This window comes from Limosilactobacillus equigenerosi DSM 18793 = JCM 14505, from assembly GCF_001311375.1.
GTDB lineage: Bacteria > Bacillota > Bacilli > Lactobacillales > Lactobacillaceae > Limosilactobacillus > Limosilactobacillus equigenerosi.
In genome coordinates, this window is the sequence record NZ_BBAS01000003.1 from 1 (window position 1) to 115343 (window position 115343).

Genomic DNA, 115343 nt, shown 5'->3' on the forward strand with positions numbered 1-115343 from the left:
CCTACGCTTGACCGGTCGTGCGTTGGCTGGCACATCACGTTTGAAGGCAAGGATTACGCAATCACTAATTTAGTTGATAATCGAGAGCCTTATTCAAACGAGGTTTATAGCTATGAATTAGAGGTGATGTAAATGAGCGTTAACGTATCGATTGACCTATCTGGAATTAATCGTAGGTTCTCGACCAGTCACCTTAATAGCGTTCAGTACGACTTAGCAAATCAAGTTATGAGCGACATGGATCAATTTGTTCCAGCTCGGCGTCCGTTTTTAGCAAACACGGCGCATATAACTAGCGGTGGCCACACGATTGAATACAACACGCCATATGCCAAAGCACAGTTCTATGGGGTTGTTGGCGGTAAGTATCCAGTACGGAATTACACAACCGCAATTCATCCGCAAGCTACGAAACGCTGGGACTTAAAAGCTAAGTCCTTATATGGAAAACAGTGGGCTGACATGGTCAAGACAAAGCTTTAGGAGATAATCATGGATTTAGCAGACCGATTACTAGATGTAATCAATGGGCTGGAATTGCCGGCTACGTGCTATTTATCAGCTATTACCGGCAAGGAAAACCCTGAATTAGGGTTGCTGATGTTGCCAAATTCAAATGTGATTTGGCAAGACTACGTTGGCAACCGACAAGAGCAACGGGTATTTGAATTAACCATGGCTGGAGAAGACGAGGCAACCGTTAACGACACTCTGTGGAAGGTGGCAAACCTAATTGGCGACCCTGATTTCACATTGCAAAGTCAAGATGACTCATTCATCTTCGACTTACTTACGGTTAACTCGTTCCCTACATTAGCTACGGTTGATACATCTAACCGTTTTATTTACACATTTGATTTCACGGTTCAAGTGGAAGTTTACAAGAAAGGAAAGTAATTAATGTCAGTAGAAAATACTCGTGGGATTGTTTTAAACTCCCGCTACAAGTACTACATCGACACAACGGGTGGTACTAATTTAAAAGATTTGACGGACGCTAAATTTGTGCGTCTTGGTAACGGTTTTACTGGTGCAACGTTTGCTGGGAACGAAACAACTATCAGTAACACGTACTTAAATGATGACGGTTTCGGGTCAACGGATGTTGTTGGTAAGCGGTTCACGTTTGCCTTTACTGGGGTTCGTATGGCCGGAGATCCAGCACAAGAATTCATTGCATCACTGCAAATGAAGTTAGGGACTGACCTTGAAACTCGGTTCTTAATTGTTGCACCTGACGGCAAGCAAAAGGTTGGGGTTATCTCAATCTCCGCTTTAGTTCCGCAAGGTGGTAACTCAAACGCCGGCGCAACGATGAGTTTCACAATCAACGTTCAAGGTAAGCTTTACACGTTAGCAACGCCTATTCCTGTTACAACGCAAAAGGACAATGAAGTTATTGAGGCTAAGATTGATGGCTTAACACTCGACGGATTGGACGGGACGGACACGGAAGCAAATGCAACCGTAACTGGTTCAACGCCAGCACACGAATAAATTAATCATTAGCTCGCCAACTAAATAAACAGTTCCTTTATGGGGCGGGCGATAAAAAGGAGATAATAAGCATGACATTACAAATTGATTTAAAGAAGTTCGCACCGGAAATTGAAGTCGATTTTACATACCGGACAGCGGTAGCAAAGGCAAACGATGAAGTTAACACTAACTTAGCGTCAGCAATGGCAAAGGTTAACGAAATGTCCAAGGAAATGGACGGGTTGGAAGATAAGTTGGCTAACGAAAGTGAAGAAAACATCAAGGCTGAATTGACTCGAATTTACAGCGACATCCGTTCGGTAGTTGAAAAGGCTATCGATGACGTGTTCGGAGAAGAAGGCTTAGGAGCTGAACTTTACGAAAAGGTCGGCAAGTCAACGTTAGCTTTAATGCAAGTATTTACTCAAATCAATGATGCCGTTAACGCTAAGGTCGCTGAAGGTCGTGGTCAACGTGCCAACCGCTACACTCGCCGTAATTCCAAGAAAAAGCTGGCTAAGTAATCATGATTAGTTTAACGGACGAGTTGGAAACAACGATTGATATTAATGGCGAAGAAGTGCCAATTGACCTTAGTTACGACAACGTGCTCCGTTACTTCGAATTGATTGATGACCAGAGCTTTGACAACGCTGAAAAAGTGATGATGGCCTATGATTTATTTGTTGGTGAGAACGATCAAACAGACCCCGACTTGATTGTTGGGGTCGTTAAGGCTATTTCTGACTACATCTCCGAACAACCTTACGGAGATGATTATGTGCCTGGTGATAATCAACCACCAGTTGAAAACATTAAGTACTATTCTTACGAACAGGACGCAGGAGCAATCTATGCGTCCTTTTTAGCTCAGTACGGTATTGATTTAGTCAACGAGCGGGGGAAACTTCACTGGGATAGGTTTAAGGCGTTGCTTGACGGTTTAGGAGAAAACACGCCGTTTAAACAAATCGTGTCAATTCGGCAACGGTCAATGGAAGGGCTCGATACCAAGGAAATGGCTCAATTAACCGAATTGCAGGCTTACTACCGGATTAAAGACGGTCAATCAGCTGACGAACAAATTCAACGGACGGATGCCGTGCTTGATGCACTTTTCAATGATTAGAAAGGAGGGAAGGTATGGCAGACGGAACAGTTAAGATTGACGTTGAATTAGATGGTTCTAACATTCAATCGGATGTTTCTCAAATTAACGGAGTGTTAGACCAAATCAAAGGTAAAGGCGATGACGTCAAGGATAGTCTGGACGGGATTGGAAAGCTTGACACTAAAATCAAGCTAGGCGTCAACGCCGAAGATTCCAAAGCCAAAATTGAAGAAATTTCAAAAGACATTTCTAAATTGCCGAAAGAGGCACGGGTTAAGTTGGAGGCGGCCGCTGAAACGGTCGGAATTAAAAACTTCGATCATATGCTTACGTTGTTGCCAAAAAAGGCAGTAACTCAATTACTGACTGAGGCAAATACGACTGGTGCAGTGGACTTCAAGCGATTGCTTGCGAGCATTCCAAAGGAACAGCGCACTGAAATTGAGTTAAGAGACAACGCAAGTCCGGCATTGAATCAAATCAGACAAGGCATGGATGACGTCAAAGGTGCGTCAACAAGTCTTAAAACAGTGATGATGGGAACGTTTGCCGGAAATGCAATTCTTGCAGGGATTTCAGCAATTACTAATGGTCTTAAGGAAATGACGGCGCAAGCTATTACTTCTTATGACGCCATTAACACGTTTGACAAAACGATGACGTTTGCAGGATTTGGTAAAAAGCAAATCCACGAGGCTAGTGAAGAGTTACGTGATTACTCTCGGGCCACGATTTACAACGTTGGTGAAATGAGTAATACCGCCGCCACTTTGGCCGCTAACGGGGTTAAGAATTTCACTGGTGTAACTAAGTCGCTTGGGAATTTAGTTGCTGTTTCCGGTGGTGGTGCAGACGCTATGAAGTCGGCGTCCTTAGCATTAACTCAAATCGTTGGTGCTGGGAAAATGTACACAGGTGACTGGAATCAGTTTATTAACATGATTCCGGGTGCATCGAAGAAGATTCAAGACCAATTGAAGAAGAATGGTGCTTATACCGGTAATTTCCGTGACGCTATGTCTAAAGGACAAATCACGGCCAAAGAATTCGTCAAAGCATTAAATGAATTAGGTTCAACTGATGTTGCTAAAAAGGCAGCAACCGACACCAGCAAATTCTCGACAGCGTGGCAAGGAATGCAGGAATCAATCCAAGATGGAATCCTGAACATCATGGACGCAATGGGAACTAAAGGAATTACTGGAGCCATTAGTGGGTTCGGTAACGTTGTCTATGATGTGTTTGACGGCATTGCCAAAGCGATTAAGGTGTTGTCTAAAACTTTTGGCATGCTTGGGAAAGCTATTTCGCCAGCAACAAGCGCCTTAGGAAAATTAGCTAAAGCCGCACACGTTGGCGACATTTTTAAGGTTTCGGCAAGCGGAGTGGCAATTTTTGCTGGATCATTCCTTACGTTACTCACAACCGTTAACAAACTAAGGAAATTGCGTGACACAGTCCACATCGTCAGTGATTTGACCGGTGCATTTAAACGGCTTGGAGGATCGTTGGTTAAGCACCCATATTTAGCCGTTGCGGCTGCATTAATTACGTTAGCGGCCGGATTGATTTACGCTTACAACCACTCAAAAACGTTCAGAAAATGGGTCAACAAGAATAAAGAACCACTTATGGCATTAGCTAAAGTGGTTGGAATTGCGGTTGCTGCATTTGCTGGGTTCAAAACAATGTCTGCTGTTGTTGGTGGACTTATGAAGGTTGCTTCAGTAGTTAAGAAAGTATCTGGAGCGATTAAAGGTTTATCAGCGGTATCTAAGGTTGTTTCCGGAATTAAAGCACTTGGATCTGCATTTGGTTTGCTCACTAATCCAGTTGGATTAGTAATTGCAGCGATTGTTGCGGTGGGTGCAGCATTTGTTTTGCTTTATAAACACAACGCAAAATTCAGGTCGTGGGTTAATGGTCTAGCAAAGCATGCTAAGGCAGGAGCCAAACGCATGGCTGACGGGTTCAAGAGTGGTGTCAACAGTGCCAAGAAACACTTAGACAAACTAGGCAAGGATATTAATTCCGCTGCTAAAAAGGCTAAGTCCGGAGCTAAGAAAATTGGCGATAACATCCGGAACGGTGTTAAGTCCGGTGTTGATAAGACCAAATCAAGCTTTGATAAGTTGAAAAAGAACCTTTCAAATATGAATAAGGATGCCAAAACCAAGACCAAGCAAATGGCTAAAATTTTACAATCAGCGTTTGACAAGTTGCCAAGTGGTGTTAAAAAAAGCCGTTCGGAATATCGAAAATAACGTCAAGGGCGTTGTTGATGTCGTAAAGGATATGACTCGCCTTGTTCGTGCCATTGCACGTGGCGATTGGAAAGGCGCTTGGGAAGCGTTTAAAGACGTGGTCGGTGATTCATGGAAGTTGATTTCAAACTTGACTAAGAACTCAATTAAAGGGGTTCAAGATTTAGTTGACGCTGGACTTGATGTCATTAAAGGCGCTTGGAACTCAGCTTGGTCTGCAGTTGCTGATTACTTCTCAAGCATTTGGAATCGGATTAAGCGGATGCCAAAGCCGGAATTAATGCCGTAATTGACATTATCAATGGTGGTATCAGTGGAATTAACTCAGTTATTTCATTCTTCGGTGGTTCGGCTCGAGTTGGTTCGATTAAGCACCTTAAAACTGGGACTAGTGCCAACGACAAAGACGAATTTGCCGTTGTTAACGATGAAGAGGGTGACAACTACCGTGAAGCGATTGTTCGTGCTAACGGTAAGGTTGAAATTCCTCATGGTCGTAACCAGGTTGTTTGGCTTAATCGTGGTGATCAAGTTATTCCGGCACGCGAAACGGCTCAATTGTTCAATCTCAATCATTATGCACATGGTCGCAATGCTGAAAAGCTCAAGGAGTTAGCAAGTTACTTAGCTAATCCGCTCGGAAAGTTACGAGAAATATTCAACCGACCAAATAATGGGCGGGGGGTATTCCAAGATATGGGAGCTGGAGTAATCAGAATGGCGCCTACTTGGGCAGAAGACTGGTTTGTTAATCAATTGCGACACTTCAAAGAGTTATTTGAAGCAGAAGATGATGATGGTAAGAGCAGACATAAGCGCAAGAAGCATGCTAACGGTGGCTGGTCTGACCAAGAAGCAATCTTTGGTGAAATTCCTGGTGAACCGGAAGTTGCAATTAATCCAGCTCGGGAAACAGCCGACAACTTAATTGTTGAGGCTATCCGTGCTCGGGCTATGCACTCAACGTCAGGCATGGCTGGCAAGCTTGCATCACTTCTTGGTCACGCTAAAGCAAATAGTCATCCAATCACGCCTAGCCATGTAATTGGTGGCAGTGTAGGTGGCGGAGCAACTAATGCGGGTCAAGCGACCGATAGCGACCTTAACATTTCAGTTGTCCTTGATAGTGGAGTAATTGCTCGGGTTACTTATCCGAAGTACAAAGCAATGCAGGCTCGGGATTTAGTAATCAGAAACCGGAGCGGTGCTACACCGATTGGGAGGGTTTGATTTATGACAGAAATTATAATCCAAAAGAATAGTGGGAAAACTTACAACCTTAATGAATTGGGGTTCAAGGTAACTAAGTTTGATATTCCGTTAAACAACAACAACTTCACTTATCAGCAAATCGCTAATTACAGTGCAAGTTTGCAAGCTGTTCAGAATCAGCAACAGGCGCTTATACTAGCGTTTAATGTAATTGCTAAGGATAAATACGATTATCAATTGCAATTGCTTAAATTGCGGGAAATCTTCGGAACAGTTGAGCCACTTTACGTTATCAATTCGGATATTCCTTACTTACGCTGGAAAGCTTATCCTGAATCGGTTACACCATCACGAGAAGGTAATTTTTGGCGTGCTAGCAATGTTGAAGTCAATCTAGATGTTCCAGACGGTTACGCTGAAACTACAGAGTCAACTGGTAGTGCCAATTTTAAGTTTGAAGACGGGAAATGGGGGTTTGGTGAAAATATCCCAAGCGGAGTTAAACCACACTATCATTTCGTCAACCAAAACAAGATGGACGTTTGGAATCTAGGGCTTATTCCGCTTAGGTCGGACGAACGACCAGTTTTAATTACGTTTAAGGGTTCTGTTGGCAAAGAATTGAAGATTACTAACAACACTACTAAGCAATCAATCAAGATTACTAAGGAAATCAAGTCTGGTGACACACTTAAAATCACTGGATTTGTCCCAATTTTGAACGATACGGAAATTTACGAGGCATCAGACCATGGCTATCTTGATTTTGTGCCTGGTAAGAATGAAATCGTAATCGAAGGTGCGGGTTCATCGGACATTACGTTTGATACGCACTTTTATTACTAAGGGGGTGAATTTAATTCGTGATTAACATTTCGATCCATAACGCAGACGATAAGCAAGCGGTTCTGCAAGCTTACTCGGTAGCGTTAACTGAAGAATTAAACTCATATCCAACAGTTAACTTTATGTATGACATTACCGGACACAATGCCACGGTTGAAGACATGCTAGACCAAGGAACGATTTTTGAAATTAACGGTCAGCTATACCGACACTTAAACTCAAATCCTGTTCCAGTTGGTAATTTTCGAACATATACCGTTGACGCAATCCACATCGGGTCTATGTTGCAGGATAATTATGTTAATCCTAGCCTCAAAGGGAAACATTCAATCGAAGACGTTGCTAATGCGATGATTGCCGGATTGGATGGCTTTAAATTCAAGATTGATGATAAGTTTGATCCAATTGATTTTGGTGATGACGGAATTGAATCGGGCCACGGCGAAGACATATTGAATACAATAGTCGAAATGTGGAATTGCGAATATAGATTTGACAACAAAACAATTCATATTGCTAAAGCAGTCGGGAAGAAAGAAGATTCTCCCGGCTTTTTATTTATAGACGGTAATAACGTTAGCAAAATAAGTTGGACTGAAGATTATTCCAATTTTAAAACAGCAATTCATGGATACGGCAAGCAAATCGAAATTGAAGTCGGCGGGGACGATGGTGACGGTACTGGCGGTAATTTAGATAATGTTGAGGGATTTGCAAAATCACCAATCAATGCTGATTTCGCCGTTGACGTTAACCGTATGAAGTCTGATTTTGCTAACCGTTCATGGAAGGTTAAAGCCCGTGGCGTTGACGTAAACCGGTTGTATGACGTAGTTAAAAAGAACGGGGTTAGCCCCGAATGGTTCTTTGCCTACGAACTCATGGAACAAGGAACAACGTACGGCTGGTTGAATCACACGTACGCTCACGGCGATCCCTACCAAGACGCTGAATATGTTTGTGGCTGGATAAAGCAAATTGCCAACAGTAACACTCTTAACCCTGCTTGGACGGCGGCAGAGGGTGCGATAAGCGCAAACTCTGGTTTGACAGCTAAATGGAACAGTGAGTTTGGCAAGGGGACGATTGGGCGAGTTTATCTACAAGGTACAGCGGCTGCTGTATGGGAACTTGCTGGAACGTCCGGAAATTCCTCAATGGGTAAGCCAATGGCCGGCTGTGTATCTGTGATTAAAAGCTGGGGTGGCCATACTAATTCAGGTCACGTAAGCAGTGGCTGGGGTTGGCCATTTCCCAACAACAAGTCTTACACACTTGGCATTGGTTATAAGTTTGGTTATGACGGCGGTTTCCGGGACCATTCATATCACGATGGGACAGACTGGTCTAAGGGTCTTTATTCCGGAGATGTACATGCTATCCATCCTGGTGTGGTTACGTTAGTTGACGGTTACAACTTTGGGACTGGTAGCGGGCGGATTGTTGTTAAAGGCAATGACGGCTACACGGTCGTCTACCAAGAATGGACTTGGTCGGGATCGTCCGGCGCACACGTTTCGGTTGGTCAAAGGATTAACATCGGGGACGTTATTTGTACGCTACAAGCTTCGCACGTTCACATTGGTGTAACAACCAAGGACTTTAACACAGCATTTAGCAACTCTTTTAGTAGCGCCGGTGGCTGGGTTGACCCTATTCCACTTATTCAAAAAGGCGGCAGTGCTAAAGGACAGTCTGCTCCAGCAAAGAAATCACGAGCTCAAGAAGTGATTGCTTATGCTGAAAAATACGTTGGACAGCCATATGTTTGGGGTGGTCCACGGGGAGTTGACAAAATAGTTCCTACCGATTGTTCAGGAATGACTTCAAACATTTACAAGCACTTCGGAATTACGATTGGTGGTGTCACTTACACGCAAGCAACGTGTGGACGGCGCATTAGTCGGAGCGAAGTGCAAACTGGCGACCTTGGTTTCTATGATCCTGGTTGTCATCATGTTGTGATGGCTTTGGACAACAAACGAGCGATTCAAGAACCACAGCCTGGACAAAACTGTAACATTTTCAACATTGATAGCTACGCTCCAAGTTATTGGATTCGAAATGACCAAATGGCAGCGTTGGTTGCTGGTGGTGGAAATGCCAGTGATGCTGGGGAAAGTTCCGCCAAAGAAAAGAAAATGGTCTACTCATGCGAAGCTGACTATATCAGTCCTTTGGCAAAGAAGAAAAACATCGGTTATCGATGGGCATCACCAGTTTCAAGCGAAACGATTACTGATGAGAATCAGTTAAAGGAGTGGTTAAAAACCCAACTACAAGATTATCCTGATGTTGAGTATTCGGTTGATTGGATTAGTTTCACAAAAAAAACGCTGGCGGTTATCACAATGACTTATCAATTGGGAATTACGGATGGTTGCGTGATCGATATGGTCTTGACATAAAGGTTCGGATTAAAGGTTTTACGAAATATCTTGATAATTCTGACCCAACAAACGAAGGGTCAATTACTTTCGGGAATACTAGCAAAGCCTTGCGAGATATCAACACTTATCTTGTTGATGATTTAAAAACGCTTAAGCAAAGCGCTCGAGAAGTCAACAATTGGATTAGCAACCGGATGCGTATTTCTTCATCTTCAAAAGAATGGTTAGAACAAATTAAGGGAAATCAAAATGAAGGAGGGAGTAACGATCCAAACAAATAATTTAATAAGTGTTGAAGACTTAATCGAAGCAATGCACGGTCTCGACAACAAGATAGGTGCGAGCCAGCAGATGTTAATTGACTTGCGTTACAAGGAAGTGCTTCCGGCGATTGAAGACGCCAAGGAAGTTAGCGAACAAGTAGACAACCTAGTTAAGGAAAGTAAAGTCAACAAGCAGTCAATTAGTAACGTGCAACAAGCGGTCGAGGGAGCTAAGACGAGCGCTAACACGGCAATAGCTCGAGCGCAGGAGTTGATCAAAGACATCACCACGATTAACGATAAATGGGACGACACCGACAAGCGATTGGCTGAACAGATTGATAGCTTAAGTGGATTGACTGACGGGCTGGATAAAACCAAAGCAGAATTGGCTAAATTAAGCTCACAGGCGCAAGAGACAGGCAAAACGGTAATTTCTCTTTTGCAGAGCTCAGACGGGCTCAAACAAGCCGTGGCGGACGTCAAAGGGAACGTTACAAGCTACAGCAGTTAAGCGACATGTTGAAAACGCAATTAAACGCCCAAGACGGACGATTAACGGACGTTGAAACTAAAGCCGGTGAGATGACCACGACTTTGTCAAAGCAACAGACGACGATTGACGACCAAGGGAAAACGATTGCCGGACAAGGGCAGTTAATCAATCAAGTCAAGCAAACGGCAGATGAAGCCACACAGACGCTTGTAGACCAAGGGAAAGCAATTAACGAAGTTAAGTCAACGGCAAGCCAATTACGAGTGGACTTACAAACGGCGAACGGTGACATCAACGACTTAAAGATGACTTCACAAGGGCTTAGCAATCAAGTTGGAAACATGGTATCTAAGGCTGATTTGGCAGATACTACGAAAAAGATTACTGACCTATCCACGTTGGTAGACCAAACGAAGAGCGCTGTTGACATCAAAGCCAATCAAACAGACGTTGACAGACTTAAACAGTCAGTAAACGATGCTAACGCCAAGATTGGTGTACAGGCAAATCAAATCATTAACTTAGTAACCAAGTCCGAGTTGACCACAGCAACCAACGGGCTAGCAACGCAAAACTGGGTTCAAACACAGGTAGCTCAACAAGCTAATCAATGGAATTTGAACATCACTGATTTACAGACTAAACTTAATGATTTCTCTAAAACAACCAGTGTAAATTTGATTACCAACACTCCTAGCGATTGGGTTAAAGTTAGTGGAAATAGCTATATGGCAGTATATTTTCATTCTTTCCCAGTTACTCCAGGAGAAACTTACACGGTTTCGGTTGAGTTTAGAAACTTCAATCCCGGCAACGGTACTATGTGGGGAATTCAAGTATGGGACGGTTTAGAAAACGGTAATCGACAAGCTCCAATTATTAAATCAAATTATTCAGAAGCACAAAGTGGGGTTGTGACAGTAACTACTACCGCTCCAACAACATCTTCTTACATGCAAATTACGCTGTGCTTCTCTAATGGTGATCAAACGGGGGCTTCGGTTGAATATCGTCGATTGATGGCTGTTAAAGGAACGATTGCGCAACCTTATATGCCTGCACCTGCCGACCTAGCAACCGTTAAATCAGTCACGGATTTAACGGCAGCGGTTGACGGAATTAAAGGCACGGTGCAGAATGCAGCAAGCAAGTCGGAAGTTGCACAGCTTGCTAACGCACTTCGGCAGAAGGTATCCAGCGACCAGTTCGAGTCTAGAATTTCACAGCTGGACAACGACTGGAACGTTCGAGTTACGGATAAGACCAGTGGTGACAAGCTTATGAGTCAGATTAATCTAACTGCTGGTAGGGCGTTGTTCCAAAGCAACAAACTCGTGTTGAAAGGTGAAACGATTGTTGACGGCGGGTTAAATGCCGACTTGCTCAATGCCGGTGAAATTAATACTGATAGGGTTACAATCGGCAATGGACAGTCAACGTTGCAATTAAACTCCAGCGAGTTATCAATCAAAGATTCTAATAATGCTTCGGTTTACTACGGCAATGGCTACATAAGAACGGCAGACCAAAGTGGAAACACTAAGCATAAGATTTTAATGTCTAACTTCGTCAATGAGGCAAATAAAAAGAAGATATGCTGGCAATCTCAACATCAGATAGATTAGTAACCAATAAGAAACCCCAATTCAAAATATCGGCAGCCGGCGTATGGGTAACTCCGTCGCTCTTCTTTGAGGGTGGAAATAGCGGTGATAACTGGCTTGGCTTTTCTCGTGCGGGGGCAGACACCGTTTACTTCCGAACATACGATGATACAAAACAACTTTTTGAGGTGTGGTGTCAAGCTGGGTTTAAGCAAGATGTACACATTCAAGGCAACACAATCAACGGCTGGCAATTTTGGTCTGACGCAAGTCACGATATGATTGCGTTTGGTTCAAGAATGACTAACAACTTTACAACCGTGCAAGCCAAGTCGTTCGCCCAAATGTCAACCTTGAGTTCCAAGACGAACCTTACGCCGGTTGATGCCAAGGAAGCAATCGACAAAGTTAAAGCGGTTGATATGTACTCGTACCAATACAAGACTGATGTTCAGCAGGGCAAGAATAAGCGTTATGCGTCACTAATCATTGATGACGTCAACGAAGTAAGTCAGTACGGAGCACCAAAGGAATTCTTATCAGAAACCGGTACGGCTCGTGAAGACGGTTCGTTGGTTGCTTATTTAACGGTTGTTGTTCAGAACCTTTTAAAACGGGTTGAAGAATTAGAAAGGAAGTAAAACATGGATAATCAAACATTAACTAATGCACTAGTTAAGCTAAGCAATAAGCTAGCTACATCAGAAGCAAATCAAGCAATCTTGGAAGCGCAAATTGAAACTGCAAAGACGGAAATTAAACAATTGGAAGAAAAGCTAGAACAATTAGAAAACAAAGACAAGGACAACAAGAAAGGCGGTAACCACTAATGGCGCAAACTTTATTAAAGGAAATTGATTACATCTTCGATAATGGTGAAGTTCAATACATTCAAGTCGATGTAATTTCAACTGATCAACCACAATCAGCTTACGCAAACGCACACGTCCGTATCGTTCAAGCTGATTTAACAGGCAAGCAAACCTTTGACAATTTAAACAAAAATGTTATTGCTGGGCTCGCGCTGAAGAAAGCTCGCGATTATTTTGCTAACATCACTGAACCGGTAGCTGACACAGCAGATACGGCAACAACGGCAGATACAGAAAAAGTAGGTGGCTAGATGAAAATTATACTTATGGTGACTCTATCTTCCACGGAGACGGAGTAGACCAACGAGATAATATCCCAAATCAACTAGCAACAATTCTTGGCGCTGACTTAACTAACGCAGCGATTAGTGGAGCGGGTTGGGGTAGCAGTAGCCGGGACTCACTAAGTCAAGTTACTAACACTCCCAATCGTGGTTATAACCTAGCTATCCTTGAATTTGGGGTCAATAACTTTGGGTGGCCGACTGATTTAGAAACAGTCCGGACGATCGTTAATCAAACAATTACGCAAGTTAAATTCAATGATTTTAACACAGACGTGATGTTATCCTTACCGACACCTGACTTTCGCTGGGGAAAGGACGGAACAGTACCAACGCTAGACGACAAGAACGACAAAGGTTGGTCGCAAAATGACTTAATCGACATGTTAATCAGTGTTGCTGAGTCGTTCGGTTGTCAGTACTACGATTGGCGTAAGAACCCAATTATCACGTATGACAACGCCCCGGAATTGCTACAAGAGGGACGCAAAGGTGTACACCCAACCGCAAAGGGAGCACGCTTACTAGCTCAAGCACTAGCTGACTTCATCACCAAGACTAAGCTGGGGGCGCAAGAGATACCGCAATTCATCAGCCAGACTTCGCCTAGTGGAGTGACGCAAGTTGTCGCTAACCCCGATTACATTGCGCAACAAGCACAACCGGCACAACAAACCAAAATTCAAATTAAGCTAACAGCAATCAATTCCGTTGACGAGTTGATTGCTGTTTTTAATTCCAACATGACACTGGTTTATAAAGCGCTGGAATTGACGTTTGAACCGCAAAAATTCACCGAATTAGACCGTTCGGCTCGTAACTACATCATTAACTCGATTAATGATTTAAAGACGCTGTTAGGTATCAAATATGTCGGGCAAACGTTCATCGATAGTGACGGCAACGTATCCGGTTACGATTTGATTGTGCCGGAAAGTTTGCTAATTGAACAAGTAATTGTTGACTTGAACAAGGACTGGAAGACGCTGGAACAATTCATCAACACTGTTAATTCAATTTAGAAAGGAACGATTAAATGTTAGCAAATAACAAAACTATCAATGGTAAAGTTTACGTCCAAGTTGAAACTACCTTGCAAGCAGACCAAGTAATTGAAGTCGACCAACTAAACGGCAGGCAAGGAGATAACTGGCGTGACGTCAACATTCAACTCATGAAGTCCGGCTTGCCACGGGACTTAGGGGCTTACTCGGTTGACTTAGTTGGTAAGGATAGTGACGGAAAAATCAAGTACACGAACAAAGCAACGGTCAACGACGCCAAAAATGGGCTTGTTAGCTTACGTGTAGCTAAACAGTTTTATCAAGCGGCTGGAGACTACCAAGAGGCTTTCTTACGTGTTGTTGATACGGACGGAGCGGTTATCTCATCAATCTCAATCAAAATGGAAGTGCTCAAGAACAATCTAATTTTAAGTGCTGGCGACAGCACTAACTTCCTACAAACGATTGATGATTTAAACAAGGAACTTAATCAACGTATGGATGTGGTTCAAACGAGCATTCAAACTACCGTTCAATCAATCAATGCTTTAGACGCTCTAGTCAAGGCTTACAACGATTTAATTGCTAAGCAAGCGGCAGTAACAACTGGAGTTGAAAATCACTTCACGGCGTTACAACACTTCGATAAGGGACTAGATACAACCGATTTAGTAGCCAATACAGCAAAGATTGACAAGCTGACTGGTGGTGCAATGAATTTAATTACAAACATGATTGCAGCCGTGCCACACCCAACATCAGAACCGACAACGACAAACTGGTCCGGGGTGCGTAACTGTTCTAAACCAAACGTTAATGACGTTATGGTTGTGCAACGGGTTAAGCTCACTAACAACAATTACCGAATTTTAATGGTTGGTAACGTCAAGTTTGATAACGCCGGTGGCGGTGCTCATAGCACGATTAAAATTCCTTACACGTTTGGTCGTGGGTCAGTATGTATGGGAACAATCTACACACTAGCTGACTACTCAATTACGACTGATTACGCAACCGGAGATCAAATCGACATCACGTTCACGGGCATTCCTTGCCGTGAAACTGCTTGGGTATCGATTGCAATTGATACGATTGCTTGGCGCTAGGAGGTCAAATTATGGGACTGTTAGACGAATTAAATTTACAAGCTACTAAAGGAGACCCTGGTAAGGACGCAACAATCACGATTGGAACGGTTACAACCGGAGACACAGCTAGTGTTACCAACTCGGGAACACAAACTGACGCAGTGTTTAACTTCGTCATCCCAAAAGGCGAAAAGGGTGAAAATGGCAAGTCAGCTTATGAACTAGCGGTTGAAACTGGTATGACGGCTGCCGGCACTCCCGATGAGTGGTTAAACAGTTTATATGGTAGGTCAGCTTATGAGGTGGCGAAAGCAACCGGCTTTAGCGGGACGGTAGACGCTTGGTTAGCAAGCCTTAAAGGTGATAAAGGCGACCCTGGTGATAAAGGTGACACAGCCTTAACGCTTAAGATTGGCAAGGTTACGACCGGAGACCAACCAAGCGTAACCAACTCCGGTACGGCAACGGACTTAGTGCTTGATTTCGTGTTGCCGGACACGCAAACAATTCAATGGGATAACTACACAACCACAACTGATTTAGAGAAGAAACTTAATGGCAAGCAGGATAAGCAAGACATGGCTAACTATTACGACGCTAAGAGTGTTGATAAGTTGTTAGCAAATAAAGCTGACTTGTCAACAGTGGCCAACGTTCCTGATAAGGTTGATGTTCAGAATCTTAAGACGGAAAACCAACAACTTAGAGATCAGGTAACTACGTTGTCCGGGCAGTTACTTAAGGTTCAATCAGATGTCGCGGCAATTAATGCTAAGTTGGCAACCTTACCAGCTAAATAGAAAGGAGGTGTTTTAGTGAATTTTATGGAAGGATTAGAAATTACTGATGTTGCTGCTTTGGTGGCAATCGCCGGGACGCTTGGCGGTAGCGTATACGCTTTGTCAAAGTACCTGGTTAGAGAACAGGCTCATAAGGTGGTTGACGGCGAGCTCAAACGACTCAACAAATCAATTACGGAGCTTACGCAAACCATTGTTCGATTTGGTCTTCAAATCGACAATTTAATCAAAACGCAAGACGAACAGCACAAACTAATTGATCGTCATGATAAAACGATTGATGATCACTCGGTACGAATTGCTCGTTTGGAAGAACACGTCAAAGGAGAATAGACATGGAATTAGTAACGACTATTTTGACAGTAATTTTAATCGCTGTTGTAAGAGCGATTGGGGTTGGCCTGAATCGAAACGACAAGGCACGGTCTATCGCCTTAACGCTTGATTCGCTAGCTAAAGATGCAGTTGTTGCAGCCGAAGAACTAGGAAAGGTCACAGGAATTGACGGGAAGGAGCAAGCGCGCGAGGCTCGTAACATTCTAAGACGCGGAATGCACCAATTAGGTTTTACGGACGTTCAGTTTGAACAAATCTCAAACGCAATCAAACACGCTTGGGCTGAACTCAAAGCCAACGGAACCTTGGATGAATATAAGAAGGGAGAATAGCATGAATTTAAAGAAAAAAATTAACTATTAGCGGGGCTGCCTTAATGGCGGCCTTTTCTATTGCAGGAACGACTGTAGCACAAGCCAGCACGGACTTAACTGGTTGGTTGCATGGTAATAACGGTGATTACACGTATATCACTAAGGGAAAGACGGATAGCGGTAAAAAGTACCAACAGCTTCCAAACATCGCAGACCCAAAGGCTAAGTCGTGGTACTTAACTAAGGACGGTACGGCTTTAGACGGAGTTCAAGATTGGGCAGGCTCTAAGTGGTACTTTGAACCAACGACCAAGCAATTAATCAAGCACCGTGACTACGTCAAGGGACAAGACGGAAAGTATCACATGGTTGATAAGGACGGACGGGTCTTATCTGGCATTCAAGAATGGCAAGGAAGTTACTGGTACTTTGATAAGGACGGGGTATTAATCACTAAGCGAGACTATGTTAAGTCTCAATGGGGTATGTGGTATCTTGTTGGCTCTGACGGTCGTGTTCAAAGTGGATTGCAAGAATGGCAAGGTAGTCTTTGGTACTTTGACCCAACAACGTACCTATTAGTTAAGAACAAAGACATTACTGTTGACGGTGTTAGTTACCATGCTGACAAAGACGGTCGGGTTACCAAGAACGCTAATCAAGAAACGGGATTTGACCCAAGCGAAATTAACTGGACTTATGAATTAGGTGCTGGCGAAGGTGACAGTCGCTTAGCTATTCCTGACTACATCATTCTTCATGAAGTTGGTGCAGAAAGTGGTGCTGCTGCTAATGCCAATTACCTTAAGAATAACTGGTACAACGCTAACACGACTTTCGTTGTTGGTGACGGTGGCCAAGTATTTTGTGTTTCCGACCCTGGATACGTAAGTTGGGGTGCATTGGATGCCAATCCTTATGCGCCGGTGCAAATCGAACTCGGTCGGACTTGGAATCGGGCACAATTTTTACAAGATTATGCCAAGTACATTGCGGTCGCTCGTTACTACTCTAATTACTATGGCATTCCAACCACGCTTGATGATGGTGGTGTCGGGACTAAGGGTGACAAGTCGCACCGCTGGGTTTCTCGGAACATGTCTGGTGATCATCAAGACCCTTATGGCTATTTTGAAAGCTGGGGTATCTCTGAAGACCAACTTACGCACGACATCAATAATGGCGTTGATATGAACCAACTTAATTCTGTTGTTTACTCGCAACGGCAATAGATTTATAATTTAAGTAACCCATTAACAAATACACTCAGCCTTAACTGGCTGGGGGTGTTTTTTTGTGTTGTTTAAATAATTTATTAGTTAGATACTAAATTTAACGTTAAAACATCCGAAATTGAAGATTTCAAACATAATTGACGATTGAAATCGTTAAGTAGTATAATTGAAGTAATTTGTTGGGGTGGTCTACGGGCTCCCAGCTCCCCTGTATGTGGGGCACATACAAAGTTTTAGGCAATCGTTCCGGAGCGGTTGCCTTTTCATTTGGTTCGCTGTATACTAAACGTGCAATCGGCGTTAGTATAACTTTTTTTGAAATCATTAAAGTTGAGTCTATTTGTGTTCCCCGTGTATGCGGGGGTGACTCCGAAAAAGCCGATTGCTTTACCGCTAGCCTTTATGGCTGGCGGTTTTTTGTGTTTATAAGGCAAAATAAATTAAAGTTTTTGTTCAAAGGTATGTACAAATTAAAAACAAGGTGGTATTATAATAGTTGTTAAGAGGTATGTACAACAAACAAAGGAGACAAGATTATGAACGTAGAACAAGTATTAGAATTTTTTGAATCAATTTGGAACGAAGAAACAAATTATGAAGCAGTAAAGCTTAACGAAAAAAATTGAATCGGCAATTAAAGATTTAGTAAATCAAACAGCCGATGACGTGCTTAACACTTTAGACGAAGTGATATACAAACCGTAAACTGTAAGGCGGAAAACTTAAACGACCCTAATTTTGGAAAATTAGAATTTGTCATTTACTATAACGGCGAAGATGTTCTTAGTGTTATTGAAAGCCAAAAGATGAAGGAACTATTCATCTGGGCAGAAAAGCGACTAAACGGGATTGAATACACCCTCGAAGATTTTGAAGACTAATAAAGTGAGAATTAAAAATGATTAGCTTAAACAACACTGATTTTCAAGGCAAGAAAATGGCACGTCAACAATTAGTTGATATGGTTCAAGAAACCATTGATAATCAACCAAACTGGGATCAAGTAACTGGTAACATCTGTGCATCTTTCCATGTTGATTACGAAATCTTAGATGGAAACATGGAAGAACACGAAGGACGGGTTGAAGTTGAATATACTGCCAATGAAATTCTAGACGAATTGTACACGGCATTCGTTGATGACGAAGTAATCGATGAAGTTTGGAACGATTCTGACAGCTCATTCTCGAATGAAGACTTATCAGAACTACTAGACCGCAAAGGTTGGGACTTTGGAGATGTATATCCAGTGATTGAAAAATCAGTGGTAAACACCTTAGCTCACGATTTAGAAAACGAAGCTGGTTTGTGGATTATGCTCGACAACGACCAAATCGTTAACGTTACACTTGATTAAGGAGGAGCTTATGAAAGTTAACAGAAACGATATTGAAAGCTTGCTAAGCCTCCAAATTCCGGATTTAACACTATCTCGTGAGCTGGGAGTGGCTCGGACAACGGTTTTTAATCTGAGAACAGACCGCTCAAAGATTGATAAAATGTGGCTTGGGACGGCTGAAAAGTTCCAAGCATACATCAACAAGAACGTCCAATTCAAAAATCAAGAAACTGATGAAGTTTTTGATATGATTAGTGAAATGTTGGCAACAGGAGAAGTTGCTGGTGACACAAAGCTAATCGTTGGCTTTGATGATTATCAGGGTCACGATGTTGTTGTTGACGCCATGCAGATTGACGACCTGGAAACGGCAGACGCTCGAAAAGCATTAACCTTAACCAAAACATGGAAAATCATGACGGTTGATGAATTGTTAAACATATTCAAGAGTAAGCAATTTTGATTTGGGAGCAAAAAGGGAGCAAAAAAAGTGGCATAGAATTGACGGCTATTTGATATAATCAGGACATGAATTATTATTATTTCAATACGTGAAGTCTCCTTGGCATTCCAATAATAGTTCTATGATAGCTATTTTAATTCCGTGAACGGACTGGTAAGTCTGCTCGGATCGCTGAACGGCGTCGCGGCTAATTACCATCGAAAAACCTCGCAATTTGCGGGGTTTTTCTTTTTGCTTAAAAATAATAAAAAGCCCACTTAAAAGTTGAAAATCAACTTTAGTGGGCAGTTAGTGGGCAAAACCGGGATAACTTTTTCCATTTTCGTACTTAGCCAGTATAGTATTTATTTTTCATTTAGAATAATGTTAGCTTCTTTAGTAGCTCGATTAGATTCTTTATCAAGGATTACGTAAATAATCTTAAATTTATTGGTGAGGGTCCCTATATCGCTCACGGAACTTAAATCTGCTGTTTGGTGATTCTTTCATCCGCATAATAGATTCTTCTTAAAAAACGTACGTTCGTTAATAATTAAATTTAAAACCGTCCTAATTGACGGTTTTATTAATTAATTGATATTTTTTTCTAGTTCTTCAAATATAGTAGTAAGCTCTGTTTCTTTTAGAAGCATTTCTTTATCTTCTGGATATAATTTTAGATAATTTTCCAAATGAGCAAGAATCCACGCTAACATATTAATGTAAGGTGATTTGTTATCAAATATAGACAATGATTGATGTACTATTCCAACACTACTACGAAGTTTTCCGGCATCAAATTTTTGTTTTGTTAATTCGACAGTATCAAAAGAGGATAAATATGGCGACCAGTTCCTTAACCCATGTTTTTTTGGACCTATGATTGTAAATTCTACCCCCATGAGCACATTGATTTCGGTATGTTAGGTATAACGATAGCAAATCACCAAACAATTGTTTAATCTTTAAATCTTTGTCAGCAGCATCTATAATTTCTGGATTAAGTCCAAACATTCTAGAAATGATTTTTACACGGATATTAGGCTTACTTAGTTTGTACCAATATATTGATTCTCCAAAAGTTAATCCTTTTACAATAATCCATGGGGGGACATTCCCATATTTTTCCCGATAATATTTAATGGGGTTAGCTTTTGAATTATAAGTTTTATTTAATTTTTTTGAGCAGAAATTCACGTTCGCTAGTAGCGATTCCTTTTTTGATAAATTTAGTTTTTCCAGTGTTGTAGTGTGATTTAGCAACATAACTAGAATACTCTACAGAGATATTTTCTGCGATAACATATGCTATTGATTGTTTAAAAGTTTGTTCAAATTGCTCTAATGACGATAATACGTGAGTAGCAATAGTTTTATCTAATTATATAAAGCAAAAATATGCTCAAATGTTGCTGTTGATTTGAATTGTTCTGATGAACCTTCTTTCAAAAAGGGAGTTTTATAGCCGTTAATTATTTCATAATAACCATATTGTTTAAGAGAATTCTTAGCGGCATCTTCATTTTCGAAAATCAATCCTCGTGATTTTAAAATATTTATTTGTTCATCAATCGTTTTAAAAGGTTTTTCATTCATTTTAAATACCTCAATAAAAACAAAACGCGAATACATAAATGCATTCGCGCTCCGTAGGCTAAAACTAGCCACTCCATTGATTGACTATATTATTACATAATAATACAGATATAGTCAACGCTTTTTGCATTACCTTACAATTTTATTTTGCCAAAATTGTTGGCCAGTGATCAGCCACATATTTGGCCCATTTTTCAGCAATTATAGCATTATCAGTTGAATTAACAAGAATTATCCAAAGATATCCAAGCCTTTAACCATCAGCGATGACGCGGTTTGAGGAGAAATGATGGGTGAAAAATAAATTAATTCATTTTTCTTATTGACTTCTAATTATTCTAATGATAATCTAATAAACATCAATCCAAGGAGGAACAGATTATGCAATTAACAAGTACCATGCAACGCAACAACATTATTATCCGCGTCATTATTAACTAGGTGATGCGGAACCTTTTGAGCTGGCTTTGCATCACCGCCAAAAAATTGGGATGCAAAGTCAGATAACTTGTTAATGGCGAATCTGTTAGCCAGTTAACTGACTTGAAATCAGTTGACTGGTTTTTATTTTGTCAAAACGAAAGTGAGGAACTAATCATGGATACAACTACCGTCGCTACCCGCGCCAACCGATTATCGAAATATCAAGCTGACCCCGTTAAGACTGTTATCTTAGCGTCAATGATGGGGACGGCGATTGAATTCTTTGACTTTTATGCTTACGGAACGGCTTCAGCTGCCTATTTCCCTAAAGTTTTCTTCCCACAAATGACGCCCTTGTTAGCGACGGTCGTGAGTTTACTGACCTTTGGGGTGGCGTTTGTGGCCCGTCCGGTGGGGTCGTTTTTGTTCGGCCACTTTGGTGATCGACTTGGACGCAAGAAAACCTTAGTGATGTCCTTGATGTTAATGGGAGTAGCTACGGTAGCCATTGGTTTTATTCCAGGTTATAGTACGCTGGGCGTGACAGGGGCGTTACTCCTTTGTTTATGCCGCTTCGTCCAAGGAATCGGCCTTGGTGGTGAATGGTCCGGGGCTGTCTTAGTTGCCACCGAGAATGCGCCAGCTGATAAACGGGCGTTATATGGTGCCTTTCCGGAAGTTGGGGCGCCAATTGGGTTCTTCTTATGTAATGGCTTATTCTTCATGTTAGAAAAAGTTTTAACCCCCAGTCAAATGGTTGAATTTGGTTGGCGGATTCCGTTCTGGGCGTCTGCTGTCTTAGTCGTAATTGGTTTGTATGTCCGCCTGAAATTGCAAGAAACACCACTCTTCAAATTAGCTCAAGCCCGGGATAACACCACGGGGTCGCCACTGCGTGAAGTTTGGCGCTCCAATTGGCGCGAAATCTTAAAGGGAACCTTCATCATGGGAGCTACATATGCCTTCTTCTTTACCTTAACGACTTGGTCATTATCTTATGCGACGACGGCATTAGGGTTTAGCCATTCTGAATTCTTACTCTTATTAATGGGAGCAATTGTTGAATTTGCGGTGTTAATCATGGTGACCTCGGTCTTAGCTGATCGGGTGGGTCGGAAAAAAAAGTTTTAATGACTGCTTCGGTGGCCTTAGTGGTCTTCTCATTAGTCTTCCCAGTCTTTTTACAAGGTCAACATAATCTTGTTGGCATGCTCTTATTCTTAGGAGTCGGCTTCTTAATCATGGGTTCATTATATGGTCCAGTTGGGGCGGTCTTACCAGAATTATTCCCAACGAAGGTGCGTTACTCTGGGGCCGGGATCACGTATAACTTAGCCGCCGTCGTAGGGGCAGCCGTGGCGCCGTCCATCACCACCTGGTTAATTGCTCAATACGGCTTACACGCCGCCGGTTACTACATGTTTGCCTTAGCGGTGGTTTCAGTAGTGGCGTGGTTATTAACGGACGAAACGAAGGATGTTGATTACACTAAGTAACTAAATTGATTACAAGGATTAAGTCAATCGTCAATGATTGGCTTTTTTCATGGCCACTTATTTTTCAGACATTTTAAAATAACTGTCCCAAAATGAAACGTCAGCCCCGTTTTGAGGCTCCTCGAAAAATCGAAACCTGCTTATAATTAGCTAGTCACTAACATGGTGGGGAAAATCCGCACCAAGAAAATAGAGAGGGAGTTTCGAATGTTAGGAATGATTAAAGCCGAATTTCGGCACATTCGTCACAATCGACTATTATTGTTGTCGACGGTGGTGATTTGTTTTATCCCGTTTCTTTACAGTATTTTCTTCTTGAAGTCGGTTTGGGATCCATATGGGACCACGCAAAACTTACCCGTGGCGGTGGTGAACCATGACCAACCCGTGAAGTATCAAGGGAAACGGTTTGCTGTGGGGCAACAAATGACGGATGAGTTGAAGAAAAATCATCAGTTAAAATGGGAAATTGTTAGTCAAAAACAAGCTAATTATGGACTCAAGCACCGGGAATATTATACGGTGGTGACGATTCCAAAAGACTTTTCCAAAGATGCCACGACGGTGCTTGACCATCAACCAACGAAGATGAAGTTGACCTATACCACTAACGATTCGCTAAACATGATTGCGGAAGTGATTAGTCGGATGGGCATGAGTCAACTGAATCAACAAATTCGCGGTCAAGTCACCAAAGCCTACGCTAAAACCATGTTTAGCATGGTCAAAAAGGTCAAGGGCGGGATGGTTGAAGCTGCGAACGGGGCCGGCCAACTTGATCAAGGGATGGCTACCTTATCAGATGGCTTAAACCAATATGTAGCCGGCGTTTCCCAAGTTAATAATGGGGTCCAAACCTTGCGGGCAAGCGTGATGCCATTAGGTCCAGCGGCGGCTAAATTAGCGGCCGGTTCGAGTCAATTAGCCACTGGCGCGCAAACGTATACCGCTGGCGTTGGGCAAGCTGCAGCGGGGGCCGGCCAGTTACATCAAGGAATTGGTCAATATACAGCCGGTGTGCAACAACTCGGGAACGGGTTGCAACAAATTAATGGTCAATCCGCGAAATTAAAAGCGGGGGCTAATCAATTAGCGACCGGCTCGGATCAACTAAGTCAAGGGACCAAGGAGCTTAATGACCGGGTGACCACGGCCAATGGGCAATTGAAAGGCCAATTGGCGGGCTTAAATACGAGTTTGGCCCAAGCCCAAGCCTTACAACAACAATTACCAGCGGTCGCCAATGGCATGCAACAAATGCAAGCCGGGATGGTCAACGTGAAGAGTGCCTTAGCTGCCGTGAACCAAGCTGCTAGTGCGTTACAAAGTGCCCCAAGTGGTGGTAGCAATACGGCGGCTACCGATCAACAAATTGCCGGTCAATTGAGTGCGTTAGCTGGTTCAACGACGGACGATAAGATTAAGGGCCAATTGAGTGCCTTGGCGCCCAAGCTAGTGCGAATGCGCAAAATGCAGGTGGCAAATCGAATAATGCGGCGGCCGTTCAAAACCTGCAAGCCCAAATCGCCAACTTGAATCAACAAGTGGCGCAATTAGGTCAAGGCGCGAATAGTGTTGCGCAAGCCCAAGCTATGTTAGGACAAGTCCAACAATTGATGAGCACGTTAAAGACGGCCCAAGGTAATCTGCAAGCGATGCCGGGCCAATTAAGTGCCTTACAAGCGGCCACGGGGCAATTAGCCACCGGGGCGCAACAGCTTCAAGGAGGAATTAAGACGGCGCAAGGTGGTATTAATCAATACACGAACGCCGTTGGCACCGCCACCAATGGAGCCAATCAATTAACTCAAAATAGCAATGCTTTGCTGGCCGGTAGTCAACAACTACTTGGTGGACTGCAACTCTTAAATGCCAATAGTGGAAGCTTAGTTGGTGGCGCAATGACCTTAGCGGGCGCATTAGGGCAATTGAATCAACAAGTGCCGGCCTTAATTGGGGGAATTAACCAATTAGCAGCTGGGACCGCGAAGTTAGATGCCAATAGTCCGGCGCTCTTAGCTGGGGTCGCCAAACTCCAAGCGGGGGCGAACCAATTAGCAACGGCCTTGAGTCAAGCAACAATGAAGTTAAACCAAATCCAACTCGGCGATGCCAATGCTGATATGATTGCTAAGCCAACCAAATTACAACATAAAAACTATACGTATGTTCGCAACTATGGTAACGCCTTAGCTCCATACGTCTTATCAGTGGCCTTGTATGTCGGCGCATTGGTCTTCAACTTTGTTTACCCAATTCGCAAAATTGCGTTACCAAGCAAGTCAGGTTCTGCTTGGTGGGCAAGTAAAGTGGTCCTCGGGTTATGTGTGATTACGGCGATGGCCGTCTTAGAAGGCGGGATTATGATGATGCTCGGCTTACACATTGATCACGTGCCAAGCTTCTTTACCACCTTGATTCTCTTTGGGTGGGCGTCAATGGCAATTGTGATGTTCTTGTCGATGCTCTTAGATAATCCAGGGCGCTTCTTGTCGATGGTGCTCTTAATGCTCCAACTTGGTGGTTCTGGGGGAACGTTCCCAATGGAATTAACGAAGCCATTTTACAATGACATTCACTGGTACTTACCAATGACGTACTCGATTCAAGGGTTGCGCCAAGGGATGTTTGGTGGCCTCGGGAATCACTATGCGATGATGTGTAATAGTGTCTTACTGGGACTTGCAGTAGTCTTTAATATACTCTTGTTATTCACGATGATTTGGCTGCAAGGTCACAATTATGCGGGTAAATCACAATTAGACGGGAATCAAGATTTACTGGCCATCGAACAAGATGATGACGGGATGCATTTACGAACTAAATAAATTTAATTGAAAGGGGTTACTCATTTGTGGGTAACGCCTTTCTTTCATTCTATTGGCAAGTTACAATGAAGAGAGAAGCTTATAAGGGAGAAGGTATCATGGCAACCAATCAACGCTTATTGCAAATTATCAAAGTTCTACGCCGGTATTCATTTATTAGTAATTTTTACCATCAAACGAACCCCGACCAAGTCCGGCATGCCTTAGAAGCTTTGGGACCAGCGTTTATTAAACTGGGTCAAATTCTGTCAACGCGGCCTGATTTGGTTTCGCCGGCGTATATTCAGGAATTGCAACAACTGCAAGATGATGCGCCGGTGGATGATTATGACACGATTGTGGCGATGTATGAAGCTGAAACGGGCCAAACAATTACTGAAGCATTTGCAACGTTTGAAAAGACGCCATTTGCCTCGGCGTCGATTGGTCAATGCCATCGGGCCACGTTGCCGAATGGCGAAGCGTCGTGGTTAAATTTCAGCATCCAGCCGTGGCTGAATTGGTTGAGGTTGATTTAAAGCTCTTTAAACGGGCCGTCAAGCTAATTGCCAAGGTGCCCAGCGAGGCCACGAAGGTCGTTGATTTACCGGAAGTCTTTGATGAACTGGCCCGGTCATTACGGAGTGAAATTGATGGCGAACACGAAGTAGCCAATGGCCAACGCTTTTACGAGTTAAATCAGGGTCGGGGCGTCTTCGTCGTGCCTAAAGTTTACCCAGCCGAATCAAGTAGCCGCATTTTAGTCAATGAAGCGATGGCGGGGCAAAGTATTAAAACGCTGTTTGATAATCATGATCCGGCGTTGAATCAGCAGGTTGGCCAAGCGATTATTGAAAATTTTTTTGCAACAAGTGTTTGATGATCACTTCTTCCACGCTGATCCGCATCCGGGCAATCTCTTGTATCGCGAGGCGACGGCGGCCGAATTGCAGCAGACCCAAGTTACCAAGGAGCAGCAGCATCAAGTTGGCCGGGTCACGGTTGCTTACCAAAAAGCCGATTCCTTACCGCCATTTCGGTTAGTGTACTTAGATTTTGGGATGATGGGGGAAATCTCACCCGAGTTAGCGGATGGGATTGCGCAAATTGTGGTCTCCTTAGTACAAAAGGATCCGTACACTGTTAGCCGCACCGTTCTCGCTGTCTGCAACCGTACCGTGGATGTCGATGAAAGTCAGTTTACCCGCCAATTAGCGCAGTTTATTGAACCGTATTTGGAACGTGATTTAGCACAAATTGACTTAACGACGATGATGTTTGAAATCATGCAGTTGTGTCAAACCAACCACTTGCAAATGAAGCCCGAAGTGACAATGTTAATGAAAGCCTTTGGGACCCTGGAAGGCACGGTGGCGAAGTTAGATCCGAGTGTGTCGATGTTAGCAGTCGCCAAACCGTTCGCAATGCGGTATTTAAAGCAACACTTGGATTTAAAAACGATGGCGACTGAACAATTGTTTAACGTTGTCCAAACTTATCAAGCGATGACGACCTTACCGAAACGGGTGAGTCACTTCTTAGATGGGTTGTTGAACGGGGAACAGCGTTTAAAATTAGAATTAAGTGACCAACAAAAAATCTTACATTCCCTGCATAAAATGGTGAACCTCCTTGCGACCTCCTTAATCTTAGCGGCGGTTATTATGGGGTCGTCAATTATGGTGGCGGCCAGTCATGAACACCCGGCGATTTATCATTTTGCCGTTTTCGCATATGGGACATCGTTGGTAGTTATTTTAGGAATGTTAATCCTCGGCGCATGGCGACGATGGCGGAAAAAGTAAAGATAAACTTAATTTAATTAACTCATGAGTAAAATTAACCGTGCTTTCATAAGTAAAAGACTTAAGATTGGACAGATTAAAAAGTATTGCTTATGCTAGAATAGTAACATTAGATAATTTGAGGAGTTGATTAAATGGATTCAAATAAGCATGTCACGAAAGGAATTGTGGTCGCCGGATTGGCTTCCCTCAGTTGGGGGATTTCGGGAACGGTTTTACAATTAATTTCCCAAAACTTAGCCATTCCCGCCAGTTGGATGTTGTCGACCCGGACATTCTTCACGGGGTTAATTTTATTAATCGTGAGCGCCTTTTTATACCGGGGACAATTATTCAATGTCTTTAAGACTAAGCGGAGCGCAATTTCAGTTGTGAGTTATGCGATTTTTGGGCTCGGGTTGAACTTATTAACGTTCTACTATGCGGTGCAAACCGGGAACGCATCAACGGCGACGATTTTACAATACTTGTCACCATTGTTCATCGTGTTAGGATCAGTGTTCTTCCAACGTAAATGGCCAATGCGGACCGATATTATCGCTTTTGTGATAGCGTTAATCGGGGTGTTAATGTGTATTACCCGGGGTGATATTACCCACTTAGCCGTTCCAATGAACTCCTTGTTGTGGGGGATTGGATCCGGGATTACGGCGGCCTTTTACGTGGTCTTACCGAAGCACGCAGCGGCTGAGAATCCACCATTAATTGTCCTTGGTTGGGGGACGATGATTGCCGGACTTTGTTTCAACTTAATTCATCCATTTTGGACGAATACGCCGGACTTAACACCAACTTTAATCGCTTCTGTTTCGACGGTAATTATGTTTGGGACGATTATTCCATTCGGGATGTTACTTTACGCGTCTCGGTTAGCACCGTCAGACGTGATTAGTATCATGGATGCGCTCCAACCAATTGTTACGAGTATCTTGAGTGTGATTTTCTTCCACCTCGACTTAAATGCGGTTGAAATTGTTGGGATTATTATCGTAATTGCAGCGATTTACATCCTCCAATGGGGCCGGAGTCGGGTGAAAGAAACCGAAGAATTGTAAATAATAAATTAAAAAATGAACCTCGTCATTAGCTGTTGCTAGTGGCGAGGGTTTTGTTAGTTAATGAGTTACAAAGTTGACAACAAGTTGCTTAACGTTGCTTCGTTGTGTACCGGGACCGATGAGTCGGTGACTGGCACCATCAATTAAGTGGAGCGTGCTGTTCGCGTAAATTTGGTCGTAGCGTATGGAGGCTTGGTAGTTAACAATTTGATCGGCTGTCCCGTGAATTAGTAAAACCGGCTTGGTAAATCCAGCTGCCGTTTCATAGATATGAAGCCGTTGCGCGGTCCGAAAATAAGCCCCTCCAACCGTGAAACCGTCAACGTCAATGGATTCAGGAATGTGGTTGGGATCATACGTGACGCCTTGGCAAACACCGGCGTTAGCGTCATCAACCAAGGTCGCAGCCGGAGCGAGTAAGACGAGGTCATCCACGAGGTCATGGTAGTAAGCGGCGACCATGCTGGCCACGACGCCACCTTGGGAATGGCCAATCAGAGTTAGGCGGGCGGGGTGAAAGTCGTGGATAGCTTGCTTTAAAATCGCAATGGCATCGTCAATTTCGTTGAGCACCGTCATGTCGGCGAAGTCACCATCGCTGTCGCCACAACCGTTAAAGTTCATCCGTAAGGTCGGAATTCCGGCGGCGTTGAGGTCATCCTTTAAATCGAAGAGTAGATTGGCTTGGTCATGCCCGATGTCACCCTTAAACCCATGGAATAAAATGGCGAGGTGATGGCCAGCGTTTTCTTGCGGTCCGGTTAATTCGCCCCGTAAGGTTAAACCGGCGCGTTGGACAAGATATTGCATGAGTTAATCCTCCAAAGTTTTTTTAGGATTATGATACACCTTAATAGGATTGGATTCATATGATGTTACTAGTTCGTTCACGAAAGTGGTAGTTCATAAAGGTTTCTGAGAATTGTTTGCTTATGTTTAACTACATCGTGATATATTAGATATTGAGTTTATACATTTAATAAATTAAAAAGGAAAAAGTAAGTATGAAACAAGGAATAAATACATCTGAAGAAATTAAGCGTAAATTATGGGAAGGTGCCAATAATTTACGAGGATCAATGGAAGCAAGTAAATATAAAGATTATATGCTTGGGTTGATGTTTTATAAGTTTTTAAGTGATAGAACATTAGATTGGTATAAAAAGAATGCCGGGGTTAAAAATGAAGCTAACTTATTAAGTGAATATCGAAATGCATTTAATAAATGGGGGGATAAATTATCAAATGCCATAAAATCTAATTTAAGGTACGTAATTAAACCTCAATATTTATATCAACAATGGATTGAAGATATAAAAAATGGGGAATTTGAACTTGAAAAAGTCACATATGGTTTAGAAGATTTTGAACGATCAATCGCAATTGGCGATAGTAATAATGACGATGATTTTAAAGGATTGTTTTCTACGTCAATTATAAATATGTCAGATACCGCGTTGGGAAATGATATAAAAAAAGCGGAATAAGAATATTAGTGATTTATTGATGCTATTTGCTGATTTAAATATGGTTGATTTGCAATCGACGGACATTCTTGGTGATGCTTATGAGTATCTTATTGGTCAATTTGCTTCTGATGCTGGTAAAAAGGCTGGTGAATTTTATACTCCACGTCAAGTTAGTGAAGTTATGGCACAAATTATTGCTAAGAATAATGAAGTTAGATCAATTTATGACCCAACGGTTGGATCTGGGTCGTTGCTGTTGACAGTAGGTAAACATTTGGGAAAGGATTCGCAAAAATTATTAAAGTATTATGGTCAAGAATATAATACAGAAACGTATAATTTAACGCGGATGAATTTATTATTACATGGAGTTAGTCCAGATTACATGACTATTAAAAATGGAAATACGATGTCACAGGATTGGCCAGAAGATCCGAATCGTCCTGGGGAGGGTGTGCAATTTGATGCTGTTGTAATGAACCCACCGTATTCTGATAAAAAGTGGAATAGCCATGAAGATGTTCCATTAAAGGTTAGTGATCCAAGATTCGCTGATTTTGGTACTTTGCCACCTGATAATAAAGGTGATTTTGCTTATCTATTACATGGATTATTCCATTTAGGACAACAAGGAACGATGGCGATTGTATTGCCGCATGGAGTGCTATTCCGTGGCGATTCGGAAGCATTGATTCGCCAAAAATTAGTTGATAAAAATTATCTTGATGCGATTATTGGATTGCCAAGTAATATGTTTAAGAATACTGGAATTCCAGTTGTTGTTTTAATTTTGAAGAAGAATCGTAATTTAAATGATCCAGTATTAATAATAGATGCGTCTAATGATTTTATTAAAATTGGTAAAAATAATGTATTACGTGATCAAGATATAGCTAAAATTGTGGATACATATGTCCAAAAGAAAGAAATACCTAATTACAGTCATGTGGCAAGTTATGATGAAATTAAAGAAAATGGATATAATTTAAATATTCCACGATATGTCGAAGCAATTGATAACGAACTTATTCAAGATGTTGATGGACATTTATTAGGTGGTATACCTAAAAAAGCCATTCAACAGTTAAGTGTATTAAAAAAAGCTGATCCAGAATCTTTTAATGATTCATTCGATGAAATACGACCTGGTTATGTACGCCTAAATCAAGACATTAACGAATTAAAATTAAATGTATTAAATAGTACCATAGTTGTAAGAAAAATTGATAATTTAAAAGATGAATTAGAAAATTATTTTAAGCAATCATTTAGTAAGTTGAGTAGTATTAGTAGTAACTCTCCAATAGATTTAAATGAATTAAAAGAGTCTCTTTTGCAAGAAGTTAAATCTATATTAGAAAAATACGAAAACGTCAATGAATATGATGGTTATCAGATTATGGCTACTTTGTGGTCTCAATATTTAGAAAGAGATTTAGAATTGATTAGTGTTTCTAATTTATATGAAGTTGGGAAAACACGGCAGCCCCATATGGTAATGAAGGGACAAGGAAGTAAACGACATGAAGAACAAGATGGATGGATTGGTACTATTGTTCCAAATGAATTAATTAAGAATAACTTATTTGGGGACCAACTAAATAGTATTAGTGATTTGGAAATTAAATTTAATGATTATCAAAATCGATTAGATGAAATCAGAGATTCTTTATCTGAAGATGATGGTGAATTTGACGTGTTGAATGATGATAATAGTGAATTTAATTCCAAAGAGGTATCTAAGGAACTTAAGGATTCACTAAGTAAGATTGATATTCCAGAAGTTAACAGGTTACAAGATGTTGCAAAATTTTTAGAAGGAAAGCCAGGTAAGCAAGCTCAGATTGATTATATGTTAGAACATTCTGAAATTAACTGGGACAAAATTGAAAAAAAATAAAAATGGAACAATTAAGAAGAGTGGTATTAATAATCAAATTAAATATTTAAAAAAATAATGTTAAATTTTCAGAAGGAAGTTTTGAAAGTAAATTAACTGAAGTTAATAACCTGATTAATAAGAAAACTAAATTATCAAAAGAAATTAAGAATGCTTATAAAAAAATTGGACGATTTAGTTTTTGAAAAGATAGAGAACTTAACTGACCAAGAAATTGATAATTTAATGTATGAAAAATGGTTTGGTTCTCTATTGCCTCAATTTATTAATTTAGTTAAATCACCAATTAATAAGGATATTGATACGTTGAATCAATTAAGTCAGATGTATTCTGAAACGATTTCACAAATTGATGATGAAATTAATACTCTTGAAAAAGAATTTAATCAATTATTAAGTGAATTGGTGGTGAAATAATGGTTAGTAAAGAGAAGAATATACCGAAACGAAGATTTAAAGAGTTTGAAAATGCTCCCGCCTGGGAACAGCGGAAGTTGGGGGAACTAGGTAATACATACACTGGATTATCTGGAAAAACAAAAGATGATTTTGGGCATGGGAGTGCACAATTTGTTACGTATATGAATGTTTATAGTAATTCCATCGCTAAATTAAATGATACGGATAATGTAGAGATAGATGATCATCAAAATAAAGTCCAATATGGAGATGTATTTTTTACTACTTCATCTGAAACGCCAGAAGAAGTTGGATTAACATCTGTGTGGCTTGGTAATGATGATAATACTTATTTAAACAGCTTTTGTTTTGGCTATAGACCAAAAATAGAAATTGATCCTTATTATCTTGCTTATGTATTACGTTCAAACATAATAAGACGAAAAATGTTTGTTTTAGCTCAAGGGGTTTCTAGATTTAATATTTCTAAGAAAAAAAGTTATGGAACTTAGTATCCCTATGCCTTCAATTGAAGAACAACAACACATTGGTTCATATTTAATGAAATTAGATACCCTCATCACCCTTCAACAGTGTAAGATTGACAAACTGAAAAATCTTAAAAAAATCTTATTTATCTGAATTATTTCCGTCTGATGGGGAAAACTTATCAAAACGAAGATTTAAAGAGTTTGAAAATGCTCCCACTTGGGAACAGCGGAAGTTGGGGGAACTAGGTAATACATACACTGGATTATCTGGAAAAACAAAAGATGATTTTGGGCATGGGAATGCACAATTTGTTACGTATATGAATGTTTATAGTAATTCCATCGCTAAATTAAATGATACGGATAATGTAGAGATAGATGATCATCAAAATAAAGTCCAATATGGAGATGTATTTTTTACTACTTCATCTGAAACGCCAGAAGAAGTTGGATTAACATCTGTGTGTAAACAGCTTTTGTTTTGGCTATAGACCAAAAATAGAAATTGATCCTTATTATCTTGCTTATGTATTACGTTCAAACGTAATAAGACGAAAAATGTTTGTTTTAGCTCAAGGGGTTTCTAGATTTAATATTTCTAAGAAAAAAGTTATGGAACTTAGTATCCCTATGCCTTCAATTGAAGAACAACAACACATTGGTTCATATTTAATGAAATTAGATACCCTCATCACCCTTCAACAGCGTAAGCTAGATAAGCTAAAAAAATTTAAAGAAAGCATATTTATCTGAGATGTTTATTTAAATTTTAATGATCAGGTAAAGGAGTTAATATTTGTATGGTTATACATGATAAAGACGCTAGTGAAAAACAATTTCAAGAAAGATTCGTTAATGAGTTAAAGAAATTTAGATGGGAAGCTCCAGAAAAATTGGATGGAAATAAAGTTAGCGTCACTGTTCAAAGCTTAATTGATAATTGGCGTAATGAATTAAACCGATTAAATTCTGAAGAATTAGATCATGTTCCTTTAACTGATAGTGAATTTAATCAAGTTATGGATAAAGTTAGGGCGATTAGTAATAGTTTTGAAGCATCAAAATTATTATCAATGGAAAATGGGATAGGTAAAATAGATGGTATTTACCGGGACACTAATCCTAAAGTAACGCATAGTCAGGTTACTTTAAAAATTTTTAATAAACCACAGGTCTCAGGGGGAAGCTCTAGCTATCAGGTTGCACGAGAAGTTGTAACTGATCACGGAAATCGATTTGATATTGTTTTGTTAATCAATGGCCTTCCTTTGATTAACATTGAACAGAAACGTACAGATAAAACAATTAAGGAAGCTTATGGACAATTTAAGAGATATTACCGGGATGGCGAATATCAAAATAATTTTATGGCGTTTTCTCAAATGATGGTAGTTACTTCTGAAATTGAAACAAAGTACTTTGCCACACCTAAATCACTGGACGATTTTAATCCTAAATTTGTTTTTCATTGGGCTGATAAACAAAACAACATAATTAACTATTGGAAAAAAATAATTTCAGATTTTCTTATGATTCCTATGGCTCATCAAATGGTGGGCGATTATTTAGTAATCGAATCTGGAAAGCGACCAGAAAATGAACGTCATATGCTAATGCGGCCTTATCAAATTCATGCTTTACAGGCTATAGAAGGAGCTGCGTTAGGTAAGGATGAGATAGGTTATCCACACGGCGGATTTATATGGCATACTACAGGATCCGGTAAAACGATTACATCGTTTAAAACTGCGTTAGTTTTGTCTACTAGGCTTAGTTATGATAAAGTCGTTTTTATGGTTGATCGTAAAGAACTCGACGCTAATACAGAAGAAAGTTTCAAGTCATATTCAGAATATGAATCTGTAGAAGTTGCGGGAACAGCGTCAACGCATCAATTAAGAACTAAATTATTGAAAGGTAAAAGTAAAATTATTGTTACAACAACATATAAAATTTCTAACTTAGTAAAAGATTTAGTTGAATCAAAGGATAATTCACTATCTGATAAGAGAATTATTTTTATTGTTGATGAAGCTCAACGAACAACCATGGGGAAAATGATGGCTTCAATTAAGGATTATTTTCAAAAGAATGGATTATTTTATGGCTTTACAGGGACACCATTATTTGATGAAAATAACGCTAAGGGATTAGTTCATAAGATAAAAGATAAGCAAAAGAGTGAGCTAATCAATACTACTGAAAAATTGTTTGGTCCAGAATTACATCGCTACACGATTGATGAGGCAATCCGGGATGGAAATGTCTTAGGATTTAACGTTGATTATATAAATACCGGTGAATTTAAAGATTATGACGAACTGAAGGATAAATTAATTCATAAATTATATGGTGAAAATGCTACTAGGGAAGAAAAAAAGAGAAATATACAGATTGTCAGATTTAAAAACAGAGGAGAAAGCAAAAGCAGAATCTTTGTTTGGGTATATAGATGAAACACACATCCCTAAAGTTGTTACGGATATTATAGAAGGATGGGATAATCAATCTAAGCAAAAACAGTTTAATGCAATTCTCACGGTGGCACATAAGGATCGTGTAATTAATTATTATCAAGAATTTAAAAAAACAATTAGCTAATCTGGTAAAAAGATAAATATTGCAATGACGTTCAGTTTTGGAAATGAGAATGACCCTGACAACATCGTTTCCTACGATATCAAAGAAATGATGTTTAAAGATTATGCAGAATTTACAGGAGTTGAATTTATCCCTGAAGATGCTAAACATGGTGAGAATGAATACTTTTCAGATTTAATTGATCGCACCAAGCGTGGGGGGAGCGGACGTAATCCAAAAAAAATATTGATTTAGTAATTGTAGCTGATCAACTTCTTACGGGATATGATTCTAAAAGATTAAATACGCTTTATGTTGATAGAAAACTAGAACTTCAAGGGTTAATACAAGCATATTCAAGGACCAATCGTGTTTTTGATAGTTCAAAAGAATTTGGTACAATTATAAACTATAAATATCCTGAAATTACCAAATCTCATGTTACGGAAGCAATTAAGCTGTATGGTAGTGGTGGTAATTCAAGTCGAATTATTGTTGAAGATTACTCAGTTGCGGTAGGTAATTTAGCTACTTCTATTTATGAATTAAAAGAAACTTTACCAAATCCAACTGAATGGATTAATTTAATGAATGATGAAGAAAAAAAGGAATTATTTATTTCAGCATTTACAGTTGCTTCAAAATGTCTTAATTCAGTTACGCAATACTACTGTTTTAAGTGGGATAATCAATCATTTGGTTTAACAGAACATAAATGGAAACAATATGTTGGAGCGTTCAAAAATTTAACAGATAGCGATGATTCTTCTCGTGACGATGTTCCTGTTGTTGATTTATATAGTACTAAATTGCAAGGAACGGAGATTATTGATTCACAACATATTTTAAATTTAATTGGTGAAAAGACCACAGTCGAAGGTGATAATCAAACAATTAATGATGAAGTATTACGATTAATTAATGAGGAAATTGAGGACTTAAGTAATTTGGGTAAGGATCAACAATCTAAATTATTAAAGAGATTTGTTGATAAAGTACTTGTCCCAGGTGAAATTCCTGCAGGAGTACGAATAGATGATGAATTTAATAAATGGAAAAAAATCTTTACAGTATAATGAAATAGTTAATTTGTGTGATGAGTGGGGATTTGATGCTGATATGGTAAGTGAATCAGTAGAAGAATATTCTTTGGATAATCCTGATGTAATTCCGTTTATTAATGAAATTTATACTACTGAGTCATATGAAAGAGCAAAGATGGAATTTAGTTCTCAATTAACATATACAATGGAAGCATCAGAAATGTTGCCAGATTGGATGAAAAAAAATTAAGAAAAAAATATGAATAGATAAGAATTTACATCGCATAGAGTGAAATCTTTGTGGTTAACGTTTTAACTAAAAATTATACATTGATATTAGATCAATATTGTTAATGTAATAAAAAGGATCAAAAGTTCCTTAACTTTTGATCCTTTTTATTTCGCTGTTCCCAAGCGTCATAATAATTGTTTATAAATTATATTGTATTTTGTAATTGAATCACCAAGAAGGCACTGTATATTGTGTTTTCTGTGTAGGTGAATAACAATATATTGTGGTTTGATACTGATTTGATAATTGTATAATTTTAAGAATATCGTTATAATTCATATGTATCATATAAATAACGAGTTTATGATATTTTTAAATAAAGTAAAGGAGAAGTGTAATATTGAACGATACTAATCTAGTTTTACAAATTCTTGTTAATAATATTTCCTTATCAGATACTGCTAAGGAAAGAATAGCTAAGGAATATGAAGCCTTAGCTAAATTGTTTGATGCTAGTGATTTAGATGTTGATATTAAATATCAGGGGTCTTATGCTCTTGGAACATCAATACGACCGTTAAATCATGATGATGATTATGATATTGACTTGGTTTGTATTTTAAATAATGGATTAAACAATAAACCTGAAGAAATTAAACATAGTGTAGGGGATGTTTTACTTAATTCAGAACGATATAAAGATAAAGTAGAAGAAAATCGTCGCTCGTGGACTGTAGAATACTTTAATTCCCATGTTGATGTTCTACCTTCGATACTTGATCCTGATAATAATTCAGATTTACTTATTACCGATAATAAGAATGGATATAATTTGATTAACTCTAGTCCGTTTAAGTTTAGAGATTGGTTTATTCGTATGAGTAATTATGTTCCAAAAAAGTGTTGATTATGCTAACTCAATAGAAGAACCGGTAGATCAAGATGACAATGATGATAAGTTGAAGTCAATTGTTAAATTATTAAAATTTCATCGTGATAAATATTTTGATAAAAAAAGATAGTGAGTTAAAACCAATTTCTATGCTTTTAACCATTTTTGCGGCTCAACTTTATGATAATAGTTAGATTTAGAACATGCTCTTCAAAAAGTTGTTTGCGGAATTAGAGGATTCTTAGAAGAAAATAATAATAAAGTAATTAATCCTGTTGATTCAAAGGAGAATTTTACCGATAAGTGGGAAGAATACCCTGAGCGTAAAGAAGCGTTTTTTGATTGGCTTAGTGACATCGAAAAATCATATAGTTGTATTAATTTGAGTAAATTAAAAAAATGTATTTGGGGAATCACGTGTTCAAAATGCTGTTAAGCAATTAGGTGAAATTCGAGGTAAGCAGAGGGATAATAATTTGTTCGGATTGAATAAGGATACAGGCCTTGAGTTAAGGGATAATAAGTATTCTAATTCTGGATATAAGAGGCACACTTTTTACGGAGATTGATTTGAGAAATTTATTAATAACTAAGGGTAGAATAGAGGCTGCTAATACGAATAAATCACTTTTTATTGAAAAAAATGTTTTCTAAATAAGAAAAAAAACGAGAATTACAAATCATTATGATGGTAAAAGTTAGTAGCGATTTGTTTGATGGTGAGTATAAAGTTAAGTTTACGTTATTTGAGAAAAAAACGACCTCAAATAACAGTTTATGATTCAGAAATAACTACAGATAAAGTTGAAAAAAATACCACACATTTTTAAGAAATACTCAATTCCGGGAGAAGTAAGAATATGTCTTTATTACAATGGTAATGGTAAAAGAGAATATGGTAATGATATGGATTTTTTAAAAACCTTATTCCCTTGGACGTTAGAATGGATATATTTTTATCAGCTTTTCAAAGAAACTGGTAAATGGTATGGAGGGGGGATTTAGTATTGTTTAAATTAAAAGAAAAGCACTCCCGAAATAAACGATTTAGAGCGACTCAAATGTTCTTTAGAGAATTATTAACATGGCCGTTTTTGTTAACAATTATAATATCTTGCGGATTATACTACTTATATTTTTATAAAAGAAATATTTTTCATGCACTTATACCTAAATTGATCGCAAATAATTCCTGTGCAGCAATGCTATCAGTGTTGACTAACCAATATTTTTCAACTGTTATATTAATTATATTTCCAATAGCTATTTATTTGTTTTTTTAGAAAGATATCGATGGAACATCTTAATAAATTAATTATTCCTCGTGATAAATATGTTATGTTTAGTTATAATTCATTTAAATTTTTTGTCTTATTAACAGGTCGAAATAGAATCTATGCCCAAAGTATACCAGTTCCATTGATTGCTCAATTGTGTACAAAAAAAAGATAAATTTGATGTTATTATTAATGATATAGCTGAAGAGACATATCCGGTGAAAACAATAAAGATTAATGGTGAAAATAACAATAATACTACAGCTAATATAATAATTAGTTCTACATATTGTGTTACTGAAGATAAGATTCCACAAACTTTACTAAAATATGATTTATATCATGTTTCGGATTGGTTTGAAGGCGTAAACCGACATTATAATGAAGAATTAATTTATGAGGTAAAGAAACTTAAAAATAAATTATTGAGTGAAGGGATTTCTCAGATAAATTTATTACTGTATATTCCGCCTAAGGTAATTGAAAAATTAATGGTTGATGTATTTGATAGAACATTACCGTCTGAAGAACAATTTGAAGATGTTTATATTTATGATTCCAGTTCTTCTAATGGTTTTATGTTTAAAAATCGTCACCATATTGTTTAGTTTGCTTTTTAATGATTATGGTTTGTTTAATTACAAAATAATCGATAATAACCCACTATCTTTTTATCGTAATTAAGTAATAGCTTGTTAATTGATAATTATAATTGGAACCGATGATGACAGAATACAAACGAAATCGTAAAAATCAGATTAAAGCTGAACGGGCAATAATTTTAGCTCTTCGTGAAGCGGGTGGATCAGCTTCACGAAAGGAAATCCGACAATTAAGTATTGATCATGAATTTGAAGGTTTGACCTATGATTTGGTGTTTTATCAAATTCAAGGTAAGAAGAGTGCGTATACTCCGTTTAGTTTTGACTTTAATTTTGGGATTAAAAGCTTGTATGCCGTAGGTTTTATTGAAGAACCACAGCGGGCAAAGGATTTAGTTTTAACTGAATTAGGATCACAAGTAGATTTATCTAAATACCCAACCGATGAACAACAATTTGCGATTGATTCTTACTGGGAAAAGACGATTGAATTACGAAAAAAACGCAAAATGGCGGAAGAAGCAGCTGACTCCAAAGGAGAAGATGATAGTCAATCATCACTAGAAACCGATATCCAAGAAGGTTCGGATAATTTAGATGTCGATTGGAAATCACAATTATTAGCTCAATTAGAAGCGTTTAGTCCCGCTAAATTTGAAAGCTTTTCTCGGTTATTAATTTCTAAGATGGGTGTTCGTATTGACAAAGAACGCGGGATTGTTCGGTCGGGTGATCACGGAATTGATGGATTTGGATATTACACATCTGATGAATTCCGGACTAGTCGGGTTGCAATTCAATGTAAACGGTATACAACGGGGGCTGTTTCAGAACCTGAAATTGACCGATTTAAAGGGGTTATGGACAGTTTTAATGCTTAATATGGAATCTTCGTTACCACGAGTCACTTTACTCAGCGAGCCAAGCAGAAGACGACGCAAGGAAATAACACGGTTACGTTGATTGATGGCCAGCAATTAGCCGACTTAGTTGAGAAATACGAATTGTTTGTTGAAAAAGTGGTAATCGAAACGTATAAGCTCAAAGATTATTATTTTGAAGATTAACTGTTAAGTGCTGAAACAGGGAAGCAAGGTGGATCAATTATTAACGTCAGTTGTTAAAAATCCGATTTTAGTGATAAAATAATTTTGCGAACAAAATATTCATTGTAGTTCATTGGACTTTCAGTGATAACACAAAGCCCCGACGCTATTGCCCTAGCGTCGGGGCTTTTTATGTGGGTTAGTTAACAGGTCGTCTAATTATTAGCGACGGTTACTTAGCCACCAACCAATAATTTGAATCGAACTAATAAAAAGTAAGAAAAAACGCTTGCACTTTCTTAAAACGCGGTTATAATATTAATTATCAATTAGAAAGGAGCTCGGTTTAATGATGAGTTTAGTTAAGATGAGTCAAATGAACATGGCGTGTTGCGGAAACGGAACACATTTTTGTCATACACTCATTTCATTGAACCGAGCCCAATCTTAACATGGAGTTAATTACTTCATGAATTAAGCAAATAATGATGGCGGTCGGCCCCTCTTTGAATTGAGGAGTCGGCCGTTTTTGTTTGCGAAGAAAGGAGTTATGGGATGGATTGGACAATTATCCAGCAAAGTTTACCCCAGTTTGCGCATGGGTTTGGGTTAACGTTATGGTTGTCATTCGTCGGCATCATGGGGGCCGTTTTAGTCGGGCTCTTAGTTAGCTTAGCGCAGTATTGGCGGGTCAAGGGCCTGCAGCATTTGTTGGCGGGGTACGTTGCCTTTGCTTGAACACGCCACTTTTGATTCAACTGTTCTTTTTATATTATGCGTTCCCAGTTTTCGGCGTGAAATTAAGCGCCGTCACCTGTGGGATTGTGGGGTTGATCTTTCTCGGTGGGGGCTACATGGCAGAAGGCTTTAGTGGCGGGTTTGCAGCCGTTCCCAAGCGACAAATCGAAAGTGCCGTCGCCCTCGGAATGGTTCCCAAGCAAATTGCGCGCTACGTGGTATTACCACAGGGTCTAGCCTTGAGTGTGCCCGCTTTAGCTGCGAATGTGATTTTCTTGATTAAAGAGACCTCGATTTTTGCGGTGATTGCGATTCCGGAATTAACGAACACGGCGCTTGATTTGATTGGTTTGTATTACCGCTCGAATGAATATTTGTTCATGTTGGTGATTGCCTATGCGCTGATTTTGATTCCGTTAATTGTATTCTTTGATTGGTTAGAAAGGAAGGTTCGCTATGGCGCATTCGGGAATTGAGATTTTATGGACCGGGCATAATTTAGTGCGGTTGCTAGTCGGTTTATGGACGTCAGTCTGGATTGCCGGCGTGTCGTTAATCCTCGGATTGCTTGTCGGGTTACTCTTCGGTCTTGCTCGGACCGGGAAGGCGCGGTTGGTCAATGGCATTTTGTGGCTCTACTTACAATTTTTCCGGATTGTCCCAACCGTGGTCTTATTGTTCTTGGTTTACTACATTTTGCCGCGCCAATTTAATTTAAACTGGCCAGCAAGTTGGATGGCAGTCCTGGCCTTTACTTTGTGGGTCGCCGCTGAATTTAGTGATGTCGTGCGGGGCGCATTGACCTCGGTTCCAAAGCACCAAATTGAAGCGGGTCAAGCCCTTGGACTTTCGCAAGGACAGTTATTCTGGTACGTGAAGTTACCGCAAGCGTGGCGCTTAGCTTTGCCAGCCACAGTTAACTTAGCGACCCGGGTGATTAAGACCACGTCCTTATTACTAATGATTAGTGTGATGGACGTCATTAACATTGGGCAACAAATTATTGAAGCTAATAATCAAACGCACCCCAACGGCGTCTTTTGGTCTATGGGTTCATTATGTTGCTGTATTTCATTGTTGATTATCCGTTAACGCGGTGGTCACATCGGTTAGCACAAACACGGAGGTAGCAAATGACAACACCAATTTTAACTGTGAGTCACCTAAACCAATATTATGGTGACTGGCAAGCATTACATGATATTAATTTTGTAATTGCACCGGGCGAAGTGGTGGCCTTGTTAGGACCATCCGGCTCGGGGAAGAGTACCTTGATTCGGACCTTAAATGGACTTGAACCACTCCATGATGGTGAAATCACGTTTCAAGGGAAACCGGTTGATCCGAAAAAGTGGCCGGAATTACGGCAAAAAATTGGGATGGTCTTTCAAAGTTATGACTTATTCCCCAATTTGACGGTGCTGGATAATATCACCTTGGCACCCCAAAAGGTTCAACATCGTTCGCGCGCTGATGCGGAAGCCGAAGCCCGGCAATTATTGGAACGGGTGGGGTTAGCTGATCACGCCCAAGCATATCCGCGAGAACTTTCGGGCGGGCAACAACAACGGGTTGCGATTGTCCGCGCATTAGCAATGCATCCCGACTTGATGCTGTTTGATGAAGTGACGGCGTCCTTGGATCCGGAAATGGTGCGGGGCGTCTTAGCGATTATCAAGGAATTAGCAGTTCAAGATCAGATGACGATGGTGATTGTGACCCATGAAATGAACTTTGCGGCGCAAGTGGCCGATCGGGTGTTGTTCCTAGAAAATGGGCGCTTAGTCGAAACCACGCCAGCCAAGCAGTTCTTTGCGCAGCCGCAAAGTGACCGGGCCGCAGAATTTTTAACTAGTATGGATTTTTAGGAGGATTTGAATCATGAAGAAGCAATGGAAGCATTTATTAGCAGCTGGGTTATTAGTAGCCAGTGTGGTCGGAACTAGTTTGGGGTTGGTAAACCATGCTACGACCACGGCCCACGCGGATAGTAATCCAAGTTCGGTGGCCGCAATTAAGAAACGGGGCACGATTAAGATTGCGGTCTTTGGGGACTTACCACCATATGGTTGGGTGAACAAAGACGGCCAACGGGTTGGTTACGATGTTCGGTTAGCCCGCCAAATTGGTAAGGACCTCGGAGTAAAGGTGAAGTTCGTGCAAGTAAACGCTAATAACCGGGTGGATACGTTGAACGCGAATAAGGCCGATTTAGTCTTGGCAAACTTCACGGTTACGCCGGAACGGAAGCATGTTGTTGACTTTGCCAAGCCATACATGAAGGTTTCGGTAGGGGTTGTTTCACCAAAGGACAAGCCAATCACGAAGGTGAGCCAATTAAAGGGTAAGCAATTGATCGTGACGAAGGGGACGACGGCCGAAAACTACTTCACGAGTAAGCAACCAGGAGTCAAGTTATTGAAGTTTGATTCCAAGACGCAACAATTTAACGCCTTGAAGAACAAGCGGGCGGTGGCATTAGCCGATGATAATTCTTACTTATACGCTTGGGTGAAGAAGAATCCAAACTACACGGTCGGAATTAAGACATTGGGACCAAACCAAATGATTTCACCAGCCGTTAAGAAGGGCAACAAGTCCTTATTGAAGTGGACGAACCAAGAAATCACGAAGTTGTCTAAGGATGGTTTCTTTACGGATGACTACAATCAAGAATTAAAGCCTTACTTTGGTGATGAAGTCAAGCCAAGCGATATTGTGTTAGAAAAGTAAAATGAAGGTAATCATTGATGTTCATTGAACGTTCAGTGATAACACAAAGACGGCCTCCCGGATTGGGAGACCGTCTTTCTTGTATGCAAGTAATTAGGTAAGTAGAGAAAATTGGGTACGATGCATACACGGAGTATCAGCACTAGGGAAACACTAGTGCTTGCCATCATTGTACCTATAATTAACGCCAGTGTTAAGACATCACTAAATATATACAAAATGGCGAAAGTTGTTGCTTCCCAACGGATGGAACGTATTTAAGGCCTGAAAAAAAGATGATGTTTTTAACAAAAAAAAGAGGCCCCGGCAACGGAGCCCCTTACATTGCATGTATTTGTAACAGGTAAGTAGAATAAAAGTTATTATATACATGCACACACGGAGTACACACTAGGAAACAAATTTAGGACGGTAGTTTCCTAGTGCATAGAATGTATTGTACAACTTAATTTGCCAATTGTGAAGACTTAGAGTTATATATACAAACAGACGTTAATCCGTGGGGCTGTAAGGGTTAAGACACTTTGTGAGGTGAAATTAAAGTTTGGTTTAAAAAGATAAAATTTTAATGAGATATTGTCAGTTCCTAGTTCAGCGCGCTACAATTTGGGTATGAAAAAGATAGTTGAAACAGTCCGAACCCACCGTTCGGTTTATATTGGATATCAAGTGTTAATGGCTTTTTTTGGCAATTGTCTCAATCGTGATGATTGTGATGGATTATTCAGGCGAGTTAGATATTGATACCCCGCCCCTAATTTTTGTTGATTATGGGATTTGGGGGATTTTCGTCGTGGATTATGTAATCCGGTTCGGGGCTGCGACCTCAAAACGCTCCTTTGTGATTCATCATATCGCGGATTTATTATCAATCATTCCGGTTAGTGGGCTCTTTGATTTCTTCCGGATGTCACGGATTGGGCGGGCCCTCCGGATCGTTCATTTACTCCGTTTACTCCGGATTGTTGGGTTAGTCGGTCGCCTCGAACGCTTTTTCCAACTTCGGGGCATGTTCTATTACTTATACTTATCGATGGGCACGATGCTGTTTACGTCCGGTATTTTTAGTATTAGCGAGCATGTTAGTTTCATGACCGGGCTCTGGCTATCGATTACGACGACCATGACCGTTGGGTACGGTGATGTTGCGCCCGTTACGGTCTTAGGAAAAGTGGCGGCCGTGATTGATATGTTCCTTGGGATTGGTTTCATTGGGATGTTAACCAGTAGCATCACCAACGTTTTTTCACGGGAAGAAACGGACGTTGAACGCCTGGAGAAGAAGATTGATCTCTTGACGGAAGAGATTAAGGCCTTGAAAGAGCAACAATCACAGGATGATTAGGGAATTGCAACATTAACTGTCAGCGTATTAACGATCAAGGAAGGATGGCGACATCTTTGCTTGGTCGTTTTTTGTTGCAATAATGTTCTAGTGTGGGGTGGAAATAAGTTCAAGAATACGTTAAAATGAAAGCGCATACAAAACGGAAAAAGGAGCGCGAATTTAAAATGACGAAGATTAATTTACGACCAGATATGTTTCATGAACATGAGTTTACGTTATTAGAAAATGATGATTTTCAAGTGACGACCTTTAAATATCCATCGGGGATTGAAGCAGCAACGATTCGTAATTCACGGGGCTATTTAACAGTCCTCCCATTTTACGGGTTAATTGTCTGGGATGCGGTGTTTGATGGGATTTCGCTGAAGATGAAGGATGCCTTTACGCAACCATTACCTGGAAAAGAGATCGCGGATACGTACGGATGTTTCCAATTTAATTCGGGATTGTTAGCCAACGGGAATCCAGCCCCGGAAGATACGCATCAACAACACGGGGAATTTCCAACGAGTCGGATGGATCGCGCTTTCTTAACGGTCACTGATCATAACTTGGCCGTCCACGCAGAACATGAATATGTGAAAGGGTTTGGGGATCACTATTTGGCCCAACCGAGGGTGACGATGCACGCCGATAGTGGCTTATTTGACCTGGAAATGCAGGTAACGAACCTGTCGAACAGTCAAGCAATGCCACTGCAATACATGTGTCACATGAATTATGCTTACCAAGATCAAGCGCAAATTAGTTCCAACATTCCGGACGAAGCCTTTACGTTGCGCCAAACGATTCCAGCCCATGTCCACCCGAATGAAGACTGGCTGGCCTTTAATGATGAACTCAAGCAAAGTGGGCGGTTAATTAATTGCTTAGATGATGCCAAGCACTATGATCCGGAAATTGTCTTTTTCTCCAGTGATTTAACCAAGTACGCAGCGGAAGCTGAATTTAAGATGACGGCTGGGGAAGGGAAGCATTTTGTGACGAAGTTTAAGACTGCCGATTTTCCAATCGTGACGCGGTGGTTAATGTACAACGGGGACCAACAAGTGGCCGCCTTTGCCCTGCCAGGGACGAGTACGCCAGAAGGTCGCTTAGCAGCCCAAAAGGCAGGAACGTTGATTATGTTGCCACCACACGCAACGAAACATTTCCATGTCACCACGGGGTTAGTAAAGGATTAAGGTGCCTAAAATGAAGTACGATGTAGTAGTTGTTGGCTCGAATATGATGGAATTAACGACCGATGTGGACCGGATGCCGCAATTAGGGGAAACGGTGGCCGCCCCGAGTTTCCATACCGCCTTTGGGGGCAAAGGGGCGAACCAAGCCTATGCCGCCGCTCAATTAGGTTCCAAAGTAGCGATGATTTCCGTGGTTGGTGATGATAGTTTTGGTCGTGACTATTACGAACATTTCCAACAAAGTGGGATTGATGTCAGTGCAGTTGAAGTTGGCCATCAAGCCAATGGGGTGGCACCATGTTTCATTCAAGGAAATCTTAATAGTATTATCGTTGTCCAAGGGGCGAATGCTGAATTGACGCCGGCGATGGTGGATCAACATCGGGACTTATTAGCCAAAGCTAAATTAATTGTGTTACAACAAGAAATCAGTTTAGCAACGGATTACCGGGTGATTGAAATTGCCAATGAATTCGGCGTACCAGCACTTCTAAATCCGGCGCCGGCCAATGACGAGATTAATTATGACTACGTCCGGCGAGTACAGTTCTATGCGCCGAACGAAACGGAATTAGGGCGGTTAACGCATTTGCCAGTAGCCACTTTGGATGAGATTAAGGTGGCCGCACATCAATTGGTTGCCGATGGCGTGCAAAATATGATTGTCACGCTTGGCGCTCGTGGCGTGTTATGGGTGAATGCAACGACCGAATTGTTAATTCCGGCCGAAACGGTTTCGGCCGTCGATTCAATTGGGGCTGGTGACGCTTTGTGGGTGCCTTTGCCCATTACTACACGGCGGGGTCAGATATCCCAACCTCCTTACAACAAGCCAATCATTATGCGGCGCTGACGGTAACCAAGCCAGGCAGCCAAACGTCGTATCCACGGGCGGATGAAATGTGAAAATGATTTAAATTTTCTGAAAACCTTTTCAAAAATATCTTGAAACCGTTTTCTAAGTTCGGTAAGATAGTTGTTGCGCTTAAAAATCTTAAATCAAAGAGAGGGATTAAAAGATGACAAATAAAGTCGCAGTTTTAGGGAGTATCAATGTCGATACCACTTACCACGTTGACCGGTTCCCATTACCAGGGGAAACGATCTCCGCGAACGCCAAGAGTTCAGCGCCCGGTGGTAAGGGGGCCAATCAAGCGGTAGCCGCTGCTCGGTCAGGGGCGACGACGAGCTTCATTGGGGCCGTAGGGAACGACAGTGAAGGTCAATACATGTTAGAAATGTTAAAGGCCGATCAAATTAACGTTGACCACATTGCTACGAACAATGTCCAAGGGACCGGGACGGCCTTGATTACGTTAGATGCGAATGGTCAAAACGACATTATGGTGTTTGGTGGTGCTAACCAAGCCATGACGGTGGCTGATTTAGATGGTTTTGAAGCCGTAGCCGAAGAACTTGATTTCTTGGTGACGCAATTCGAAACGCCACAAGCAGTTGCGAAGGAAGCGTTCAAGATTGCTAAGCAACATGATGTCGTAACGGTTTTGAACCCAGCCCCTGCGGCTGCAATCGATCCAGAATTATTACAATACACGGATGTGATTGCGCCGAATGAAACGGAAAGTGAAGTCTTGACGGGCATTAAGGTGGATAGTGAAGCTGCGATGGCAAAGACGGCTGCTTACTTTAAGGAACAAGGGGTTCAAACGACCTTAATTACGCTCGGTGAAAAAGGGGTTTACTACTCAGTGAATGGAACGAGCGGCATTGTACCAGCCTTTAAGGTAAAGCCAGTTGATACTACGGCGGCTGGGGACACGTTTATCGGTGGTTTGGTTTCACAATTGAACCCAGACTTTAGTAACGTTGCCGATGCAATTAAGTACGCTCAACGGGCATCAAGCTTAACGGTGCAAGGAATGGGGGCAATGCCTTCAATTCCAACGCACGACCAAGTGATTGCAGCATTAAACGAAAACTAATAATCGAGGCAGTTAAAAATGAAGAAGACAGGAATTATTAATTCAGAAATTTCATATGAAGTCGCTAACATGCGGCACATGGATTGGTTATCAATCGGGGATGCAGGGATGCCAGTACCAGCTGGAACGAAGCAAATTGATCTTGCTTTAGCTAAGCAAACCCCAAGTTTCATGGAAGTCTTAGAAAACGTCTTGCAAGAACTCAAGGTTCAAAAAAATTTACTTGGCTGATGAAATCAAGGATCAAAATCCAGCGCAATTAGAAAACATCAAGCAAGCCTTGCCAGATGTTGAAATTGAATTTATGCCACACACTGATTTAAAGAAGAGTTTAGCGAAGACGCATGCCTTCATCCGGACGGGTGAAATGACGCCTTACTCTAACATCATCTTAGAATCTGGCGTGACCTTTTAATTAGCGGGGGATAGATATGGATACAACAAAGAAACAATCATGGATCCAATATGCCGACGGTTACTTAAGCAAGACGCCGGTTTGGCAATACATCTTGGTTTCCTTAATCTTCCCAATGTGGGGGATGGCCGCTTCCTTAAACGATATTTTAATCACGCAATTTAAGACGGTCTTTACGTTAAGTGATACGGCGACGGCATTCGTGCAATCCGCCTTTTATGGTGGTTACTTCTTAATCGCGTTACCAGCTTCTTACATTATTCGGAAGACGACGTATAAGTCAGCGATTATGATTGGGTTGATGTTCTTCATCTTAGGATGTGGCTTATTCTTCCCAGCATCACACATGGCAACGTATGGAATGTTCTTGGCAGCCATTTTCGTGATTGCGATTGGGTTATCATTCTTGGAAACATCGTGTGATACCTACGTGACGATGATGGGACCTAAGGAATCAGCCAACAAGCGGATTAACATTTCCCAAACTTTAATTCCATTCGGGGATGCCGCTGGGATTATCTTAGGGAAGTACTTAATCTTTGGTGGTCACGAAAACATGGCTGCTGAAGTTGCCGGCATGTCAGCTGCGCAAAAGGCGGCTTACAACAAGGAAGTCTTGTTGTTAACGTTGCAACCATACAAGTACATCTTGTTAATTTTATTAGTGCTCTTAATCTTAATGGCCATTACGAAGATGCCATTATCCAAGGCGACGGTAAAGAACGAAGATGCAGTGGCAGAAAAGAAGACGAGCTTAGGCGAATCCTTAAACTACCTCTTCCACAACTACCGTTTCATGAATCAGTCGGGGCGCAATTCATTTACGTTGGGATTCAAACGTGTGTCTGGTCCTTCACGATTCGGTTTGCTTTACGGATTATTCCTGGCATCACCGATCACGCTGCCACGAACTACATGGTGATTAGTTACTTCATTTGGTTTGCTGGTAAGTTATGTGCTAACTGGTTAATGGAACGCTTCAGTGTTACGAAGACCATGGTTTGGTACAGTTTACTTGGAACGTTAGTCTTACTCTTAACGGTCTCCGTTCACTCACCAATCGCCATCTGGGGTGCGGTCGCAACGAGTTTCTTCTTTGGTCCTGTTTACCCAACGATTTACGCGCATGGGTTAGACCAAATCAAGGAAAAGCAACACACCGAAACTGGTGGGGCCTTAATGGTGATGTCCTTAGTTGGTGGGGCCTTTGTCCCAGTCATCATGGGGCGGGTATCTGATTTATCAGGTTCAATGCAATTATCATTCATTGTCCCAGCCATCGGCTTTGCTTTGATTATGTGGTTCTTCATTTCTGAACACAAACGCGGATAGGTCGTGAGGCGGACGACAAAGCCACCTTATCATAACGTTGAAACTGGCGTTGACGGATAGAATATCCGTCAGCGTCAGTTTTGCGTTATGACTTGGTGGCTGTCCGCCGAACGTAGTTACATCCAGGTCGTGAGCTCAGCTATCAAAGCGCCTGTTGGCGTAACGATAAAAGCGTCGTCGGAACTAGTGGAACTAGATTCGGCGCTGCTTTGAGTTAGGCCCTAAGGTGCTGCTGAGCGAACGTAGTTACTAAGTTGCCGTCGAAGATAAGTTAACAAAGATACTCCGCTAAGTTGATTTGAGTAATCAACTTAGCGGATTTTTTTAGCGAAAAGTTTGGATTGACAGGCTAGTTTAAGTTTGATTTAATGATGAATGATTAATGAAGGGGAGACAAAATAATGAGAATTAGTAAGACGCTATTACTTTGTACGGTCGCTTTAGCGGGGATGACTGTACCGATGAAGAACGCTTTGGCTGATGTGAAGCCAAATTCAATTCCAGCTAATCCATCAATGAAGCAGGATGCATCTAAGCCGGTCGTTGTAAGTACAAACGTTGATGGGGAACCTGATGTGCAAACAACTGGGGTCGCAGTATTTGATCCCGTTAAGATAACCGTTAACACGGATCATTTCACGAATGATAATTTGCTAACGCCTGACGGTTTAGGGTGGACCGAAGATACTGAGGTCCAAATCATTAAAGGGCATGAAGTGGGTGAAATTAACAATCAAAAGTATTGGGGACAAAATAATCCTCAAGAGCCAACGATAGCATATTCGTTCGCTAAAGGTGATTCAGGTCGGATTACGTATGTCGGTAAAACTTTATCAGGTGTTGACTTAGATTTAATTTACACGATTGAAAATACTGATGCGGACTTATGGGAACAATATTCGGGGTTAAATCGAATTAAGGTTCCACGTGGAATTGCTTTTACTGGTGAACAATATTTAGCTAACACGAATAACAATTCTATTGTGGTGCTTTATAACGGCGCTAACTCTGTCCATTTAAAATATCAAATTGTAAAACACGATTCGTTTGATGAAATCCCAGTGTTAGTATCGTTTATCACAACCGATATTGATGTTGGTCAAGGGGTTGCGACTGACTTACCAAATTTAGCAGCTGTAGTACCGGGGACAACGAATTTATCATTTCAGGATGGGGTAGTTTATGACGGCAGTCACACAGGTCCGTATCATTACGGAGCTGATATTAATGGGTCAGAAGGATTGCCATATGGTGGTTATTTAGGGGTATCGTTCCAAAGCCATTTTAATTATGCTTTTTTGCCCCAGCACCGGCGAATGATGATATTTATCGCTTTGCCACTGGGGTCCGTTATGATCTTTTCGGGTCAGCATTACAAACTAAATTAATTATTAATCGTCAAGCGCATGTAAAGATTCGCTATGTTGATACAAAAGGAAATGAACTTCAACCGATTCAAACGTTGAAAGCAACGAATGAATTTCCAATGATTCCTGCTGCGCCTAAAATTACGGGATACGAATTAAAAGACACTGATACTAAGATTGAGTCGCCGTTAAATGAGACCGTTACGCACACTTATGCGAAAAATTATGTGATTACAATTAGACGAGTTGACGAACAAGGTAAGGAATTAGCACCAGATAGAAAAATCACGGTGCTAGAAGGTTCGTTGGTGGAATTGAAGCCCGAAATGTTGTCCGGCTATAAAATTCCACAACCCATTGATTTAATTGCTGAAAAGGATGAAGTTGTTAAACTAGTTTATCAACGGCAACCAATTGTTAAGCCATCAGTTGATGTTCCTAAACCCAAGCGACAGACGGAACCACAATCAACACAATCGGAAAGTAAACCAAATATTCAGATAACCAAACCTAATCCGAGTTTATCTTTCAAAAAAGAAATTAGTGTAATTAAACAGCCAAGTTTATCTAAGGTTCAAAGTTATCAGGTGGTGCCGGTTCATAATAATACCTATCGCACTGGTGGGACTTGGTTATCGACGCCTTATGTTTCACCACGGGTACAAGTAGGAGTACAAGAACCACCAAAACATGTTAATCGTCAAGTACGAAAACATCGAAAGATAAATTGGTTTTATCGGAATACTGGGATTAACAAGAACGACAGAAAAGTTCTTATTAAAGTTTTAAAAGGAATTGAATCTGAAGGAAAAAAAGCGGGGCTGGAGTAAGGAGAAGATTAAGACTACAGAACTTTATTACATTGCTAATATAGGTGGTTATGGATCAAGTGGTCTTCAAGTTCGTTCATCTGACGTTGAGAAATACACTGAAAAATCATTAAAATCCCTTTTAAAGGCAGAATTACTAAAGAAGAATTTAAAACGTTTAGTAAAATTATAAACAATAACCATAGTAGTAAAAATAAAACTTATGTAGATTTATCACATTTAGCGATTACTGCGGCTAGTGCTCGTGATCAAGGACGGGGGAATAAGTTTTTACAAAAATTATCGACAACACCAATAATTGGTTTTATACGGTATGGAAAGTGGATTACTAAATTCTTGAAACCAATTCCTAATGTAAAAATGCGATGGTTGTTAATTAATGGTTTTCTAGGTGATGCACTGGCAGACTGGAAGATTAGCAAACCTGATAAATATGCTGATTTAGATGTTTTTAAATTTGCCAATAGCAATCAGTTAATGTCTAGGCAGTTACAACAAATTTATGGACAAACAAGTGGAAATTTAGCAAATCAACGAAATCAGACACAAAAATCAATTAGTGGTGATGTAATAAGAACAGCGGCACTTACTTCTGTAGCAACACTGGGGCTATTTGCGCTAGGGGTTTTTAAGAAAGCTAAAGAATTAGTAATCGGCGCCTACAATGAGTCAAAAAAAATTGCGATCTAGAATTTTACAAGGATATAACAAGTATGTGGTTAAACCAGTCGCTAAATTTAGACGTAAAATTTACAATCGTGGCGTTAAGATGGTTCGTCAGATTAAACGGGCAGCGGTTAAAACATATAGAAGAGTTCAAAAATTTGTTAGTCGTCCATACAATCGAGTTAAGCGGGCTGTAAGAAAGACGTATCGAAAAGTAAAATCAGTGGTACACAGAGTAGTTAAATCAGTTAAGAAGTTCTTTAAACGGAGAAGATAAATGAAAAAAAGCTCAGCAACAACTTTATTTTTAGGGACAAGTTTATTGTTTTTAGGGATAGTTTTGGCTATTTGGTATCCAATTTATAATACATATCATTATCGATATTATTATTTAAATCAAATTGAACATCCCAAGCATACATATCCCTTTGTTCACTACTTATCTACTAAGAATTTGAATAATTCATATGTGCCGGGATATCGGGTAGAAAAATCAGATCGATCCCAGGTGAAAGATAGTTATATTTACAAAGAAAATGTTTTGAAAAAGGGAGATGTTGTAGAAATTTCACCAGACTATTTAACACATTATGAGTCAAAAAGAAAAGTATCAAAAAAATGAATATGATATCTTAGTAGCATTTTCTGATTCAGGTTCCGTTAGTACGGTAATGGGTCCTCCTAACGAGGAGGGGGAGGTAAGAAAAATATCAAAAGTATCTCCTAAACTATATGTCATGATGGATGACTTAGAGGATAAAATTAGTAATACTAAACGCCCGCCAATTAAATTTCAGGGACTATTTAATTTCTTGTTGAAACGTGGCTGGATGTATTATGGTGGAATTTATCCAGGTAATGATTAGTTTGGAAATGTGGGGATTAATTTCCCTAAGAAAATAACCTTAACAAAAGCATGCTCCAAAGTGGAACATGCTTTTAATTTTGAAATTTAAGAAATAATGTTCAACAATTATACGTTCATTTGTTCAGAAGGATGGTATAATAAAGATATTAAAAGAAAGGAATGGTGATACCATGAGTTTAACAGTTGCAGAATTAGCGAAGTATATGGATCACACGTTGTTAAAGCCAGAAGCGACCGAAGATCAAATTGAACAAACGATTCAAGAAGCGATTAAGTACAATACGGCTTCCGTTTGTGTTAACCCATACTGGGTTAAGAAGGTTCACGATGAACTTGAAGGGACGACGGTTAACACTTGTACGGTTGTTGGCTTCCCATTGGGGGCTACGTCAACGCAAAGCAAGGTTGATGAAACGAAGACCGCTTTAAAGGACGGCGCTGATGAAATTGATATGGTTATCAACATCGGTGAATTAAAGGCGGGTCATGATGATGCCGTGCAAGCTGATATTAAGGCAGTGGCCGATGCAACGCACGAAGGTGGCAAGTTGTTAAAGGTTATCATCGAAACAGCCTCTTAACGGATGAAGAAAAGACGCGGGCCTCGAAGTTAACGGTGGCTGGTGACGCTGACTTTGTCAAGACGTCAACTGGTTTCTCAACTTCAGGTGCTAAGGCTGAAGACGTTAAGTTAATGCGGGAAGCTGTTGGTCCTGACTTTAAGATTAAGGCTGCTGGTGGGATGCACAGTCTTGCCGATGCCTTATCAATGATTGATGCCGGGGCTGATCGGCTTGGTGTTTCAGCTTCTGTGCAAATCTTAGAAGAAGCTAAGCAAGCTTGGGAATAAGCTTCATGTACATACGGATTAATTAACCATAAAAGGGGTTATTGCGAAACAACGCGGTAGCTCCTTTTATTTTTGAAATAATTTCCATGGTTAGTGTGCATAAATGTGCAAAACCGAGTATAATGAAGTTGTGAAAAGAAAACGCTTACAGCAAATAAGGAGGTTATTTCTCATGAGTTACAAACGGGTATTTACAATTGTCTTAGATTCAGTTGGGAACGGGGCCGCACCAGATGCGGACAAGTTTGGTGATGTTGGGGCTGATACCCTGGGACATGTTGGTAGTCACTACGCCGGGAAGTTAGCGTTACCAAATTTAGCTAAGTTAGGGTTAAGTAATACGCGGACCACGCCAATTGAAGGGGTAGCAGTGGCTGAACCAGCCTTGGTAACTTTGGGAATATGAACGAAATTTCGGCCGGCAAAGATAGTATGGATGGCCACTGGGAAATGATGGGGTTACCAGTGATGAAGCATTATCAACTTTCCCGGATGGTTTTCCAGCTTGGTTAATTGAAAAATTGGAAACTTTCGCTGGTCGTAAAGTGATTGTTAATAAGCCCTACTCTGGGACGGATGTGATTCATGATTATGGTGAACATCAAATGGCCACGGGTGATTTAATCGTTTATACATCTGGTGATTCGGTGCTCCAAATTGCGGCGCATGAAGATGTCATTCCAGTTGAGGAATTATACCGGATTTGCGAATACGCGCGGACGTTAGTGAACGGACCGGAAGTAACGATTGGTCGGGTGATTGCACGGCCATACGTGGGACCGGACAAGGATCACTTTACCCGGACGGCCAATCGGCGCGACTTTAGTTTGGCACCAATTGGCGAAACGGCGCTCGATGAATTAAAGGCCGCTGGCTTGGATGTGATTGCGGTTGGGAAGACCAATGATATCTTCTCCGGTCAAGGATTTACCCAAAATTTCCATAACGAAAGCAACATGGACGGAATGGACCATGTGATGACCGTTTTAGGTCAAGACTTCCACGGCTTCTGTTTCACGAATTTAGTGGATTTTGATGCAATGTACGGTCACCGGCGGAATCCACAAGGGTTTGGGCAAGCCTTAATGGACTTTGACCAACGCTTAGGTGAAGTCTTAGCGGCCATGAAGCCAGATGACTTACTCTTAATTACTGCTGACCACGGGAACGATCCTGGCTTTACGGGGTCTGACCACACTCGGGAAACAGTACCATTGCTAGCTTACTCACCATCCATGAAGGAAACAAACCAATCGTTAGGCACGCGGACAACCTTTAGTGACCTTGGCGCTACGATCTTGGAAAACTTTGGTTTAACAGCACAACGGGGGTCTAGTTTCTACGACGCAATTAAGAATTAAGGAGGCCCAACCGATGCGGATGCTTGATATCATTCACACGAAACGTGAAGGCGGGCAATTAAGTCCGGAACAACTGCAATTTTTTTTGTTGACGGGGTCGTTGATGGATCAATTCCGGAATACCAAACGAGTGCCTTGTTAATGGCCATTTTTAACAATGGGATGACGGATGAAGAACAAACGGAATTAACCATGTTAATGATGAAGTCCGGGACGCACCTTGACCTAGCTAAAATTCCAGGGATTAAAGTTGATAAGCATTCAACCGGTGGGGTCGGTGATAAAGTAAGCCTTCCCTTAGCGGCAATGGTAGCGGCCGTGGGCATTCCAGTGCCGATGATTTCGGGACGGGGCCTTGGTCATACCGGCGGAACTTTGGACAAATTGGAAGCGATCCCAGGTTATCGGGTGGAATTAAGCGAAAGTGAATTCATTAACCAAGTTGCGACGGAAGGATTGGCAATTGTTGGGGCTACGGGTGAAGTGGCGCCAGCTGATAAGAAGATCTATGCCTTGCGGGATGTGACCGATACAGTGGACTCGATTCCGTTAATTGCCAGTTCAATTATGAGTAAGAAGATTGCTTCCGGCACGGATGCCTTGGTAATTGACGTGAAAACTGGGGCCGGGGCCTTTATGAAACGGTTAGAAGATTCAGAAGCCTTAGCTAAAGCCCTCGTGAAAATTGGGCAACAAGCGGGGCTCCAATGTGAAGCAATTATTTCTGATATGAACCAACCCCTGGGACGTAAAATTGGGAATGCGTTGGAAATTGAAGAAACGATTGATTGCTTGAAGGGGCACGGTCCAGCTGACTTAATGGAAGTGGTTTATACGCTGGGCAGTCACATGGTGGTCTTTGGTCGTAAAGCCTCAGATTTAGCGACTGCGCGCCAACTGCTGGAACAAACGATTGCCGATGGTTCAGCCTTAGCGAAGTTTAAAGCCATGGTTGTGGCGCAAGGCGGTGATGGACGCGTCATTGATGACTATAAGGTAATGCCACAAGCTAAGTACCAAATTGACTATCCAGCATCCAAAGCTGGGGTAATTACCCAAATGTTAGCGGATGAAATTGGGATGGCTAGCATGGTGCTTGGTGGTGGTCGCGCTAAAGCGAGCGATCAACTGGATTATAGTGTGGGGATTGAATTGAATAAAAAAACTCGGTGATTCTGTCCAAGCGGGCGAAACCATTTTAACGATTTACGCTAACCGCGAAGATGTTAGTGATGCGATTAAGCTTTTAGACCAAAGTATTCAAATTGGTGAACATGCTGAAGTACCACCACTAGTATATGAAGTGATTAAGTAGGGCAAAATTTGGTACAATAGAAGCCGACGATTTTTATGAGGCGGTGAGAGAAGATGAAGACACAAGCACGGATAACCTTAGCCCTTGAGGTATCCCAACGCTATTACATGTTAGACCAAAATCAGAGTCAAATTGCGACCGAGTTAGCCATTTCGCGGGCGTCGGTATCGCGGTTACTGAAGTTTGCGCGCGAACAAGGGCTTGTTACGATTGAAATTCATAATCCATTAACGGCGGTCGAAACGTTGGCGAACCGGATTAAGGAACAGTATCACTTAAAAGATGTGGTGGTTGTCCCCACAAAACGGGCGGATGAAAACCCCGTCCAAGCAGTTGGAAAAGCAGGGGCCAAGTATTTGCAAAGCCACGTTAAAGATCATGATATTATCGGGATTGGCTGGGGCAAGACGGTTTATGAGGTGGCGCGCCAATTAACGCCCCAAGATTTTACCGATGTTCAAGTCGTGCAAATGAAGGGGAGCGCAGCTGATAATGCGACCAATAATTTTGCGTATGAAGCAATCAATGACTTTGCTAAAGCCTATCAAACGAACCCGCAATACTTACCGTTACCGGTGATTTTTGATCAAGCAACGACCAAACAAGTCATTGAACAAGATCGCCATATTAGCCGGACCCTTGATTTAGGTCGGCAAGCGAATGTGGCTTTGTTTACCGTCGGGACGGTACGGTCATCAGCAATGCTCTTTAAGCTCGGATATTTAACCGCTGCCGAACAACATCGCTTACAAGCTAATTCAGTGGGGGATGCGTTTTCGCGGTTTATTGATGCCGAGGGGCAGATTGCGGATGAACAAATCAATCAACGGACAATTGGGATTGAATTGGATGCATTAAAGCAGAAGGAAACGAGTATTTTAGTGGTTGGGAAAGTGGCTAAAGTTCCGGCCACCAAGGCTGTTTTAACGGCTGGATATGCTAATGTGTTGATTATTGATCAATTGAGCGCTGAAAATTTAATTAGGTCGTAATCAGGTCGTGAGCCACGCATTATGGAAGCCGTGGCCTAACGTAGGCAAAGCGTTGGCGCTAGCAACGCTAGGGTCGGCGACTTTGTCATAGTTAGGCACTAGGCTTCCGCGTGGCGAGCGTAGTTACATCCAGGTCGTGAGGCGGACATAAAAACCACCGTATCATAACATTGAACCTGGCGTTGATGGATAGAATATCCATCAGCGTCGGGTTTTCGTTATGACTAGGTGGTTGTCCGACGAACGAAGTTACGAAGTTGCCGTCGAAGGCTTATTAATTCAGTTGACACCGTTAATATTTTGGTGTAAAGTAACTACAATTAATTATCTACTTACAAAAAGAAAGGAAATGTCGATGATGAATTCAGCATTAGTATGTTGTTGCGAATTACATTCAACCGAACGGACGAGTTAGCCGTTGGGGATTTTGTGGTTCGCTTAATTATCACATTTCTACCAATCCTAGTTGCTAATTCCGGTTCGGAAATTAGCGACTAGGATTTTTTTGTAACTGAAAGGGGATGATCAACGTTAGTCAGCTTGATTGTCAAAAATGGAGTCAGATAATGCGAATTGGAATTGTAAACTTAATGCACGATAAAGTTGCCACCCAAGCGCGCTTTGCTCAGCGCTTGCAACAGTGGCAACCAGCGATAGAATTAACCTACTTTTATCCGGTTGATCATTACCGCAATCGGCCGGTACCAGCTTCCGTAGCGGCGATTAGTCAGCCGTTGGATTTAGCCACGGTTGCAACGATGGATGCCGTGATTGTAACGGGGGCGCCGGTGGAACGCTTGGATTTTGAGGCGGTGACGTACTATCAGGAATTAACGCGTTTGTTTGATTTCCTAGCGCAACGGCACCTTCCAACCTTATTTGTGTGCTGGGGTGCAATGGCCGCGTTGCATCATTTTTTTCGGGATTGAAAAGCTCTCCTTAACTCACAAATATTTTGGTGGTTATTCGCAACGGATTCAGCAACCAACGCCATTGTTAGCAGATTTACCCCGGCATTTTATCGCCCCGCATGCTCGCTATGCTGAGGTTAACCATGACCAAGTAAATCAGGTTGCTGCGTTGGCGGTGAATGCCACGACGACCACCGATGAATTATTTCTTTTGACGCAACAAGACCAACCATTTAGTTACTTATTTGCCCATTTAGAATATGACGGGCCAGCACTACAACAAGAGTTTATCCGTGAACAAGCCGCGTGGGGTGGGTTACCTGCTCAACCGGTGAATTATGATTTAGCCACTGGGCAACCATTGTTTTCGTGGGAAACAACTTCGCAACGATTTTTCAAAAATTGGTTGACCCAAGTTCAAATAACCGAGGAGATTTAAAATGACGATTTACAACTCAATAACTGAATTAATTGGAAAGACCCCACTTGTGAAATTAAACCGCGTGGTACCGGCCGGGGCCGCTGATGTGTATGTTAAGTTAGAATTCTTTAACCCTGCCGGTTCAATTAAGGATCGGATTGCCTTAGCGATGATCGAAGCTGCCGAAGCAAGCGGTGATTTAAAACCTGGGGACACGATTGTGGAACCAACGTCAGGGAATACTGGGATTGGATTAGCTGCGGTGGCCGCTGCGAAGGGGTATCATTTGATTATTACGATGCCGGAAACGATGAGTGTCGAACGGCGGAAGTTAATGCAAGGTTACGGAGCCGAATTACTTTTGACCTCTGGTGCGGATGGAATGAAAGGTTCCATTGCTAAGGCCCAAGAATTAGTAGATACGAAGGGGTACTTCATGCCAATGCAATTTGAAAACCCAGCTAATCCAAAGGCCCACGAAGTTACGACCGGGCAAGAAATTATCGCTGATTTTGGGACTGATAATTTACCTGACGCCTTTGTGGCCGGGGTCGGAACTGGGGGAACCTTAACCGGCGTTGGTCATGATCTGAAAGCAGCGGATGAAACGATTAAAATTTATGCGCTTGAACCAGCTGAATCACCATTGTTAAAAGAAGGAAAAGCCGGTAAACACAAGATTCAAGGGATTAGTGCAGGATTTATTCCAGCAACGTTAGACCAAACAGTTTACAATGGCATCGTAGCAGTTTCAAGTGATGATGCAATTGCAATGGCTAAAGTCGTCGGTGAGCAAGAAGGTTTCTTGCCTGGGATTAGCGCAGGGGCTAACATCGCCGGTGCGATTGAAATTGCTAAGCAACTGGGTACTGGTCATAAGGTGGTAACGGTTGCTCCTGATGGTGGAGATCGGTATTTGTCAATTTTTTAGGTCGTGAATCTAGGTCGTGAGCCGAGCGTTAAAAGCGACGTTAGGCTAACTTGGAAATGGACGTTGGCGTGGCACACGTCGGCGTCTGTTTTCAGTTAGTCCTAGTCGCTTGCTCGGTGAACGAAGTTACAATGCTACCGTAGAAGATAGTCCGCCGAACGAAGTTACATCCAGGTCGTGAGCTCAGCTATCAAAGCGCCTGTTGGCGTAACTATATAAATCGTGGCGGAACTGATGCAATCAGGTTCGGCGAGATTTTGAGTTAGGCTCTAAGGCGCTGTTGAGCTAACTAAGTTACTAAGTTGCCGTCGAACTACAATTACAGTTAACCAAAAATGCCTCGCAAAATCGCGAGGCATTTTTTTTATTCTAGGGTATCAAAATAAGCACGAACATTTTCAATATCATGCGGCATCGTCGTACAACACCCGCCAATGATAGTCGCACCGGCGTGGTACCACGTTGGAATTAACTCCTTAAACGTTGGACCGCTAGCTGGATCGGACCACGTTTTGGTGGTTGGGTCATACGTGGCGCCAGAGTTAGGGTAAACAATAATTGGTAAGTCAGTGGTGGCGTGAATTAATTGAATCGCTGGTTCGACCACGTCTAAGGCAACACAGTTAAACCCAACTGCGACGACTTGGGAATCCGTGGCGATTGCTTGGACGGCGGTCGCTAACGCTGTCCCATCAGCCAAGTGGTGGTCATCGTGCAGTGAGAAGGCAACATAAACCGGTAAATCGGGTGCTAATTGATGCACGAGCTCGAGCACGGCTTGGGTTTCAGTTAATTTTGGTTGGGTTTCGACAGCCAGGACATCGATCCCGGCCGCGAGAATTTCTTCTAAGCGGGGGCGATGAAAGGCTTGGTATTCATCAACACTTAACTCGTAATTTCCCGTATATTCACTCCCATCGGCTAAGTAAGCTCCGTATGGTCCAATGGTTCCGGCAACATAATTATGTTTGCCAGTTTTAACCTCATAGTCGTCGCGCGCTTGGTTGGCAAGTTCGACGGCGTGGCGTATAAATTGGCGCGCCTGGGTTTCGGTAAAGCCAGCCGTTAAAAAGGCGGGTAAATTCGCTTGATAAGTATTGGTAATCACTAAATCAGCACCAGCGTTAAAGTAATCCAAGTGGACTTGGTAAACTTTTTGCGGGTCTTTAACGAGGGCCATGGCGGTCCAAAGTTGGTTGTTAGTATCAAGGCCGTAGTGTTCTAAGGGGGTTGACATAGCGCCATCTAACACGAGGGGACCTTGTTGTAAACGGGTTAATAAATTCATTTGGTATTCCTCCGATTTATATGATAATATTCTAATGATACTTTAATAATAATCTAAAGACAAGAAGGAACTATAATGAGTAAACGAACCGAAAGTTTAACGCGGAAAATGGAAGCGCGGCATATTCAAATGATTTCCCTTGGGGGCGTGATTGGGACCGGTCTCTTTTTAAGTTCAGGCTATACCATTCATGAAGCCGGGCCAATTGGGACGATTCTCGCCTATTGTTTAGGGGCGATAATTGTTTATGCGGTGATGTTATGCCTCGGAGAATTAGCCGTAGCGATGCCGTATACGGGAGCTTTTCATCTTTATGCAAAACGTTACATCAGTCCTGGAACAGGCTTTTTAGTCGCCATTTTATATTGGTTAACATGGACGATTGCGCTTGGCTCTGAATTTACGGCGGCGGGATTAATTATGCGCCATTGGTTCCCGCAAACCCCAGTCTGGCTGTGGAGTTTGTTGTTCATGATTTTGATTTTATTATCAAATATTTATTCGGTGAAGGTGTTTGCGGAAAGTGAATTTTGGTTCGCGGCCGTTAAAGTTTTCGCCATTGTCGCCTTTATTATTTTAGGTGGCGCGGCCATCGTGGGCTTATTGTCAGTTGATGGGATGCAACATGCGCCAGGGTTAACCAACTTTACCAAAGCTGGCTGGTTCCCGAACGGCTTTCAAGGTGTTTTCACGACTATGTTAACGGTCAACTTTGCCTTTTCCGGGACCGAATTAATTGCCATTACGGCTGGAGAAGCGAAGGATCCCGCCAAAACGATTCCGAAGGCGATTCATACCACGTTATGGCGATTAGTTGTCTTCTTTATCGGGAGTATTATTGTCATGGCGGCCTTGATTCCGTATCAAGTGGCTGGCGTGACCCAGAGTCCATTTGTATACGTATTAAAGCATCTTGGGATTCCGTTTGCGGGTGATTTGATGAATTTTGTCGTCTTAACGGCGATTATTTCAGCCGCTAATTCGGGGTTATATGCCTCAACGAGGATGTTATGGTCGTTAGCCAACGAAGGGACGATTAGCAAGAAAATTGCCAAAACGAACGCCCACGGGATTCCGGTGCGGGCCTTAACCTTAAGTATGCTGGGAGGGATTTTAGCACTATTATCAAGTGTGTATGCGGCTGATTCCTTGTACCTAGTCTTAGTGTCAATTTCGGGATTAGCGTCGTGATTGTCTGGATGGCGATTGCATTAGCGCAAATTCGCTTCCGGCATGCCTTTTTAAAGGCTGGTCATCAGCTTAGCGAGTTGCAATATCAAACGCCGTGGTTCCCAATCGTGCCGTGGTTTGCCTTTATTGCGAGCGCGTTATCATGTATTTTAATTTGGTTTGATCCAAATCAACGGATCGCCTTGTACTGGACGATTCCGTTTGTGATTGCGTGTTATGTTGTCCATGCATTGGCTACGAAATATCATGCTCGCCGGAAAAAGTAACTTTGCCCCTTGTCAGTTGGCATAATCGGGGGTATACTCCTTTACATATTAATAATTCCATTTGTATATCGCCATATTATGGTTGGCAGTATCTACCCAAGACCGTCATTCTTGGACTACGAATGCTAAAAATGAGTGACCTTTTCCGGCATGGTCACTAACTTAACATTAACGTCCAAGGGATTTACAAATGGAATTCCTTGGACGTTTTTGTTTGGTGTTAATTAAAAAGGAGATTAGCAATGAAGCTGTTGGAAGAACGGATTAAGCGCGATGGAATTGTCTTAGACCATGATGTTTTAAAGGTGAATTCATTTTTAAATCATCAAATCGATCCCCAATTGATGTTGCAAATTGGGGATGAATTTGCCGCCGCGTTTGAAGAAGATCAGGTGACGAAAATTGTAACAGTTGAATCGTCTGGGATTGCGCCGGCGTTAATGGCAGGGTTAGCATTAAATGTGCCAGTTGTGTTTGCGCGGAAACACAAGAGTTTAACGTTAGTCGATCATCTGTATACGGCGGATGTCTATTCATACACCAAAAAGGTTACCAATACAATTTCAGTTGATCAAAAATTCTTAACAGCATCCGATCGCATTTTGATTATTGATGATTTTCTAGCCAATGGTCAAGCTGTTACGGGGTTGCTAGATATTGCCAAGCAAGTTGGTTGTGAAGTCGCCGGAGTCGGGATTGTGATTGAAAAGACCTACCAACAAGGAGCGCAGTTAATTAAGGATGCCGGCATTAAGTTAGTTTCCTTAGCGCGGATTGATTCTTTAGCTGACCACCAAGTTCACTTTGCGCCGGAGGATTAATCAATGAATCAACTTAAACCTACGCAAGCCGCCGTGTTAGGGATGCAACATTTATTAGCGATGTACTCAGGAGCGGTAGCCGTCCCATTGTTAATTGGGACCGCGCTGCATTTTAATGCACAACAAATGACGTATTTAGTGTCAATTGATATTTTTATGTGTGGACTTGCAACGTTGATTCAATTATGGCGGAATCAATATGTCGGGATTGGCTTGCCAGTCGTGTTAGGATGTGCAATTCAAGCGGTGCAGCCGTTAACGATGATTGGCCATCATTTTTCAATCGGGACCATGTATGGGGCGATTATCATGGCGGGGTTGTTCGTGTTTCTTATTGCTGGTTGGTTTGCGAAGTTGAAGCGATTCTTCCCACCAGTGGTGACGGGCACGTTAATTACCATGATTGGGTTGTCATTAATTCCAGTAGCGATTCAGCAATTAGGTGGCGGTGATGCGACCGCGAAGCAGTTTGGGGCCGGCGAAAACTTATTGCTCTGGTTTCTAACCATCATCGTGATTGTCTTGATTCAAGTATTTGCGAAGGGATTTTGGAATTCGATTGCCGTTTTATTAGGTTTGATTGTTGGCTCGTTGGTGGCAGCAATGATGCGGATGGTGTCAACGACGCCGGTTACGCAAGCGGCGTGGGTCCATGTCCCAACCCCATTTTACTTTGGGATGCCCCACTTTGAATGGTCATCAATTCTAACGATGTGTGTGGTGGCGTTAGTTTCAATGGTTGAGTCAACCGGGGTTTTCTTAGCCTTAGGTGATTTGTTACAGCAAGACGTGGCAACGGATGATTTAAAACGTGGTTACCGGGCTGAAGGAATTGCCGTTATGTTAGGGGGGATTTTTAACACCTTTCCATACACTACGTTCTCCCAAAACGTGGGGTTATTACAACTTAGTGGGATCAAAACGAAACAACCAATTTACTGGTCAGCAGGCTTATTAATGTTACTTGGTTTATTACCTAAAATGGGGGCCTTAGTGACGATGATTCCAACGCCGGTCCTTGGGGGCGCGATGTTGGTGATGTTTGCGATGATTGCGGTGCAAGGGATTAAAATGCTCAGCCAAGTTGATTTTAATTCGCAAAAGAATCTTTTAATTATGGGGATTTCGATTGGCCTAGGGTTGGGAGTATCAGTTTACCCTAGCTTATTCCAAGGATTACCGGCCACGGCGCAATTACTGCTCGGAAATGGGATTGTGATTAGTACGATTGCTGCCGTAGGATTAAATATCTTATTACCAAAACGCTAAAAAATAAATGGACGAGCAACTAAAATGTTACTCGTCCATTTTATTTACATGGTTAAATAGATGTTTAATTGGGCACCAAGTTTTTGTGATTCAGTTTCCCAATCAAAATTATCGCGATTAACGGTCATTAATTTGAAGTATTCACCAAATAAAAGCCGGCATACCTCTAATAGAAACGTTTGATAGGTAATGTTAGTGGGGAAATAGTGATCTAATAATTGATTAAACTCAGTTATAAATGCTTGATTCCCGTTAGTAGTTGCGAATTGTTGTAATTGTTCGCGGAGTGGAGGGTTAACTAATAATTGATCAAGGACAAGAGCCATGAGGTACCAATTTTGGCGTAAAAATTGAAGTCGCTCCGTCATTAAGGATTGGCAAAAGGCTAAACTTGATGGGTAAGATTGCCCTTTTAATTGCACTAAGACATCGTGTTGGAAGTTAGGAATTAAGGTCGAAGTAATTGGAGCTAGGACAGCTTGTAGCAGGCCGGCCTTGTTTTTAAAGTATTTAAAAATGGTACCTTCACCAATGCCAGCGGTTTTAGCGATTTGGGCTGTTGATGTGGCAGCGTAGCTTGAGTGCTAAATAACTGACTGGCCGCCAGGAGCGCTTTTTGCTTGGCAGGTTGAAATGTCTGCTGGGCAACCCAGTTCGCAAAATGTTGATCAATCTTCGTAGTTGTCATAATTTATACCTTTCGATAACGTTTTAATCCGATAATATTAACTGCAGTGAGGATGACAATAAAGATTAGGAGGGCTCCTAAATCGCCGATGACATCAGTTAGGGTCGCTCCCTGCAAAATAATTTGACTGAGGGCATCCCCAGCATATTTAATTGGTAAAATTGTCCCAATCCATTGCGCCCAGTTAGCCATGGTATCAAGCGGGATAATCCCAGAAAAGAAGATTTGGGGAACGACGACAAGGGGAATAAATTGCATCATTTGGAATTCGGAACCAGCAAAGGTAGATAATAAAATCCCAAATGATAAGGCAACGAGGGCGGTTAAGAAGGCCACAACAATAATGGCGCCAATGTTACCAACCACTTCTAAGTGCAATAACCAAATCGTAGCTAACACAATGACGGTTGTTTGAACTACCGCAGCGATACCATATGATAACATGTAGCCGCCGATGATTTCACTTCGTTTAATTGGCGTTGCTAATAAGCGGTCTAAGGTGCCGGAAGTTCGTTCGCCTAAAAGGGCCATCCCAGAAATCAAGAAAACAAAGAAGAAAATAAAGAAGGCAAGTAAGATTGGGATAATCTTGCTAAAGAAACCAGTGTCTTCGTTCCCATAAACGTAGTGTTGGGTGATTTTAACTTGAGCGGGGGCAGGAAGGGATTGGCCAGTGGCTTGAGCCAGTTTAGATACCGTGGCGAATAATTGTTGGTTACTAGTTTTAGCTAAAGTACTTTGTAAGATTTGGCGGGTAAATTGGGTTTTAGCCGAATCAGTATTAGCATAGGTAACGATTAATTTTTGGTCGTTCTGACCGATTAAGGTTGCATCAACTTGATGCTTTTTAAGTGCCTGGCTAGCGGCTTGTTTGGTGGTAAATTGTTTTACCGAAACATGCTTGGTGGCATCTAATTGGGAAACTAGGGTTGCATTGACCTGGCTAGTAGCTAATTTAATATGTGGTTTGGTATTAGTTGTAAAAACGATGTTTAATAAAAACATAATTAAAATTGGAGCAACCAACATTAACGCAATGGTGCGCTTGTCACGAATTAATTGTTTTAAAATCCGGTTAGTTAAAGCGAGTAAACGAGTCATAATTTAATCCTCCAAGGTATGTTCGGCGGCTAAGAAAACAGCTTCGATTGAATCAACTTGGTATTGTTGTTTCAAATTTTGCGGACTATCAGTGGCAATGATACGACCTTGCATTAATAAGTTAACTTCGTCGACGAGTTCGGCTTCGTCCATCACGTGGGTCGTGACTAAAATCCCGGTTCCCTGATCACGACGGCGTTCTAATTCTGCCCAAATTTGATGTCGTAAAGCTGGATCAATCCCCACGGTTGGTTCATCTAAAATTAATAATTCTGGATTTCCCAACAGGGCAATGGCTAGGGAAAGGCGCCGTTTCATTCCACCAGAAAAGTCGCTCACCGGTTTATCGAGGTCTGCCGTTAAAGCGACGGTGGTAGCAGCCTGTTGAATTTGTGTTGCTAAGGTTTGATGATTGAGCCACGCATCTTGCCAAAGAATACTAAATTTTCTCGGGCAGTTAATGATTCATAAAGCGCATCCGATTGCGCCATGTAACCAATCCGTCCTAAAATTTTCCGATTCGGCATCGTAGTTTGGAGTACTAAAGCTTCACCGGCAGTGGCTTTTTCCATCCCGAGGGTCGTTTTAATGAGAGTTGATTTACCAGCGCCGGAGGGACCGATTAACCCAACGATTTTTCCACTAGGGACGGTCATGTTGACGTCAGCTAAAACAACTTGGTTACCAAATTGTTTTCGTAAATTATGAATAGTAATTTGATTCATCAGCGAATCCTCCAATTTAATTAAGTGAGTAATCACTCACTTGTTAATGTGGTTACATTGTATAGTGAGTGTTTACTCACTGTCAAGTAAAAAGTAGTGGTAAAAATAAATTTACCACTACTTTTTTTTACTTGTAATTATTTAATTTGGAGTTGAGATTAAACTAAATCTAAGTGAAGTTGATTATCCTTGATGAAGCCAGCCCGCTTCAAGAAGAAGTAAAGAACCAGTGACATCACGGCTGGGAGGACGACCCCGCAACCCATGTAAGCCAACAGTTGATCAGCCCCTTTGGATAGGTAAGCGATTGGGGCGATGAGGGAATTCAAACCAAGTCCCCCTAAGGTATAGGTTGAACGCATCCCGAAGACAACCGTGGCTAATGGAGCACAAACGGCGGCGGAGACAATTGATGGTACGAGCAACCAAGGGTTAACTAATAGGTTCGGGAATTGCACTTTAGGGGTGATTAACCCTTGGGCGATGTTAGCCCCAAGATCGTTTTGGCGCCATGACATTACCGTGAAGGCGACGAATTGAGACGTGGTCCCGATTAAAGCGGCGGCTGATGAAACTGGGTCTAGCGTTAAGGCCACGGCAAGGGCCGCCGAAGAAGCGGGCGTCATTAAGAATAAGGCCCAAACAACGGAAATGGCAACGGAGCCGAGCACGGGTGAAACTTGCATCAAATGAGCGATGGAGGCAGAAACTGCTAAGAGGGCGGGCGTTACGACACTGGCGAGCACTAAGCCGGCAGCCACCCCAACCGCTAAGGAACCGAACGGGACCAGAACCATATCTAGAGGGGTTTTTCCGGTCAGGAATTTCCCAACAACAACGGCGATTAAAGCCGCAGCTAAAGAGGAAACTGGTTGCCCGGTGGTGAAGACCGGGGCATTGGCAGCCGTTGGGTAAACTTGGCCCGTGGCAGTGACGGCTTGGACAGCACTATTCGTAAAGTGAACCGCATTTGCACCAACCATGGCGGAGGCCATCGAAGCAAACGTAACTAACGTATTCGTATGTAATTGTGAAGCAACGGCATAGCCAATGGCGGGCGCTAATAAAACTTGCGTTGCGGCCCCCACTAAGGTTAAGGCCGGTACGTGGGTGAGATTACCAATGGTTTGCGTTAACAATCCACCACCTAAAATGACCAGGACGGCGTTGGCAACAGCGGCGAAAACCCGGTAGGCAGCCGCTAAGTATCGTGACGAAGATTGAGATGATTGGCGAGTCGCGCTCGCCATGGTTGCTGAAGTATCCATCGGCAATCCCTCCTTTAAAATTAAAATTTAATTAGAATAGTGATTATTATAATTATAGAAAATTAATTTTCAAGTTGTTTTAGGAAAAGTTTGGATAATAAAACCGGAAGCGAGTGAAAAGGCTTCCGGTTGGTAGATAAACTTAATTTTAATTATTGATTAGCTTTAGCAACCGCTTGTTGACCCAAGAGGTTAATGAAGTTAAATGGTCGGTCAAAGTTTGGTTGGAAGAGCATATCGACCATCGCCATGAAGTCAATCGTGTTCTTGTTTTGAATCATGACCGAAACAACATTGGCGTAGGCTGAAATATCAATATCACTCATGAATTGGGCTCCGAGAATCCGGCGGTTAGTCTTGTCCCAAACAACCGTTCCGAGGACTTGGTGGTTGTTGGGCATAAATTCCGGCCGATAATTATCTTCAAAGGTTACGGCTTCGGCATCAAGGCCAGCTTCCTTGGCAAGATCAAGGGTTAACCCAGATGCAACCATCGTTTGGCCATAAAGTTCAAGGCCAGACGTTGATTGGGTTCCCATGTATTCAGCCGTGTTCCCAAAGAGGTTTTGGGCGACTAAGGCCCCTTGGCGAATAGCGTTGGTAGCCAATGGAATGTAAGCGGCCTTCCCCGTTGGATTGTAGTGTACTTGGACGGAGTCGCCAGCACCGTAAACATCTGGATCAGACGTTTGCATGTAGTTATTGGTGATGATGGCACCGCGATCATCCATATCAAGTTGGCCCTTGAAGAGATCCGTGTTCGGCCGGAACCCAATACAAAGCACCGCCATATCAACGTCGTATGCCCCAGCATCAGTTTTGACGGTTACGCCATCGCTACCGTGATCAACAAAGCCGGCCACGCGTTGACCAAGGGCTAATTCAACGCCTTTATCGGTAAACAATTGTTCCATCCGGTCCGTGTACTCGTGATCAAAGTACTTACTTAAAATCCGTTCATTACCATCAATTAAGACGACTTCTTTGCCTTGCTTGTTGTAAGCTTCGACTAATTCGATCCCGATGTAACCAGCCCCGATAATGGCAATCTTCTTGGCTTTAGGAGCTTGTTCGAAGAGTTCAGTGGCGTGGTGGTAGTTCTTACATAGGTAAACGTTTGGTGAATCAATCCCGTCCATTGGAGGAATAATTGGCCAAGAACCAGTCGTGACGACTAACTTGTCGTAAGTGTCAGTTGTTTCAATCTCAGTCTTTAAATCTTTAACGACTAAGGTTTTATTTTTAACGTCAACACTTAAAACTTCGTGTTCCATGTGAACGTCTGCACCAAGTTCTGTTAAGGCTGCAGGGCTAGAATAAAACATATCATCAATGCTAGTAGCCACGCCACCTAAGTAAGTTGCAATCCCACAGGAAAGGAAAGAGACGTTATCATTCTTTTCGTAAATAACGACTTCTTCGCCAGGGTGGGCGCTTAATAATTGGGATGCAACGGTTGTGCCGGCGTGGGTACAACCAATAATTACAGTTTTCATGTGATAAACCTCCGTTGAGTTAATCATTAATCATCTTTTCGAGGTAAGTATAGCATCATAGTGGAAACGATTACAAGAGATATTCACGGCATTTTATTAATCAAACGATAAGTGAAAACGAGGTAGATTGTGAAAATGTTCGCAAGATAACTGGTGGTTACTAACTTAGGCTTGTGAAAGTAATTGTTAATTGGGGATAAAAATTAACGAAAAACTTTAATATTCTTCATTATTACGTTGTGATAAGTAGGGAATTGTGGAATAATATTATCTTGTGATAAATATATATTTATAAGGAGTTTGTTAAATGAATTTTTGTCCTAATTGTGGTTCTAAATTGAATCCAGAAAGCAGATTCTGCCCAAGTTGCGGTAGTAAATTAGTTTCAGGTAGTAACCATAGCCTTAAAGAAAGTGTCGTGACAAATAAGGTTACAGTAGAACCAAAAAAAAGAACGTGTTCGGGAAATGAGTACGCTTGTAGCTAATAAAGCTAACGATATGAAAACGTGGATTAATAAGTATTGGAAAGATGCGCGTGAGGGAGATTCTAAAAAGCGACGTGGTTTAATTATATTAGCAGTATTAGTTGTTATTATTTGGTTTGGTGGGAATAGGTATTATTCTCCAAGTGCCCAAATGGATCGTGCTATTGCTGCGTTAAGTAATCCTAAGAAAAATGCCGGGAAGTATGTAACAACAACAACGTCTGGTGTAAAAATAAATAATAAAACGGTTAAGGGGCTTCAAAATCGGTACTATGAAGATTCGTCTAGTTTAGCTGATGTTAAAGCTAATTCATTGAAAAATCTAGAATCTCCAACTGTTACTGGCAATGAACCAAGTGCTAATAATTACTGGACATTCGTAAAGAGTGGTCGGTCATGGTTGTTATGGCCAAAATATAAACTGAATGTTCCTGTCAATAATGTTGAAGTTTTGACTGATATTAAAGATTTAGAAATTAAGCAAAACGATCAAAATGTAGGTAAGGCAAATGAAGTTATTAATACTAATGATGGTAACTTATACAAGTTAGTATTACGTAATCAGCTTCCTGGTAAGCATGAGTATGTTGGACAGGCAGATTTAAATGGTCATAATTTAGAATTAAAGGAAGACGTAGACGGATCTAAAGTAAAATTCTTTGGATTACCAAAGTCATCTGATGTTGAAAATTTATTAACGTCAGTATTAAGTCATCAAGATAGCGCTGAATATGACGATTTATTTGTAAATGGAATTAATAATAGCAGTTATAAAGAAATGATGAGTAAGAATAATGCAGACAAGCAAGGAAATGATTATAATCCAAATAGTTTGGGAGAAGTGAAAGTGCGTTCTATTGTTCCTGTTACAAGTAAGGAATTCAAAGTTGTTTATGATGTGACATTGTCTAACTATGATGATAAATCTAGAAAAATTGTAGAAAAAGAAGCTATTATTGAAAAATCCCCAGAAAATAATCAAAATAAAACATTTAAATACCCATGGATTATCAAACAATTAATGGGAAATAAAGTATTACGCGAAGACTCACTATAGGAATAATAAAATGAAATATTGTACTAATTGCGGATCAGAAATTTCTTTAGGTAATTCATTTTGTACTAATTGTGGTGCTAAGGTTGATGCTATGGGGAGTTCTGAAACTACATTGCAAACGATTAAGAAACCACGTCGAATTAACGGTGACGCCTTAAAAGTGCATGGCTCACCATATTTTAATTGGTTAGTACGATCAATCAAGCACCCAAGTTCACTTGCAAAAGAAGAGAATCAATATGGGTTAGTAACCTTAGTATTAGAAATATTATTACTTCCTTTCACAATTTGGCTTGGAACTAAATGGATGTTAATTAAATTAATTGAAATTTGGAATCAAGTATCAACTCAAGTTGAAATTGGTGACAAAGTTGATATTGATGATATTAAAGATGTTCTAACTGTACTAAATTCACACAAAATAATTACAGTAATTCTTAAGCATGAATATATCACCATAATGTTGGTTGGATTAGTCGTGTTAGCCGTTACGATTGGGTTAGCCGTCTTTGCCATGAAGCAATTCACTGCCCAACCACTTGAATTCCGTGATTACGCGAACCAAGTTGGCCATTACAGCGCGATTTTAGTGCCGGTGGAAGTCCTATTAGGTTTGTATACTTACTTCATGCAAAGCACGACGGGGTCGATGTTATTGTTGGTAATTGTCTTGTTAATGATGATTATTGGCCTGCGGGCGTTAATTGCGCCATTAGCAGCGGCCGAATTTGTTAAGTGGAATGATTTTAGTTACGTTGGGGATTAACTTATATGCCGTTACGTTTATCTTGAATAATTTATTCCAATTTATTCATCGAGCAATCGAAGGTTAGGTCGTGAGCCGGCATGCGTCGCTATTCATTTGCCGTCGAAAAAGCTTTGCCTTTGCCTAGCTGCATATTTTATAATTGCAAATGAAAAGGGGCAACCATGAGTGGAAGTCATGATTACCCCAACGTGACGTTGGTCGCGGATATTTTTGGTTTAGCTAATCATGATTGCGAAAATCATGGTTGGCTTTTTTAATTAGGTTAGTAATAATCATAAGTGTGTTAAATAACCCCTGATTCCCAAGAGGTGGGAGTCAGGGGTTATTTAGGTTGAGTTGAATGATTTTGAGTATCAGTATGATGATTGGCCTTCCACTGCTGGATGTAGTTAAGGCGTTGTTTAAATGCTTGTTCATTACCCTGGTCAGTAGGGTGATAATAAGTGTGTCCAATTAAATTATCGGGCATGGTTTGCATGTCGGTTAATCGATCTTCGTAAAAATGAGCCAGTTGATAATCTTTGCCGTAGCCCAAGTTCTTCATTAATTTGGTGGCAGCGTTGCGTAAGTGTAAAGGGACCGGTTCATTCATCGTTTGTTTCACGTCTTTGGCAGCGTTCAAGCGAGCTTTATAAATGGCGTTGGATTTTGGTACCAATGATAAGTAGATAACGGCTTCGGTTAAATGAATGTCACATTCAGGCATGCCTAAAAATTGGCAAGCTTGGTAACTTCAGTCGTTAAGGATAAAGCCCTAGTATCAGCTAAGCCAACATCTTCGGCAGCAAAGCGAATCAAGCGCCGGGCGATGTATAATGGATCTTCTCCTCCATCCAGCATTCGGGTCATCCAGTATACCGCCGCGTCCGGATCGCTATTGCGCATTGATTTATGTAAGGCTGAAATTAGATTATAGTGTTCTTCACCTGTTTTGTCGTAAAAGAGCATTTTTTTCGCCAATAATTCTTGCATAACGGTATCAGCCACCTGAATGATGCCATCTTTTTCTGGTGAATTAAGCGTGGCTAATTCAAGGGTGTTTAAGGCGGTTCTGGCATCGCCGTCCGCATATTCGGCAATCCGATGGAGATTCTCGTCACTAATTGCAATTGTTTGCTTCGGAAATGCTCGGTCATCATTTAGAACATGTTTTAACATAGCGACTAATTCATTCACGTTAAGTTGCTCTAATACTAAAACCTTACACCGCGATAACAACGCACTATTGACTTCAAATGATGGATTTTCGGTAGTGGTACCAATTAAAATAATGGATCCCTTTTCTACAAACGGTAAGAAGGCATCTTGTTGAGCTTTGTTGAAACGATGAATTTCGTCGATAAAAACAAGTGTTTGTTCGCCGAATTGACGGTTGTCCTCAGCTTCATGCATAATTTGGCGAATTTCCTTAATCCCGGAGGTCACAGCCGAAAAGGTAATGAATTTAGCCTTCGCATGCGTTGCAATGATGTTGGCAAGTGTTGTCTTACCGACGCCAGGTGGTCCCCAAAAGATCATTGATGATAATTGTCCTCGTTCAATCATGTTCCGTAAAATTTTTCCAGGACCAACAATTTGCGTTTGACCGAAATATTCATCTAGGTTTCGAGGTCGAACCCGGGCAGCCAATGGTTGATTTTCTTCAGCAACTTGATCAAATAAAGATACCATTCTCTTTGCATCCTTGTAACATAAGTTATTATGTATTGTATACCCGAATGTATGTTCTAGTAAAGTGACTATTCATTTGTAATGTTAGCGGTGAGCATCTAAATGTAAGTTTAATTGGCTTTTGAGTAATAATTTAGAATTGACTTCGTTAAACTGCGTATTTTATAATTGCAAATGAAAGGGTAACCATGAGTAGTAGTCATGGTTACCCCATCGTGACATCGGTCGCGGATATTTGCTTAGAAGCTAATCATGATTGCGAAAATCATGGTTAGCTTTTTTGATTAGGTAGTAGGTTCGACCAACCGCGAGGATAATGGCATCCAAGCGATGTACGAACCAGAACCCAACCAAGGGCCACATACCGCGTCCTCCTTTGATCAAGATTCAACGGAACACACCTCCCTTTGTTCATTTATTGGCTGCGGGGTGGTATCCAGATCCGACCGTGGTCACTCGGACAACGTTGTCCTGGCTTGATTATACTAAGCACGGTTTTGAAATTGAAGACATATCCGAATCTACTTTGGAACGTGTAATCCATTGGTAGAGTTAGGATTAGCTAGACTATTATGGATTGAAATTTTAGTTGAAATGATTATTGACGAAATAAACTTGTGTATTTTATAATTACAAACGAAAAGGGTAACCATGAGGGTGAATCATGGTTGGCTTTTAATTAGGTAGTAAGATTACTTAGTCGCAAAAAAAAGGCTCTCGGTGAAAATCAACACCGGGGGCCTTTTTTAATGCGATTTAAAAGAATAATTCCGGTTCTACCGGCACGGTCTTAACTAACACTTTGCCGTGCCGGACATTGTACAAGACTTCGGCATGTTGGTTTAAAGCTTGGTAGAAGTCAGGGGCTTGTAAGATGATAAAGTTGGCGGGGTTACCAACTTTAAGCCTGTATTGATCTCCTAAGTGGAGCGTTTTAGCTCCGTTATAAGTCACGAAATTAAAGGCATTTTGGATTTGACTGTAACCCATTAAGTGCGCAATGTAGACCCCCATCATCGTCGCATCCAGCATATTCCCATTCCCCAATGGTTCCAGGGATCTTGAATGTCATCTTCACCAAAGGAAACATTTAAGCCGGCTGCGGTAAGCTCTTTAATCCGGGTAACACCGCGGCGCTTGGGGTAGGTATCAAACCGCCCAAGTGGACGTTAACCAACGGATTGGTCACAAAGTTAATTTGGCTTTGTTTGAGGAGTTTAAATAATTTGTAAGTGTAGGCATCATTGTACGATCCCATAGCCGTCGTATGGCTAGCCGTCACGCGGTCAAAGAGCTGACGTTCGAGGCTTTCGGTGGCTAATACTTCAAGGTGCCGTGAAGCCGGATCATCAATTTCGTCACAATGGACATCGACCAATTTATCGTAGCGATCGGCCAGGTCCATTAAGAAGTGGACACTTTCCCAACCATATTCAGTTGTATTTTCAAAATGGGGAATTCCACCGACGACATCCGCGCCTTCTTTAACCGCTTGTTCCATCAATTCTTTCCCATGCGGAAAGCTAAGAATGCCGTCTTGCGGAAAGGCAACGAGTTGTAAATCCACAATCTCTTTTAGGTCGTGTTTTAATTCGAGGAGGGCTTGGAGGGCCGTGAGTGAGGGATCAGTTACATCAACGTGACTGCGGACGTGTTGAATCCCGTGCGTTAGCATTTTTCGAATCGATTGGGTGGCCCGGTCTTTGACGTCTTGCTTGGTTAACGTTTGCTTACGTTCACCCCAAATCCGAATCCCGTCAAAGAGCGTGCCTGATTCATTCCATTCGGGTTGCCGGCCGTGAGCGTTGAATCAAGGTGGACGTGGGAGTCAACAAATGGTGGCAACATTAAATTACCGTGGACGTCAATGACTTCTTCGCCAGCTTGGGGTGTTAAGTGTGGTGCAATGGCCGCGAACTTGCCATCCGTGACCCGCACATCGCTAGTTTCACTTTGATTATCAAGATGGACATTTTGAATTAACATGATAAATTCCTCCAAATTATTTTGTAGTCAATTTCATTAATCCCGCATACAGAAGACTACACATCAGCATATCTAAGAAGGTGGCGCCAATCGTGTTAGCTAAGAACGGCAATTGGTGGGTTAGTAAATAACCAATTAACCCAAGCCCAAAGGCCACAATTGCAATCCAATTAACTCCATTATGGTACCAATATTGGCCGTTAACTTGGCCAATTTGCTCAACGGCATAGTGACGTCGCTTCAGGAGATAAAAATCAGTACAAATAATCGCAATCGTTGGGCCAAGCACCATGGCAACATAATCTAAGAAGGTTTCAAAGGCCGCCAGGAAACTATCAAAGAAGAGGGGAATAAAGGTCACCACGGTTGCCAAGGTCACGGCGATCCATAAGGCATGTTTTAAATTGATTTTGGGAAAGAGGTTCGTAATGGCGGACCCAGCTGCGAGGAGATTAACGGCATTAGCGGTCATTGAGGTTAAGACAATGACGAGCAATGCGACGATCCCGAGGCCAAGCTTCGTAGCAATCGTTGACGGATCGGAGTTGTTCGGATCATAAACACCGCTGGTGACCGCAATCGCAATGGTGGCAATTAACCCAATTGCGGCGAACCATAAGACACCTAACATCGCCCCAATCCACGGCGTGACGGTAGCATTATGCTTAATCTTGGTAAACCGGGTGAAGTCAGCCCCGGCCGTCACCCACGCAAGGTTAAAGGCGGCTACGTAATCGACGGCCGCTCCGGTGCTCATTTTAAACTTAGCCGGCACTTGCCAGTGAGCAATCTCAGCGAGGGAGACTGACTTTAAGACGACCACGGTTTCCCAAATCACGAAAACAAAGACGACCAGCATGCCGATGCGTTCAATCATTTGAATTGATTTTGAACCACTAGCGACACTTAAAATGTGCAAGATACTCATGACAACAATTCCGCTGATAATGCCGAGCCAACCGCCATGGTGCCCCCAAAGTGGCCAGCCAAGTAGTTCGTGACAAATGACGCTAATTGATTGGGCGGCAATAAAGGTATTCACCGCCGTCCAACCAATGAATTGGGTCATATTAACTAAAGACGGGATATAACTCCCACGCTCACCAAAGGAAGCGCGGGCGATTTCCATCGTTGAGAGCCCCGTTCGGTAACCAATGTAACCAATCAAGCTTAAAAAGACATATGATAAAGCCGATGACCAAACTAAGACCTTGAGGGCGACCGCAAACCCGCAGGCGGCTAAGACACCGCCGACAAACCAGGTTCCGTTGTTAGCGTTGGCGCCAGCCCAGGTGGCGAACATATCCCAAACCGTATTGTGGCGCTTAGCCATTGGAATGGCGGTGATGGGGGACTTGGTACTCATAAAAAACCTCCAAAAGAAAAAGTGCTACGCGTGTCCACGCATAGCACCCCCAAGTAGTCTACGAATCGATTTGATTTATAAACTTAGGTGCCTCACGGGACAACGTTAAAGTTTAAATTTTTACATACTATACGCTTGTTTGAAGAGTGGGTCAAGGAGAATTTGATGAAGAAATTGCGACGATTATCATAGGTTTAGCTTACTTTTAACTTGTTAGTGTGTTAAAATGAGAACATTCTAATTTTCACCAACGGAGGATGAAGGATTGCCAACGCCAACTTTAACCCCAGCGACGATCGCGGATTTACCAGATTTACAACCTTTGATGGCCCAAACCTACCGGGAAACCTTTTTACGTGCGGATAATGGTGCCGATGTGGACTTGTATATTCAAACGGATTATAGTCTGGAGCAATTAACCGCTGAATTATTGGACCCTGAAGCTAACTACTATTTATTGCGAGTGGGAACGGAAGTCGCCGGTTATTTGAAATTAAATTTTGGGGCCGCCCAAAGTGAACCGGATTATCCAGATTTAATGGAAATACAACGGATTTATGTTAAAAATGGCTTTAAAGGGCAACATTTAGGCAGTTTGATGATGGATTTTGCTATTCAACAAGCCCAATTACACCAAGTGCCGGGGATTTGGCTCGGCGTGTGGGAACATAATTATGCGGCCCAAGGTTTTTATCACCATTATGGGTATGAGCAAATTGGTGAACATACCTTTATGGAAGGAACTGATCCGCAAACGGACTTTATTTTGTATAGAAAATTGTAATAATAAAAATAAGCGCTCGGCAACTGTTTGGATAGTTGTCGACGCTTGGTGTATATTAGCGATTAAATAATTCGATAAAGTGGTGGTAAAAGGCAATCGCTTTTTGGTAATCCGCAATTGGCACGTATTCATCAACCGCATGGGAGGTATCCGAGCCGGGACCAAAGCAAATAATATCGAAGTCACCTTGCGCTTGGATGTATTCTGCCGCTTCATTGGCGCCCAAACTACCAACGGCAGCTGGGGTAAAGCCGAACAGGTCATCGTAAGCTTGTTGCGCGAGTTGCATTAATTGCGAGTCGGCTTCTCCTGGCACCGCTTCTTCGGGGAAGGAGTAAGTCAGGGTTAAGTGGTTTTGGGGGTCTTGGGCGAGTTCATGCATAATTTGGTCAAAGACATCGTAAAAGGCTTGGTTCGGGTACGCTGGAATCGTCCGGATATTTCCTTTCAGCATTGCCGTAGCAGGGATTGTATTGACTTGTTCCCCGCCGTTAATGACCGTCACGTTATGGACGACCCCGCCAAGAACGGGGTCAACTTGGTTAAATTGTTGCATGGCCGTCGTAATTCGATTATAAAAGCGGAATAATTGGTCAATGGCATTATTACCGAGGTGGGGCCGGGCGCTGTGGGCGGCTTTTCCTTGGGCCGTAACTTGGTAATCAATGACCCCTTTGGCCGTATACGTAATTTCATGGAAGCCAGTACTTGGTTCGGCGATTAAAACGGCATCCGCATCATCGACCACGCCAGCTTTCATCACTTGAGCCGCACCGTATTCACCGGTTTCTTCACCCACGGTCCCGATTAATTTAATCGTGCCGTGGAAGGTCGTACCTGCTTCCAAAATTCTAATACAGTTACCACGAGCGCCGCGAGCCCAGCCTTCATATCGGACGCCCCCCGTCCATAGAGGTTGCCATCCCGGATTGTGGCGTCAAATGGATCGCTGGTCCAAGCGGTCCGGTCACCGGCATTGACGGTATCCATGTGGCCGGACAAAACGAGGACCGGATGACCACTACCGATGGTGATGACAATATTATCCCGACCAGGGGCGTAGGTGTAGCGCTCGATGGTTGCTTGTTCATATGGCGCGAACAGGGTAGTTAAGTAATCCGCAATCGCAGCTTCGTTTTGGTTTTCGGTGGGAATGTTAATAATGTTTTTTTAAAATTGTTAATTGTTCAGCGGGGGTCATCCGTTTTATCCTCCTTTACTATGGTTGTTCGTCAGTTAATTGGGCTAATTCGGGGAAGAGATCGGTTAAATACGCTTGGGGACCATTGGGGAAGACAAAGGTAATCTTTTCATCAAAGATTTCTAAGTGGTCGCCGACGGATAATTCAATGCCATCGGTCAAATCAATCTTCACGCCAAGTTCAATGGCGGTTTTAATTAAGGTTTGCACATCGGGCGTCAAGCGATCTGCGAAAACTTGGAGCGGTTGGGTTGCTTGGCGAATGGCGGTGAAGCGTTCGTTAGCAATCTTCATTCCGTAATTGAAGTAGTCGGCTTCATCGCTGACTTGGTCTAATAGTTGGCCAGCAATCGTTAACGTTGGATCTTCTAAGCGGCGGCGTGAGAATAAGATGGCATCAAAGTAAATCTTCGGCGCATTAATTGCACGGGCAAAGGCTTCTAATTGGTCTAAGAGCGTCGTTCCTTGTTCTAAGACCCAATCGAATTGTTCGTGGGGATGTTGTAAGGCCACTTGATTGTTGCGCTCATCCGCTTGCGCTAGTTGGTCCGCTAAGTCAGCCGGTTCATCCAATGTTAAAATGTACGCCATGAAGAGTTCTAAGAAATTGAGCGTATCATTGCTAATCCCGGCTCGTGAAACGGGATCAAGGTCAAAGCCGCGTAATTCAATCCATTCTGTCCCGTGACTTAATAACCCAGCTAAGGTGTCGTCTTTGCACTTTAACCGTGCCGCACAATAAGCTTCGTGGTGGGAGTAGAAGGAACCATTTTTAACCCGGTCCGAAATCGAGGCCAAGTAATAATCGAGATCGGCATAAGTAATGGTTTCAGTTGGTAAATTAGCGTAGCCGTATTGACTATTCCGGAAGCTCCGGACGGGACTTTGTACGTCAGCTGGTACATCACTGGGCCGATTGGTAATAAAGGGTGTACAACCAAATAAGTAGGTGAAGAGCCACCGATAGATAGCAAACCCTTGGGCTAATTGGAAGTACATTTCATTGCGGAACCGGGCTTTATCCGGATACTTGGTCTTAAAGCCTTGGTGGTATAAGCCATGAATTAAGGTACTATTTAAACTATATCCAATGTGGACGCCCGTCATGATTTCCCGTTCAGGACCATACTTAGCTAGTAAGTGATCATGATATTCCTGCATCCAAGTCCGGGTGTTGTTATGACTGGCATATTCAAGGTCGGCATCACTTAAATTTGGTAACATGCTGAGTGGCCAAAACCGTTCATCAATTTGTAATTGTTCGTGGACAATTTGTTGTAAGGCCTTGGCGTTAAGTACAGCGGCGGTGGCCCCGGTAGTTGGTGGGGTGGCAAGTTCAATCATCGTATCCGAAAAATCGGTCTTCAAATATGGATGATGCCGGCGACTTCCAAAGGTAGCGGGATATGGTTGGCGACTAAGCGTTCCATCCGTCATGATGCGATGTTGTTCTAATTCAATCCCAAATTTACCGTCTAACAGGCGATCGGCTAATTCGGGGTGGTCGGCAAGAATAGATTTAACTGTGACCATAATAAAATACCTCGGATTAGAGAAAAATGATATATATATTATAGCAAGGTTAGACGGATGGTGGGGGAATAATATTGCTTTTGTCACTAAATTAAGCTAATCTATCTACAAGAAAATTATTCAAGGAGGACTAGTTGTCCATGCGTAAACCATTTGTGGTCGCCAACTGGAAGATGCATAAAAATGTAGCCGAATCCGTGGCGTTTATTAATCAAATCAAGGATCAATTACCAGCCAAAGAGGAAGTTGAAGTGGGCATCGCGGGGACGACCTTAGCCCTTCACGCGATGGCCGCGGCCGCTGATCAAACCGATATCCAAATTGTGGCGCAAAATGCGTTTACGGAATTTGAAGGGGCCTACACGGGAGAAATTAGTCCGAAAGCGTTGGCTGATTCGGGCGTTGACTATGTTTTATTAGGGCATATTGAACGGCGCACGATGTTTAATGAAAATAATACGATGGTCAATAAAAAGGTAGTGGCAACCTTGCAAGCGGGAATGACCCCGATTATTTGTACGGATGAAACCATGATGCAAGAAGAACATGGTGGTAGTATTCACTATGTTTTTGCGCAATTAAAAGATGTTTTATGTGATGTTTCGTTTGACCAAATTAAAAACATTATCATCTCCTACGAACCTAGTTGGGCCGTAGGGGCGGGGCAATTTGCCAATCCATTGTTAGCTGAGGAAGGGTGCCGGCAAATTCGCCAAACCATTGCGGATCGGTACTCATATGAAGTGGCCGATAAGATTCGAATTTTATACGGCGGGAGTGTTAATCCTGACAATATTGCCGAGTTAATGAGTAAACGTGATATTGATGGGGTTTTAATTGGTCGGGCCAGTTTAGATGCGGATAATTTTGTGTCGATGGTTAAGACTGTGCAAGCATTAAATAAGTAATTTAAAAGGCTGAGGAAACGGGTTCCTCAGCCTTTTTTGTGGCTAACGACCTAGATTTAACTACGTTCGCCGAGCAAGCGACTAGGACTAACTGAAAACACCCCTCGACGTGTTACCACGCCAAGCGGTGTTTCCAAGTTAGCCTAACGTCGCTTTTAACGCTCGGCTCACGACCTGTATTTCACGACCTGGATTTATGGCACGAAAATATGCCGGTTTGCACGCTGAGCAATTAAATCTGGATCAATGACCCGTTCTAAATCCACTACGAGTCCTAATGACCGAGTAGCGAAAACGTAAATTAGTTCCATCATTTCATCTATATCTTGGTTGGGATTTGCTGCCAACATTTTTTTGGACCGTTAAAATTGATCCGCCGGTAATATAAACTCCGAGGGCTTTAACCATTTGCTGATCTAATTTTTTTGTCAAAGAACTCAAAGTGATCAAACATTTCGTTCGAAGTTTGCTCAATCATATTGTACAACGGGGTCTGGTATGAAAGGTCATTAAACATTTTATGAAAAGCTGGTCCCAGCCGATAGTAATATTCAAAAATGGCGACGTAATATTTTCGATAAACGTATGGAGGTCTAATTGAATTTAAGAACTTATCATAGCCTAAAACCACTAAATCGTTAATTAGTTGGAAAAATTCATCAATATTGGTGAAATGTTGGTAAAAGGATTTCCGACTAACTTGCGCATAAGTAGTCAATAATGAGACGTTTAATTCTGAATATTCATATTGTTGGACTAAATCGTGGAGGGCTGCACACAATTTAGCGACCGTTGTCCGAGTTCGGATGTCCATCATGGGACAAAGTAGGTTGTAGACACGTTGCTCGATATTTTCTTTATCTAGCACAAAACTTCCTCCTTTCATGTACATAAAAGATTACTTAATACACATATAACCATAAAGTGTGTATTTATTAAAGACCTATATCCATGTATATGAACTTATTTTTATGAGCTAATTCCAAGCGCCACAAGATAGTAATGTTGATATCGTTGAATAACAATGTAACAGATTTTTAAATCTGGGTAATTTGTTTTACTAAATTTACGCTATGATTGAGTTAAGCCAAGCGGAATTAATTAGTTGTAACAAGTGACGTTAAAGTGGCCGCAAATTCTGGATGAGTTCGTTTAAGGCGAATTAATTGGCCGTCTTGTCCCAAGAAGGCATGCGTTGAAGTAGCTGTGCAGACGGTTTGTTCATTGACGGTCATGATGTAAGCTAATGATAATTTTACGCCGGTAAACTTAGTGACGGTTACCGTAATCTGAACTTGTTCATCAAAATGAGTTGGCCAGGCATAATGGCATTGCACATCAATGACTGGTGAAGTAATTCCACTCGCTTCTAAGCGGGCAAAGTTCCACCCGATTTGGTTGAGAAAATCAACCCGGGCTTCTTCCATCCAACGAATGTAATTGGAATGGTGAGTAATTCCCATTTGATCGGTTTCGTAGTATTGCACGTGATGATGATAAGGCTTAATTAACATAATAAACTCCATTTCGAAAATTTTTAAAGGGGGACAAAGTAATGTCAGTAAAACTACGTCAAGTTGGCTCGTCAAACGTCTTAACCGTCCCGCATTATATTCGGCCGGAAACGAAGGTTTTTAATGTGGCGATTTGTGCGGACGGAGCGTTAGTTTATTTGCCAGCTAATAAGTCACTTGATGAGCAACGACGCATGGCGAAGCAACATCGAGTCGTTTTTCCGTGATTATAACAAATAATGGCTCTCAGTGGTTAAAATCCCACTGGGAGCCTTTTTAACGAGGGGTGATGTCCCCCTCACAACCTGATTAACTACGTTCGCCATGCGGAAGCCTAGTGCCTAACTATGACAAAGGCGCTGACCCTAGCTTTGCTAGTGCCAACGCCTTGTCTACGTTAGGCTACGGCTTCCTTGATGCATGGCTCACGACCTGGTTTTACATTAAAAACATTTCATAGTTTGTTGAGGCGCCACCAAGATCTTTAATTAAAGTAAAATCAAAGATTACGCCAGCTTCAGGATCGAAATCCAGCGTAGTAACGCGATTTTCAAAGAACCAACTATCAGGGAAATTAATGTGATAATTAATTCCGGCGACGTCAACGTTGATAACTGGCCGATCAGGGTGGTTATCAAGGGCATACGCCTGGTGTGGCTTATGGTCAACCGGGGCAGTATTGTCAGGACGCGGCATTAATTTAACGCCCATCCCTGGTTTTAAACCTAATTCAGCGGTTAAAGCTTGGTGGGCGGCTCGGGTAATCTTTAATTCCATGAGCTATCCCCGGTGATCAGCGAGATATTGTTCAATTCGATCCATGGCTAATTGTAACTTATCTTGGCTCGTGGCGTAACTAATCCGGAAGTATTGTTCGGCGCCGGGGCCAAAACTTTCAGCTGCAATCACGGCCACCGCTTGTTCATGTGCTAAGGCGAGGGCGAATTCACTTGGGGTTTGCTTGAGCCAAGCTGGGACTTTTGCAAAGTAGTAAAAGACCCCTTGGGGTGCTAAGCTTCAAAGCCCATTGCTTGCATCCGTTCGTGCACGAGGGCGCCACGTTGCTTGTATTCAGCTAACATTGGTTCCGCTTCGTTTTTGCCTACCGTTAAAGCCGCTAGCGCAGCATCCTGAACGATGTAAGGTACGGCAGTAATCGTAAATTGGTGAACTTTAATTAATGAAGGAGCCAAAAATTTTGGCGCCGCAATCATCCCAAAGCGCCAGCCGGTCATGGCATGCGACTTGGAAAGACCGTTAATTAAAATTGTTTGGTCAGGTAACAGTTCAGCAAGGGAAGTATGCCGGCCGTGGTAGGTTAATTCCGCGTAGATTTCGTCTGAGATAACGTAAATTGCATGTTGCTTTAAAACGTTAGCGAGCGCAATGACTTCATCCCGGGTGTAAGTAACTCCGGTCGGGTTGGATGGGAAGTTAAGCATAATCGCTTTAGCATTCGGATGCTCAGCGAGGGTTTGTTCAATTAATTCTGGCGACAAGACAAAGTGATTGCTGGATGTATCAACGAGGACTGGGAATGCTCCAGCTGCCTTAACCATGGACATGTACATGGGCCATGCGGGGGTTGGGATAATGATTTCATCACCGGGGTTCGTAATTGTGTATAAGGATACCCATAATGATTCAGTAGCCCCGGAGGTTGCTAATGTTTGGTCAGCCGTATAATTAAGGTCATATTTTTCGTTGAGGTAAGCAGCGATTGCTTGCCGTAATTCAGCAGTTCCGGGCGTTGGGGGATAATGAGTATGATTTTGTTCCAAACTGGTAACAGCAGCCGCTTTAATTGTATCCGGCGTGTTAAAATCAGGTTCTCCAACGGTTAAATCAATGATGCCGGGGATATTAGCCACGGCGGCACTGAATGCACGAATGGCGGATGGTTGTAATTCGGTTACTGCTTGACGCAGTGGTAACTGAGATGTCGTAATGGGTAAGTCGCTCATAACCCAATCCTCCTATGTGTTTCTCATAATAATTTAATCTTTATGTGCTCGAGTATATTACATTCGTTGGGCGTTTGTAAACTGATTTCCCAAACAAACTATCGGTTGAACTGAATTAAGTTCGTTCGTTTTCTAAAACTAATTAAAAATCCCACCCTAATGTTCGTTTTAGGGCGGGGATTTTCAATTATTTATTTTCGTAAGCAACTAATTCAATGAGATTATTATCAAGGTCAGTTAGGCGCAGCGCTTTTAAGTCGCCTTCCGCGCCAAGATGGTCAATCGGTGCATCCGTTAAAACATTAACGTAGTAGCTTTTGAGGTGGTGCAATACACTTGTTAAATCATCGCCAACGACTAATGATAAGACTGCGCTCCCCGGTTGCCAAGTTTGTGGGGCCGGTTCAAGTTGATGGTCAACAGCCACCAGCCGAATTAATTGGTGGCCACAGCGTAATGTACTTGTGATTGAATCGGATTGTTGGTCTAAGACGGGCATATCAAAAACTTCGTGATAAAATCGGGTGCTAGCAGCTAAATCACGGACGGGAATCGTGACGTGATCAATTCGACGCATTTTCATTGGTAAACTTCCTCCTAGTTAGTTGAGCGACGCGCTTTAATTAAGCTTTCTAATCGCTTTGATAATAAGACTAATAAAATAATAATGGCTAAGTAAATGCCAGCTTCAATCAACGCTCCTTTATGCAAAGCGTGACCGCCAATTGCGTATAGGACTGAAGCGGGGAAGACCCCCGCGGCAACCATTAATAAGTAGGTTGGCCGGGGAATGTTTTGTTCCACGCAGGCAGCATTCACAATCATGCTTGGAATAATGGGAATCATAAATCCAAGGGTGAGTGCTAAAGCTGGGTGTTGGGCGTTGCGCAATTTATTCAACCGAGGGCTGTCTTGCCATTTGGCTGGTAACTGAATCTTATTAATCAGTGCGGCGACAACCCAGTTACCGGACATATTACCGAACCAATTAATTAAAATACCTAAAATCGGGCCGTAACAGAGTCCGACAAAAATACAAATTACAGAATTAGATAGGCCAGGAATGGCGCTCATTAAAGTAATGATGACATATAAAAATAGTAAATCACGCCATTTATGTTCATTAATTAATGTCCGTAAATCTTGTTGATGGGATTCGCTCGGATGTAATAGTAGTTGGATTTCAGGCCAAAAATCATGAATGACTAGCGCCAGCATCATGATAATTAGGCCAATGGCGAGCGCCAGTAACCAGTGACGTTTGGTAGCTGGTTGCATATTAAAAACTCCTCCTTTAAAAATGTTAACGTTGCCTAGTATACGGCAATTAATGGCATTGGTAAACTGCGTTACCGTCGCCAGGTTACCAATTTTGTAGTAAAATGGTGATAATCATTATTAGCTTTGATTTAAATAAAGGAAGAGTAGTATGAATTTACATCCAGACTTTTTAATCAATCGTGTTGAAGAACCCCAGGATATTAAGGGGATGACGATTGATCAATTGCACCAATTGGCAAGTGAAATGCGGACGTTAATCTTGGAACGGACCTCTACGATTGGGGGTCACGTGGGACCGGATTTAGGGATTGTTGAACTGGCATTAGCGTATCACTACGTCTTTAATTCTCCCACGGATAAGGTAATTTGGGATATTTCTCATAATAGCTATCCGCATAAGATGTTGACGGGCCGGTTGGCTGGGTTTATTGATCCTGATCACTATCAAGATATTTCTGGTTTTACGTCACCCGATGAAAGTGATCATGACTTCTTTAAGATTGGGCACACGAGCACTTCAATTGCCTTAGCAGTTGGGGAAGCCGAAGCGCGCAATTTAAAGGGCCAAACCGACCGCAAAATTGTGGCCGTCATTGGTGATGGTTCATTAAGTGGTGGATTAGCCTTTGAAGGATTGAACAATGCTGCCAAAGTGAAGGGCAATCTTATCATCGTCGTTAATGATAATGAAATGTCAATTGACGAAAACCAAGGTGGTCTTTACCAAGGGCTCAAAGAGTTGCGGGATACGAATGGTGAAAGTACCAACAACCTCTTTAAGTTTATGGGGCTTGATTACCGGTACTTAGAAGCCGGAAACGATGTGGCAGCCTTGATTGATACGCTACAAGATCTCAAGGATGTCGATCATCCAATCGTATTGCATATTCATACCACGAAGGGCTTGGGATACGAACCGGCAATTGAAAATGAATATGGCTTCCACTGGGCGAAACCATTTGATGAATCAACCGGGAAAGTAAAGGATGCGACGCCAACCGAAAGTTATAATGACGCGGTGATTGATGAATTAATCAGCCAAGTTGATCATGGGGTCAAGATTGCCGCTATTAACGCGGCCATTCCCGGTGCGTTTGGTTTGAAACGTTTCCAAGCTGCGCACCCAGCACATTACTTTGATGTCGGGATTGCGGAACAAGTATCAATTTCGGCCGCTGTTGGGATGGCCGAAGCCGGAATTCGGCCGGTGGTCTTCCAAAATAGTACGTTCTTACCTCGGGCGTATGACCAATTAATTCACGATATGGCATTGAACAGTCTCCCCGTTGTGATGATTGTAACCAATGGGACGATTTCAAATAACTCGGCCACGCACCAAGGAACGTTTGATATTTCTTATATCAGTAGTTTGCCAAATGTAAATTACTTAACCCCAACGAGTGTTGAAGAATTAGTTGATATGTTACGTTGGGCCTTGAATCAACATGATGAACCGGTAGTCTTACGGTTGCCAATGCAACCACTGGTTCACAAAGATGTTCAAACTGATGACTACGATGAACCAACTTATGAAATTGCTAATGATGGTGATGATGTGGCCATTTTAGCGGTTGGTGGTTTCTGGGAATTAGGGGAACAAGTGGTCGAACAATTAAAAACACAATTAAATATTAATGCAACGTTGATTAATCCAAAATCAGTCACCGGGTTGGATTATGATACGTTACACCATTTACCTGAAAAGCATGACGTAGTGGTGACTTTAGAAGATGGGAATTTAAGTGGTGGTTTTGGTGAAACGATTGCTCGTTATTTCGGACCATCATCAGTTAAGGTCTTATCCTTTGGGGCACCACGGGTCTTTAATGATAATGTACCGAAGAATGTCTTATATAACCAATTCCACTTAACGCCACGGCAAATTGTGGATCGGGTGCAACAAGTTTTATATACATTGTAAAACGGTAGTTGACTTAAATTAGATTTGTGTTAGAATTTATAACATAAATCTAATGATTTAAGAATGAAATGGAGGACAATTCATCATGAAGTGGATGCAATTAGTTGCAGGACAATCAACCACAACGACCACAGCTACGCAAATGCAGTAGGTGCGGCCTTTTGATGAATCGTCAATAAAGCGACCAATCCGACTGATTAAAAGTAGGGTTGGTCGTGTTTTTGTATAAAGGAGGAAGCGCGGATGGATAATAAGCCAACGCTAAATCGGACGATGACGCCAGGCCAGATGGAAATGATCGCCATTGGGGGGACCATTGGGAGTGGGCTCTTTATGGGAGCCACCTCAACTATCAAATGGACCGGGCCATCGGTGCTCTTAGCTTACGCGTTTGTTGGTATGATTTTATACGCGGTGATGCGGGCACTGGGGGAAATGATTTACTTAAACCCTGGCACTGGTTCATTTGCGGATTATGGTTCGAAGTATATCCACCCATTTGCGGGATATTTAGTGAAGTGGAGTAATGTCTTCCAATTTATTATTGTGGGGATTTCAGACATTATTGCCATGAGTGCGTATTTAAATTATTGGTGGCCTAACTTACCGGATTGGTTATCAGGAATTGTGATGATTATCTTCTTAACCTTAGCCAACTTAGCGTCAGCGAAAGCCTATGGGCGGTTGGAATCATGGTTTGCGATGATTAAGGTGGTCACGATTATCTTAATGATTATCATTGGGTTATTAGTAATTGTGCTGGGGCTTGGTAATCACTGGCATCCAGTTGGAATTAGTAATTTATGGTCTCATGGTGGTTTCTTCACTGGTGGGTTAACGGGATTCTTATTCTCACTATCGGTGATTGCTGGATCATACCAAGGGGTTGAATTACTTGGAATTACGGCCGGGGAATCAGCTTCCCCGCAAGAAGCGATTGTGAAATCAGTTAAATCGGTCGTGTGGCGGATTTTAATTTTCTACATTGGAGCGATTTTCGTGATTGTCTCCATTTACCCATGGAACGAATTGAAGGCAGTCGGATCACCATTCGTGGAAACGTTCACGAAGGTCGGAATTACGGGAGCGGCCGGAATTATTAACTTCGTGGTCTTAACCGCCGCTCTTTCCGGAGCAAACTCAGGTATTTACAGTGCCAGTCGGATGCTCTTTAAGTTGTCTGTTGATGGTGAAGTGTCGCCGTTCTTTAAACGGTTAAGCAAGCGGGTGGTGCCGCATGTTGCTATCTTGACGATTTCGTTCTGGATTTTTGTTGGTTTCGTTGTGAACTACGTCTTAACTGCGATTAGTGCTCATACGGCGGACCTGTTCGTGATGGTTTATAGTTCAAGTGTCTTACCAGGGATGGTGCCGTGGTTTGTCATTTTACTGTCAGAATACTTCTTCCGGAAGCAACATCCAGAACGGCTCGAAGGACATCCATTTAAGATGCCGCTTTATCCAGGGATGAACATGCTTGCCTTGATTGCCTTAGCCGGGATTTTGATTTGTATGTTCTTTAATCCGGATACGCGGATTTCAGTATCAATTGGGGTTGTCTTTGTACTCCTGATTTATCTCTTATTCCGAGTTAAACAAGTAAAAAAATAAGAAAAGATACAAAATTAATTAATGTGTTACACAAAACGGGTGGTGCGAACGGATTTTAGTTGGCACCACCTTTTTTTTAGAGGCGTTTTTAACGGTATGGCAAAGATATGTTTTGTATATATCAAATCAGAATAGGTAACACCTTTATTGATTGTGTTACCTAATTTATGAACGGATTATGGAGAAAACGTTGTAAAAGCTTATGTAGCAATAATGGTGATTGAGTGATAATCAAATCGATGTTATACTTTGCCTTGTCAATGTGGTAAAAGTACGTATAGTTGCAGAGGTTTGTGGGTGGGACTACATTGCGCAAGATTTTGTAAAAAGAAGGTGGATTTTATGTCAGTCAAACTACGCCGGGTCGGAACATCAAATGTTCTGACGGTACCATTTTTTATTCATACGGATTGCAAAGAATACAATGTTTTCGTGGGTACTGATGGGGCGATTATTTATATTCCAACCCAAACTAACGATACGGAGTTGCAACGTTTGGCACGTAAACATGGAGCCGTCTTACCATATCGGTTTTAATTCCAATTTAGGAATACAGACTTGCTCAATGCACAATAAACCGGAGAACGTCAGTTGATGTTCCCCGGTTTATTTTTAGCCTTAAATTCGCTACAATGAACAAGTGAATTTGACAGCTAAAGGAGTAATTGGCATGAAAATGAAAAAAAATTATTACGGCTCGCAATGACCTTGTTAGTCGCCAGTGGGATTGGTGGCGTGGCTACGGGACATAATCCCGTTAATTTAGTTCACCAAGGAGCAACGAACCTGACCCGGTCAACGACGACCGAAGCAGCTACCATGACGCCGCCTAGTGAAGCGCTGGCTAAAAGTGTTCTAACGCCAGCCGTGACCAAACAATTGGGTGGATCAGTCCAATGGAATAGGGCCGGGGCGTTTATCATTAATGGCAATCAGCCCAATTTAAACGCGAAAATTAACGCTGCTCCCTATGCTGTTAATCGTCTCGATGACCAAGGGCGAGCATGGCAAGGGGATGCGTGGTTGAATAAGTCAACGCGCCAATATCGAAGCCGAGAAGAAACGGGGCAAGGACGGACGTATTGGCGACCTAAAGGCTTTTTACAAGCAAGTCACTTAGCTAACGGTCCCAATCATGCGTATGATCGTGGTCATTTGCTGGGGTATGCGTTAGTTGGCAATCTGCGTGGCTTTGATGCGTCGGAAAGTAACCCCAAGAATATTGCTACTCAAACGGCGTGGGCGAATGAAGCGCGGGCGCAAAATTCCACTGGACAAAATTATTACGAAGGCCTCGTCCGGCGTGCCTTGGACCAAAATAAGCAAGTTCGTTACCGGGTAACTAATATTTATAATGGTGATAATTTAGTGCCGTCCGGCGCGCACTTGGAGGCGTTATCAGCTGATGGGTCAGTGGCCTTTAATGTCTTTGTTCCCAATGTACAACCAAATATTCGGATTAATTATGCGACTGGTGCGGTAACGGCCGTAAAACCATAAAATTAATTGATGAAGTAATTTGAAGTCGGTTAGGAAAATTCCTAGCCGTTTTTATTTTCACTTGTTAGGGAGGCAGAATTAGACTTGCAAAATCGCTTCCAATCAGTGAAAATAGAAGATAAACGAAAAATTTTGAACGAAGGGAATTGTGCCAATGGCCACGAAACAAATTCAACGGATTAACGTGTTGCATAATGGGCAACCAGCTCAATTGGCAATTGAAGAAATCTTTGATGCCGTAACGTATCCAAACTTACAAGCAATTACGGGACAAATCGAACCAGAATTTGCCAACCAATATTTAGGGGATTTTTTTACAAGCTAATTTAATCTTAGGGGACCAAGCATTAGCAACGAGTTTGTCCAAAGATGATACGTTGACGAAGGATGCGATCTTAACTGCGATGCTTCAAGTCGCAACGAAGACGGCGGCGAAGCTCTTCCAAGCATTTAGTAGTCAATTACAAGTGAATGTGTTAGCGGATGTCTTTCAATTAAAAACAGCGCCAACGCAAGCTTTACATTCACGATATGTATTATTATCGAATCCGACCACGGAAGCTAAGCGGGTGGTATTAGGAATTAATAATTTTGCCACGGCTAGTTTTACAGCTGATCACAACCAAGTGGAAACCATCCTCATCTTTGACGATGCGCAATTGTTTGATCAATTACAGGCTAACTTTACCGATCAAGTATTACCATTAGTGACGAATCTCTTTAGTGCTGACTTATTGAAGGCAGCTGAAACGCAAATGAAGGCGGCTAAGGATACTAAGAATCCGGTGGTAATTTTAGATAATGAAACGACGGATGCCTTAGTGGAAAGTGAGTTAACCGAATTATTAGCGACCACGGTTGATGAGCATGTTAAGGCAGGGGTCTTAGATAAACAAGCCCCATTAGCGATGCGGAATGCAACGATTAATCGAACGCGGGAACGGGAAAGCGAACAACGCTTAATTATGCAACGGGATATGTTGTTGCAATTAGAAAAAGAGGCGGTGTCACCACGGGCGGAACAACCAGGCATGCGGGCCAAAAGTCAAATTGCCAAAAAAGTCCAAGCCGCCTTGGCACAAGCAATCTCACCCGAAGATTTAGCGGTGGAAAAGAAGTACACTACTTACTTATACGACCGGCCAATGGAACGGGATTTGGCCAATGGACAAACTGGTTTGTACACGCCCAGTGATACTGGTGACTTTGCCTTGCCATTTGGGCAACGGGCGAGCGAAGCAGAAATTAAGGCGGGGTTAAAACAAATTGATGCCGTCATGCAAGGGTACCAAAAGTATGTAGTTGATTATGATGACGACTACGGGAAGCGGTTCTTTGAAGCGATTCTGTATGGATTTACGGCCCCATACTTATGGGAAATTCGGACGAAAGCGAGTCTGAACCCTGAAGATGGTAATGATGTGCCAAACTTCTTAATCCTAGGGGCCACGGCCGGGTCAGGTAAGTCAACGTTGTTACGAATTATTAACCAATTAACGTGGGGCACGGATCAAGCGATGATTGACTTTGGGACAATTTATCCCGCTGATGCCGCTCAACGTAAAGCCAAGACCGTCCAAGCTTTAGAAGCGTACATGAAGCAAGATAGTACGTATCCGGTCTTAGTGGATGAAATCGAACCATACTTCTTCCAACAACCACAATACAGTCGGCACTTGGTAGTTGATACGATGAATGAATTAATCAACCGACCAAAGGCGATTGCACCATTGATTGGGACGACTAATTACAATGGGAGTTTCTCGATGGTCCGGGAAGCGGCCCGGCGGTCATATTATTTACAACTCGATAAAGTGATTGACGCCGATCAAAAAGAAGCCGCTACGCAATACATTTATGAAGTCCGGCAACAATTAGACAACAAACTCTTTAAGGATTTTGTGGTCCGGATGGCCGAAAAGTTAGCGGATGATGACACAAATTGGCGTCAATTCGGGGACAATAAACAACTGGACTTCTTAGCGGTCACGCGGGATATTTTCCGTGATTACTACCAAGCGGCCAAAATGAGTGTGCCAAGTTACCTTGGCGATGGCTTATGTGATGATTTCCGTGAAACCGCCCGGAATAAGTGGGCGAAGTTGTACTTAACCCAAATGGAAGACTTTGTTTATCGGCAAGAAAACAACAGTTTAGTGTTTGATATTACGAAGTTGAATTCATTTAACGGATTTGGGGCTGAAGCGAGCGAAGAATACCGGAATTCCTTACCAATTGAATTATGTGTTGATGGGATTAATGGGAAGACTGGAAAGTTTGTGGAAATGAAAGCGACGGACTTCTTTAACTGGATCGGGGTTGAACCTAACCTTAAAACTACCACGCATGACAATGGAACTGTGAAGACCACGACGACGGCCAAACCAAAGAAGAAAGGATTCTGGGCACGGTTATTCGGTGGTAATTAGTAGTATGCTAATCAAAACACGTTAACCGAACCTTCGGGATATCCTGGTCCGATGGTTAGTTGATAAGACAAAATAAGGCTCCCAAATTGGCGGGAGCCTTATTTACTAGAATTTGATAATAATTTACCAATGATTGGTAAATGTTGAGTTGTTTTAATTAATTTTTGGTACCACGCTTGGTGATGTAACCAACGTTCAAAGCGTGGAGAGGCTTTGGCTAAACAAAAAAGCGCAAAGATAAAGAATGGAATTTGGGGAATGATGGGTAAAACGAGCCCAATTGCTCCTCCGACAAGACTGATTGATCCTAAGAGCGACCAAAGAAAGCGTGAAAGTAATAAATTCATTCAACATCACCCGCCTTTATTTTGAAGTTAATTAATTATAGCGTGTTAGCGATGAGAATGATACTGATTTATTGAAGCTTTAAGAAGTCTTAAAACTATTCGCATTCCCTGTTAATGATACGGTATAATTAATAGGATACGAATATTTGAGAGGGGGACGATAAAATGTTAATGGTACCAGCACCGCTGAAACCGGCGTTACAGGATTTGGCAACGGTTACCCCGCCAGCCGAGGCAACGCAAAATTGGGTTCTGCGGACGGTTCAAGTCGGTCAATTATCATGGGTAATTGCGTTACACGTTGAATCAAAGTTACCACTGATTTTGCCAAGCTTTGATATTTTGCAAGTGTCACCAGTGATGGTGTTCGAGCAAGGGATTGCGGGACTGTTTAATCGAGCTGAGATTGATTTTACCAAGCGACTGAAATTTTTACGGGACTTTGAAAAACAAGGGTTGCAAGTTGCTAATATGACCGGGGATTTTCAAGTTGAACGGGTGTTGCAATTTTATCGGTCGCAAATGATTGACCAACCAATTGTTGGGATTGCGGACTTAGAAGAAGAAGCTGGCTTATTAGAACGCCTTGTGTCAGCGTCGATTGAATTGGGGAAATTGTGGCGTGATCCGCAAACCAAGCAAACGGCCTGGCAAGCATTCAAGACGAGCTTTGAACAGGTTGAAGCTGATGATGACATTAATCGGATGTTGGCAGCGATGGTTAAAAAAAGTTCAAGCTGAAGCTGTTAGTGCCCGGAACAGTGAAATTGCGACGGATGATTTAGATCATTATATGAAACAAATTCTTTGGATGTTGCATGTTTTAATGGATGATCCTAGATCTGGTGCGCAACAACTACGCGACTTTAGTCTAAATTTAGACGCCGAGGCGCGGCTGACGATTCAAAAGGAATTGAGAGAGTTGAAGACAGTTTATGAAGAACCGAACTTGGATGATTAGTTTCTTAGTGGGTGTTTTAATGAGTAATGCGGCCGTAGTTCCAGCCCAGGCGGCGACTAAATCCGTTCCCGCAACGGATGCGGCAACCGTTAAGCGCATTAAACAAACATTAGCAGATGAACACGTGAATGGGGTGGTCGTGGTTAATGGCCAGCATAACCAGCCCGAAGTAATTATGAATACGGTCGCTGGGGCGCAGGGAAACCATAAATTAACCGGGAATAGTCTCTTTCCGATTGCCTCGTTGAACAAGTCCTTTACGGGGATTGGGATTCAACGCTTGCTTAATCAGGGAAAGTTAAAACGTGATGCTAAGTTGGCCAAGTTTTTCCCACAAACCCCGAATGCGGCCAATATTACTGTTGACCAATTGTCAAAGCATACCAGTGATTTGCAAGACATTGCCCAAGATAGTCCCAAAATAATGAAATCGGATCGGCAACGTCTTAATTTTGCCCAACATAATGTGACGGCGACCGGGAAATATACGTGGACGTACACGAATGCCAATTATGCGTTATTAGCTGGGATTTTAAGTCGTTTGACGCATGAAAGTTATGAAGATTGGGTGCAAACGAACATTATTAAGCGCGCGCACTTAACCCATACGAAACATTATGATGAAGTGAATGCCAACCAAATTGCGTGGGGGATGAATGCGGACAATGGGCCCACAACGTTGGATAAATTGCAAAAGACGATGACCGTCATGTATGGAGCGGGGGATTACTTTGTTTCGGCAGCTGATTATTGGAAGTACGTAACGGCATTTAATGCGGGAAAGTTAGTTAAGTTAGATACCGTGACGAAGCAAATTAACCCGAATGGATCGGAATTTCAATATATTGATGGGTTTTACTTTAGTCCCACTGGTAAGTATTGTGCTTACGGATCATATAGCAATGTCTTTAATTCCGCTGTTTTTTTTCAAATTATCATACAAAACAATCGTTAGTCATGTATACTAACAACATTCCTTATTTACAAAGTAAGGACTTAGCCAATCGGCTAGCAGCCATTTATTATCATGAACAATAATTGAGGAGGACTCGGAAAATGCAAAATAGTAACTTTAAGTATCCCGACACTGCCGCCTTTAACTTTGTGGTGGAGCACTTGGAATCACGGGGCGTTGAATTACGCGAATTAAGTAATTTAGCTATGAAATGCAAAAAGATTTTGCGGAATTAGGGACGCCAGATGAGTATTACGAAGCTTTAATTGATGTTTTGCATAAACGCGAGCTCCTCAATGATGCGATGGTGGCGTTAGAATTAGATCGGTTAGCGCAAACGAATCAATTAGCCGAACCATTGTTGTCCATTGTTAAAAATGATGCCGGGGTCTTCGGGGCTGATGAAGCACTGGCCCTCGGAATTGCAAATATTTACGGCACGATTGGGGTCACGAATTACGGTTACCTTGATCGGGTCAAAAAGGATGTCATTAAACGCTTTGATGAAAATGATGATCAAGTGGCGACGTTTATTGACGATATTTTAGGGGCGATTGTTGCTGCTGTGTGCGGGAAAATGGCCCATCGCTACGCCTAATTACGACGAAACGAGGAAATAAATTTGATTACTGTTACTGATATGAGCCTGAACTTATCAGGTAAGACACTTTATCACGATGTGAACTTGAAGTTTACTCCTGGCAATTGTTATGGGGTGATTGGAGCCAACGGGGCGGGGAAATCAACCTTTTTAAAGCTGTTATCGGGGCAATTGACGCCGACAACGGGGAACATTAGTATTGATCCGCACGAACGGATGAGCCAATTAGTCCAAGACCACTTCGCCTTTGATGACTTCACGGTGATGCAAACGGTGATCCAAGGGCATAAGGAACTTTACCGCGTGATGCAAGCAAAAGATGCTTTATACGCGAAACCGGATTTCAGCGATGAAGATGGACTCAAAGTGGCGGAATTAGAAGCTGAATTTGCCGAAATGGACGGTTGGAATGCCGAAGCGAACGCCAGCCAATTATTGCAATCATTAGGGATTCCAGAAAGTGTCCACGACACTTCGATGGCTGAATTACCTGAAGCAGATAAGGTGAAGGTCTTACTGGCGCAAGCCTTGTTTGATGATCCGGATATCTTGTTACTGGACGAACCGACTAACGGGTTGGATGTCCACACCATTAGCTGGTTAGAAAATTTCTTGGCTGATTACGACAAGATTGTGATTGTGGTTTCTCACGACCGGCACTTCTTAAACCAAGTTTGTACGCAAATGTGTGACGTGGACTTTGGCCAAATCAAGCTTTTTGTGGGGAACTATGATTTCTGGTATGAATCGAGTCAATTGGCAGCGCAATTAGCAGCCAATCAAAATGCCAAGAAGGAAGAAAAGATTAAGGAACTCCAAGCCTTTATCGCGCGGTTCTCAGCTAACGCCTCCAAGCATAAGCAAGCTACGTCCCGGAAGAAGCAATTAGAAAAGATTACGTTGGATGACATTAAACCATCATTGCGGAAGTATCCATACGTTAAATTTACCCAAGATCGGGAACTCGGGAACGACTTATTAAAGGTTGAAAATGTTTCATATACGCTGGACGGCGAAAAGATTTTGGACAATGTGTCCTTCTTAATTCGTCCCGGTGAAAAGGTGGCCTTCTTGTCAAAGGATGATATGACGACGACGGTGATGCTCCAAATTATTGCCGGGGCCTTGGAACCTGATGAAGGTACGGTCACGTGGGGGCAAACGGCGAGTCGGAATTACATGCCAAAGGATTTGAATGCGGCCTTTGATAATGATGAATTAACGATTATTGATTGGTTACGCCAATTTGCGTCCAAGGAACAAAATGATAATACGTTCTTGCGGGGCTTCTTAGGCAAGATGTTGTTTACGGGTGAAGAAATTGATAAGCAAATCAAGGTCTTGTCCGGGGGTGAAAAAGTGCGGTGTCAATTAGCCAAGTTGATGCTCCAACAAGCCAACACTTTAATCATGGATGATCCAACCAACCACTTGGATTTGGAATCTATCACGTCCTTAAACGATGCAATGGTTGATTTTAAGGGATCAATCTTCTTTACTAGTCATGACCATGACTTTATTAACACGATTGCCAACCATATTATTGAACTTGGACCAAAGGGTTACTTAAACCGGCCTGACATGACGTATGATGAATACTTAGAACATGAAACGGTTCAAGAACAATTAAATGAAATTTACTAATGATGAACAGCTCGGTTAATGGCCGGGCTGTTTTTATTTGGTCAAAATTAGTTCAGTCAGTGTATTTACTTGCTAGGGACTGATTTTGAAATTTCGACTTAATTATAATCTAAAAGGAGATTATGATAAAAAGTATTCAAATAAGATGACAGGCGGGATTAATATGAGTTCTTATGCGAAAGTGCAAGCCAATATTGATAGTAATGTAAAATTGAAGGCTGAACGAATCATTAAAGAAATTGAGAGCCTCTTTAATGGTGAGGATTAATCATATTTATACGGCGTACATTTCATGGGGCAATGGTGAGAAACTCCCCCCTATTTTAGTTTTAAAAATGAATTAAGCTTTAAAATTAGCGATAATTTGTTATCGGAACCGACGGGCAATGGTGGTAAGCGGTTGATCCTTTTTCCAAACGAAGTAGAGTGTGGTGGTTAGGGTTGGTGATTTATATCAACTGTAAGATCAAACCACGCCCCGTCCAGGAATCGCAGTTTGTGGACCATTTGGGGCTGTTAAGGAGCAATCAAGTGGGCTATACGCACAAGAAATGGCGAAGCGTGGTTTTGTAGCCCTGGCCTTTGATCCATCTTTTACAGGGGAATCAAGCGGTTTTCCGCGGGATATGTTCTCATTAGACATTAATATGGAAGATTTTCAAGCGGCGGTTGACTATTTAAGTAATCATCCGGCAGTTAATGCTGAACAAGTGGTATTATTGGAATTTGTGGTTGGGGTGGTATTTCGCTCAATGCCGCTGCCAATGATCCGCGGATTAAGGCCACGGTGGCGGTTACCATGTATGACATGGCGCGGATTGGGGCGAATGGTTATTTTGATGCTCAAAGTGCTGATGAACGTTATGAAATGAAGGTTAAGACGGCCCAACTACGGACCAAAAAATATCAAAGCCAAGCTTTTGCCAAAGCTGGGGGTTGTCTCCCATATCCGGCGCCAGCAAATACGCCGGAATTTGTTCAACAATACATCACCTATTACAAGACGAAGCGGGGTTATCATGCTCGGTCAGTAAATTCGAATAAAGGTTGGCCGCTTCAAGCCCAAACAGGATGGGCGAATACTAAGATTCTAGTGCATCCTGAAGATTTTAAGAATGCCGCCTTAATCGTTCATGGTGAAAAGGACCACAGTCGCTACATGGGTGAAGACACGTTTAAGAAGTTAACTGGTGATAATAAGGAATTTTACTTAGTTCCTAATGCCACACATACTGATTTATATGATGGCGGAGACCACGAATATATTTCATTTGATAAAATCGAAGCCTTCTTAAATCAATATCTATAATTCATAGATTGTACATAAAAGAATAACCCCGCAAGCTGTTAGATTAGCTTACGGGGATTTTTGTATGCTGAGGTTAATTAATTTTGCCTCAAGAATTTAATTGATAATAAAAAACCCACTAGCCTGGAAAGGAGCTAGTGGGCTCGGGAAGATATTGTTAGGGAGTTCAATATCTTCGGTTAGGAGTTATATGATGGTCTTTCGTTGGTAAGAAAGACCAATAGTAATTGAAACATAAAGCGTCAATCGGCTGGAATTGAATTACTCAATTCCATGTTCTTAGGATAGCACGGTTGTTGGAGACCGCCAAATAATTAGTCATGTTAATTTCCAAGGAGTTCTCGGGCTGAGCGAGCACGTAAGGCCCATAAAATTGAAACGGTATCAATTACTTCTTGGCATAGGGCGCCGATAATTGCGGGAATGACGCCAAACGCAGCAATCACCATTAAAACGAGACAAATGCCGAGTCCAATTAAAACGGCTTGTTTAGCAACGCGCATCGTGGCTTGGGCAATCGTGACCGCCGTGGCGACTTTGGCGAGGTCATCTTTTAAAATGACTAAGTCAGCTGATTCACTGGCGGCGGATGATCCATGGGCTCCCATCGCAATCCCGACGTCCGCCGTTGCTAAACTTGGGGCGTCATTAACCCCATCCCCGACCATAACAGCGGGTCGTTGGGCCGGCGTGAGGCTTGCTAAGGCGGCAATTTTGGCTTCCGGTAATAATTCGGCCCGGACATCATTAATGCCGACCAGCTCAGCGACCCGGTTGCCGTGGCAGTTTGATCACCAGACAACATCATCAGTTTGGTGACGCCGTGTTGTTGCAATGATTGCATCGTCAGGGCAGCTTCGGGGCGGATTTGATCTTGGAATGTAATCCGGCCGAGATATTGCTCGCCTTGGCGGACATAGATGGCGGTGTACTTTGTCGGGGCCACGACTTGGTCGCCGAGAATGAACTTACGCTTACCGACCTGCACTAATTGACCGTTGAGCGTGGCTTGAACCCCATTGGCGGTGATTTCTTGGACATCATTCACGGGGAGTAGGGGTACATCGTTAGCTTGCGCATAGTCAACTAGTGATCGCGCCAGCACGTGATTAGAATGTTGCTCGACACTGGCCGCTAATTGGAGTAACTGCTGTTCATCAACGCCGGCTACTGGGGTGATGGCATCAACGGATAAGTGACCGTTAGTAATCGTTCCCGTTTTATCAAAGGCTACCGTCTTGGCGCGGGCGAGTTTTTCAATCACATCCCCCGTTTTGACGACAATCCCATTGCGTGAAGCTCGGCTCATCCCAGACACTAAGGCCACCGGGGCGGCTAAAATTAATGGACATGGTGAGGCCACCACCATGACTTCCGCAAATCGTTGCGGACTTTTAGCAACTAAGGCCGCAACGAACGCCAAAAGTACCGCTACAATCGTAAACGGCACGGCATAGCGGTCCGCTAATCGCACAAAGTGAGCGGGCGTGTTTTTGGCGTGTTGGACTAACTTCACTAATTGTTGGAATTGACTGTCAACGGCTAATTGGGTCGCTTGCATCGTAATGGCATGGTCACCATTAACCGAACCTGACATTAATGGAGCTTGGGGCTGCTTTGGTTGCGGTCGTGCTTCTCCCGTTAACGATGATTCATCAACGGTTGAGGTACCGCTAATGACCATCCCATCGACGGGGACGACTTCGCCCGGCTTAATTAGTAATTGATCACCAACCGCCACTTCATTAACCGTAATCGTGGTGATTTGATCTCCGGTTATCCGGTAGGCGACTTGCGGCGAATTATCTAAGAGCGCTTTTAATTCGGTGTTAGCTTTGTTGGTGGCGTAATCCTCGAGGGCATCACCACCAACGAGCATAATTAAGATGATTAAGGCGGCCCAATGTTCCCCCACGGCCAGCGTGGAAACAATTGCTAAAATAGCCAATAAATCAACGCCGTATTGGCCGTGGCGGATGGTTTGGATCATTTCGGCTAACATCACCAGCACAAAGTACGCTCCCATAATGGTGATGATTATTTGGGCCCCTAAACTGGAACCGTAGATAAATTGAACGAACAAACTAATCACCGCCACGCAGGCAATGATCATGAGAATATGTTTGTGTGACATTTTTATCATCGTACCCGACCTCCTCTTTACCTTAATTATACGCTGATATAGCTAAGAAAATATAAGGAATGCTTTAAGAAAGCGATAGGAATGGTTATAGTATAATTAACTCATAAGCAAGTGTGACCGCATTTTCGGTGAACCAAAGGCATAATAAAACCCCACCGCCAAGTAAATTGACAGTGGGGAAAGGGAGTTAACCAGTCGCCATTGGGAGGAGAGAGGAGCGCGACTGGTAATTCTTGGTTGGAGTTTGTCGAACCTTAAAGGTGGTTTCCTTTAAGGTTAGCTATACTATACGCCCTTTAAATTAAAAACCAAATTATTTTATCAAGCGCAGATTGATTGACAATAAGTAAGTAATCAAGTAAGATTTAAACCATACTAAAAGTTAGGAGAACGAAATGATGAACCAAACAATACGCCAATCAATGATGTGTTGTTGCGGATCGCACCTCATGCGACCCGGTTTTTAAGGTGTTCAATCATCATGTTCGCTTAATGAATAACGGGTAAATGATGAGGTGTTAAATCAAGTTGTTCTTGGTTTGGCACCTTTTTTGGTACTCGCAGATAGAAAGGATTTGATTATTTAAATGTGGGAAACAATTACGGATGCCGTCCCGCAACTCTTAGCGGCCGGCTTTAAATACACGATTCCCTTAGCCATTGTCTCATTTTTCTTTGGTCTCATCTTAGCGCTCATCACGGCCTTGATTCGGATGTCGAAACAAGGTGGGGTACTGATGGTGGTGCGCTGGCTGTTCAGCTTTTATGTCTGGCTTTTCCGGTCAACGCCTTTGCTGGTCCAATTATTCATCGTCTTCTTTGGGTTACCATACTTAAAGATTAAGGGAATCGCCCCGGATGGGATTAAGCTGGAACCATTTTTCGCTGGGGTGTTAACGTTCTCACTCAACACGGGGGCTTATGCGTCCGAAACTTTGCGGAGTGCAATTAGTTCGGTCCCTAAAGAACAATGGGAAGCCGGCGCCGCTATTGGGATGACCCAAACGCAAGTCTTTCGGCGGATTATTTTACCGCAAGCGTTGCGGGTTGCCGTGCCACCACTGTCCAATGAGTTCATTAGTTTGGTGAAGGATACCTCATTAGCCGCTTCAATTACGATTATCGAAATGTTTAACGTTTCCCAACAAATTGCGGCGGAAAATTACCAACCATTATTAATGTACAGTATTGTAGCGTTGATTTATGCCGTGTTTACAACCGTCTTATCGTACTTACAAAGTTACTTAGAACGGGTGTTAAACCGGCAAATGAATGTGAACTAGGAGGATTTAATGATGCAAGTGAAGCACTTAAATAAAGCCTATGGCAACAAGCAAGTCCTCAAAGATGTGTCGGTTGAGTTTCCAGCCGGGCAAACGACGGTCTTAATTGGCCCCTCCGGATCAGGAAAGTCGACGATTTTGCGGTCATTAAACTTATTAGTCACCCCAGATAATGGGACGTTTGATTTTAATGATCATCACGTTGATTTTAGTCAACCAATTAGCCGCAAAGAAATGCTGGAGATTCGCAAAGATACTGGGATGGTCTTTCAGGAATACAATCTCTTCCCGAATAAGACGGTGCTCGGCAATGTCATCGAAGGCCCAACCCAAGTCTTGAAGCAGGATAAGGCGACAGCGATTAAAAACGCGCACGAATGGCTCAAAAAAAGTTGGTTTGGATGACAAAGCCAATGCCTACCCGAATGAATTATCCGGGGGCCAAGCCCAACGGGTCGCGATTGCCCGGGCGATGGCGATGGAACCGGAATACTTGTTACTGGACGAACCAACCAGTGCCTTGGATCCCGAATTAGAATTGAGTGTCTTGAAGGTCTTATTAGCCTTGGCCAAGGAACAGCAATCCATGGTCATCGTCACGCACAATATGATGTTTGCGCAAAAGGTGGCCGATAAGATTGTCTTTGTTGAAGACGGGGAAATCCTTTATGATGGGGAGGCCCAAGCATTCTTTGACCGGGAAAACCAAACGCCGCGGATGCGGCAGTTTATTGATTCAATTATGATGGCCGATTTATAGCAGATTAAGGAGTAATACAATGAAGTTTTGGAAGAAGTTATCAGTGAGTTTAGCAGTAGCTGCTTTAGGAATTAGCGCGGTGGCCCCCAGTGTGAGCGCCGCCAGCGTGAACAGTGAATTGAAGAATAAGGGTGAATTAACGATTGGGTTAGAAGGAACCTACGCCCCATTCTCCTACCGCAAAGACGGGAAGTTAACCGGGTTTGAAGTTGAATTAGGGAAGGCCGTCGCCAAGAAGATGGCTTAAAGGCCAAGTTTGTCCCAACCAAGTGGGATTCCTTGATTGCCGGCCTTGGTTCTGGCAAGTTTGACGTGGTCATGAATGACATTACGCCAACCCCACAACGGGCTAAGCAATACAACTACTCCGAACCATACATTCAATCCCACTACGTTTTAATTATGAAGGATAACGCTAACTTCACGTCAATCAAGGATGTCAAGGGCAAGAAGGTTGCAGCCGGGACTGGCACGGATAACGAAAAGATCGCCAAGAAGTTCGGCGCTAAGACGGTCCCAGCCGCTGACTTTGCGAGTGGGTTAGACTTAGTCCGCCAAGGTCGGGTCCAAGCCGAAGTTAACTCGAAGGAAGCTTGGAGCATTTATGCTAAGAAGCATGACACCAAGGCTTAAAGATGATTGACATTTCTGACGATCAAAAGCCAGCCCCAATTTCAGCGATGTTTAATAAGAAGACGCCAGCCATTGAAAGTGCCTACAACAAGGCCTTGAAGGAAGTGCAAGCGGATGGCACGGTGAAGAAGTTATCTGAAAAGTACTTCGGCACTGATATTACGGAATAATAGATAAATTAATAATCAGCCTCAATTACGCATTGAATTGCGGAGTTGAGGCTGATTTTTTGATTGTTAGATTTAAAATGGTAGAAAATAGTGAGGTGATAGAATGGTTACCGAAAATAAACAGTTAGCCAAGTTAAAGAAGCACCCGAATCGCAAGCAAGTAAATGTCAAGCATAGTAAGATTCGTCAGGAAGTCGAAACGGCGATGGTAAAAGTATTTATGGATAACCGCGAATTAATGGACCGCCTTGAAAATAAATAACCCTCCATAATAACCAGTGAATATATTACGGAGGGTTACTGCTGTATCTGTTTATAGCAAATTCTTATTTCGCTAAAAACAAAAGGCCCCAAATCTGCATTCACAGACTGAGGCCATTTTGTTAAGCTTGCGAACTAATCGCGATATTAATTTGATCAACCAACTTCCTGGCATCGTCAATCCCAAGCACGAGTTGATCATAGTCGTCATTTGTGAGTTGAATCACCACCGGCGTTGACGTATGTTTGAGATTGTAAAACGTCTTGCGTCCGTCATGATGAAAGGTCCCGGCCGTGTAGCCAGGCACATTCGTCCCCGGCGCGCGGAGCCCTTTAAATTCTTGCAAAATCTCCGGATCAATGGTCGCCCCCATGACGTGGGAGAGGGGAATGGTGAGCTGCTTTTTCAAGGCCCACAATTTATCTAGGCCTTGGGGGATAATGATTAAGGCATCAGGGGTTAAGGTAACTTTGTTTTCCATGATTTATTCCTCCGTTAAATGGGCACGGTGCAACAGGGCAGTGGTGAGGAGAGCGTCCCAGTTCGGCTGGTTTGTTAACCAGGCTTGGAGCCGGGCGTTAATTTCGGGATCGCGCCAGCTTAATTCGGTCATCGCAATTAGGATTAGTTGATCAGCGGTCGGTGAAGTTGTTTTTAAAGCCGCTTGGAGCGCGGCCATAAACAGCCCGCGTTTACTGCCAAAGGTGGTGTACAGGCTACCGCGGAGAATCCCAGTGGCAGTTACGAAATCATCAATTGACGCGCTTCATAGCCATGCGCGATAAAGACGGCTTGAATTTGATTCATCGCCGTCGTGAGATCAAATTGTTTCTTGCGTCCCATTGAAATCCCTCCTTTGACCTGAGTATATTATTTTTGAATGATTAGTCAAGAAAACGGTTTATTTTGTTCGTTATTAATCATCAGTTGCGTTAAAATAAGGGTGCGGTCGTGGTAAAATGCTGGATCGAGTCAAACCTCTTTTCTTAATTGATGACTAGCCACGACCGGATCTTCCTTTTTTGATACCTTTTACAGTATTTGATTCAGCATTACCTATCTGAAGCAAGTTAGCGGTGAGCTGGCTTGCTTTTTTGGTGAGGGCAAGCGATTGATGGGAGGAATCTTGAATGGAAATTATGAGTAAACCCGCATTACGGGAGATTGTTGCGGTCAAGCAACTGGAATTTGCGAGTGAAATTTTAACGACAACTGGAGAGACCTTGCGGATTGAGGAACGGGCACACCAATATTTGGCCCGGCGCTTAACCGGACCAAAACTCTGGCAACGTCAATTAAAGGCGATTGAACAAGTGGTGCGTGAGCAAGCGCCCCGGCGCAACCTCGCCTTTGGCTTCGTAGGGCAACAGGTCCAGTTTGTCCCAGCGGCAGGGCTGACGTCACCAACAGTCGTCTATTATGCCAATCATTATCTAAAACAAGTCCACCCGGATCGGCGAGGCACGCGCTTAGAAATGGTCGATGGCTTACCAGATTTAATCGTGAACGAACCGGTGGCCAAGGTGCAACGGTATCAAGTGGCCAACGACAAAGTTAAATTAATGTTGGATGCCGTTAGTCAACAATACCAACTGGCCGGGGGCGGCACGATTGCGGACGATGATCAAATCAATTACCGCGAACGGCAACGGATTTGTGACCAAGTTGATCAAATGATGATGGTACAGTTGGCCAACGAAGTACATGAGTTGTTGTACGATGAACCGTTGGCGCCGGATCAGGTCGAGTTGGTGAAGAGGAAGTATGGGAAATATTAGTAAAAATTAAATTAATTAATTTGCGGACGAAATTTGTCTTTCTATGACGATAATATAGAGACATCGTAAAGGAAGGACTGAATAATTTATTTTTATTATCCTAGGATTACCATTGAATGTTAATTTGCTTGGTGCCACCTAGTTGATGTGTTCTTGTTTACAATTTACGAATTTATACTCAATTCAGTATTTTTCTTTGCGGTGGCAAGTTAGCAATATGCTGACTTGTTTTTTTTAAATTAAATAATATATAAGTTAGGACAAAATTTGTCGGTTATATTAAATAATATATAAATCGTAAAGTGAAATAATAATTATTAACTTACTTCACTTTACGGGTCATGACGGCTTGATTTATATTACTAAGTAAATAATTAGTATTAAATTTTGAAATACTAAAAAAATTCTTGAGTTCATGGTGATTCAAGAAATAATCAGAGTAAAATAATAGTTAAATACTAAATTGTAGGAGATGAATAATGGAAAGTAGTTTCAATTTTTTAGCAGATGATTTTGATACCGTAGAGTTGTTGCCATACTTAGAAAATATTGAAGTATTGTATGCTGAAAATCACTTTACGCAAGAACTTGTTGAAGTTCGAAAGGTACTCGAATTTGTTGCTCGACAAATTTTGGATTTTAATTATGTAAGTATTGATAGTTATGCGACGTTTAATGATTGTTTGCGTAAATTAAAAAAACATAAATTATTACCTCCAAATATTAACAATCGTTTTCATGAATGGAAACAAGAAGGAAATGAAAATGCTCATGAATTACAGGATGCAACTAAAATTCGTGGTTTGGAGGGTTTGAAAGGATTATTCGATGTTCTAGTTTGGTACATGAATAATATCATCAATCCAGACAACCAAATAAATCCTAAATTTGCAGAGCCAAAGTTAGAAGTTAATTATCAAACTAATGAACGAAAATTAATTTATATTGTTGATATTGATACTGATAAAGGTGGACTTGATCGGTATAAGGGAAGCGAGAAAATCGGAGAGGCATCCGTTGATGATTTAGAGGCCAATCTAAGTCCTAATAGTGATGACTTGAAAGAGGCTGCTACTAAAAGAGTTAATAAGTATTTAAAAACTTCAGGGCTTCCTTATACAATCCAGTGGGCCCAACTAGCATTTCGTAGTGAAGATAAAAGTTGGTTCAGTGATCGTGATGTTCATGCAGTTTTGGAACGTTCAGGAATTAAACATACTAAAGAATTGAATGGATCAGAATGGTTCAAAACAGATGTTGAAACTGGTAAAAAAAGCTATCCAAGCTGTAAAGGAACGTCGTGATTCAATTATTGATGTAATTAATGAAACGGAATCTGAATATAAGATTAAACTACGGCCTGAACAAGCTGATGCCGTTAAAAAGACAACGAAAACCTTCAAAAATAAGGATAAAATGTTATGGAATGCTAAAATGCGATTTGGTAAGACGATTACTACATTGCAATTGGTTAAAGAACAAAAGTATCAAAAAGTCTTAATCATGACGCACCGCCCGGTAGTCGATGATAGTTGGTTTGATGATTTCCAAAAGATGGAAATGACCCAAGCTGGTTATTTATATGGATCAAAGCGGAAGGGTGAAACAATTGAAAACTTGGTTTCATCAGATAAGCCATTTGTGTATTTTGCCAGTCTGCAAGATTTACGGGGGTCATCACAGGCTGGTGGAAAAGCTGGTGATAAAAATGAAGAGGTTTTTGATACTAAGTGGGATTTGGTAGTAATTGATGAAGCTCATGAAGGTACCCAAACTGATTTAGCACAAAATGTGCTGAAATTAGTAGTGACGGATAATTATACTAAGTTACTTGAATTATCAGGGACCCCATTTAATATCTTGGACCAATATGAAGATGACGAAGTCTTTGTTTGGGATTACGTCATGGAACAACAGGCCAAAGAAAAATGGACACTTGAACACCCAGGTGAACCGAATCCATACGCGGGATTACCAAAAGTATCAATGTATACTTTTGAAATGAATAAGAAATTCAGTGATTTACAATTTATGGATTCAACGAAATCATTTAATTTTAAGGAATTTTTCCGTGTTGATGATAATGGTAAGTTCAAGTATGAAGCGAAAGTCAAACAATTCCTAGACAATATTACATCATTTAGCAAAGATACCGCTTATCCATTTTCAACCCGTGAATTTCGGGATAATTTGCGGCATACCTTGTGGATTATGCCGGGGGTTAAGGAAGCCAATGCGTTAGAAGATTTGCTAAAGACGCATAATGTTTTCGGTGAATATGACATTATTAATGTAGTTCGCGATGATAAATCAGATAATGTTCAAGATGCTACTCAATCTGATGTTGACAGAGTTAATAAGGCGATTACGGATGATCCAACAGCAACGAAGACGATTACGTTGACCGTTCGGAAGATGACGACTGGGGTTACAATAAAGCCTTGGACTGGGGTGGTTTTCTTATCAAATACAGATAGTGCGATGCAATACTTGCAAGCAGCGTTCCGTGCGCAAACTCCATATTCGTCAGAAAAGTTTGGGATGAAGACTAACTGCTACATCTTCGACTTTGCTCCGGATCGAGCCTTAAAAGTAATGGCGGAATCACGACGGATTAACACCGGGGTCGGAAAACTTAATTCGAAGCAACAAAATGAATCGATGGGTGAATTAATGAACTTCTTACCAATTATTGGTGAGCAAGGGCAAGGAATGAAGCCGTTTGATGTTGATTCATTAATTACCAAGTTAAAACGAGTGTATGCTGAAAAGGCGGTTCGGACCGGATTTGATGATGATTCACTATATTCTGATCAGTTATTAATGCTTGATGAATCGGATGTGACTGAATTTAATAATTTAAAACAGATTACCGGGACAACAAATGCCGAAAAGAAACCAGCAAAGGTTGATGTTAACCATCAAGGCCTCGATGAAGAAGAATATGAACAAGCACTTGATGCTCAAAAGAAACCAAAACGACAACGAACACCGGAAGAACAAGCAGCACTTGATAAATATAAAGAACTGAAGAAACAACGTAAAACAATGATTAGTATCTTGCGGTCGATTTCGATTCGGATTCCATTGATGATTTACGGGATGGAAGCTGATTTGGATGAAGATATTAGCATTCAAAAGTTCGTTCGCAATGTTGATGATGTTTCATGGCAAGAATTTATGCCTGATAGGGTAACTAAGGAATTATTCCTTAAGTTTAGTAAATACTATGACCAAGAGGTATTTATTGAAGCTGGTAAGATCATCCGGAATCGCGTTAAGGAGCTAGATAACCTTGACCCATTAGAACGAGCTCAAGAATTAGCCCAAATTTTTGGGACGTTCCGGAATCCAGATAAAGAAACCGTGTTGACGCCATGGCGTGTAGTTAATATGCACTTAGGTAAAACCATTGGTGGTTTGTCATTTTATGATGATAAGTATGAAAATTCGACGGCGGATGGCTTAGCTGCTCAACACTGGATTAAGACTGATTATACGGATCATATTTTCCAACGCGATAAGCATATCTTAGAAATTAATTCTAAAACGGGATTATATCCACTGTATGCGGCGATGTCGATGTACTATTTGGAATACCAAAAGTTGAATGACGAAACGGCTGGTAAATTCACGTTTGAAGATGAATTAATGTTAATGCAACGAATTTTACGCGAAAATATCTTCGTGATTGCTAAAACACCAATGGCTGCTAAAATTACGAAACGAACGCTAGCTGGTTATCGTGACGATTGGGAACAAGATTTAAATATTAAATATATTGAAAATATTGTTGAAGATACAAAGGAAGGCGTAAAAGAAGAAGCTGATAAAATTAAAGGGGTATTTGTAAATATGAAGTTTGACGTGGTTATCGGTAATCCGCCATATCAAGATACATCGAAAGGGGATACTAATCGTAAGGAACCGTTATATGATAAGTTTATGGATCTTTCATATGACATCTCGGATTTAGTTACTTTAATTACTCCAGCTAGATTCTTGTTTAATTCTGGGCAAACTAAATCAAATTGGAACAAAAAAAATGTTAGATGATCCTCATTTAACTGTCGTTATGTATAATCCGATTGGTGAACAAATTTTTCCTAGAACAGATATTAAAGGGGGAGTTGCAATTACTCTTAGGGATTTGCATCAAAACTTTGGTTCTATAGGTGTATATACTCCATATGATGAACTTAAGTCAGTAATGAAAAAAAAGTCCACAATATTGAAAGTAGCAACTTAAGTTTTACCAATTTAGTTTCTTCACGTGGATTATACAAATTTGCAGATCAATTATATAAGGACTATCCATCTATCATAAAGAAAAATAATGGTATGGTTTCTCCAACGTCATTTGAACAATATCCTGAAATCTTTAGAGAAAAAGGAAATATTGATAATGGTGACTTAAAGGTATTAGGGTTAATCGATTCTAATAAACGGACTTATAGATACATAAAATCAGAATATTTTAAAGAGAATAAATATATCCATAAATATAAAGTTCTAGTTCCAAAGGCAAATGGTTCCGGTGCTATTGGAGAAGTTTTAAGTACCCCCTCATTGGTACCCCCCTCATTGGTAATACAGATACATTTTTATCTATTGGACCTTTTGATGATATGTACAGTGCAAATAGTACATTAAAATATATTAAAACTAAGTTTTGTCGTGCTATGTTGGGTATTAAAAAGGTTACTCAAAATATGACAGGGGATACTTGGTCGGAAGTTCCGGTTCAAGATTTTACCGAAAGCTCAGATATTGATTGGTCAAAGTCAGTTGCTGAAATTGATCAACAACTTTATAAAAAGTACGGATTATCTGAAGATGAAATTAATTTCATTGAAACAAAAGTTCAGGCTATGGAGTAAAAATGAATAATATTAATGAATTATATAAAAAAATATAAGTCTTCAAATAGCAAATGGATAATTAGCCAAATTACTAATAATCATTCAGAATATCAATCAAGAGCTAATTTTATTAATATATCTAATAAATTCTTAGCCACGCCCGAAAATACCCCCATTTTATATCATTACACCACCTATGAATCATTAAAGAAAATTATTGAAACAAACGAATTTTTACTGGGATCAATTAAAGAAATGAACGATTCCGAAGAAATAAAACATACCTTTGATTTAGGAAGAATAATTCTTAAAGAATTGGGAGCAACCCAGGATGAAATTAAAAGTTTTAATGAAATATTTTTAGCAAAATTTGTTCAGTATGATACATATTTAATTAGTTTTACAAAAAATAATTCTTCTATGGCAATGCAAAAGTATGGGGATGTTGCATTAGAATTTAAATTAAGTGAGGTACAAGGAGTATTAGCTGAAAAGTTTACACCAAAAAAATTTTGAATTAAAGTCTGGTGATGCATATGTTTTCCCAATGATTGTCAATTATGATGAGGAATTTCAAAAACGGTGGTTATATCCAATAGTTAAGATGATATTATTTTGTATTAGAAATACAGAAATTGAAGATTACATAATAAATTATTATTTATATTCAAGTATGTATTCGTTTTATGTATTATCCTTGTGTTTTAAAAGACATATAATTCATGAAGAAAACGAAATCCGCATTCTAGTGTTAAGAAAAGTTACCCATGGTGAATCTCATGAAGAAAAAAAATTTTAAACGAGAAGCCACGGATTGTCATGCCATTAAATTATCAGTTAATTAAAAAAAAGTTATTGCAAATCGAAGCTGGTATGGGAAATTGCCAGTTATTAATAATCTTTTAAGCGCAAATGATTTTGTTGACACTAAAGTAGAATTAACAAAATTACCATATTAATATTGGATGGTTAAACTAAATGACAGAACAATTAATTAAATCTGCTGATCGAGTTAAGGATCATGGTGAAGTATTTACTCCTAAATGGATTGTAGAAAAAAAATGCTTAACCAACCGGAAATTGATGCTAAGGTTAAATCCTTAACTGCAACTTTTTTGGAACCATCTGCCGGTGAAGGAGCATTTTTAACTGAGTTACTTGATCGCAAACTTCAATACGCAGCTACGGTTAGCTCAAATGGAAAAGAATTTAACATCAATGCTTTGCGTGTTTTATCTACCTTATATGGAATCGAATTTATGGAAGACAACGTTGAAGTGCTTGTTATGAATATGATTTTGACGTTTTCTTCTGTTTATGGACGGTTAATTTCAGATGAGTTTGACGCCATTCCGGAACAAAAGGTAATTGAAAGTGCTAAGGTAATTATCCGCGCTAATATGGCGCAAGGAGATACACTTAAGTACGTTACGGCAACAGGAGACCCAATCATCTTTAGCGAATGGCAGCCAGTTGGAAAGACTCGGGTTAAACGAATCGAGTATACTTTTGAATCGATTGTTAATGGTGAAGGTCCAACTGGTACAGTTCGAAATATTAATGAACAGTTGGATTTATTTGCATTGGATGACGAACCAGAAGAAGATACTTCGGTATCATATGCTGAATGCAAGTGGACGGATGTGTATAAGGAATTGGTGGAGTAAACAAAGTAATTAACGAATTGCTAATATCTGAAAATTGCTAATTTATTACAATTTCTGGATTTTGTTTGTTAAAAAAAGTTAAAGAGGTAACCTAGAAACCAACGGGTATTCAGGTTACCTCTTATTTATTTAAAAATATAGATTAATTAAATAGCGACATAATTTGTCGGTTAGTGTTGCTAATATACATATATAATAAATATTGAAAATAAAAAAAGGAGATAGGTTATGAATTGGACAACCAATCTTAGTTCGGAAAATGCACATGAAGGCTCTGCAAATGGTGACGTTGAATTATTTGCGGGTAAAGAAGTAAATGCTACGGTTCGAGAAGTTATTCAAAATTCAATTGATGTTCCGAATGATTCAAAGACTCCGGTAATAGTTGAAGTTGATATGTATGAGGAATCAATTGACAAGTTACCACGAATTTCGCAAGTAAAAGAAATTGTAGACAACATTGCCAATACTGAATTTTGGAAAAATGATCAAGAAGTATCAAAGCGAGTTGATTTAGCAAAGCAAACCTTAGATAAAGACACGGTTAAGATTGTTCGGTTTAGTGATTTTAATACTACAGGTGCTAAAGGGGCGAAACAAGGACATCAAGCTAGAACGCCGTTTACGGCTTTAACGAGGGCTAATTATGTCTCTGATAAGGCTAGTTCAAGTGCTTCTGGTAGTCGGGGGATTGGTAAAAATAGTGTTAAGGGGATTTCAGATTTACGAATGGTCTTGTTTACTTCTCAAACCAAAGAAGACGGTAAGTATAGTTCCGGTCAAATTGATTTAGCAACCTTTGCCAAGGGTGATAAAATTTCAAATCGAATTAATTACTTAGTTGGCGATGATAATGAAGCAATTGCTGGTGAGGTTATTGATGATAAATTTACTCGGAATGAAAATGGGACTGATTTACGAATCGTTGGAGTAAATGAAGATTATGGCCAAGAATTGTGCGAATTTGGGTTAGTTTATTTATTGGAAAATTTTTTTAACTTCAATTTATGAGGGACGATTAGTCGTTAAGTTTTTAGGAACGACTATTGATAAAAATAATTTATACCAAACGATTCTTGATTTGCCTGAGGATACTAATGATAGTAAAAAATACATTCAATCATACTATCGGGCACTAGAATTCGGTAAAAAAATATCAATTACCAGAGGCTT

Annotated in this window: 101 protein-coding genes, 24 pseudogenes and 1 riboswitch (1 of these 126 running past the window's edge); of the genes and pseudogenes, 98 read left to right on the top strand and 27 right to left on the bottom strand. The window is 41.6% G+C overall.

Features of this window, described 5'->3' with window-relative positions; genetic code table 11:
* Positions 1–132: 132 nt before the first annotated feature.
* The 23 genes and pseudogenes from JCM14505_RS02295 to JCM14505_RS02410 all read left to right on the top strand — a co-directional run bounded on the left by JCM14505_RS02295 (position 133) and on the right by JCM14505_RS02410 (position 19400).
* Entirely contained in the window at positions 133–483 is a 351-nt protein-coding gene (locus JCM14505_RS02295; protein ID WP_054652609.1) for a minor capsid protein, read from the top strand.
* Positions 484–492: 9 nt separating this feature from the next.
* A complete protein-coding gene (locus JCM14505_RS02300) occupies positions 493–897 on the top strand; it encodes a phage tail terminator protein (protein WP_054652611.1) in 405 nt (134 codons plus the stop codon).
* A 3-nt stretch (positions 898–900) separates the two neighbouring features.
* Positions 901–1497, top strand: a complete 597-nt coding sequence (locus JCM14505_RS02305; RefSeq protein WP_054652613.1) for a phage tail tube protein — start codon at positions 901–903, stop codon at positions 1495–1497.
* Between the two features lie 71 nt (positions 1498–1568).
* Complete coding sequence (locus JCM14505_RS02310; RefSeq protein WP_054652615.1) at positions 1569–2003, top strand: DUF6673 family protein; 435 nt, start codon at positions 1569–1571, stop codon at positions 2001–2003.
* Positions 2004–2005: 2 nt separating this feature from the next.
* On the top strand, positions 2006–2608 hold the full coding sequence (locus JCM14505_RS02315) for a Gp15 family bacteriophage protein (RefSeq protein ID WP_054652617.1): 603 nt from the start codon (positions 2006–2008) through the stop codon (positions 2606–2608).
* Positions 2609–2622: 14 nt separating this feature from the next.
* A complete protein-coding gene (locus tag JCM14505_RS08575; RefSeq protein WP_225352222.1) occupies positions 2623–4854 on the top strand; it encodes a tape measure protein in 2232 nt (743 codons plus the stop codon).
* Positions 4820–5143 (top strand): hypothetical protein, encoded by a 324-nt coding sequence (locus tag JCM14505_RS02325; protein WP_054652619.1) that lies wholly within the window; start codon positions 4820–4822, stop codon positions 5141–5143. The genes JCM14505_RS08575 and JCM14505_RS02325 overlap by 35 nt, the downstream gene beginning before the upstream one ends.
* Before the next feature lie 269 nt (positions 5144–5412).
* The gene (locus JCM14505_RS02330; protein WP_054652621.1) at positions 5413–6084 is read left to right on the top strand and encodes a hypothetical protein; all 672 of its coding nucleotides are present in this window, start codon (positions 5413–5415) and stop codon (positions 6082–6084) included.
* Between the two features lie 3 nt (positions 6085–6087).
* On the top strand, positions 6088–6912 hold the full coding sequence (locus JCM14505_RS02335) for a phage tail domain-containing protein (RefSeq protein ID WP_054652623.1): 825 nt from the start codon (positions 6088–6090) through the stop codon (positions 6910–6912).
* Positions 6913–7193: 281 nt separating this feature from the next.
* A pseudogene (locus JCM14505_RS02340) lies at positions 7194–9583 on the top strand (phage tail protein).
* Positions 9552–10079, top strand: coding sequence for a hypothetical protein (locus JCM14505_RS02350; protein ID WP_054652629.1), 528 nt, complete (start codon positions 9552–9554; stop codon positions 10077–10079). The pseudogene JCM14505_RS02340 and the gene JCM14505_RS02350 overlap by 32 nt, the downstream one beginning before the upstream one ends.
* A gap of 5 nt (positions 10080–10084) precedes the next feature.
* Positions 10085–11686, top strand: coding sequence for a hypothetical protein (locus JCM14505_RS02355; RefSeq protein WP_054652631.1), 1602 nt, complete (start codon positions 10085–10087; stop codon positions 11684–11686).
* A complete protein-coding gene (locus JCM14505_RS02360) occupies positions 11656–12306 on the top strand; it encodes a tail fiber domain-containing protein (protein ID WP_054652633.1) in 651 nt (216 codons plus the stop codon). The genes JCM14505_RS02355 and JCM14505_RS02360 overlap by 31 nt, the downstream gene beginning before the upstream one ends.
* Before the next feature lie 3 nt (positions 12307–12309).
* Positions 12310–12495 (top strand): DUF5320 domain-containing protein, encoded by a 186-nt coding sequence (locus JCM14505_RS02365; RefSeq protein ID WP_054652635.1) that lies wholly within the window; start codon positions 12310–12312, stop codon positions 12493–12495.
* The gene (locus JCM14505_RS02370; RefSeq protein WP_054652637.1) at positions 12495–12788 is read left to right on the top strand and encodes a hypothetical protein; all 294 of its coding nucleotides are present in this window, start codon (positions 12495–12497) and stop codon (positions 12786–12788) included. Before JCM14505_RS02365 ends, JCM14505_RS02370 begins: the two co-directional genes overlap by 1 nt.
* A gap of 26 nt (positions 12789–12814) precedes the next feature.
* Positions 12815–13843: an SGNH/GDSL hydrolase family protein gene (locus JCM14505_RS02375; RefSeq protein WP_082405592.1), complete on the top strand. Its 1029-nt coding sequence runs from the start codon at positions 12815–12817 to the stop codon at positions 13841–13843.
* A gap of 14 nt (positions 13844–13857) precedes the next feature.
* The gene (locus JCM14505_RS02380; protein ID WP_054652641.1) at positions 13858–14931 is read left to right on the top strand and encodes a BppU family phage baseplate upper protein; all 1074 of its coding nucleotides are present in this window, start codon (positions 13858–13860) and stop codon (positions 14929–14931) included.
* A gap of 11 nt (positions 14932–14942) precedes the next feature.
* Positions 14943–15713: a hypothetical protein gene (locus JCM14505_RS02385; protein WP_054652643.1), complete on the top strand. Its 771-nt coding sequence runs from the start codon at positions 14943–14945 to the stop codon at positions 15711–15713.
* 15 nt (positions 15714–15728) lie between these two features.
* On the top strand, positions 15729–16046 hold the full coding sequence (locus JCM14505_RS02390) for a hypothetical protein (protein WP_054652645.1): 318 nt from the start codon (positions 15729–15731) through the stop codon (positions 16044–16046).
* 2 nt (positions 16047–16048) lie between these two features.
* Complete coding sequence (locus tag JCM14505_RS02395; protein WP_054652647.1) at positions 16049–16381, top strand: phage holin, LLH family; 333 nt, start codon at positions 16049–16051, stop codon at positions 16379–16381.
* A gap of 44 nt (positions 16382–16425) precedes the next feature.
* A complete protein-coding gene (locus JCM14505_RS02400) occupies positions 16426–17595 on the top strand; it encodes a peptidoglycan recognition protein family protein (protein ID WP_054652649.1) in 1170 nt (389 codons plus the stop codon).
* Positions 17596–18496: 901 nt separating this feature from the next.
* Complete coding sequence (locus tag JCM14505_RS02405) at positions 18497–18955, top strand: hypothetical protein (protein ID WP_054652651.1); 459 nt, start codon at positions 18497–18499, stop codon at positions 18953–18955.
* A 10-nt stretch (positions 18956–18965) separates the two neighbouring features.
* Positions 18966–19400 (top strand): hypothetical protein, encoded by a 435-nt coding sequence (locus JCM14505_RS02410; protein ID WP_054652653.1) that lies wholly within the window; start codon positions 18966–18968, stop codon positions 19398–19400.
* Positions 19401–19969: 569 nt separating this feature from the next.
* On the opposite strand, the gene JCM14505_RS09345 is transcribed toward JCM14505_RS02410, so the two are convergent.
* The 3 genes from JCM14505_RS09345 to JCM14505_RS09355 all read right to left on the bottom strand — a co-directional run bounded on the left by JCM14505_RS09345 (position 19970) and on the right by JCM14505_RS09355 (position 20975).
* On the bottom strand, positions 19970–20281 hold the full coding sequence (locus JCM14505_RS09345) for a hypothetical protein (RefSeq protein WP_225352235.1): 312 nt from the start codon (positions 20279–20281) through the stop codon (positions 19970–19972).
* Complete coding sequence (locus tag JCM14505_RS09350) at positions 20205–20645, bottom strand: Abi family protein (protein ID WP_225352223.1); 441 nt, start codon at positions 20643–20645, stop codon at positions 20205–20207. The genes JCM14505_RS09345 and JCM14505_RS09350 overlap by 77 nt, the downstream gene beginning before the upstream one ends.
* A 111-nt stretch (positions 20646–20756) precedes the next feature.
* Positions 20757–20975: an Abi family protein gene (locus tag JCM14505_RS09355; RefSeq protein WP_225352224.1), complete on the bottom strand. Its 219-nt coding sequence runs from the start codon at positions 20973–20975 to the stop codon at positions 20757–20759.
* Between the two features lie 597 nt (positions 20976–21572).
* On the opposite strand from JCM14505_RS09355, the pseudogene JCM14505_RS02425 reads away from it, so the two are divergent.
* The 5 genes and pseudogenes from JCM14505_RS02425 to JCM14505_RS02450 all read left to right on the top strand — a co-directional run bounded on the left by JCM14505_RS02425 (position 21573) and on the right by JCM14505_RS02450 (position 28561).
* Positions 21573–22894: pseudogene (locus tag JCM14505_RS02425) on the top strand (MFS transporter).
* 207 nt (positions 22895–23101) lie between these two features.
* The gene (locus JCM14505_RS09360; protein ID WP_225352225.1) at positions 23102–24430 is read left to right on the top strand and encodes a YhgE/Pip family protein; all 1329 of its coding nucleotides are present in this window, start codon (positions 23102–23104) and stop codon (positions 24428–24430) included.
* On the top strand, positions 24427–25722 hold the full coding sequence (locus JCM14505_RS09365) for a YhgE/Pip family protein (protein ID WP_225352226.1): 1296 nt from the start codon (positions 24427–24429) through the stop codon (positions 25720–25722). The genes JCM14505_RS09360 and JCM14505_RS09365 overlap by 4 nt, the downstream gene beginning before the upstream one ends.
* A 98-nt stretch (positions 25723–25820) precedes the next feature.
* Positions 25821–27506: pseudogene (locus tag JCM14505_RS10520) on the top strand (ABC1 kinase family protein).
* Between the two features lie 134 nt (positions 27507–27640).
* Positions 27641–28561: a DMT family transporter gene (locus JCM14505_RS02450; protein ID WP_054652666.1), complete on the top strand. Its 921-nt coding sequence runs from the start codon at positions 27641–27643 to the stop codon at positions 28559–28561.
* A gap of 60 nt (positions 28562–28621) precedes the next feature.
* On the opposite strand, the gene JCM14505_RS02455 is transcribed toward JCM14505_RS02450, so the two are convergent.
* Positions 28622–29374 (bottom strand): alpha/beta hydrolase, encoded by a 753-nt coding sequence (locus JCM14505_RS02455; RefSeq protein ID WP_054652667.1) that lies wholly within the window; start codon positions 29372–29374, stop codon positions 28622–28624.
* A 194-nt stretch (positions 29375–29568) separates the two neighbouring features.
* On the opposite strand from JCM14505_RS02455, the gene JCM14505_RS09370 reads away from it, so the two are divergent.
* From JCM14505_RS09370 to cysK, 38 genes and pseudogenes are all read left to right on the top strand, one after another.
* Positions 29569–30051, top strand: coding sequence for a type I restriction-modification system subunit M N-terminal domain-containing protein (locus JCM14505_RS09370; RefSeq protein WP_082405593.1), 483 nt, complete (start codon positions 29569–29571; stop codon positions 30049–30051).
* 19 nt (positions 30052–30070) lie between these two features.
* Positions 30071–31933, top strand: coding sequence for a type I restriction-modification system subunit M (locus tag JCM14505_RS02460; protein ID WP_082405594.1), 1863 nt, complete (start codon positions 30071–30073; stop codon positions 31931–31933).
* Positions 31934–32098: 165 nt separating this feature from the next.
* Positions 32099–32350 (top strand): hypothetical protein, encoded by a 252-nt coding sequence (locus JCM14505_RS08595; RefSeq protein WP_082405595.1) that lies wholly within the window; start codon positions 32099–32101, stop codon positions 32348–32350.
* Positions 32350–32844, top strand: coding sequence for a restriction endonuclease subunit S domain-containing protein (locus JCM14505_RS09375; RefSeq protein ID WP_054652669.1), 495 nt, complete (start codon positions 32350–32352; stop codon positions 32842–32844). Before JCM14505_RS08595 ends, JCM14505_RS09375 begins: the two co-directional genes overlap by 1 nt.
* Positions 32845–32851: 7 nt before the next feature.
* Complete coding sequence (locus tag JCM14505_RS09380; RefSeq protein WP_263848933.1) at positions 32852–32974, top strand: restriction endonuclease subunit S domain-containing protein; 123 nt, start codon at positions 32852–32854, stop codon at positions 32972–32974.
* Positions 32975–33056: 82 nt separating this feature from the next.
* Positions 33057–33314, top strand: coding sequence for a restriction endonuclease subunit S domain-containing protein (locus tag JCM14505_RS09385; protein ID WP_054652671.1), 258 nt, complete (start codon positions 33057–33059; stop codon positions 33312–33314).
* Between the two features lie 13 nt (positions 33315–33327).
* Positions 33328–33576 carry a restriction endonuclease subunit S gene (locus JCM14505_RS08905; protein WP_263848934.1) on the top strand — a complete coding sequence of 83 codons (249 nt, stop codon included), beginning with the start codon at positions 33328–33330 and terminating at the stop codon, positions 33574–33576.
* 47 nt (positions 33577–33623) lie between these two features.
* Complete coding sequence (locus tag JCM14505_RS09390) at positions 33624–35279, top strand: DEAD/DEAH box helicase family protein (protein ID WP_225352228.1); 1656 nt, start codon at positions 33624–33626, stop codon at positions 35277–35279.
* Positions 35280–35448: 169 nt separating this feature from the next.
* Positions 35449–35658 (top strand): hypothetical protein, encoded by a 210-nt coding sequence (locus JCM14505_RS09395; protein ID WP_173571619.1) that lies wholly within the window; start codon positions 35449–35451, stop codon positions 35656–35658.
* Between the two features lie 2 nt (positions 35659–35660).
* Entirely contained in the window at positions 35661–36479 is an 819-nt protein-coding gene (locus JCM14505_RS09400) for a type I restriction endonuclease subunit R, EcoR124 family (RefSeq protein WP_439646032.1), read from the top strand.
* Entirely contained in the window at positions 36439–36696 is a 258-nt protein-coding gene (locus tag JCM14505_RS09405) for a hypothetical protein (protein ID WP_173571620.1), read from the top strand. The genes JCM14505_RS09400 and JCM14505_RS09405 overlap by 41 nt, the downstream gene beginning before the upstream one ends.
* A gap of 382 nt (positions 36697–37078) precedes the next feature.
* Positions 37079–37585 carry a nucleotidyltransferase domain-containing protein gene (locus JCM14505_RS02480; RefSeq protein ID WP_054652673.1) on the top strand — a complete coding sequence of 169 codons (507 nt, stop codon included), beginning with the start codon at positions 37079–37081 and terminating at the stop codon, positions 37583–37585.
* 789 nt (positions 37586–38374) lie between these two features.
* Positions 38375–38575: a type II CBASS E2 protein gene (locus JCM14505_RS10590; protein WP_500778349.1), complete on the top strand. Its 201-nt coding sequence runs from the start codon at positions 38375–38377 to the stop codon at positions 38573–38575.
* Positions 38554–38853 (top strand): hypothetical protein, encoded by a 300-nt coding sequence (locus JCM14505_RS10270; RefSeq protein ID WP_369395220.1) that lies wholly within the window; start codon positions 38554–38556, stop codon positions 38851–38853. Before JCM14505_RS10590 ends, JCM14505_RS10270 begins: the two co-directional genes overlap by 22 nt.
* Positions 38854–38863: 10 nt before the next feature.
* Positions 38864–39022, top strand: coding sequence for a hypothetical protein (locus JCM14505_RS10275; protein ID WP_162200486.1), 159 nt, complete (start codon positions 38864–38866; stop codon positions 39020–39022).
* Entirely contained in the window at positions 38994–39455 is a 462-nt protein-coding gene (locus tag JCM14505_RS09930; RefSeq protein ID WP_054652675.1) for a hypothetical protein, read from the top strand. Before JCM14505_RS10275 ends, JCM14505_RS09930 begins: the two co-directional genes overlap by 29 nt.
* A gap of 116 nt (positions 39456–39571) precedes the next feature.
* A pseudogene (locus JCM14505_RS02490) lies at positions 39572–40516 on the top strand (restriction endonuclease).
* A 534-nt stretch (positions 40517–41050) separates the two neighbouring features.
* A pseudogene (locus JCM14505_RS02495) lies at positions 41051–41709 on the top strand (amino acid ABC transporter permease).
* A pseudogene (locus JCM14505_RS02500) lies at positions 41690–42363 on the top strand (amino acid ABC transporter permease). Before JCM14505_RS02495 ends, JCM14505_RS02500 begins: the two co-directional pseudogenes overlap by 20 nt.
* Positions 42364–42366: 3 nt before the next feature.
* Positions 42367–43101 carry an amino acid ABC transporter ATP-binding protein gene (locus tag JCM14505_RS02505; RefSeq protein ID WP_054652677.1) on the top strand — a complete coding sequence of 245 codons (735 nt, stop codon included), beginning with the start codon at positions 42367–42369 and terminating at the stop codon, positions 43099–43101.
* A 13-nt stretch (positions 43102–43114) separates the two neighbouring features.
* Positions 43115–43966 carry a transporter substrate-binding domain-containing protein gene (locus JCM14505_RS02510; RefSeq protein WP_054652679.1) on the top strand — a complete coding sequence of 284 codons (852 nt, stop codon included), beginning with the start codon at positions 43115–43117 and terminating at the stop codon, positions 43964–43966.
* 715 nt (positions 43967–44681) lie between these two features.
* Positions 44682–45311, top strand: coding sequence for a potassium channel family protein (locus JCM14505_RS02515; RefSeq protein ID WP_162200487.1), 630 nt, complete (start codon positions 44682–44684; stop codon positions 45309–45311).
* A gap of 167 nt (positions 45312–45478) precedes the next feature.
* A complete protein-coding gene (locus JCM14505_RS02520) occupies positions 45479–46498 on the top strand; it encodes an aldose 1-epimerase family protein (RefSeq protein ID WP_054652683.1) in 1020 nt (339 codons plus the stop codon).
* Between the two features lie 10 nt (positions 46499–46508).
* Positions 46509–47404 (top strand): annotated as a pseudogene (gene rbsK, locus JCM14505_RS02525) (ribokinase).
* A gap of 113 nt (positions 47405–47517) precedes the next feature.
* Positions 47518–48441, top strand: a complete 924-nt coding sequence (gene rbsK / locus JCM14505_RS02530) for a ribokinase (RefSeq protein ID WP_054652685.1) — start codon at positions 47518–47520, stop codon at positions 48439–48441.
* A gap of 18 nt (positions 48442–48459) precedes the next feature.
* Positions 48460–48856: pseudogene (gene rbsD, locus JCM14505_RS02535) on the top strand (D-ribose pyranase).
* 16 nt (positions 48857–48872) lie between these two features.
* Positions 48873–50188 (top strand): annotated as a pseudogene (gene fucP / locus JCM14505_RS02540) (L-fucose:H+ symporter permease).
* A 401-nt stretch (positions 50189–50589) separates the two neighbouring features.
* Positions 50590–51576, top strand: coding sequence for a hypothetical protein (locus tag JCM14505_RS09415; RefSeq protein ID WP_054652687.1), 987 nt, complete (start codon positions 50590–50592; stop codon positions 51574–51576).
* 74 nt (positions 51577–51650) lie between these two features.
* A complete protein-coding gene (locus tag JCM14505_RS09420; RefSeq protein ID WP_054652689.1) occupies positions 51651–52385 on the top strand; it encodes a hypothetical protein in 735 nt (244 codons plus the stop codon).
* A 336-nt stretch (positions 52386–52721) separates the two neighbouring features.
* Entirely contained in the window at positions 52722–53075 is a 354-nt protein-coding gene (locus JCM14505_RS02555; RefSeq protein ID WP_054652691.1) for a hypothetical protein, read from the top strand.
* A 253-nt stretch (positions 53076–53328) separates the two neighbouring features.
* Positions 53329–53673 (top strand): hypothetical protein, encoded by a 345-nt coding sequence (locus tag JCM14505_RS02565; protein ID WP_054652695.1) that lies wholly within the window; start codon positions 53329–53331, stop codon positions 53671–53673.
* Positions 53642–53917, top strand: a complete 276-nt coding sequence (locus JCM14505_RS02570; RefSeq protein ID WP_054652697.1) for a hypothetical protein — start codon at positions 53642–53644, stop codon at positions 53915–53917. The genes JCM14505_RS02565 and JCM14505_RS02570 overlap by 32 nt, the downstream gene beginning before the upstream one ends.
* Positions 53918–54089: 172 nt before the next feature.
* A pseudogene (gene deoC, locus JCM14505_RS02575) lies at positions 54090–54769 on the top strand (deoxyribose-phosphate aldolase).
* Positions 54770–54941: 172 nt separating this feature from the next.
* Positions 54942–56130: pseudogene (locus JCM14505_RS02580) on the top strand (phosphopentomutase).
* 13 nt (positions 56131–56143) lie between these two features.
* Positions 56144–57445, top strand: a pseudogene (locus JCM14505_RS02585) (pyrimidine-nucleoside phosphorylase).
* 53 nt (positions 57446–57498) lie between these two features.
* Positions 57499–58437: a sugar-binding transcriptional regulator gene (locus JCM14505_RS02590; protein WP_054652699.1), complete on the top strand. Its 939-nt coding sequence runs from the start codon at positions 57499–57501 to the stop codon at positions 58435–58437.
* A 590-nt stretch (positions 58438–59027) separates the two neighbouring features.
* Positions 59028–59787 (top strand): annotated as a pseudogene (locus JCM14505_RS08615) (homoserine O-acetyltransferase/O-succinyltransferase family protein).
* 1 nt (position 59788) lies between these two features.
* Complete coding sequence (cysK, locus tag JCM14505_RS02605) at positions 59789–60700, top strand: cysteine synthase A (protein ID WP_054652705.1); 912 nt, start codon at positions 59789–59791, stop codon at positions 60698–60700.
* A gap of 364 nt (positions 60701–61064) precedes the next feature.
* Here the strand turns inward: cysK and mmuM are convergent, their stop codons facing one another.
* Positions 61065–61988, bottom strand: coding sequence for a homocysteine S-methyltransferase (mmuM, locus tag JCM14505_RS02610; protein WP_054652707.1), 924 nt, complete (start codon positions 61986–61988; stop codon positions 61065–61067).
* Between the two features lie 75 nt (positions 61989–62063).
* Here mmuM and JCM14505_RS02615 point away from each other — a divergent pair.
* The 3 genes and pseudogenes from JCM14505_RS02615 (at position 62064) to JCM14505_RS02625 (ending at position 65535) form a co-directional block, all read left to right on the top strand.
* Positions 62064–63445: pseudogene (locus tag JCM14505_RS02615) on the top strand (amino acid permease).
* 41 nt (positions 63446–63486) lie between these two features.
* Positions 63487–63584: riboswitch (purine riboswitch) on the top strand.
* Between the two features lie 103 nt (positions 63585–63687).
* Positions 63688–64266, top strand: coding sequence for a xanthine phosphoribosyltransferase (locus tag JCM14505_RS02620; protein ID WP_054652709.1), 579 nt, complete (start codon positions 63688–63690; stop codon positions 64264–64266).
* A 3-nt stretch (positions 64267–64269) separates the two neighbouring features.
* Positions 64270–65535, top strand: a complete 1266-nt coding sequence (locus tag JCM14505_RS02625) for a nucleobase:cation symporter-2 family protein (RefSeq protein ID WP_054652711.1) — start codon at positions 64270–64272, stop codon at positions 65533–65535.
* A gap of 44 nt (positions 65536–65579) precedes the next feature.
* Here the strand turns inward: JCM14505_RS02625 and JCM14505_RS02630 are convergent, their stop codons facing one another.
* The 6 genes and pseudogenes from JCM14505_RS02630 to JCM14505_RS02655 form a co-directional block, all read right to left on the bottom strand.
* The gene (locus JCM14505_RS02630) at positions 65580–66086 is read right to left on the bottom strand and encodes a TetR/AcrR family transcriptional regulator (RefSeq protein ID WP_082405601.1); all 507 of its coding nucleotides are present in this window, start codon (positions 66084–66086) and stop codon (positions 65580–65582) included.
* Positions 66005–66223, bottom strand: coding sequence for a hypothetical protein (locus tag JCM14505_RS02635; RefSeq protein WP_054652715.1), 219 nt, complete (start codon positions 66221–66223; stop codon positions 66005–66007). The genes JCM14505_RS02630 and JCM14505_RS02635 overlap by 82 nt, the downstream gene beginning before the upstream one ends.
* 3 nt (positions 66224–66226) lie before the next feature.
* Entirely contained in the window at positions 66227–67324 is a 1098-nt protein-coding gene (locus JCM14505_RS02640) for an ABC transporter permease (RefSeq protein ID WP_054652717.1), read from the bottom strand.
* A 3-nt stretch (positions 67325–67327) separates the two neighbouring features.
* A pseudogene (locus JCM14505_RS02645) lies at positions 67328–68049 on the bottom strand (ABC transporter ATP-binding protein).
* A gap of 158 nt (positions 68050–68207) precedes the next feature.
* Complete coding sequence (locus tag JCM14505_RS02650) at positions 68208–69299, bottom strand: PTS sugar transporter subunit IIC (protein WP_054652782.1); 1092 nt, start codon at positions 69297–69299, stop codon at positions 68208–68210.
* A gap of 170 nt (positions 69300–69469) precedes the next feature.
* On the bottom strand, positions 69470–70813 hold the full coding sequence (locus JCM14505_RS02655) for an FAD-dependent oxidoreductase (RefSeq protein ID WP_054652719.1): 1344 nt from the start codon (positions 70811–70813) through the stop codon (positions 69470–69472).
* A 307-nt stretch (positions 70814–71120) separates the two neighbouring features.
* On the opposite strand from JCM14505_RS02655, the gene JCM14505_RS10280 reads away from it, so the two are divergent.
* From JCM14505_RS10280 to JCM14505_RS02665, 3 genes are read left to right on the top strand one after another with little or no spacing between them, the layout of a single operon-like run.
* Positions 71121–71300 carry a zinc-ribbon domain-containing protein gene (locus tag JCM14505_RS10280; RefSeq protein ID WP_082405598.1) on the top strand — a complete coding sequence of 60 codons (180 nt, stop codon included), beginning with the start codon at positions 71121–71123 and terminating at the stop codon, positions 71298–71300.
* Positions 71281–72357 carry a zinc ribbon domain-containing protein gene (locus JCM14505_RS02660; protein ID WP_054652721.1) on the top strand — a complete coding sequence of 359 codons (1077 nt, stop codon included), beginning with the start codon at positions 71281–71283 and terminating at the stop codon, positions 72355–72357. Before JCM14505_RS10280 ends, JCM14505_RS02660 begins: the two co-directional genes overlap by 20 nt.
* A 10-nt stretch (positions 72358–72367) precedes the next feature.
* Positions 72368–73123 carry a zinc-ribbon domain-containing protein gene (locus JCM14505_RS02665; RefSeq protein ID WP_054652723.1) on the top strand — a complete coding sequence of 252 codons (756 nt, stop codon included), beginning with the start codon at positions 72368–72370 and terminating at the stop codon, positions 73121–73123.
* Positions 73124–73448: 325 nt separating this feature from the next.
* Here the strand turns inward: JCM14505_RS02665 and JCM14505_RS02670 are convergent.
* From JCM14505_RS02670 to JCM14505_RS02680, 3 genes and pseudogenes are all read right to left on the bottom strand, one after another.
* Positions 73449–74797 (bottom strand): annotated as a pseudogene (locus tag JCM14505_RS02670) (replication-associated recombination protein A).
* A gap of 756 nt (positions 74798–75553) precedes the next feature.
* Positions 75554–76783, bottom strand: a pseudogene (gene codA / locus JCM14505_RS02675) (cytosine deaminase).
* Positions 76784–76799: 16 nt separating this feature from the next.
* Positions 76800–78149, bottom strand: a complete 1350-nt coding sequence (locus tag JCM14505_RS02680; RefSeq protein ID WP_054652725.1) for a cytosine permease — start codon at positions 78147–78149, stop codon at positions 76800–76802.
* A 265-nt stretch (positions 78150–78414) separates the two neighbouring features.
* Between JCM14505_RS02680 and JCM14505_RS02685 the strand changes: the two genes are divergently transcribed.
* A complete protein-coding gene (locus JCM14505_RS02685) occupies positions 78415–78933 on the top strand; it encodes a GNAT family N-acetyltransferase (RefSeq protein ID WP_153010967.1) in 519 nt (172 codons plus the stop codon).
* Between the two features lie 55 nt (positions 78934–78988).
* On the opposite strand, the pseudogene JCM14505_RS02690 reads toward JCM14505_RS02685, so the two are convergent.
* Both JCM14505_RS02690 and JCM14505_RS02695 read right to left on the bottom strand, forming a co-directional pair.
* Positions 78989–79923, bottom strand: a pseudogene (locus tag JCM14505_RS02690) (ArgE/DapE family deacylase).
* 229 nt (positions 79924–80152) lie between these two features.
* Positions 80153–81667: a hypothetical protein gene (locus tag JCM14505_RS02695; RefSeq protein ID WP_054652727.1), complete on the bottom strand. Its 1515-nt coding sequence runs from the start codon at positions 81665–81667 to the stop codon at positions 80153–80155.
* Between the two features lie 140 nt (positions 81668–81807).
* Between JCM14505_RS02695 and tpiA the strand changes: the two genes are divergently transcribed.
* Positions 81808–82575: a triose-phosphate isomerase gene (tpiA, locus tag JCM14505_RS02700; protein WP_054652729.1), complete on the top strand. Its 768-nt coding sequence runs from the start codon at positions 81808–81810 to the stop codon at positions 82573–82575.
* A 194-nt stretch (positions 82576–82769) separates the two neighbouring features.
* Here the strand turns inward: tpiA and JCM14505_RS08910 are convergent, their stop codons facing one another.
* From JCM14505_RS08910 to JCM14505_RS02710, 3 genes are all read right to left on the bottom strand, one after another.
* Positions 82770–82925, bottom strand: a complete 156-nt coding sequence (locus JCM14505_RS08910; RefSeq protein ID WP_156249814.1) for a hypothetical protein — start codon at positions 82923–82925, stop codon at positions 82770–82772.
* Between the two features lie 50 nt (positions 82926–82975).
* Positions 82976–83443, bottom strand: coding sequence for a TetR/AcrR family transcriptional regulator (locus JCM14505_RS02705; RefSeq protein WP_054652731.1), 468 nt, complete (start codon positions 83441–83443; stop codon positions 82976–82978).
* 229 nt (positions 83444–83672) lie between these two features.
* The gene (locus JCM14505_RS02710) at positions 83673–84089 is read right to left on the bottom strand and encodes an acyl-CoA thioesterase (RefSeq protein ID WP_306455175.1); all 417 of its coding nucleotides are present in this window, start codon (positions 84087–84089) and stop codon (positions 83673–83675) included.
* A 41-nt stretch (positions 84090–84130) separates the two neighbouring features.
* Here JCM14505_RS02710 and JCM14505_RS02715 point away from each other — a divergent pair, with 41 nt between their 5' ends.
* Entirely contained in the window at positions 84131–84316 is a 186-nt protein-coding gene (locus JCM14505_RS02715) for a hypothetical protein (RefSeq protein WP_054652735.1), read from the top strand.
* A 211-nt stretch (positions 84317–84527) separates the two neighbouring features.
* Here JCM14505_RS02715 and JCM14505_RS02720 read toward each other — a convergent pair whose 3' ends face one another.
* The 4 genes and pseudogenes from JCM14505_RS02720 to JCM14505_RS02735 form a co-directional block, all read right to left on the bottom strand.
* Positions 84528–84866: a hypothetical protein gene (locus JCM14505_RS02720; protein ID WP_054652737.1), complete on the bottom strand. Its 339-nt coding sequence runs from the start codon at positions 84864–84866 to the stop codon at positions 84528–84530.
* A 3-nt stretch (positions 84867–84869) separates the two neighbouring features.
* A pseudogene (locus JCM14505_RS02725) lies at positions 84870–86053 on the bottom strand (aminotransferase class I/II-fold pyridoxal phosphate-dependent enzyme).
* A gap of 187 nt (positions 86054–86240) precedes the next feature.
* Entirely contained in the window at positions 86241–86636 is a 396-nt protein-coding gene (locus tag JCM14505_RS02730) for a VOC family protein (RefSeq protein WP_054652739.1), read from the bottom strand.
* Between the two features lie 14 nt (positions 86637–86650).
* Positions 86651–87331 carry a TVP38/TMEM64 family protein gene (locus JCM14505_RS02735; RefSeq protein WP_054652741.1) on the bottom strand — a complete coding sequence of 227 codons (681 nt, stop codon included), beginning with the start codon at positions 87329–87331 and terminating at the stop codon, positions 86651–86653.
* 151 nt (positions 87332–87482) lie between these two features.
* On the opposite strand from JCM14505_RS02735, the gene JCM14505_RS02740 reads away from it, so the two are divergent.
* The 6 genes from JCM14505_RS02740 (at position 87483) to JCM14505_RS02760 (ending at position 94795) form a co-directional block, all read left to right on the top strand.
* Entirely contained in the window at positions 87483–89255 is a 1773-nt protein-coding gene (locus JCM14505_RS02740; protein WP_054652743.1) for a 1-deoxy-D-xylulose-5-phosphate synthase, read from the top strand.
* 243 nt (positions 89256–89498) lie between these two features.
* Positions 89499–90866 (top strand): amino acid permease, encoded by a 1368-nt coding sequence (locus JCM14505_RS02745; RefSeq protein WP_054652745.1) that lies wholly within the window; start codon positions 89499–89501, stop codon positions 90864–90866.
* A 342-nt stretch (positions 90867–91208) separates the two neighbouring features.
* Entirely contained in the window at positions 91209–91403 is a 195-nt protein-coding gene (locus JCM14505_RS02750; protein ID WP_054652747.1) for a hypothetical protein, read from the top strand.
* 165 nt (positions 91404–91568) lie between these two features.
* Positions 91569–92366, top strand: a complete 798-nt coding sequence (locus JCM14505_RS02755) for a DNA/RNA non-specific endonuclease (RefSeq protein WP_054652749.1) — start codon at positions 91569–91571, stop codon at positions 92364–92366.
* A 154-nt stretch (positions 92367–92520) separates the two neighbouring features.
* On the top strand, positions 92521–92691 hold the full coding sequence (locus tag JCM14505_RS09425; protein ID WP_225352229.1) for a hypothetical protein: 171 nt from the start codon (positions 92521–92523) through the stop codon (positions 92689–92691).
* Between the two features lie 34 nt (positions 92692–92725).
* Positions 92726–94795 carry an Aq_aa27 family P-loop NTPase gene (locus tag JCM14505_RS02760; RefSeq protein ID WP_225352230.1) on the top strand — a complete coding sequence of 690 codons (2070 nt, stop codon included), beginning with the start codon at positions 92726–92728 and terminating at the stop codon, positions 94793–94795.
* Positions 94796–94893: 98 nt separating this feature from the next.
* Here the strand turns inward: JCM14505_RS02760 and JCM14505_RS02765 are convergent, their stop codons facing one another.
* On the bottom strand, positions 94894–95142 hold the full coding sequence (locus tag JCM14505_RS02765; protein WP_054652751.1) for a DUF454 family protein: 249 nt from the start codon (positions 95140–95142) through the stop codon (positions 94894–94896).
* Positions 95143–95307: 165 nt separating this feature from the next.
* Here JCM14505_RS02765 and JCM14505_RS02770 point away from each other — a divergent pair, with 165 nt between their 5' ends.
* From JCM14505_RS02770 to JCM14505_RS09435, 7 genes and pseudogenes are all read left to right on the top strand, one after another.
* Entirely contained in the window at positions 95308–95883 is a 576-nt protein-coding gene (locus JCM14505_RS02770; protein ID WP_054652753.1) for a hypothetical protein, read from the top strand.
* Positions 95831–96103 carry a hypothetical protein gene (locus tag JCM14505_RS02775; RefSeq protein WP_156249816.1) on the top strand — a complete coding sequence of 91 codons (273 nt, stop codon included), beginning with the start codon at positions 95831–95833 and terminating at the stop codon, positions 96101–96103. Before JCM14505_RS02770 ends, JCM14505_RS02775 begins: the two co-directional genes overlap by 53 nt.
* Positions 96078–97058 carry a serine hydrolase domain-containing protein gene (locus tag JCM14505_RS02780; protein ID WP_054652757.1) on the top strand — a complete coding sequence of 327 codons (981 nt, stop codon included), beginning with the start codon at positions 96078–96080 and terminating at the stop codon, positions 97056–97058. The genes JCM14505_RS02775 and JCM14505_RS02780 overlap by 26 nt, the downstream gene beginning before the upstream one ends.
* A gap of 101 nt (positions 97059–97159) precedes the next feature.
* Positions 97160–97656: pseudogene (locus JCM14505_RS02785) on the top strand (phosphatidylglycerophosphatase A family protein).
* 24 nt (positions 97657–97680) lie between these two features.
* Positions 97681–99303 carry an ABC-F family ATP-binding cassette domain-containing protein gene (locus JCM14505_RS02790; RefSeq protein ID WP_054652759.1) on the top strand — a complete coding sequence of 541 codons (1623 nt, stop codon included), beginning with the start codon at positions 97681–97683 and terminating at the stop codon, positions 99301–99303.
* A 551-nt stretch (positions 99304–99854) separates the two neighbouring features.
* Positions 99855–100175 (top strand): alpha/beta hydrolase, encoded by a 321-nt coding sequence (locus JCM14505_RS09430; RefSeq protein ID WP_225352231.1) that lies wholly within the window; start codon positions 99855–99857, stop codon positions 100173–100175.
* Complete coding sequence (locus tag JCM14505_RS09435; RefSeq protein ID WP_225352232.1) at positions 100103–100612, top strand: alpha/beta hydrolase; 510 nt, start codon at positions 100103–100105, stop codon at positions 100610–100612. The genes JCM14505_RS09430 and JCM14505_RS09435 overlap by 73 nt, the downstream gene beginning before the upstream one ends.
* A gap of 323 nt (positions 100613–100935) precedes the next feature.
* On the opposite strand, the pseudogene JCM14505_RS02800 reads toward JCM14505_RS09435, so the two are convergent.
* Positions 100936–102755: pseudogene (locus JCM14505_RS02800) on the bottom strand (heavy metal translocating P-type ATPase).
* A 587-nt stretch (positions 102756–103342) separates the two neighbouring features.
* On the opposite strand from JCM14505_RS02800, the gene JCM14505_RS02805 reads away from it, so the two are divergent.
* The 4 genes and pseudogenes from JCM14505_RS02805 (at position 103343) to JCM14505_RS08915 (ending at position 105863) form a co-directional block, all read left to right on the top strand.
* A complete protein-coding gene (locus JCM14505_RS02805) occupies positions 103343–104038 on the top strand; it encodes an amino acid ABC transporter permease (RefSeq protein WP_054652761.1) in 696 nt (231 codons plus the stop codon).
* Positions 104039–104050: 12 nt separating this feature from the next.
* Positions 104051–104798, top strand: a pseudogene (locus JCM14505_RS02810) (amino acid ABC transporter ATP-binding protein).
* A gap of 19 nt (positions 104799–104817) precedes the next feature.
* A pseudogene (locus tag JCM14505_RS02815) lies at positions 104818–105601 on the top strand (transporter substrate-binding domain-containing protein).
* Between the two features lie 103 nt (positions 105602–105704).
* Positions 105705–105863: a hypothetical protein gene (locus JCM14505_RS08915; RefSeq protein WP_156249817.1), complete on the top strand. Its 159-nt coding sequence runs from the start codon at positions 105705–105707 to the stop codon at positions 105861–105863.
* A 121-nt stretch (positions 105864–105984) separates the two neighbouring features.
* Here JCM14505_RS08915 and JCM14505_RS02820 read toward each other — a convergent pair whose 3' ends face one another.
* Both JCM14505_RS02820 and JCM14505_RS02825 read right to left on the bottom strand, forming a co-directional pair.
* Positions 105985–106344, bottom strand: coding sequence for a hypothetical protein (locus JCM14505_RS02820; protein WP_054652764.1), 360 nt, complete (start codon positions 106342–106344; stop codon positions 105985–105987).
* 3 nt (positions 106345–106347) lie between these two features.
* On the bottom strand, positions 106348–106542 hold the full coding sequence (locus tag JCM14505_RS02825) for a hypothetical protein (RefSeq protein WP_054652766.1): 195 nt from the start codon (positions 106540–106542) through the stop codon (positions 106348–106350).
* A 451-nt stretch (positions 106543–106993) separates the two neighbouring features.
* Here JCM14505_RS02825 and JCM14505_RS02830 point away from each other — a divergent pair, with 451 nt between their 5' ends.
* From JCM14505_RS02830 to JCM14505_RS02855, 6 genes and pseudogenes are all read left to right on the top strand, one after another.
* Complete coding sequence (locus JCM14505_RS02830) at positions 106994–107641, top strand: hypothetical protein (protein ID WP_054652768.1); 648 nt, start codon at positions 106994–106996, stop codon at positions 107639–107641.
* 479 nt (positions 107642–108120) lie between these two features.
* Positions 108121–112521 (top strand): annotated as a pseudogene (locus tag JCM14505_RS10525) (Eco57I restriction-modification methylase domain-containing protein).
* Positions 112522–112536: 15 nt separating this feature from the next.
* Positions 112537–113019 (top strand): hypothetical protein, encoded by a 483-nt coding sequence (locus JCM14505_RS02840; protein WP_054652770.1) that lies wholly within the window; start codon positions 112537–112539, stop codon positions 113017–113019.
* A gap of 545 nt (positions 113020–113564) precedes the next feature.
* On the top strand, positions 113565–114170 hold the full coding sequence (locus JCM14505_RS02845; RefSeq protein ID WP_369395258.1) for a DNA methyltransferase: 606 nt from the start codon (positions 113565–113567) through the stop codon (positions 114168–114170).
* Positions 114171–114398: 228 nt separating this feature from the next.
* Positions 114399–115181: a hypothetical protein gene (locus JCM14505_RS02850; protein WP_054652772.1), complete on the top strand. Its 783-nt coding sequence runs from the start codon at positions 114399–114401 to the stop codon at positions 115179–115181.
* A 70-nt stretch (positions 115182–115251) separates the two neighbouring features.
* A protein-coding gene (locus tag JCM14505_RS02855; RefSeq protein WP_054652774.1) for a hypothetical protein crosses the window boundary here: on the top strand, positions 115252–115343 show its beginning. Its footprint extends 970 nt past the window's final position; the window shows 92 of its 1062 coding nt (coding positions 1–92); its start codon is at positions 115252–115254; its stop codon lies off the right edge, out of view.

Excerpts from the sequence above, each read along its gene's own strand:
- JCM14505_RS02295 (WP_054652609.1), top strand. The coding sequence starts at position 133 with ATGAGCGTTAACGTATCGATTGACCTATCTGGAATTAATCGTAGGTTC.
- JCM14505_RS02300 (WP_054652611.1), top strand. The coding sequence starts at position 493 with ATGGATTTAGCAGACCGATTACTAGATGTAATCAATGGGCTGGAATTG.
- JCM14505_RS02305 (WP_054652613.1), top strand. The coding sequence starts at position 901 with ATGTCAGTAGAAAATACTCGTGGGATTGTTTTAAACTCCCGCTACAAG.
- JCM14505_RS02310 (WP_054652615.1), top strand. The coding sequence starts at position 1,569 with ATGACATTACAAATTGATTTAAAGAAGTTCGCACCGGAAATTGAAGTC.
- JCM14505_RS02315 (WP_054652617.1), top strand. The coding sequence starts at position 2,006 with ATGATTAGTTTAACGGACGAGTTGGAAACAACGATTGATATTAATGGC.
- JCM14505_RS08575 (WP_225352222.1), top strand. The coding sequence starts at position 2,623 with ATGGCAGACGGAACAGTTAAGATTGACGTTGAATTAGATGGTTCTAAC.
- JCM14505_RS02335 (WP_054652623.1), top strand. The coding sequence starts at position 6,088 with ATGACAGAAATTATAATCCAAAAGAATAGTGGGAAAACTTACAACCTT.
- JCM14505_RS02350 (WP_054652629.1), top strand. The coding sequence starts at position 9,552 with ATGAAGGAGGGAGTAACGATCCAAACAAATAATTTAATAAGTGTTGAA.
- JCM14505_RS02355 (WP_054652631.1), top strand. The coding sequence starts at position 10,085 with ATGTTGAAAACGCAATTAAACGCCCAAGACGGACGATTAACGGACGTT.
- JCM14505_RS02360 (WP_054652633.1), top strand. The coding sequence starts at position 11,656 with ATGCTGGCAATCTCAACATCAGATAGATTAGTAACCAATAAGAAACCC.
- JCM14505_RS02365 (WP_054652635.1), top strand. The coding sequence starts at position 12,310 with ATGGATAATCAAACATTAACTAATGCACTAGTTAAGCTAAGCAATAAG.
- JCM14505_RS02370 (WP_054652637.1), top strand. The coding sequence starts at position 12,495 with ATGGCGCAAACTTTATTAAAGGAAATTGATTACATCTTCGATAATGGT.
- JCM14505_RS02380 (WP_054652641.1), top strand. The coding sequence starts at position 13,858 with ATGTTAGCAAATAACAAAACTATCAATGGTAAAGTTTACGTCCAAGTT.
- JCM14505_RS02385 (WP_054652643.1), top strand. The coding sequence starts at position 14,943 with ATGGGACTGTTAGACGAATTAAATTTACAAGCTACTAAAGGAGACCCT.
- JCM14505_RS02395 (WP_054652647.1), top strand. The coding sequence starts at position 16,049 with ATGGAATTAGTAACGACTATTTTGACAGTAATTTTAATCGCTGTTGTA.
- JCM14505_RS02400 (WP_054652649.1), top strand. The coding sequence starts at position 16,426 with ATGGCGGCCTTTTCTATTGCAGGAACGACTGTAGCACAAGCCAGCACG.
- JCM14505_RS02405 (WP_054652651.1), top strand. The coding sequence starts at position 18,497 with ATGATTAGCTTAAACAACACTGATTTTCAAGGCAAGAAAATGGCACGT.
- JCM14505_RS02410 (WP_054652653.1), top strand. The coding sequence starts at position 18,966 with ATGAAAGTTAACAGAAACGATATTGAAAGCTTGCTAAGCCTCCAAATT.
- JCM14505_RS09345 (WP_225352235.1), bottom strand. The coding sequence starts at position 20,281 with ATGGGGGTAGAATTTACAATCATAGGTCCAAAAAAACATGGGTTAAGG.
- JCM14505_RS09350 (WP_225352223.1), bottom strand. The coding sequence starts at position 20,645 with ATGTTGCTAAATCACACTACAACACTGGAAAAACTAAATTTATCAAAA.
- JCM14505_RS09355 (WP_225352224.1), bottom strand. The coding sequence starts at position 20,975 with ATGAATGAAAAACCTTTTAAAACGATTGATGAACAAATAAATATTTTA.
- JCM14505_RS09360 (WP_225352225.1), top strand. The coding sequence starts at position 23,102 with ATGTTAGGAATGATTAAAGCCGAATTTCGGCACATTCGTCACAATCGA.
- JCM14505_RS02450 (WP_054652666.1), top strand. The coding sequence starts at position 27,641 with ATGGATTCAAATAAGCATGTCACGAAAGGAATTGTGGTCGCCGGATTG.
- JCM14505_RS02455 (WP_054652667.1), bottom strand. The coding sequence starts at position 29,374 with ATGCAATATCTTGTCCAACGCGCCGGTTTAACCTTACGGGGCGAATTA.
- JCM14505_RS09370 (WP_082405593.1), top strand. The coding sequence starts at position 29,569 with ATGAAACAAGGAATAAATACATCTGAAGAAATTAAGCGTAAATTATGG.
- JCM14505_RS02460 (WP_082405594.1), top strand. The coding sequence starts at position 30,071 with ATGCTATTTGCTGATTTAAATATGGTTGATTTGCAATCGACGGACATT.
- JCM14505_RS09375 (WP_054652669.1), top strand. The coding sequence starts at position 32,350 with ATGGTTAGTAAAGAGAAGAATATACCGAAACGAAGATTTAAAGAGTTT.
- JCM14505_RS09380 (WP_263848933.1), top strand. The coding sequence starts at position 32,852 with ATGCCTTCAATTGAAGAACAACAACACATTGGTTCATATTTAATGAAA.
- JCM14505_RS09390 (WP_225352228.1), top strand. The coding sequence starts at position 33,624 with ATGGTTATACATGATAAAGACGCTAGTGAAAAACAATTTCAAGAAAGA.
- JCM14505_RS09395 (WP_173571619.1), top strand. The coding sequence starts at position 35,449 with ATGACGTTCAGTTTTGGAAATGAGAATGACCCTGACAACATCGTTTCC.
- JCM14505_RS09405 (WP_173571620.1), top strand. The coding sequence starts at position 36,439 with ATGATGAATTTAATAAATGGAAAAAAATCTTTACAGTATAATGAAATA.
- JCM14505_RS10270 (WP_369395220.1), top strand. The coding sequence starts at position 38,554 with ATGGTATGGAGGGGGGATTTAGTATTGTTTAAATTAAAAGAAAAGCAC.
- JCM14505_RS10275 (WP_162200486.1), top strand. The coding sequence starts at position 38,864 with ATGGAACATCTTAATAAATTAATTATTCCTCGTGATAAATATGTTATG.
- JCM14505_RS02505 (WP_054652677.1), top strand. The coding sequence starts at position 42,367 with ATGACAACACCAATTTTAACTGTGAGTCACCTAAACCAATATTATGGT.
- JCM14505_RS02510 (WP_054652679.1), top strand. The coding sequence starts at position 43,115 with ATGAAGAAGCAATGGAAGCATTTATTAGCAGCTGGGTTATTAGTAGCC.
- JCM14505_RS02515 (WP_162200487.1), top strand. The coding sequence starts at position 44,682 with ATGGATTATTCAGGCGAGTTAGATATTGATACCCCGCCCCTAATTTTT.
- JCM14505_RS02520 (WP_054652683.1), top strand. The coding sequence starts at position 45,479 with ATGACGAAGATTAATTTACGACCAGATATGTTTCATGAACATGAGTTT.
- rbsK (WP_054652685.1), top strand. The coding sequence starts at position 47,518 with ATGACAAATAAAGTCGCAGTTTTAGGGAGTATCAATGTCGATACCACT.
- JCM14505_RS09415 (WP_054652687.1), top strand. The coding sequence starts at position 50,590 with ATGAGAATTAGTAAGACGCTATTACTTTGTACGGTCGCTTTAGCGGGG.
- JCM14505_RS02565 (WP_054652695.1), top strand. The coding sequence starts at position 53,329 with ATGAAAAAAAGCTCAGCAACAACTTTATTTTTAGGGACAAGTTTATTG.
- JCM14505_RS02570 (WP_054652697.1), top strand. The coding sequence starts at position 53,642 with ATGAGTCAAAAAGAAAAGTATCAAAAAAATGAATATGATATCTTAGTA.
- JCM14505_RS02590 (WP_054652699.1), top strand. The coding sequence starts at position 57,499 with ATGAAGACACAAGCACGGATAACCTTAGCCCTTGAGGTATCCCAACGC.
- cysK (WP_054652705.1), top strand. The coding sequence starts at position 59,789 with ATGACGATTTACAACTCAATAACTGAATTAATTGGAAAGACCCCACTT.
- mmuM (WP_054652707.1), bottom strand. The coding sequence starts at position 61,988 with ATGAATTTATTAACCCGTTTACAACAAGGTCCCCTCGTGTTAGATGGC.
- JCM14505_RS02620 (WP_054652709.1), top strand. The coding sequence starts at position 63,688 with ATGAAGCTGTTGGAAGAACGGATTAAGCGCGATGGAATTGTCTTAGAC.
- JCM14505_RS02625 (WP_054652711.1), top strand. The coding sequence starts at position 64,270 with ATGAATCAACTTAAACCTACGCAAGCCGCCGTGTTAGGGATGCAACAT.
- JCM14505_RS02635 (WP_054652715.1), bottom strand. The coding sequence starts at position 66,223 with ATGACAACTACGAAGATTGATCAACATTTTGCGAACTGGGTTGCCCAG.
- JCM14505_RS02640 (WP_054652717.1), bottom strand. The coding sequence starts at position 67,324 with ATGACTCGTTTACTCGCTTTAACTAACCGGATTTTAAAACAATTAATT.
- JCM14505_RS02650 (WP_054652782.1), bottom strand. The coding sequence starts at position 69,299 with ATGGCGAGCGCGACTCGCCAATCATCTCAATCTTCGTCACGATACTTA.
- JCM14505_RS02655 (WP_054652719.1), bottom strand. The coding sequence starts at position 70,813 with ATGAAAACTGTAATTATTGGTTGTACCCACGCCGGCACAACCGTTGCA.
- JCM14505_RS10280 (WP_082405598.1), top strand. The coding sequence starts at position 71,121 with ATGAATTTTTGTCCTAATTGTGGTTCTAAATTGAATCCAGAAAGCAGA.
- JCM14505_RS02660 (WP_054652721.1), top strand. The coding sequence starts at position 71,281 with ATGAGTACGCTTGTAGCTAATAAAGCTAACGATATGAAAACGTGGATT.
- JCM14505_RS02665 (WP_054652723.1), top strand. The coding sequence starts at position 72,368 with ATGAAATATTGTACTAATTGCGGATCAGAAATTTCTTTAGGTAATTCA.
- JCM14505_RS02680 (WP_054652725.1), bottom strand. The coding sequence starts at position 78,149 with ATGAGTACCAAGTCCCCCATCACCGCCATTCCAATGGCTAAGCGCCAC.
- JCM14505_RS02695 (WP_054652727.1), bottom strand. The coding sequence starts at position 81,667 with ATGGTCACAGTTAAATCTATTCTTGCCGACCACCCCGAATTAGCCGAT.
- tpiA (WP_054652729.1), top strand. The coding sequence starts at position 81,808 with ATGCGTAAACCATTTGTGGTCGCCAACTGGAAGATGCATAAAAATGTA.
- JCM14505_RS08910 (WP_156249814.1), bottom strand. The coding sequence starts at position 82,925 with ATGTTGGCAGCAAATCCCAACCAAGATATAGATGAAATGATGGAACTA.
- JCM14505_RS02710 (WP_306455175.1), bottom strand. The coding sequence starts at position 84,089 with ATGTTAATTAAGCCTTATCATCATCACGTGCAATACTACGAAACCGAT.
- JCM14505_RS02715 (WP_054652735.1), top strand. The coding sequence starts at position 84,131 with ATGTCAGTAAAACTACGTCAAGTTGGCTCGTCAAACGTCTTAACCGTC.
- JCM14505_RS02720 (WP_054652737.1), bottom strand. The coding sequence starts at position 84,866 with ATGGAATTAAAGATTACCCGAGCCGCCCACCAAGCTTTAACCGCTGAA.
- JCM14505_RS02730 (WP_054652739.1), bottom strand. The coding sequence starts at position 86,636 with ATGAAAATGCGTCGAATTGATCACGTCACGATTCCCGTCCGTGATTTA.
- JCM14505_RS02735 (WP_054652741.1), bottom strand. The coding sequence starts at position 87,331 with ATGCAACCAGCTACCAAACGTCACTGGTTACTGGCGCTCGCCATTGGC.
- JCM14505_RS02740 (WP_054652743.1), top strand. The coding sequence starts at position 87,483 with ATGAATTTACATCCAGACTTTTTAATCAATCGTGTTGAAGAACCCCAG.
- JCM14505_RS02745 (WP_054652745.1), top strand. The coding sequence starts at position 89,499 with ATGGATAATAAGCCAACGCTAAATCGGACGATGACGCCAGGCCAGATG.
- JCM14505_RS02750 (WP_054652747.1), top strand. The coding sequence starts at position 91,209 with ATGTCAGTCAAACTACGCCGGGTCGGAACATCAAATGTTCTGACGGTA.
- JCM14505_RS02755 (WP_054652749.1), top strand. The coding sequence starts at position 91,569 with ATGACCTTGTTAGTCGCCAGTGGGATTGGTGGCGTGGCTACGGGACAT.
- JCM14505_RS09425 (WP_225352229.1), top strand. The coding sequence starts at position 92,521 with ATGGCCACGAAACAAATTCAACGGATTAACGTGTTGCATAATGGGCAA.
- JCM14505_RS02765 (WP_054652751.1), bottom strand. The coding sequence starts at position 95,142 with ATGAATTTATTACTTTCACGCTTTCTTTGGTCGCTCTTAGGATCAATC.
- JCM14505_RS02770 (WP_054652753.1), top strand. The coding sequence starts at position 95,308 with ATGTTAATGGTACCAGCACCGCTGAAACCGGCGTTACAGGATTTGGCA.
- JCM14505_RS02775 (WP_156249816.1), top strand. The coding sequence starts at position 95,831 with ATGATGACATTAATCGGATGTTGGCAGCGATGGTTAAAAAAAGTTCAA.
- JCM14505_RS02780 (WP_054652757.1), top strand. The coding sequence starts at position 96,078 with ATGAAGAACCGAACTTGGATGATTAGTTTCTTAGTGGGTGTTTTAATG.
- JCM14505_RS09430 (WP_225352231.1), top strand. The coding sequence starts at position 99,855 with ATGGCGAAGCGTGGTTTTGTAGCCCTGGCCTTTGATCCATCTTTTACA.
- JCM14505_RS09435 (WP_225352232.1), top strand. The coding sequence starts at position 100,103 with ATGTATGACATGGCGCGGATTGGGGCGAATGGTTATTTTGATGCTCAA.
- JCM14505_RS02805 (WP_054652761.1), top strand. The coding sequence starts at position 103,343 with ATGTGGGAAACAATTACGGATGCCGTCCCGCAACTCTTAGCGGCCGGC.
- JCM14505_RS08915 (WP_156249817.1), top strand. The coding sequence starts at position 105,705 with ATGGTTACCGAAAATAAACAGTTAGCCAAGTTAAAGAAGCACCCGAAT.
- JCM14505_RS02820 (WP_054652764.1), bottom strand. The coding sequence starts at position 106,344 with ATGGAAAACAAAGTTACCTTAACCCCTGATGCCTTAATCATTATCCCC.
- JCM14505_RS02825 (WP_054652766.1), bottom strand. The coding sequence starts at position 106,542 with ATGGCCGCGCTCCAAGCGGCTTTAAAAACAACTTCACCGACCGCTGAT.
- JCM14505_RS02830 (WP_054652768.1), top strand. The coding sequence starts at position 106,994 with ATGGAAATTATGAGTAAACCCGCATTACGGGAGATTGTTGCGGTCAAG.
- JCM14505_RS02840 (WP_054652770.1), top strand. The coding sequence starts at position 112,537 with ATGAATTATATAAAAAAATATAAGTCTTCAAATAGCAAATGGATAATT.
- JCM14505_RS02845 (WP_369395258.1), top strand. The coding sequence starts at position 113,565 with ATGCTTAACCAACCGGAAATTGATGCTAAGGTTAAATCCTTAACTGCA.
- JCM14505_RS02850 (WP_054652772.1), top strand. The coding sequence starts at position 114,399 with ATGAATTGGACAACCAATCTTAGTTCGGAAAATGCACATGAAGGCTCT.